This window comes from Sinorhizobium saheli (assembly GCF_001651875.1).
Lineage (GTDB): Bacteria > Pseudomonadota > Alphaproteobacteria > Rhizobiales > Rhizobiaceae > Sinorhizobium > Sinorhizobium saheli.
The window spans coordinates 165,168-280,510 of sequence record NZ_LNQB01000102.1 but is presented as its reverse complement, the minus strand read 5'-3'; the positions used below and the strand labels follow the sequence as shown (position 1 = coordinate 280,510).

Sequence of the window (115,343 nt, the reverse complement as noted above, 5' to 3'; positions counted from 1 at the left end):
AAATGGCGACATGGTACGGCGGATAGGAAATCATGCCAGGGACGTTTCAGTGGCAGGACTGTCGAAGCTTGCCCGTTCACCGCGATCGCTGTCGTGGTTAATCAGGAATTAAACATCATCCCGTTACGTCAGGGGTAATAAGTCGGTGGCGGGTACGCGGCGTGCCCGGACCTCCGAGCGGCATTGGCACAGGATGCCCGGCCGGTTGCGACAAGGAAAGCGACGATAAATGGCAACAAAAGTCAAAGAAAACGAAGAAGCAGACGTTGAACGCGAAGGCACTCCGGACGGTCCGCTTCTCGATCTTTCCGACGATGCTGTCAAGAAGATGATCAAGGCCGCCAAGAAGCGCGGCTACGTGACGATGGACGAGCTCAACTCCGTCCTGCCGTCCGAGGAAGTGACCTCCGAGCAGATCGAAGACACGATGGCCATGCTTTCCGACATGGGCATCAACGTCATCGAGGACGAGGACGCGGAGGAAGCGGCCGGAGGCGAAGACGAGGACAGCGGTGACGAAGGCGAAGGCGAGGGCGGCGAGCTTGCGACTGTCGGCGGCACTGCGCTTGCGGCCAGCAAGAAGAAGGAACCGACCGACCGCACCGACGATCCGGTGCGCATGTATCTGCGCGAGATGGGCTCGGTGGAGCTTCTCTCCCGCGAGGGCGAAATCGCCATCGCCAAGCGCATCGAGGCCGGCCGCGAAACGATGATCGCGGGTCTCTGCGAAAGCCCGCTCACCTTCCAGGCGCTGATCATCTGGCGCGACGAGCTGAACGAAGGCCAGACGCTGCTGCGCGAGATCATCGATCTCGAGACGACCTATTCCGGCCCCGAGGCCAAGGCCGCGCCGCAGTTCCAGAGCCCGGAAAAGATCGAAGCCGACCGCAAGGCGGCCGAGGAGAAGGAAAAGGTCCGCAAGTCTCGGGTCGCGGCCAATGACGACGACATCACCAATGTCGGCGGTGAAGGCCAGCCGGTCGAGGAAGAGGAAGAGGACGACGACGAATCGAACCTCTCGCTCGCCGCGATGGAAGCGGAACTGCGCCCGCAGGTGATGGAAACGCTCGACATCATCGCCGAGACCTACAAGAAGCTCCGCAAGCTGCAGGATCAGCAGGTGGAGGCGCGCCTTGCCGCGACCGGCACGCTGTCGCCGGCGCAGGAACGCCGCTACAAGGAGCTGAAGGACGAGCTTATCAAGGCGGTGAAGTCGCTGTCGCTCAACCAGAACCGCATCGATGCGCTGGTCGAGCAGCTTTACGACATCTCCAAGCGGCTCATGCAGAACGAGGGCCGGCTGCTGCGCCTTGCCGAATCCTATGGCGTCAAGCGCGAGGCCTTCCTCGAGCAATATTCTGGCGCGGAGCTCGATCCGAACTGGATGAAGTCGATCAGCAACCTTGCCGGCAAGGGCTGGAAAGAATTTGCGAGGGCCGAGAACCAGACGATCCGCGACATCCGCCAGGAGATCCAGAATCTCGCGACCGAGACCGGCATTTCCATCGCCGAGTTCCGCCGCATCGTCTCGATGGTGCAGAAGGGCGAGCGCGAGGCGCGCATCGCCAAGAAGGAGATGGTCGAGGCGAACCTGCGTCTCGTGATCTCGATCGCCAAGAAGTACACCAACCGCGGCCTGCAGTTCCTGGATCTCATCCAGGAAGGCAATATCGGCCTCATGAAGGCGGTCGACAAGTTCGAGTACCGCCGCGGTTACAAGTTCTCGACCTATGCGACCTGGTGGATCCGGCAGGCGATCACCCGCTCGATCGCCGACCAGGCCCGCACCATCCGCATTCCGGTGCACATGATCGAGACGATCAACAAGATCGTCCGTACCTCGCGCCAGATGCTGCACGAGATCGGCCGCGAGCCGACGCCGGAGGAACTGGCCGAAAAGCTCGCCATGCCGCTCGAGAAGGTGCGCAAGGTCCTGAAGATCGCCAAGGAGCCGATCTCGCTCGAAACGCCCGTCGGCGACGAGGAGGATTCGCATCTCGGCGATTTCATCGAGGACAAGAACGCGCTGCTGCCGATCGACGCCGCCATCCAGGCGAACCTGCGCGAGACGACCACGCGCGTTCTCGCTTCGCTGACGCCGCGCGAGGAGCGCGTGCTGCGCATGCGTTTCGGCATCGGCATGAACACCGACCACACGCTCGAGGAAGTCGGCCAGCAGTTCTCGGTGACCCGCGAACGCATCCGCCAGATCGAGGCGAAGGCGCTCAGGAAGCTCAAGCACCCGAGCCGCTCGCGCAAGCTGCGCTCGTTCCTCGACAGCTGAGCAGATTTCAACGGATGAAAGTCATCAAAGCCGGGCCTGGTGCCCGGCTTTTTTGCGTACGCGCTACCGCCCGTTCGCCGGCGCAGTTGTTCGGTTCAGACCGCGGGATTATACTTCGCAGCTTGCCGCGAAAGGCGGCACGGGTTGCAGTCAGGAGTCGTTGCACGGCAGGCGTCCGGGCGCCCTGGAGCGTCGGTACAGGGAAGCGTGAGAGCGCCCTGCGACGCCCGCGTCCTGTCAGATGCGCAAAGGTCGCTGCAGCACTTTGACTTGCTGCATGTCCTTGTCCCTGGATCGAGGTCGATTTGAGGAGACATGCAAGCAGCCCTTTTGAAATCGGAGCATACTGGGCGCTCTCCGTCGAGGGCGCGATGCTCTGCGGGAGGTGTGAGATGACTACATACGTCGTTCTCCTCAACTGGACGGAACAGGGTATCAAGACGGTGCGAGAGTCGCCGAAACGGCTGGACGCGGCGCGGAAGGTGCTTGAGGAAATGGGCGGCTCCTTCAAGGACTTCTATCTCACCATGGGCGAATACGACATGGTCGCAATCTGCGAAGCGCCGGATGACGCGGTGGCCGCCCGGTTCGCACTGACGCTCGGCACCTACGGCAATGTGCGGACACGCACGATGAAGGCCTTTCCCGAGGCCGCCTATCGCGAGCTGATCGGAACGCTTGGCTAGAAAGGTGATGACGACTGCGGCATGTCTCCTTGAATCGATCTGGATTCGAAGGGCAGCGCGCGTGGTCGTCCCTCATCCCGCTGCCGCGACCTTCTCCCCGCGCGCGCGGATTATGGTCACGGGGTCATCGCGGCGTGCCGTTTCCGGAGAGAATCTGAGCCGCCCCGCGGATGGCGTCGCGGAACGCGTCGTCGAAGCTGACCCCGCTTTTCCGCCAGCGGAAGACGCTTCCGGCGGCGATCAGGCGCCAGTCGGCGATCCAGCCGCGCGCGGCGTCGCTCCATGTGAGGGTGCCGGCGAGTGTCACCTCGGCCCCCATTCTCCCTGCCAAAGCCTGCAGCCGAGCCGGTGCGGCTGCCGTCAAGGCCGCGACGTCGAGCCGCTCCTCTGCAAGCGTCGCGCTTTGCGGCAGCTTTGCCGCAAGCGCGAGGGGTATCGTCGCCGCCTGAAGCGATTGCGCCATATAGGGGCTCTCCGTCCCGTCGGCCGTCAACATGAAAAGACGGGTCCGGTCGCGGACGCCGAGGACGAAGGCCAATCGGGGGCGGGGTGAAAGCCAGGGCTTGCGTCCGAGCACCTGCAGCAAACGATCGACGGTTGCCGGCTCGAAGCGGCAGGTCAGGTCATGCGGCCGGTCATGCGTCCCCTGTTCGTCGTGGATCGGGATGCCTTCCAGCCGGTCGCGATAGGAGAAAGTGGCTACGAAGCCGCCGGCGCGGTCGAGGAGGGGCGCGAGGTTCGGCGCCGGACACTTTCACCAGAACCTCCGTCAGGCACTCGCGGAAGCCGATCTGCCGGTTTTTCTCGCCCGTGCCGGTGACGATGGCATCGCTCGTGTAGAGATCGCCGCCGCCTTCGTTCGGTGCTGCCGCCGCAAGGCAAGGAGCGCCGGCGAGAGCGGCAAGCAGGAGGGAAACGGCCGTCATCTTGGCAAACATTCAACGTCGCCTCAAAACCGATCCTTAAGATTTACGCTTTATCAATCTCTCGCAAACGAGAGGTTCCGCGATGCGTTGGGTTTTTGTCGTCGTCCTCCTGTTGCTGGCCGGCTGCGGAACGGTGCCGAGGAACACCCGGAACGCCTGCGCGGTTTTCGAGCAGCGAGATGGTCTTTTCACCAATTGGCGCCGGGCCGCCTATCAGGCGGCGCGTGAATATGGCGTACCCGTTCCGGTATTGATGGCCACAATCTACACGGAATCCGGGTTCCGCCACAATGCCAGGCCGCCGCGCACCAAGCTCTTCGGCTTCATTCCCTGGACGCGGGTGTCGACCGCCTACGGATACTCGCAGGCGCTCGACGGCACCTGGGCGCGCTATCAGGCCGAAACCGGCCGATGGATGGCGCGCCGCACCGACTTCGCCGACGCGATCCGCTTCATCGCCTGGTATCACAACGAGAGCCACCGCAGGAACGGCATCGCGCTCAACGATACGTATCGGCTCTATATCGCCTATTATCACGGGCACGGCGGCTATGCGCGGGGCAACTGGAGCGAGACGGCGAGGACCGGCGCCAAAAGGGCGTCCGCCATCGCCGGGAGCTATGCGCGCCAACTGCGCAGCTGCGGCTCATAAGGGCGGCGGCGGCGCAAAAAAATATCATTCGATTGTCGGAACCTTTCCGCTTCGACCGTCCTTTGGCCACTTTCAAAGGAGGAGACTGACATGACCTATGTGGATGGGTTTCTCGTTGCCGTGCCCAAGGCAAATATCGAAGCGTATAAGAGTCTCGCGCGGAAGGCCGGCGATGTCTGGAAGGAACACGGCGCGCTCAATTATGTCGAAAGCCTCGGAGACGACGTTCCCTATGGCGAGCTCACATCCTTTCCGCGGGCGGTTCAGGCCAAGGAGGACGAGACCGTCGTCTTTTCATGGGTCGTCTACAGGTCGCGCGAGGATCGCGACGAGATCGTCGCCAAGGTCATGGCGGACCCGCGGCTCCAGGGCGACGAGTGGAAAACGGTTTTCGACGGCAAGCGGCTGATCTATGGCGGGTTCGAGACCTTTCTCGAACTGTAGGCACAGTACGCGACAGCGACGGGATTGGCCTGCAGAGGCTGCCTTCTTGCCCTCATCTGCGCTTGGCACGGACATCCACCAGTGCCGCGTCTGCGGCACGGAAGAACTTTTCCCAGCCCAAGGACTGGGGCTGGCTCGGTCCCCGTGACAGGCACGGGAATGAGGGTCGCTGGCGAGGATCACCGTACCCCAAATGCGAGGCAGCGAAGGCTGCGGTCGTGGGCCGTGGAACTCTGGACAGGCTGCTGCATATCGCCTTGATTGGTGAGAACTGCGCTGCAGCCAACCGCGCAGCAGCCAAACGGGAAAGATGCCGATGCCGCAGACCGTCGTGACGATCGCCACCGAGGGGCAGGGCCTCTACGAGTTCACAGCCGAGGCTGCCGAGTTCGTGCGGGCATCGGGCGTCGCGGAGGGGTTGCTCACGGTTTTCGTCCGCCATACCTCCGCGTCGCTCATCATCCAGGAAAATGCGGATCCGGACGTGAAGCGCGACCTCCATCAGTTCTTTCATCGCCTCGTGCCGCCGTGCTCCGATCCCTCGATGCGCTGGGTCGTTCACACGCTCGAAGGCCCGGACGACATGCCCGCCCATATCAAGGCGGCGCTGACCCAGGCCTCGCTCGGCATTCCGGTGATGGATGGGCGGCTTGCGCTCGGCACCTGGCAGGGGCTTTACCTCTTCGAGCACCGGGACCGGCCGCATCGCCGGGAGATCATCCTGCACCTCGGCGCCTGACCCGCCGGGGGTGCAAGGCCAGCCGCTTTTTTCTTCGCGCTTCTGCGGTAGAGTAGGGGAGTTTGCGGAGGGAGAGAGGATGCCGGACGCCCAGACGATTGCCAGCCGCTTCATCGATGCCCTGAACGAGCGCGACTTCGAGGCGATGTCGCGCCTCGTCGATGAGGATGTCGAACTCGATTCGCTCACCGGCCAGCGCACCCTTGGCGTCGGCCCGCTCAGGGCCTGGGTGATGAGCTATCTGCGCCATTTCGACGAGAGCTTCGGCGACATCGTGCTGATGCACGATGCCTTCGGGCAGCGCGTGGCGGCGGACACGACGGCGCGCGGCACGTATCGCGAGACGATGGCCGGCTTTCCGGAGGCATCGGGACAGTCCTACTCCGTTCCGAGCGTCTTCATCTTCGAGATCGAAGGGGGCGTCATCACCCGCCTCAGCCACTATCGCAACATCCGCATCTTCGAGCGCGAACTGGCGCGCTGAACCGCCCGCGAAAGCGCCATTCTTCACGAAGTTCAACGCCTTATCGCGATCGCCGCGCTTGGCCTCAGGGCTTCGTGCAGGAACGAATTGCCGCGCACTTCGTTTCCCTTACGGTGAGTGAGGAGGCGGTGAGCGGCTTGCCGACGGCACGCCGCCGCCGTGCGGACTGCGCCGGCTGTCGAGTCGTCGCGGACGTCCTCCTAATCTGAACAGCGCATGAACGGAGGGTTCCGGGAGCGTTCAGGTTACCCGGCCTAATGTCGGGACAATCGTTGAACCCCTGCATGAACCCTTTGTTACGCCGGAGAAACACCATGAAAAAGTTCCTTACGAAAGCTGTCGTTGCCGCCTTTGTAGGCCTGACTGGCCTGGTTGGCGTGGCCCCCACGGTTTCGGCCCAGTCGCTCACCCTCGAATTCGGTCCGGGCGGTGTGCAGTACCGTGACCATGATCGCTACGACCGGCGCGATCGCCCGCGCTACGGCTATGAGCGCCGTGGCCGCTGCGCACCGTGGCTCGCCGTCGACAAGGCACGCGACCGCGGCCTGCGCCGGGCCCATGTCGCCGACGTTTCCCATCGTCGCGTCGTCGTCGAGGGCCGTCGTCGCGGCGAACGCCAGGCCATCATCTTCGCCAACGTACGCGGCTGCCCGATCATCGGCCGCTGGTAAGTCCTGACGTACCGTCCTGTCTCCCGCGGACGGAAAAAGGCCCCTTGCGCGAAGCGTAAGGGGCCTTTTGTTTGCTCGTCCTGTCCATCAACGTCGAGCCCACAGAAATGGACGCGCCGAGATTGCAGCCGCAGCGCGAGGAAAGCGGCGGCGCCGCGTCCCCCTTCGCCCCGCTTGCGGACCGCGTGCGGGCCGGCAGGCGGATCAGGGGGCCGCTCGAACGTCCCCCAACCCCGCTCTCTACTGGTTGACCGCAAAAGTCACGTTGACCGTGACGTTATAGGCGTTCTCGCCGGTCGCCACCGGCACGGCATCGGCGGCAAATTCCTTGGCCATGCTGCGCATCGGGACCGGCGGTTCCGGCCGGGACGGCTGTTCCGAGAGCTCGATCAGTCGCCCGAGCTCAACGCCGGCCGCTTCGGCGAGTACCCTGGCCTTGGCGATGGCATCGGCGACGGCCTCCTTGCGGGCCTCGGTGATCACATCCTCCGGCTTGTCGTTGGTGAACTCGATGCCGCCGCCCTGGTTGACCCCGAGGCTCACCGACTTGTCGAGGATCTCGCCGAGCTTCGCCAGATCGCGCACACGGACGCTGACGCCGTTGACGACCTGGTAGCCCACCAATTGCGGCGGCGGGTTGCTGCCGTCATTGGGCTGCGGGTAGTTGTATTGCGGGTTGATCGAGAAGCCGCTCGTCTGCAGGTCGCGCTCGGCGATGCCGGCTTCCTTGAGCGCCGCAAGCACATCCGCCATCGCCTTGTTGTTGGCGTCAAGCGCTTCACGGGCGGTCTTGGCGTCCTTGACGACGCTCAGTTGCACGATGGCCATGTCCGGAACGGTGGTCGCGCGCCCTTCGCCGGAGACCTTGATCACCGCCTGGCGGCCCCTGATGCCGTCCGGCCGCCCCTTGGCGTCCCGCTTGCCGGCACCATTGTCGTCGGCCGCGGCCGCCGCCGCCAAGGCGCCCGCGAAGGCCGCGGCGAGCGCGGCGACGTGAAGCGTGCGGGCAAAACGTGTAGCAATCATGGACGTGTCTCTCCGGTTGTTCCTTGATCGATTCCATGCTTCTCGATTGTGTAGGTATTGCGGCAATGGCTTGTCGGCGAAGCGGTTTTCCGCTAGAGCCAATTCCGGTTCGCGAATTGCCATTGGTTCGCGGCAACCGCCGATGGCGGCAGGGCCTGTAGCTCAATGGTTAGAGCCGGCGGCTCATAACCGCTTGGTTGGGGGTTCGAGTCCCTCCGGGCCCACCAAGCTTTTGATTTACCTTGTAAATATTGAGCATGCCAACACCGCTGATTGACGGCCGATAACCTGCGCCTCATGACCGGCGGCCTTCGCGCTTGACGATGGAGAGTGCGGGTGTGGCAAGCCGCTTGCGGCTCGCCATTGATGTAGGTGTCCGAATGCGGGCAGTCGGTTCGGCGGATCAGAACGACAGGCGGTTGTTGGACCAGACGGGGCCGAGGCGTTCTTCCTCCCGCAGGGTTGCCGAGCCGTAGGAGAAGCGCATGCCGCCGAAGATCGTGCTCGTGTTGCCGGAGAGCGATTCGCTGAAGCCGGAGAGCTCTTCGTTCACAAATTTATAGCCGGCGAAGAGCGTCACGGGGAAGGCTTCGGGACGGTAATTGGCCGTCAGCTTCAGGGCGCGCTGATCGTAATCGATGCCGCTTTCGGAGATGCGGTTGAGGGAGCCGTCGAGGTCGAAGCGGATGTTGTCGGTCGCGTATACGCGTGCGCCGAGCGCGCCCATGTAGTGGTCGGCGCCGAGCGTTTCCACCCGCGCCTGGCCGAAGCCGAGCGCCCCGTGCAGGGTCCATGTGTCGAGGAAATAGGCGCCTTCGACGCCGCCGACGTAATCGTTGACATGGGTGTCCAGGCCCGGATCGAGGCGTGCCGCCTGCAGGAAGAGGCCGGCGGCATAGGTGTCGTCGCGATAATAGCCGTGAAGCGCGCCGTCATAGCTGTTCGTGTCGATATCCTCGTACGAAGCGCGGGTGTAGCCGAGATCGACCTGCAGGTTCATGCCGGAGCCGGCGTCGACGTTCACTGCACCGCGCAGTTCCCAGCTATCCGTATCGATATCACCGGGTGAATCGACGGCGGCGCCATAGGCGCCTTCGATATAACCGGCGACGCCGCCGGAAGCCTGTTCGACCGGCACCTCATAGGCGTCCGCGGGGCCGACCAGCGGCCGGTCCATATCGGCCGCCGCCGCCAGCCGCGCACCTGAAAGAAGAAAAACGAGAAGACTGCCCGCCCGGATCATTGCCCCATTCCTTATTGCAAACCCGCGAGGAACGTAAACGAGCATGGTTAACGCAATCTATATGCGCAGATCAGCGGCTGGCCGGACTGCGTTCATGCCAGTGCGGGATGCGCTCACATGCGTTCGGGCCACCCGCCCTATTTGTTTGTTTTGCCGCATTTGTGCAACGTCAGGTGATTCCACCTGACTGCAAAATGCTCCAAGCACCGCGGGGCCGCCCCGACCGGCATGTCACATCGGCGAATGCAAGAACGCAGGCATGGAAGCGCCGGCATCCTTCTTCGAGAGATAGAGCCGCGCCGTGTCGAGGGCCTCGCGGATCGTCACGTCCATGTCGAGATAGCGGTAGGTGCCGAGGCGTCCGACGAAGGTGACGGCGGTTTCCTGTACGGCGCGCGCCACATAGTCGGCGAGCTGTTCTTTCTCCTTGACCAGACGGATCGGGTAATAGGGAATATCTTCGGGGCCGCAGGCGCGGGAGAACTCGCGGTAGCAAACGGAGCCCGCATGGTCTTCCCACGGGGAGAAATGCTTGTGCTCGGTGATCCGCGTATAGGGCACCGAGACTTCTCCGTAGTTCATGACGGCGCAGCCCTGGTAATCGCCTTCATAGGTGAAGCGTTCGAAATCGAGGGTGCGGTAGCCGAGCCGGCCGAATTCGTAGTCGAAATAGCCGTCGAGCGGACCGGAATAAAAGACGTGCCTGAAGCCCGTAGCCTCGGTGCGCTGGAAATGCGTTCCGAGATTCACGGCGATGTTGGGATGATCGAGTATGCGCCCGATCATGTCGGTATAGCCGTTTTCGGGCATGCCCTGGTATTTGTGGAAGAAGTAGTTGTCGTCGTAGTTGAAACGCACCGGCAGCCGCTTCAAGATGGAGGCCGGCAGGTCGGTCGGCGAGCAGCCCCATTGCTTTTCGGTATATCCCTTGAAAAAGGCCTCGTAGAGATCCTTGCCGACGAAGCGCAGGGCCTGTTCTTCAAAGGTTTTCGGCTCGGCTATGGTCTTGTCGGCCTGCTCTTCGATGAATGTGCGCGCCTCGTCGGGCCTGAAATTCCTGCTGTAGAACTGATTGATCGTATGGAGATTGATCGGCAGGGAATAAACCTGGCCGTTGCTGGTCGTCTTGACCCGGTTCTTATAGGGCATGAAGGTCTGGAAGCGGTTCACATAGTCCCAGACCTCGGCGTTGTCCGTATGGAAGATGTGCGGCCCGTAGACATGGAGCATCACTCCGGTTTCTTCGTCGCGCTCCGTGTGGCAGTTGCCGGCGATATGGTCGCGGGCGTCGAAGATCTCGATTTCGTGGCCGGCCTCTGCGAGTTCCCGGCCGATCACCGCACCGGAAAGTCCAGCTCCGACGATTGCAATTTTCTCGTTCACGCGCATTCGAAACCTGTCCTGTCTCGTGTTCTGAAGGTCATCGGCCCGAGGCGGCCATTCTTTCCAGCCTGGGATAGGCGGGCTCATCCTTGTGATGAAGCCTGTCGCGCATGAGCGCGTCATAGGCATGGATCAGACGATCGACATCCAGTCCGCGTTCCTGAGGCCCGAAACTGAGGTGGCTCACGGTGAAATCCGAATAGATCGCGGTGGGCCGGCCGAGGAATGTCGGCAGGTCGACGGTCAGGGCATGCTCGTCGTCGCCCTTCGGCAGAGCCATGTGCACAAGGTCCTTGCCGAGCCATGCAATGAAGTTGATCGATTGCCGTTCTCTCCACTCGACCACCGCGGTCGGCAGGGGCAGATGCTTGTCGTCCGCCTGCAGGAAGAAGTCGTGAAGCCTGTCGGCGCGCTCGGCGCTTTGCCACAGGCTTCCGCCGAAGCCGCCGGGCGGGTGCTCGAAATGGCCGACAGCATCGGGAATGGAGCCCGCGGCCTGTTGCAGATAGGCGCAGACGCCATTGTTCACGACATTGGCGGAGATGACGAAATAGTGCGGGTTCGTCCTCCTGAACTCGATGAAGTCGTCGAGCTTTTCGACGTCCAGATAGACGATGTCATCGTCGCACTTCAGAAACACCGCGTTCGAGAAGTCCCGCAGCCGCTTCGCGTAGTAGTCATAGGCCTGCCAGTAGGGCAGCGTCTCGTTCGGATTGCCGACATAGCGCCTTGTCCGCGCGGTCACGTCGCTGAACTCGAGGTCCGCGCCCCAGCCGCCGCGGACCATCACCGACGCCTCGGACCGCCAGTCGAGCTCCGGCCAGCGGCCGATCGCCACGCCATTGACGGAGAGCGCGGGGACGCCTTCGGCATCGAGGTTGAGAACGACCTCATTCGGCACCCCCGGCGAAAGCGCGCCGGGCGTGGAGCGGCTCCAGATCGGCGTGGTGTCGGCGCGCTCGAAACTCTCGAGGTCGCTGCGGGGCAGCTTGCGCACCACGGAATGCTTGTTGTTCCAGCCGCCGACGACGATCTCGAAATAATGCGCCGGGTCGTCGTTCGGCAGGACGGCAATGTGCAGGTCGTTCGATATGGCCGCGTCGGTCCGGAACGAGGAAAAGGGCGTTACCGTTCCCTTCAACTGGTAGGGCGCCTTCGACCCCATGTAGCGGACCGGGCCGAATTCGCGCGTGACCCAGTCATGATCTTCAGGCGAGCGCGTGAAGTCCCACAGATGCCATTCGTCGATGATCCCGAGGTCCATGGCCCTGCGGACATATTCCGTCAGGATCTCCATTCTCTTCTGCCTGCCGGCAAATGTGACAAGTATTACAGGCGCCATGCTTCCCCCCGCCGCTTCCAATCGCTCGTCGATACCCTCATTCCGTCCAAAGGCGGCGATCGCGCGCGATCGGCGCATAGTCGTTCCACCTCGCGAGCTTTTCGGCATATCGCTGCCGATAGGCGCGGTCGTCCTCGAACTCGACGTTCTCCATGACGATCTCGGCCCCGACCTCGTAGTAGACGTCGAGGTTCCGCAGGTCCGGAACCGGTGTTTCGCCCCGCTCGCATTCGCCCTGCATCTGCCAGAACAGTTCTTCCAGGCGCCGGGCCAGCGCCGGAATGTCGCGCAGCACGCTCGTTTCACGCTGCCGCTGGAGCGAGTCCCGGATGGCGGCCAGGCTCTCGCGGTCGCGCGCGAAGGCGACGGCGCGGGCGACATATTCCTCCGGCGAAGCGCATGCGAGTTCCGGCACGCCCGCGGCCGCGATGATGCTGCCGCAGAAGCGCGAGGCGAAGCTCTTTCCCGGCACCGTCAGGATCGGCAGCCCCATCGTGATCGCGTCGGCGGCGGTCGAATGCGCCCCATAGGGGAACGTGTCCAGGAAGAGATCGGCAAGGCCGATCCGGGCGAGATGGTTCGGATTGGCGGCCTTGCGTGCGAAGATGACGCGCTCGGGCGCGATGCCCGCCTGTTCGGCCGCCTTGAGCAGCCGCTGGTTGGCGTCCTCGTCGCCTGCGAGCAGCCACAGGACGCTGTCGGGCGTCTGCGAAAGAATCGTCATCCAGCGGGAAAAGCAGCTGGCGGTGATCTTCTGCATGCCGTTGAAGCAGGCATAGACGAAGGCGTCGTCGGGCAGGCCTGCCTCCGCGCGGCTCGGCCGCGCCGCGATCGGCCGCTTGCGGTCGAGGGGCTGGTTGCAGGCGATCCGCAGGACCTTTTCGGAATAGTAAATCTCGTTTTCGGGCGGAACGATGTGCGCGTCCGCGATCATGTACTGATGGAACGGGCTGCCCATGGAGCCGGGATAGCCGCAGAAATTGACGATGACCGGCGCCGGCCGATAGGCAAAGATCTTCGTCCGGGCATGTTTGGTATAGCCGTTGACGTCGACGAGAATGTCGACGTCATCGGCGGCGATCTGCTTCGCCGCATCGATATCGCTGAGCGCAGTGATATCGCGCCAGCAATCGACGGCCGCCCGGATGCGGCCCTGCGTCGTGTCATTGGGCCGCATCTCGCCGGAATAATAGGCGAAGATCTCGACGCTGCCCTTGTCGTGCAGTTCCATGACTTCGCAGAGTGCGAAACCGACCGCGTGCTCGCGCAGATCCGAGGAGACATAGCCGACGCGCAAGCGCTCTCCGGTTCCCGATTTCCGCCGCGCCGGCTTGCGCGGAAAGCCGCCGAGATCGGGCCGTCCGACCAGGGCCTTGCTGTAGCGATAAGCCTTGGCGAGCTGGAACATCGGGTCGTCGGTGTAGCAGCCGAGCGCCAGGGGCGACATTGCATCCAGCAACTGGCGGATCGAGACATGCTCCGACGCCACCAGGATCGGCCACTTGCATTGGCGCTGACGCAATGCCGTCCAGTGCTGGCCGGCCTCGGTCTTTTCCGGCTGCAATTCGATCGCCTGCCACAGGGCCGCTTCGGCATCGTCCAGAAGACCCGCACCTTCCATCACCCGGCCGATGTGCTGCAGGGACATCAGGCGATGGCCGAGGCGTTCCGGCGTGATCTCGGCGGTGGCCTCGACATATGCCCGCCATTGCTCGACCGCCTGGCGGGCCTGGCCGCAATCCTCGAGCGCCCGGCCGAGATTGATGTAGCCCGGCCCGAACCGCGGATTGACCTTCAGGCAGGCGCGGAGCGCCTCCACCGCACCGGCGAGATCACCCGTCTGCGCGAGCGTGACCGAATAGTTGAAGTAGGCAAGATGGAGGAGCGGATTCGTATCGTTGAAGGCGATCCAGTTCTTGAAGACCTCGCCTGCCTGCGCCCGTTGCCCGGAGGCGTTCAATGCCTCCGTGACCTGAAACAGATCGATGAGCGACAGCTGCCTGTTGCGTGCTCGCTCCACGAGGCCGGGGAGCGGCGAAACGCGGTCTGGGGCAGGGGCGTTGATGTTGAGCATGGAAATCCCACAAGCAAGCGGCCGAAAGGCGGAGTTGAAACCCGACGCCGGAACGTCGTTTCCTCTCTAGCGGCGCTAGCTTGCGTTGGACTTGTGGGCCCACAGCGCCGCGCGTCCCGTCAGACGCGCCTGGAGCGGCACGTGCCTGCTGGTTGGCGGCGCGAGCATCACCCGGGCGTGACGCTCGGAAAAATTGAAATTGTGTCCGGCAAGGGAACAGGCTTAGCGAGCTGTTAACCCGATATTAGGAACTCCGGAATAAACACTTCGGTGAGATTCCTGCCCTTGGACGAATCCCGTGGGGTGTTCAAGGACGGATCTCGGTGCAACGGTCTTGCTGCAAGCAAGCAAGACGTTCGTGTCAGAAGCGGGGGGTCAGGGTCGTTGCACACCCTGGTTGCATGATGCCCTTCCAGCCCGCCGGCTCGTGCGAGCCATGTTCCATGTCAATCTATGTTCGTCCCTCCGGACGCTCGTCTGTTCGATGTCGGTTGTGACATCCGGCAGCGGCGTTGCCAGCAGGCTGCTGTGAATGAGGCTTTGCAAGCCGTTTCGCGCGCCGGGTGGCAGGCGAGATGAATATTTGCAATCGGCTAACCAATAGGCGCGCGCTCATGACCTCGATCGTCTCTTCTCTGTCCGTCAACCAGATCCGCTCTCTTTCGACCGCAGCGATCACTTCACTGACCACGGAAGACGTGGCGGCCCTCAGCACGGCGCAGGTGAAGGCGCTCTCCTCGGCCCAGATCGCCGCTCTCGAGACCGACGACATCGCCATCCTTACGACGGCACAGCTGACCGCGATGTCGGCTACCGCGATCAAGGGACTGACGCTCGACCAGCTCGCCGCGCTCGACACCACGCAGGTCGGAAGCCTCGCCACCTCCCAGGTCGCGGCGCTCACCTCCAGCCAGGTTGGCGCGCTCTCCACCGATCAGATCGACGGCTTCACCACCGCGCAAATCGCGGCCCTGAGCTCGGCGGCGGTCGCTGCCATGTCCACCGACGATCTGGCGACCTTCTCCACCACCGAGATTGCGGCGATCAGCGCCCGGGCCCTTGCGGGGCTTTCCACCGACAATATCGCGGCGCTCTCCAGCGACCACGTCGCCGCCTTGACGACGGCTCAGGTTGCGGCGCTGACCTCCAGCCAGATCGGGGCGCTCACCTCCGACCAGGCCGTTGCATTGACGTCTGACCAGGTTGCGGTTCTGAGCGCACGGCAAATCGCGGCGCTGACCACCGATAATGTCGCGGCGCTCTCGACCGACCAGGTCGCGGCCCTGAGCTCCAAGGCGGTGGCGGCCCTGACCTCCACCCAGCTCGATGCCCTGAGCTCGGCTCAGGTCGAGGCCTTGAGCTCCGCACAGATCGCCGGCCTCAGCGCCACCGACCTCGCTGCCCTTTCCTCCGACGACATCGCCACCTTCTCGACCGCCGAGGTCGCGGCGATCGCCGCAAAGGCCGTGGCCGGCCTCTCCACCGATGTGATTGCCGCGCTCAGCACCGACAAGATCGCCGTGCTGACGACGAGCCAGATCAGCGGCCTGACCTCCAGCCAGGTCGGGGCGCTCACCTCCGATCAGGCGGTGGCGCTGACCTCTTCGCAGATCGGCGCTCTCCGCGCCACGCAGGTTGCGGCCCTGACCACCGACAATCTCGCAGCGCTCTCCAGCGACCAGATCACGGCCCTGAACACCAAGGCGGTGGCGGCCCTGACCTCCGCGCAGTTCGACGCTCTCACCTCCGATCAACTCGCCGCCCTGACCTCTGCGCAGGTCGGTGCGCTCAGCTCGACCGCGATCGCCGCCCTGTCCACGGACGATCTGGCAGCGTTCGACAGCGCCGATATCGCGGCGATCAGCGCCAAGTCGCTTTCGGCGCTGTCCACCGACAATGTCGCGGCACTCTCCAGCGATCAGGTCGGCGCCTTGACGACGCGCCAGGTCGCGGCCTTGACCTCCAGCCAGGTCGGCGCGCTCACCTCGGCGCAGATCGATGCCTTGAGCTCCACGCAGGTCGGCGCACTCAGCGCCACGCAGGTCGCGGCGCTCAGCACCGACAATGTCGTATCGCTCTCGACCGACCAGATCGCCTCTCTGAGCTCCAAGGCGGTGGCGGCCCTGACCTCCGCGCAGCTTGACGCCATGACCTCGGATCAGGTCGAGGCCCTGACCTCCGGACAGGTCGGCGCGCTCAGCGCTTCCGATCTCGCCGTCCTGTCTTCGGACGACATCATGACGTTCTCGACCGCCGACATCGCGGCGATCAGCGCGAAGTCGCTGTCGGGCCTGTCCACCGACACCGTTGCGGCGCTCAGCAGCGACCACGTCGCCGCCCTGACGTCGAGCCAGATTGCGGCCTTGACCTCCAGTCAGGTCGGGGCATTGACCTCCGACCAGATCGACGTCCTGACGTCCGCGCAGGTCGGCGCGCTCAGCGCGACCCAGGTCGGGTCCTTCTCGACCGACACAATTGCGACGCTCTCCACCGATCAGGTTGCTGCCCTCAGCACCAAGGCGGTGGCGGCTTTGAGCTCCGCCCAGTTCGAAGCTTTGACGACCGACCAGATCGATGCCCTGACCTCGGCGCAGATCTCTGCCTTGAGCTCGACCTCGATCGGCGCGCTCTCCACCGACGACCTGGCGACGTTCTCGACCGCCGACATCGAGGCAATCAGCGCGAAGTCCCTGGCAGGTCTCTCGACCGATAACGTCGCGGCGCTCTCCAGCGACCAGATCGGCGCCCTGAAGACGAGCCAGGTCGCGGCGCTGACGTCCACTCAGGTCGGAGCGCTGACTTCGGACCAGCTCGACGCCCTGACGTCCGCCCAGGTCGGCGTCCTCAGCGCTGCGCAGGTCGCGGCGCTCAGCACCGACAACATCGCGACGCTCTCCAGCGATCAGGTAGCGGCCCTGAGCACCAAGGTGGTGTCCGCCCTGAATTCCGACCAGATCGGTGCCCTGACCTCCGACCAGATCGACGCCTTCACCTCGACGCAAATCGGCGCCCTGAGCTCGACGGCGATCGCCTCCCTCTCCAGCGAGGATCTGGCGACCTTCTCGACCACGGACATTGCGGCGATCGGCGCGAAAGCCCTGGCGGGTCTCACCACCGATAACGTCGCGGCGCTGACGAGCGACCAGGTCGGCGCCCTGACGACGGCCCAGGTTGCGGCCCTGACTTCTACTCAGGTCGGCGCCCTGACCTCCGACCAGATCGACGCCCTGACCTCCGCGCAGGTCGGCGCGCTCAGCGCGACGCAGGTTGCGGCCTTCTCCACCGACAACATCGCCTCGCTCTCCAGCGACCAGGTCGCGGCTCTGAGCACCAAGGTGGTAGCCGCCCTGACCTCCACGCAGATCGATGCTCTGACCACCGATCAGATCGACGGGCTGACCACCGCGCAGATCGGTGCCCTCGGCGCGACAGCGATCGCCGCGCTTTCCACCGACGATCTGGCGACGTTCTCGACCACCGACGTCGCGGCGATCAGCGCGAAGGCTCTGGCGGGTCTCAGCACCGACAACGTCGCGGCGCTCTCCAGCGACCTGATCGCCGCCTTGACGACCGGCCAGGTCGCGGCGCTGACCTCCACTCAGGTCGGAGCGCTGACTTCGGACCAGCTCGACGCCTTGACGTCCACCCAGGTTGGCGTCCTGAGCGCGAAGCAGGTCGCGGCCCTCAGCACCGACAACGTGGCGTCGCTGTCGACCGACCAGGTCGTCGCCTTGGCCACCGCTGCGGTGGCGGCCCTTACCTCCGACCAGCTCGACGCCCTGACCACCGATCAGGTCGAGGCCTTGAGCTCGGCGCAGGTCGGAGCGCTCAGCGCGACCGACCTCGCAGCCCTCTCTTCGGATGACGTCGCGACGTTCTCGACCGCCGATATCGCGGCGATCAGCGCCAAGGCCGTGTCGGGACTTTCAACCGATGTGGTTGCTTCGCTCAGCACCGACAATATCGCCGCCCTGACGTCGAGCCAGATTGCGGGACTGACTTCCGCCCAGGTGGGAGCGCTGACCTCCGATCAGGTGGCCGGTCTGACGACGGCGCAGATCGGCGCGCTGAGCTCGGCAGCGATCGGCGCCATGTCCACCGAGGATTTGGCAACGTTCGATACCGCCGATATCGCGGCGATCAGCACGAAGTCCCTGGCGGGCCTCAGCACCGATAATGTCGCGGCTCTGACAAGCGACCAGGTCGCTGCCCTGACGACGGGCCAGGTCGCGGCGCTCTCCTCCAGCCAGATCGGTGTGCTCACCTCCGACCAGGCCGTCGCATTGACGTCGACGCAGGTCGGCGCACTGAGCGCTTCGCAAGTCGCGGCGCTCACCACCGACAATGTCGCGGTGCTCACGACCGATCAGGTCAGCGCGCTCACGACGGGGCAGATCGCCGGGCTGACGTCCAGCCAGATCGGTGCTCTCACCTCCGACCAGGTCGGCGTGTTGACAACCGCGCAGATCGGCGCCTTGAGCTCGACGGCCATTGCGGCCCTGACCACGGAAGACCTGGCAACGTTCGATACCGCCGATATCGCGGCGATCAGCGCCAAATCGCTGGCAGGCCTCACCACCGACAATCTCGCAGCGCTCACGAGCGATCAGATCGGCGCCCTGACGACGGGCCAGATCGCCGGATTGACCTCGGGTCAGGTCGGGGCGCTGACCTCCGACCAGGTCGTGGCGCTGGCGTCTTCGCAAGTCGGTGCACTGCGCGCAACGCAGGTTGCGGCCCTGACGACGGACAACGTCGCGGTGCTCACCAGCGACCAGATCGCCGCCCTCACGACGAGCCAGGTCACCGCGCTGACCTCGAGCCAGATCGGTGTCCTGACCTCGGCCCAGGTCGATGCCCTGACCTCCAGCCAGGTCGGAGCGCTGGGTGCGACGCAGGTCGCGGCCCTGACGACGGACAACATCGCGGGGCTCTCCACCGATCAGGTCGCGGCGCTCAGCACCAGTGCGGTGGCGGCCCTGACCTCCACACAGTTCGATACGCTCACCACCGATCAGATCGACGGTTTGACGACCGCACAGATCGGTGCCCTGGGCACGACTGCGATCGCCGCCCTGTCGACGGACGACCTGGCAACGTTCTCGACCGCCGACATCGCGGCGATCAGCTCGAAGTCCCTGTCGCGACTGTCCACGGATAGCGTCTCGGCGCTCTCCAGCGACCAGATCGGTGCCTTGACCACGGGCCAGATCGCGGCGCTGAGCTTCAGCCAGGTCGAGGCCTTGACCTCCGACCAGGTCGGTGCGCTGACCTCTACGCAGGTCGCAGCCCTGAGTGCGGTTCAGGTCGGGGCTCTGACCACCGACAACGTCGCGGCGCTCACGACCGATCAGGTCGTCGCCCTCGGCACGAAGGCGATCGCCGGCTTGACCTCGGCACAGATCGAGGCCCTGACCACCGCTCAGGCCGAAGCATTGAGCTCCACGCAGGTCGCGGCCATGAGCTCGACCGCCATCTCGGCGCTCGCCACGGAAGATCTGGCGACGTTCTCGACGGACGACATCGCCGCGATCAGCACCAAGGCGGTGCGGGGCCTGTCGACGGACGACATCATGAACCTGAACAGCGATCAGCTGCAGGCTCTGACGACCACCCAGGTGCAGGCGATGGACGACGACCAGGTTGCGGCGGTCATCGCGGCCTATCAGGCGATCTAATGGATCACGGCGCGGCTTCGGCCGCGCTGCAAACAGCTTCGGGCGGGCGTGGGGACACGCCCGCCCGTTTTGCTTCGATCTCGTTTGAGCGACTGATTTTCGCCTGCGGCGCCTCGGCCGAAAGTGACGGCGCGAGAGCACAAGGGCCTGCCGGGCGCTCGCGGCCATGAAAACACGAAAGCGCGCTTGTTTGGGCCAAGCGCGCTCCGGGCGAACGATCTTTAAAGGGGTACCGGCATTCCCGATCGAACACAGCGAATATAGCATAGGAGCGGCATCCGGACAACGAGGCGGGCGGCCCGCGGGAGGGCCGCGCGTCAACCTCGCGGGGCACGCCTCAAGGAGTTCTGCACCGGGAGTTGCCTCGCTGGGGCTTTTCGAGCATGGTTGATGCGGGGGTTTGTCATCGGGCATGCAAGGTCGTTCGACATCGTCCTGAGAGGGCAGGAGAGGGAAGTGTACGAGAAGTCGCTGTTTCCATCGTCGGCCGGCGGTGGTCGTTTCAACGACCCGGCCGGCTGAGGCGTCCGTGAACGGGTCCGGTTATCGCCTGCAGACCTTCGGCGAACTGCGGCTGGTCGATGCCGGCGGCGCGGCTGTCGCTTGTCCGGAGCGGGGCCTGCTGATTCTCGCCTATCTGTGCGCATCGGAGCAGAGGGCGGCCTCCCGCGAGAGGCTCGCGACGCTCCTCTGGCCGGATCGCGAAAAGAGCGTTGCCTTCAACAATCTGCGGTCGACGCTCTGGCGCATGCGGCATCTCGCAACGGATGCCGGGCCGCTCATCACGGCAACGGAAAGCGAGGTGGCGCTGGGGGCGATAGCCTGCGACGTCAAGGCTTTCGAGGGCCTCGAAGGCTCCGAGGCGGCGTTCAGCACCGCGCTCTCGCTGTGGCGAGACACGTTCCTGGCGTCCGTGGAGCTACCGGCCGGTCGATATGCGGCCTGGGTCGACGAGAAACGACGCACCTTTACCGACCTGCTGCGTGCCGCGCTCATTCAAACGGAACAACGATCCGACGACCGGTCGACGCTGCGGGCGGCCTGTATGCACCTCCTCGAACTCGATCCGGCCGATACGGCCATCCGCGAAATCCTGTCACGGGTCAACAGCGGGCCGTTGCTTCCTGCCAGCGGCCCATCGCCCAAGGTCTGGCTGCGAGCAAGCGCTCCTGGCGGGGCGATGGCGGCGGAGGGTGACGCGGTTTTCGCGATGCCGATGCCGCGCGTCGCGCTGCTGCCACCGGTGGCTTTCGGCAGCGAACCGATGGTCCATGCGGTCAGCGTGGCGTTGATCGAGGACATCACCATCGGTCTCTGCGCCCTGCGCTCGATGTCGGTCGTGGCTCCGTATACGGCCGAGCGCATCCGCGAAGCGGCGGACAAGGCCGCCATCCTGGAAAGGCACGGCGTCACCTACGCGCTCGACTGCCGCATGTCGGATCAAGGGCTTTTCACGCAGCTCATCTTCCTGCCCTCGGACGAAATCGTGTGGGCGGAGCGCTTCCCGATCTCGCCCCAGGGCCTACTGCAGCAGCGTCGGGAGATCGCCTATAACGTCGCCCGAGCGGTGGCCGAGCAGGTCGAGATCGGAAAAGCGGAGCATCTCGACTATCTGGCCCATCCGGAGGCCTATTATGCCTATCTCAGCGGGCTCCGGCGCCTGTCGGGCCTCGGCCTGCCCGACGTTCGCAGGGCGCGTCGCGATTTCAAGGATGCCCTCAAGCTCAAGCCGGATTTCGCGCCGGCGCTGAGCGGCATGGCGCATACCTATGCGACCGAGTGGGTCCTGACGGCACGGGGAGACAACGATCTCCTGTCTGCGGCTGAGGATCATGCGAAACGAGCCATCGAAAGCGACGAGGCACTCCCGGATGCCCATCGGGAATTCGGCGTCGTCAAGCGCTACCAGGGGGATCTCGACGAAAGCCTCGCTGCGCTGGACCTCGCCGAACAATTGAGTCCCCACTACGCCGATGTGCTCAACAGCCATGCCGATACGCTCGTTCACGCCGGTCGGCCAGCCGAGGCGCTCGACAAGCTTGGCAAGGCCTTCTCGCTCAATCCGCTGGCGCCCGACATGTATCTGTGGATCGCCGCCGGTGCGAGCTATTTCCTCAACCAGTATGAAGACGCCATCGACTACGTGCAAAGGATGAAAGACAGGGCGCCCGGCGACAGGCTCGTTGCGGCGAGCTGGGCGATGCTCGGAGATCGCAGGAAGGCGCGCGCTTACAGGATGCGGGCTTTGAAGGCCAACCCGGCCTTCAATGTCGACAAATGGCTCGCCGTCGTTCCGATCAAGGAGCAATGGCAGAAGGACCTCTACCGCGAAGGGCTGAAAAAGGCCGGATTTTGAGCGAGAAACATGAGGGAAAAGCAGATGGCTACTGTTGTTGTGATCGGCATTGAGGGCGAACCGGGCCTGTGGCTGGCGGACCTTACGAATGGGACGGTCAAGCCGCTGGATTCGGTGACCGGCGATCTGGCAGTGGCGAACAATCTGCGTTTGCAAGGCGGTACGATCGTCAAGAGGGTCGATTTCGCAGTGGCGGTGTCGTCCGCCGACAAGGTTTTCTCGGGCGTTTTTGACGGTGACCGGCCCTAGCATCGAGGAGCGGTGCGGCGACCATACCGATCGGACATGCAGCCCGGAGGAGACTCTGGCGCGCGTATGCCCCTTGCTTGCCGCTTTCGGCGTAACGCGTGTCTCGCGGCATACCGGCCTCGACAAGGTCGGGATCCCGGTCTGGTGCGCCTATACCCCGAACGCCCGGTCGATCGTGGTTGCGCAGGGCAAGGGGCTGACGGATGCGGACGCGAAGGTTTCGGCCGTGATGGAAGCACTCGAGCGGGCCGTCGCCGGCGAGCCGACCGTGGAGACGCTTGTCGGGACAGTCCGCGACCTCAGCGCGTCGGGGCGGGCGGTGGATCCGCTGCCTGGCCTGATCGCCGCGGGTCGGGAAGACGTCGGGCCGGATGAAGAAATGGAGTGGGCTGCCGGCGTTGATCTGATATCCGGGCAGCAGGCATTCGTTCCGCTCGAGGCGGTGCGGCTCGACCGCACGCAGCCCTCGCGCTTCTGGATGTCGTCCGATGGACTGGCCTCGGGAAACAACATCCAGGAGGCGATGCTCCACGGCCTCCTGGAACGAATCGAGCGCGACGCGCATGTTCTCTGGCAGGTGACCGGTCCGCAAAACCGCTACCGCAACTGCATCGCCCCCGAGAGCTTCGAGGATGCGGCTCTGAACCGGCTTGCCGCGCGCATCGAATCGGCTGAGCTCGAACTCCGGCTCTTCGATATCACCAGCGACACGGGCGTTCCGGCTTTTCTCGCCTTGCTCGCGCCAAACGGCGTGACCCGCGGCCAGGCTCGCTATATCGAGGTGACGAGCGGTTGCGGGGCCCACATCTCCCCGGTTCGGGCCGCAATCCGGGCCGTCACCGAAGCCGCGCAGTCGCGGCTCACCTATATCAGCGGCGCGCGGGACGACGTCCATCCGGAGACCTTCGATCGACCCCTGCCGGAGACGACGCGGTGCGCCTTTCTGGCGATACCGCGCCCGGTCGCGATCGCTCGGCCATCGGTCGGCGGCGACCTGGAAACCTTGTTGCGCCACGCTCTCGAAGGCGTGCGAAGGGCAGGTGCGCAATCGGTCGTTGCCGTGCCGCTCTCCGCGCGATCCCTGCCGTTCTCGGTGGTCAAGATCGTCGTGCCCGGTTTCGAGAATCCGGAAGGGGAGAGGGCGCGCCGCTTCGGTTCGCGCGCGCTGTCAAAGGCGATTTCGTCTTGAGCGCTCCGGGTTGCAGGCGGGCGTTGTCCAATGGCGATTCCCCGTCCGCTCCCGGGGGCAGGCAGCCTTTCATCTCTGGCGAGGCCCGGTCGTTACGCCGCTTTAGCGTGTGCAACGCTTGTGCAACGCGCGCGCAAACGCGGGACTGGTTTATATTCGGCGGTAAGCGTAACGAGTGGGGGCCCCGAATGACCAAGCATGTTACGGTTTCAACCGACACCGAAACGGAACTTGCGAGCATCGCGCGGATGTTGACATACATTCGAGACAGCGCCCGCGCATTGGGCGCGCAGACGGTTGAATATTGCGTCGAAATGGCACTTCAGGCCGTCGCCGATGAATTGCGCGACCGCCAGGAACTCGCCCTCGCGGACCTGGAGAGGCGGAATCACGTGTTGCAGTAAAAAGTGCGCCCCGCCCGTGGCGCGCTGTTCGAGCATTTTGCGGTCAGGTGGAATCACCTGACTTCGCACAAATGGGGCAAAAACAAACACCCAGAGAGTATGGCACGACGAGCATAAGGGCGACGCGGCGCAGGGGCCGCTCGCCCTTAAGCTCGTCGTGCCGCTACCGGTCCAGCTCCGGATAGACCCGATCGAGAAATCCCGGTCTCAGTTTCTCGCCGATCATGCAGTCGGCCGCCGGTTGGCCGGCGGCGAGCCGAAGCGTCGGGGGAGGTGCCACGCCGCTCACTTCGAGGATCAGTTTCTGGCGGATCGCGATCGCGAAGTCCTCGGGCTCGTGCACGGGAAGCACGAAGGAGCCGGCGCCGCCGATGACGCATTCGGCATAGTATTGGTCGAGCGGCCCGGTCGAAACCGAGGGGCGGATGAGGATCGCAAGCCCATTGATGATGATGCCCTGCCCGACGGCATCGTTGCGGGCGGGAGTGACGGGCGGACCCGTATTGTTCGGGCCGTCGCCGGAAATGTCGATGACGCGCCGGGCGCCCGAGAAGGCATTGGAGTCGATCAGACTCGTGCCGAAGAGGATCGCGTTGGAGATCGAGGTGCCGCGCCGCGTTCCGACCGGCCGCGCCGCGATCTTGTCGGCGAACGCCTCGGCGTCCGCGGCATCATCGATGATTTGCCAGGTGACGACCGAATCCTCGTTCACGAGCCCTGCCCACTCGAAATAGCCGAGCGCGATGCGGCCGAGAAGGCCGCCCCTGACCGCGTTGATGAACTCCGGGTGCCTCAGCGCCTGTACGTAGCCGGAGCGCTGCACGCGCGCCTCCTCCATGTCCATGGAGCCGGACATGTCGACCGCCAGCACGAGTTCCACGTCGACATCCGCCGGCATGGCCGCCGGCTGTGCCGGGCTTCCGCTGAGGGCCAGGATCAATGCCATCGTGCTCAACATCGCATCGCCATCCATCAAAGTGCTGCAGCGACCTTACGCACCCGATCGGGCGCGCACGGCGCTGGAGGTCTCGGGACGTTCCGTCCCCGCTTCCGGCATTTGCGCTTGGCCGCAAACCGACGGCGGTTCCGGCCGATGTCATCGCATGAATGTAACACAGGATTGGAAATCGGCGACTGTCGCCATGCGGCGGCTCTACAATATTCGGTGATTGCGGCGCAGGCCGCATTCCGGTCAAGGTCGTCGACAAGAAGGCCGTCATGCCTCATCTGAGATCGAATACGGAACTCGCGCGTGTCGACCGGCTGCAACGGGCCGCGTTCGACTACTTCCTGCGCTACTCGGACCCAGGCACCGGCCTCGTCGCCGATACGTCGCGTGAGGGTTCGCCCTCGAGCATCGCCGCCACCGGCTTCGGTCTTTCCTGCTATTCGGTTGCGGTCGAGCGCGGCTGGATCGGGCGGGCGGAGGCGGCCGGCCGCGTGCTCACAACCCTGCGCTTCCTGTTCGGCAGCCGGCAGGCGAGCGATGGGCGGGCGAGCGGCTATCGCGGCTTCTACCATCACTTCCTCGACATGCGGACGGGGGAGCGCGTGTGGCGCAGCGAGCTTTCGACGATGGACAGCGCGTTGCTTCTCGCCGGGGCCTTGACCGCCGCCGCCTATTTCCACGGGCGCAGCGAGAGCGAGGCGGACATTCGAAGGCTTGCCGCGCTTCTCTATGAAAGGGCGGATTGGGCCTGGGCGCTCAATCGCGGCGACACCGTGACAATGGGATGGCGGCCGCCCGGACGCTTTCTGAAGCACCGGTGGCGCGGTTACAGCGAGGCGCTGCTGCTCTACGTGCTGGCGCTCGGCGCCCCGGCCCGCCCGATCGAAGCGGCAAACTACGAGGCGTACACCGCGGCGCATGAATGGCTGACGCTCGATGGAGCGACGCATCTCCATGCCGGTGCGCTGTTCATTCACCTCTTCCCGCATGCATGGATCGATTTCCGCGCCATTCGCGACGGGCGCATGCACGACTATTTCGAGAACACCCGGAGAGCGATCAGGCTGCAGCGGGCGCATGCGGAAGAGAACCCGCATGGTTTCGCCGGTTATAGCCGCGACCTTTGGGGCTTCAGCGCCTGTCACGCACCGAAGGGCTGGATGCGGCTCAGGGACGGTCGCTGGCAGAAGCTGCTGGGCTACGCGGCACGCGGCGCGCCCTTCGGCGCCGACGACGGCACGCTCGTCCCATGGGCTTCGCTCGCCGGCCTGCCGTTCGAGCCGGACGCCTGCCTCGGCAGCCTTTCCCACCTCATCGCACGCTATCCGGCACTCGTCGCGGAGGAACGCCTTCCCGGCGGCTTCAACCCGAGCCTGCCGGGCGAGGGCGCCGAGGGCTGGGTGGATGACCGCATCGTCGGACTTGACCAGGGCCTCGTCGTCATGATGATCGAGAACTGGAGAAGCGGCCTGATCTGGGAGCTTACGCGCGGCATCCCGGCCTTTAGCCGGGGCTTGAGCAAGGCCGGCTTCAATGGCGGTTGGCTTTCGCCGGCGGTTTCATGAAGTCTGAGGCGAGGGCAGCGACGTGCAGGAGCGACAGCAGGCGAGCGCAAAGCGGGTGGGAGAGGAGGTCGTCGAATGGCTTGCGGCTCATTTCCCGGAAGTGGCCTGTTCGCTCGGCCCGCTGCCGGCGGGCTTTCGTTCCGCGGACGCCTTCTGGGCCGAGGCATCCGCCGACATCGAGACCTGCCTTGCCTACCAGGATCGCTTCGCCGCCGGCATGGACGACAAGATCCGGGCCGCGCATCTCATCGCCTTCTACAGCCATCAGTTCAGCCTCGCCGCCGGCGCCCTCCATCTCCTTGAAGGCCGCGTCCCGGCGCTGACGGGGCTGCGGTTCGAGGGCTGTCGGCGGGCCGCCGGCGGGCGGATAGTCGAAGCCAGCCGCTTCCACTTCCTGTTCGAATTGGGAAAAGCGGGCGGCGAGGCCTCCGAGAAGAATGCGGCCGCGTTTTTTCACGATGCATTCGTCGCGCATATGAAGCCTGTGATCGCGCTGTTGAAGCGGCGCTGCGGCCTCTCATCCCGTGCGCAGTGGCGGCTTGCGGCCGACGGGCTGGCAGGCGCCTTTCTCGAAATCGGGCGACGGCGGGGAGGGGAGGAAGGCGCGATGGAACGGGCGCTCGCGATCGTCAAGCGCGACGGCTCGCCGCTCTTTTCGCCGGAATTGCGCTACGAAAAAATCGAAACGAACTGCGGCATGGAGGAGGAGGCGCTTTCCCGGACCTACCGGATGCGCGGCGGCTGCTGTCTTTTCTATCGCAGCGACGGCGGCAGCTATTGCGACACCTGCGTCCTTCTGGAGCCCGAGCTTCAGCGGGAGAGGTTGCGGGCACGTCTGCTCGCAAGTACTCATCAATAGTTTCTCTTCTCGGACTGCCCCTCATCCGCCTGCACCTTCTCCCCGTTCAGACGGGGAGAAGAAACTCGCGGCAGCGCCTCGTCCCCTCTTTCCGTGTGCGGGAGTAGGGTGAGGGGCAAAGCCGAGGAGCAGGTCGCAGGCGCTAAGCCGCCTTCAGAAACCGGTCGTTGATGAAACCGGAGGCGACGCCGAGGACGGTCCAGAAGGCGAGCGTCGTGGCGAGCGCCGCGACGGCGAACTCGGCGCCGAGGACGGCCGGCACGTTGCTGGAGATGTCGAGCGGCGCCGGCGCGCCATAGGCGTGAGGTGCCGCGAGCAGGACGAGGCCGGCCACCTTGGCGCTGATCTCGCGGCGGAGGGCCAGCAGGTAAAGGCCGCCGACCGAGAAGAGCACCGTTGCGCCCCACCAGAACTGGCGGTCGCCGAGGTCGGCGGCCGGAAAGCCCGGCAGTTCCGGCGGCAGGCCGATTGCCGGCAGCAGGTGGACGGCAAGCCAGCCGAAGGCACCCCAGAGCGCGCCGTTGCCGAGCGTGATGGGATAGCCGATCACGAGGCTGATGCCGGCAAGAAGCAGCGAGAAGCCGGCGCCCGTCACCAGATTGGCAAGGAGCGTGCCGGAGAAGCGGCTCATGCCGAACATGATGCCGCCCTCTTCGTGCTCGCCCTCATGTTCATGGGCGTAAGCCGGGGTGACCGGCGAAAGCAGCGCGAGCACGGTGCCGAAGGTCGAGATTTCGTTCAGTGATGAATGCTGGTGGTCGGTTGCGGCCGGTTGTTCGCCGCTCGGCTCACCGGGGGCGGCCGGCGCCTGGCCTTCAAACTCCTCCGCATGCAGGATCAGCGGCGTGACGCGCAGTTCCTGGGCGGCGGTCATGAAGACGCCGGCGATCAGCCCGGCCACGATGGCGGCCAGAAGTGTCTTGACGATCATTGTCGATATTCCTCAATCCGGCACGCGGCTGTCCCTCGAGAGAGAAGCCGTCCATTTTCCGGTTTCCGTATAAGCAGACCAAAAACCGGCGTCAGCCCCCGCGGGCGCGCCTGCCCCGTTTCAGGGGACGCAGGCTCACGGTGCGAACACCGGATGGCCGATCGGCTCTCGTTCGATGCGGAACGCCGCGAGCGTTCCATCGCATCGCTTAGTGGCAGGGGAAGCCGTAGGAATGGCGGGTGTCGTGCGCCGTATCATGCAGAACGGCCGAATTCGCGAGGCCTGCGCCGAAGACGAGGAAGGCGCCGATCATCAGGGCGATGAAGCCGGCGGTCAGACGATCGCTCAGGGAGAGCGGAATGCTGGAAACGGTAGACGTAGCCATGACAACCTCCGTGATGGCAATGGGATTTCCCGAGTTGGGCACTATGCCCGCATCGATTGGCAGGTTTCCTGGCTCGCGGCGTCAGGTGGCTGAAGCATTCGTTGCACCTCCGTTTGAAGGCGCCGAGCTTCCGTCATCGAGGAACTTGCCTCGCCTTCCCAGGTCGAACTGCCCTCTCGCAGTCGTCTTCCCAGTGGCTTTTTCCGGATCGCTCCGGAACGGCAAGTTCACGCCGCTCTACAGTCGCGGGGTCGGCCGTGATTGAGATGCCCAGCTTGGGTCCATCCGTCACATTCCCGTTTACTCCCGAAATGCGCTCGCATTCCGGGAACCAACCGATCGCCGATGATTAGGTGCGGGCGCCGGTGATGTCAATCGAGCGCCGCGTCGAAAATGTTGCGGTTTGCGGCATTCCGCGGCTGACCCATGGCTCTTCCTCGGGATCGATGTTTTCGGCCAAACCTTGGATGACTGTGTCGACCCGATCGGCTATCTCTTAGGTTGTGGAGCGCAGGCTTGCCCGAAATTCCGTCAAACGCCCGCAGCCGGTATCCGGAGTGTGTGAATGGTTGCCCTTGTACCTGCCCTGGCCTTTGCTGCCGTCATCGGGTCCGGCCTGATGGCGGGCCTGTTCTTTATCTTTTCCGTCTGCATCATGCAGGCGCTGTCGCGGCTGCCGCCGGAAGGGGGCATTGCGGCGATGAACGCCATCAACGACGTCATCCTGAATCCGCTGTTCCTCAGCGCCTTCATGGGCACGGCGCTTCTCAGCCTGGGCCTCATCGCGGTCGCCTTGATCTGGGGCGGGCAGGGGAGTTATCTGCTCGCGGCCGGCGGTCTCGTCTATCTCGTCGGTACGCTGGCGGTGACGATGGTTTTCAACGTGCCCCTGAACAACGCGCTCGCCGCCGCTTCCGGCCAGGCTGCCGTCGATCTCTGGCGAGAGCGTTACCTGACCGGTTGGGTCTGGTGGAATCATGTCCGCACCTTCGCCTCGACCGGCGCCCTGGCACTCTTCGTCCTCGGCTTCGCCCGGAGCTGATCGCTGGGCACTGATAAGACGCGCGGCGCTGTAATGCATGTCGCCCAAAAGCGTGCAGCGGTTTTGGGATAGCGACGAGCAAGAACTAAAGCGCGTCGCATGGAATACGATTGGATGCGACGCGCTTTAAGCATCAGACAGTGGTGAGCGCATTCGCGACATCGGCCACGAGGTCGTCCGGATGCTCGATGCCGATCGACAGGCGGATGGTGGATTCGAGCACGCCGATGCGGTGACGCACCTCGATCGGCACGCCGGAATGGGTCATCGCCGCCGGGTGGCTGGCGAGCGATTCGGTTCCGCCGAGGCTGACGGCGAGCTTGAAGATCTGCAGTTCGTTGAGGAACCGGAAGGCCGCCTCCTGGCCGCCGGTGATGTCGAAGGAGAAGGTCGAGCCGGCGCCGCTGCATTGGGCGGCGAAAACGCGGCCGACCGGCGAGGCTTCCTCGTGGAAGGGCAGATAATGGATCCGCTCGACCTTCGGATGGTCGCGCAGGAACTCGGCGACGATGCGGGCATTCTCGTTCGCCTTTTCCATGCGCACCGACAGGGTTTCCAGCGATCGGCCGATCATCCAGCAGGAATGCGGATCGAGCTGCGTGCCGATCGAGCCGCGCAGCGCCTTCACCTGCTTGATCAGCGCCTTGGAACCGAGGACGGCGCCGGCGATCAGATCGGAATGGCCGCCGACATATTTGGTCAGCGAATAGAGCGAGAGGTCTGCGCCGTGCTCGATCGGGTGCTGGAAGACCGGACCGAGAAGCGTGTTGTCGCAGGCAAAGATCGGCTTGTGCCCCTGTCGCTCGCCGACCCTGTCGGCGATGCGGCGCATCATGGCGATATCGACGAGGCTGTTGGTCGGATTGGCGGGGGTCTCGACGACGATGAAGGCGACGCGGCCCTTCTTCATGGCCTCCTCCGCCGCGGCGTTGACGGCGGCCTCGTCGATGCCGTCAGCAAAGCCGACGGCGGCAACACCGAGATTGGCAAAGGTCTTGGCGAGCAGCGTTTCGGTGCCGCCATAGAGCGGCTGCGAATGCAGGACGACATCGCCCGGACGCACGAAGGCGAGCAGCGTGGTGGCGATCGCCGCCATGCCGGAGGAAAAGAGCGCGCCCGCTTCGGCCCGCTCGTAGACGGCGAGCCGATCTTCGACGATCTCGCTGTTCGGATGGTTGAAGCGGGAATAGACGAGACCGGCGCCGACACCGGCCGGCGGCTCGCGCCGCCCGGAGACGAAATCGAAGAAGTCGCGGCCTTCCTCGGCGGAGTGGAAGACGAAGGTGGAGGTGAGGAAAACCGGCGGCTTGACGGCGCCCTCCGAAAGCTCGGGATCGTAACCATAGTTCAGCATCAGCGTTTCCGGATGCAGTTTGTGGTTGCCGATATGGGTTTTGGACGGGTGCGGCGCGGTCATGGTTTTCTCCTTGGCGCAGGCGGACTCGACTACCGGCTAAATTATATCAAACGCTTGGGCCGATCCTTGCTATTTGCGATCACTTCGGTTTGATGGAGCGCAAATATCTGGCGGAATTGAAAAGATATGGCGCAGAAAATTGCCGACGAGACCGATCGCCGCATTTTGAAAGAGCTGCTCGCCGACGCGAGGATCACCAATAACGAGCTTGCCGAGCGCGTCGGCCTCTCGCCTTCGCCCTGCCTCCGGCGCCTGCGCCGGCTGGAGGAGACCGGGGTCATCCGCGGCTACACGGCACTGGTTGATCCGGCGATCGAAGGCTGGACGATGACCGCGATCGCCACGGTGCGCCTGAGCCGCCAGCACGAGGACGAGATCGTGATGTTCGAGGAGGCGATCCGCCAATGGGACGAGGTACTCGAATGCCATCTCGTCACCGGCTCGCGCGACTATGTCTTGAAGGTGATGAGCGCCGGGCTCGATCAGTACGAGCGCTTCATCAAGGAAAAGATCGCCCGGCTCAAATGCGTCGCCTCGATCGAGACGAGCTTCGTGATGAATACGATCAAGGAGCGGAGGATCTAGCGCTTGCCGGTGAGAAGATTGTGGCTCGCGGCACCCTTCTATCGGTCACTGTCGTGCGTGGAGGCAACAACCGCCTCGTCGGACGACGGTTTCCAGACTTTGTCGCAAAAGCGAACGTCTCCAAAAGATGCTTCAACCTGCCTGAGCACTTCGTCGTCGTTGGTGGTTACTTCGTAAAACGTGCTGTCAATCGCGCGTATGATAACCCAGTCTTGATCCGGGGCTTGAGGCAGTGAACCTGTAAACTCTCCCCATATAACTTGAAGAGTATCTCGAGCCGCCTCCGTCAAAAGTTGGCCAGTTACCCTCTTATCCGATTGAGCCATCGCCTCCAAATTGGCGCCACCTGGACCAGTCGCATCGAACCACTGATAGCCTGCATCGACCGCTGACACTGTCCACAAGGCGGTCCGAGCGCGAGGAGCCAAGAGCTCCAGGAAATCTCGCAGGTCGAAGGGGAGCGCCGTCTCGGGCGGGCCATAAACTCTGACTGTCTTCATAAAGTGCTCACTTAAACCCAAGTTAGGGGTCTTAGCACAAACTTTGTCAACAGACCCTAATGCGTCGCCATTAAGGGGCAAAGGTGTGCGGCCGTCACTTACCTTCGGGTTGCGCCGATTGACTGTTCGGAAGCGGAAGGCGACATTGCCGCCAACGCGCCGCTCGCCTCGGGCGACAAGGCGACAACGCCCGCAGAGTGGAGGCCCGCGATGGAACACCTTCAACAGACGGACCTGTCGAGGCCGACGCGGCTCCATCTGCCAAGCGTCCTGCGCTCCTTTTCGACGAGCGGGTTGCTTGTCGGCGTGATCTTTTTCGCGGTCTCCTTGACGCCAAGCCTGATCCCACGTCCCCATCTGGTGCAGGCGGTGATCTCCGGTGCCTCGCTGGCCGCCGGCTACGCCATCGGCGTGTTCCTGCGCTGGCTCTGGTCGTTTTTCGAGTTGCCGGAGCCGACGTCCCGGCGGGCGCGCACGCTGAAGATCGCCGCGGCCATCGTCTGCATGGCGGCCGCGGCCGTCTTCCTCTGGCAGGCTGCGGGCTGGCAGAATACCGTGCGCCGCGTCATGGGCCTTGAACCGATCGAGAGCGCCGAGCCGTTTATGCTCGGCCTCATCGCAGCCCTGCTCTTCGTCGCGATCGTCTTCCTGGCGCGGCTTTTCCGGTTGACGTTCCGCGTTTTTTCTCGATGGCTGCAATATGTCCTGACCCGACCGATCGCCAACGCGCTTGGAGGGCTGATGGCCCTTGCGCTTTTCTGGTCCGTTGCGAACGGCGTCATCTTCAAGTTGGCGCTTCGTGCGGCAGACAGTTCCTTCCAGCAACTCGATGCGCTTGTCGACCCTGAAATCGCGCCGCCCGCCGATCCCGCTAAAACCGGCAGCGAGGCCTCGCTCGTGCGCTGGGACGAGCTCGGGCGGCAGGGACGGCAGTTTATCGCCTCGGGGCCGACGGGCGCCGAGATCGGCGCCTTTTTCGGCGGCACGGCACCCGACCCCGTGCGGGTCTATGTCGGCCTGAACTCGGCCGAGACCGCACGGGAAAGGGCTAAGCTCGCGCTCGAGGAATTGAAACGCGCCGGCGGCTTCGAGCGGAACGCGCTCATCGTCGTCGTGCCGACCGGAACCGGGTGGATCGATCCGGCGGCGCTCGACACGCTCGAATATCTGCTCAAGGGCGACGTGGCGAGCGTCGCGGTGCAGTATTCCTATCTCACGAGCTGGTTGTCGCTGCTCGTCGAACCGGGCTACGGTGCCGACGCGGCGAACGCGCTCTTCGACGAGGTTTATCGATACTGGACGACGCTGCCGAGGGACCGGCGTCCGAAGCTCTATCTGCATGGACTGAGCCTCGGCGCGATGAATTCGCAAGGTTCGGTCGATCCCTTCGATGTCATCAGCGATCCCTTCCAGGGGGCGCTCTGGAGCGGGCCGCCGTTCCAGAGCGGACTTTGGCGTTCGATTACGGCCGACCGGGTGCCCGGTTCGCCCGCATGGCTGCCGCGCTATCGCGACAGTTCCGTCATCCGCTTCACCAACCAGATGAATGCACTCGATATCCCGGGTGCCCGCTGGGGGGCGATGCGGATCGTTTATCTGCAATATGCGAGCGACCCGGTGACCTTCTTTGATCCGCGTGCCTTCTACCGTGAGCCGGACTGGATGAAGGCGCCGCGCGGGCCGGACGTCTCACCGGCTTTCCGCTGGTTCCCGGTCGTCACGGGCCTGCAACTGCTTGCGGACATGGCGCTGGCGACGACCTCGCCGATCGGCTACGGCCATGTCTACGCACCGGAGCACTATATCGACGCATGGATGGCGGTCGTCGATCCGCCCGGGGTGACGGCCCGGGATGTCGTGCGGCTGAAGGAAAAATTCAAGGCGCGGTGAGGGCGTCCCGTTTCCTTGAGCGCCCCTCATCCGCCTGCCGGCACCTTCTCCCCGCAAGCGGGGCGAAGGGGCATGCCGCGCCCCCCAGTCCCCTCTGGGGAGAGGGTTAGTCCTCGGGTTAAACCCGAGGAGAGGGGCCATTTGCTGCCTTTACGCGGCGACGAGGAGCCCCTCCATGGCGCCGATGATCTTGCGGTGCTGGTGGGCGTGGCGGGTGCGAAGACTCGTCGCAGCATAGATCGCCTGCGGAATGACCGGCGCGTCGTCGACAATAGCCGCGATGCCGTCGTGGGAAAGCCGCTCTGCGGTGGCTCTCGTCACATAGGCCGCGCCGCCGAGCGCGCGCAGGAAACCGGCGATCGCCATGTTCTGTCCGGCGGCAAGCGAAGCGACCGAGAGATGCGGCAGGGCGAGCCGATGGGCGCGGTCGAAGGCCGGCGAATAGCTGGCGCGGATATAGGTGTCGGGTCGCACGCCGGCCATTTCACTCGCCTCGGTGCTGACCAGTACGTAATGCAACTCGCCGATCCGTTCATAGTGAAGGTCGGGCAGGTAGTGTGGGGTGTAGAGAATGGCGAGATCGAGTTCCCCGGCGGCGAGATCGCGGTTCATCTGGCCGGAATAGTCCGCTTCCATATAGATCTCCGTCGTTGGCAGTTCCCGGCGGATGGCGGCGACCCAGCGGCCGGCAAGGGCCTCGGCCAGGTCGTGCTGGATGCCGAGCCGCATGGAGCGCTCCAGGGCACCGGCGCTCGCCACCGCGCGCGTCGCCTCATGCCATTGATTTTGCAGAGCCTTTGCATAGTCGAGAAAGCGCAAACCCGCGGCCGTCGGAACGGTGCCGCCCTTGTTGCGGGTGAAGAGCTTGCGGCTGAACTGCGCCTCGAGTGCCTTGACGCGATGGGAGACTGTCGACTGCGTGACGTTCAGTCGCTCGGCGGTGCGGTTGAAGCTCCGCGTCTCCATAAGGTCCAGAAAGGTCTCGATCAGGTCCACCTGCATCGCGCGCTCCTCGGTTCGGCCGAGCCAATCTAATCGAATTCTTCGATCAATAAAGCTCCCGCCATACGCTTGATGGCGCCCCGCTCCTCGTCAAAAATCGCGAGAAAGAGGGAACCACTGATGTCGAATTTGCCGTCACATGCACGTGTCGTGATCATCGGCGGGGGCGCGGTCGGCGCCTCCTCGCTCTACCATCTCGCCAAGGCCGGCTGGACCGATTGCGTGCTTCTGGAGAAGAACGAGCTCACGGCCGGCTCGACATGGCATGCGGCCGGCAATGTGCCGACGTTTTCCGCGTCATGGTCAATCATGAACATGCAGCGCTATTCGGCCTCGCTCTACCGGGAGCTCGGCGCGCTGGTCGACTATCCGATGAACTACCACGTCACGGGCTCGATCCGTCTCGGGCATTCCAGGGAGCGGCTGCAGGAGTTCAAGCGCGTCGTCGGCATGGGGCGGTATCAGGGCATGGAGCTCGATATCCTGACGCCCGACGAGATGCGCAGCCGCTATCCTTTCCTCGAAACGCATGATCTGACCGGCGCGCTTTACGACCCCCATGACGGTGATATCGACCCGGCCCAGCTCACGCAGGCTCTGGCAAAGGGTGCGCGCGACATGGGCGCGAAGATCATCCGCTTCTGTCCGGCCAACGGAGCGCGCCGCGAAAACGATGAGTGGGTGATCTCCACGCCGCAAGGCGAGATACGCTGCGAATATGTGGTGAATGCCGCAGGCTACTATGCGCGCGAGGTCGGCAAGATGTTCGGCCGCGACGTGCCGATGATGGTGATGAGCCATCAATACATCCTCTTCGAGGAGATCCCGGAGCTTGCAGCCTGGTCGAAGGATGCCGGGCACAAGCTGCCGCTCTTACGCGACGTCGACTCCTCCTATTATCTGCGGCAGGAGAAATACGGCATGAATCTCGGGCCCTATGAGCGCAACTGCCGCGCCCATTGGGTAACGCCCGACGATCCGATGCCGGAGGATTTCTCCTTCCAGCTCTTCCCGGACGACCTCGAAAGGCTGGAATGGTACCTGAACGACGCCGTCGAGCGGGTGCCGATCCTCGGCACTGCCGGTCTGTCGCGCGTCATCAACGGGCCGATCCCCTATGCACCGGACGGTAACCCCTTGATCGGGCCGATGCCCGGCGTGCCGAACGCCTTCGAGGCCTGCGTCTTCACCTTCGGGATCTGCCAGGCGGGCGGCGCCGGCAAGGTGCTCGCCGAATGGGTGACCCAAGGCCAGACGGAATGGGACATGTGGTCCTGCGATCCGCGCCGTTATACCGACTATACCGACCGGGACTACTGCGTCGCCAAGGGCAAGGAAATCTACGGCCACGAATATGCGATGCATTTCCCGAAGCATTACTGGCCGGCGGGGCGCAACAGGAAGCTGTCGCCGATCCATGATCGGATCGCCGCGCTCGGCGCGCAGTTCAAGCCCTATAACGGCTGGGAGCGTGCCATGTGGTATGCGAAGCCCGCCGACGACACCTCCGAAGAGGCGACGCAGACCTGGGGGCGGGAGGGCCCCTGGGCGAAGCGCATCGAGGAGGAGTGCCTGGCGGTGCGCGATGCCGCCGGCATTCTCGACCTGCCGGGCTTCTCGCGCTTCCGGGTGAAGGGCGAGGGGGCGCGCGAATGGCTCTCCGGCCTCATCACCGGCCGGGTGCCGAAAGCGGGACGCATCGGGCTCGCCTATTTCGCCGACGACAAGGGCCGCATCGTCACGGAAATGTCGGTTATGGCGATCGAGGAGGATTTCTTCTTCCTGATCACTGCGGCGACGGCGCAGTGGCATGATCTCGAGTGGCTGCAGAAGCACCGCCCGGCGAATGCCGCCTTCACGCTCGACGACGTGACGGCGAATTTCGCCTGCCAGATCCTGACGGGACCGAAGTCGCGCGCGATCCTCGCGGAGGTGACGGATGCCGATCTTGCCAAGCCTTGGCTGACACATCAGACCGCTGAGATCGCAGGACGCTATTGCCAGTTGGTGCGCGTCTCCTTTGCCGGCGAGCTCGGCTGGGAAATCCACACGAAGGTCGATGATACCGGCGCGATCTTCGACGCGGTCTGCGAGGCCGGCCGGAAACACGGCCTCAAGCCCTTCGGCATGGAGGCGCTCGACAGCGTGCGGATCGAAAAGGGCTATCGCGCCTGGAAGGGCGATCTTTCGACCGACTACACGATCCTTCAGGGCGGGCTCGACCGTTTCGTCGACTGGTCGAAGCCGAGCTTCAAGGGCAAGGCGGCACTGGAGCGCGAGAAGCAGCAGGGAGTCGCCAAGCGCTTCGTGACGCTGACGGTCGAGGCGGGAGAATGCGACGCGCCCTATATGTCGACGCTCTGGTCGGGCGGCGAGGTGGTCGGCGAGACGACGTCCGGCAACTGGGGTTATCGCGTCGGCAAGTCGATCGCGCTCGGCATGCTGCGCGCCGATCTCGCCGTACCCGGCCAGGAGATCGAGGTCGAGATTTTCGGCGACCGCTTCAAGGCGATCGTTGAGCCCGACCAGCCGCTCTGGGATCCCTCGAACGAAAGATTGAAGGCATGACGAAGCCCATTCCTCAGAAGGCGCGCGCGGTCATCATCGGCGGCGGCGTGTCCGGCTGCTCGGTCGCCTATCACCTGGCGAAGCTCGGCTGGACCGATGTCGTGCTGCTGGAGCGCAAGCAGCTGACCTCAGGCACCACCTGGCACGCGGCCGGGCTGATCGGCCAGCTTCGCGCTTCGCAGAACATGACGCGGCTGGCGAAATATTCGGCCGACCTCTATGTCAAGCTGGAGGCCGAAACCGGCATTTCGACCGGTATGCGCCAGAACGGCTCGATCACCGTTGCGCTGACGGATGAGCGCAAGGAAGAAATCTACCGCCAAGCCTCGCTCGCCCGCGCCTTCAATGTCGATGTGCGCGAGATTGCGCCGGACGAGGTGAAGGAGCTTTATCCGCATCTCAACGTCACCGATGTCAAGGCGGCGGTGCATCTGCCGCTCGACGGCCAATGCGATCCCGCCAATATCGCCATGGCGCTTGCCAAGGGCGCGCGGCAGAACGGCGCGACGATCATCGAGGGCGTCAAGGTCACCTCGGTCCTGAAGAAGGACGGGCGCGTCACCGGCGTCACCTGCGAGCAGGACGGCGAGCGCTTTACCATCGAGACCGAAAACGTCGTCAACTGCGCCGGCATGTGGGGCCGGGAGCTTGCCCGCCAGTCCGGCGTCACGGTGCCGCTCCATGCCTGCGAGCACTTTTATATCGTCACCGAGGCAATCCCGGGCTTAAGCCGCCTGCCGGTGCTGCGCGTGCCCGACGAGTGCACTTATTACAAGGAAGATGCCGGCAAGATGCTGGTCGGCGCCTTCGAGCCGAAGGCCAAGCCCTGGGGCATGGAAGGTATCAGCGAGGACTTCTGCTTCGACCAGCTGCCGGAGGATTTCGATCATTTCGCCCCGATCCTCGAAATGGCGGTCAACCGGATGCCGATGCTGGAGACGGCGGGTATCCATACCTTCTTCAACGGTCCGGAAAGTTTTACGCCCGACGACCGCTACTATCTCGGCGAGGCGCCGGAGCTCAAAGGCTTTTGGGTGGCGGCAGGCTACAACTCGATCGGAATCGTCTCCTCCGGCGGTGCCGGCATGGCGCTGGCGCAATGGATGAACGACGGCGAGCCGCCCTTCGATCTCTGGGAGGTCGATATCCGCCGCGCGCAGCCGTTCCAGAAGAACCGCAGCTATCTCAGGGAACGCGTATCGGAGACGCTGGGCCTCCTCTATGCGGATCATTTCCCCTATCGCCAGATGGCGACGGCGCGCGGCGTTCGCCGCTCGCCCCTGCACGAGCATCTGAAAGCCCGCGGCGCCGTCTTCGGCGAAGTGGCGGGATGGGAGCGCGCCAACTGGTTCGCGCGGCAAGGCCAGGAACGCGAGTACCGCTATTCCTGGAAGCGGCAGAACTGGTTCGAGAACCAGCGGGAGGAGCACCTTGCGGTTCGCAATGGCGTCGGCCTCTTCGACATGACGTCGTTCGGCAAGATCCGCGTCGAGGGGCGCGATGCGCTCGCCTTTCTGCAGCGGCTTTGCGCCAACGAGATGGATGTCGAGCCCGGCCGCATCGTCTACACCCAGATGCTCAACGCCCGCGGCGGCATCGAGAGCGACCTGACCGTGACGCGACTTTCGGAGACCGCTTTCCTGCTCGTCGTGCCGGGCGCGACGCTGCAGCGCGATTTCGCCTGGCTGCGCAAGCATCTTGGCGACGCGTTCGTGGTGATCACCGATGTCACCGCCGCCGAAAGCGTGCTCTGCGTCATGGGGCCAGGCGCGCGCGAGCTGATGCAAGTGGTGAGCACGAACGATTTCTCCAACGCGGCGCATCCCTTCAGTACCGCCCGCGAGATCGAGATCGGCATGGGGCTCGCCCGCGCGCATCGGGTCACCTATGTCGGCGAACTCGGCTGGGAGCTCTATGTTTCGACCGACCAGGCGGCGCATGTCTTCGAGACGCTCGAGGCAGCGGGAGCCGGCCTGGGGCTCAAACTCTGCGGTCTTCACACGCTCGACAGCTGCCGCATCGAAAAGGCGTTCCGTCATTTCGGCCACGACATCACCGACGAGGACCATGTGCTCGAAGCGGGGCTCGGCTTTGCGGTCAAGCCGGACAAGGGCGATTTCATCGGCCGCGAGGCGGTGCTCGCCAGACGTGACACGGGGCTCACGCGCCGGCTGGTGCAGTTCAGGCTTACCGATCCGCAGCCGCTGCTCTTCCACAACGAGGCGATTGTCCGTGACGGCGAGATCGTCGGGACGATCACCTCGGGCAATTACGGGCATCACCTCGGCGGCGCGATCGGGCTTGGCTACGTGCCGTGCCAAGGGCAGAGCGAGGCGGACGTGCTGGCCTCGGGCTACGAGATCGAAATCGCCGGAGCGCGGGTCAAGGCCGAGGCTTCGCTGAAGCCGATGTATGACCCGAAGGCGGAGCGGGTGCGGGCTTAATTCCGTGTCGGATGGACCCTCGCGGCAATGATTCGCCCCTCATCCACCTGCCGGCACCTTCTCCCCTTTTTGACGGGGAGATGGGGTATGCCGCGCCGTCCAGTCCCGCGTGCGGGGAGAGGGCTAGGGTGAAGGGCAATCGCTGGCCGAGGAGAGGGGTGGCAAGCGCGAGACAAGAGCTATAACGCCATTGGGAGATGAAGATGGCTGAGGAATGCGCAGTTGCGGCTTCGAGACGGTCCGGCGGTCGGGCGGCGCGCGTGGCGCTTCGCTCGGCACCGCTTGCCGAGAACATCCGGCCGGTACGCCCCGGCCTTTCGGGCGGTCAGTACAAGCCGCTGACGGAGGCGGAGGTGAAGCGCATTCACGCGGCGGCGCTCGATGCCTTGGAAGAGATCGGGCTCGCCAATGCGCCGAAATCCGGCATCGAGATCATGACCGGCGCCGGCGCGATCCTCGGCGACGACGGGCGCATCCGCTTCCCCCGCGCACTGGTCGAAGACATGCTCGCCGTCGCCGCGCGCGACATCACGCTTTATGCCCGCGATCCGAAGCAGGACCTGAACTTGAGCGGCACCCGCGTCTATTACGGCACGGCGGGCGCCGCGGTGCACGTCGTCGACGTCGAGAAGCGGGAATATCGCGAGTCGACGGCGAAGGACCTTTTGAATGCGGCGCAACTCGTCGATCATCTCGACAACGTGCATTTCTTCCAGCGCGCAATGGTCTGCCGGGATGTCCCCGACAATTTCCTGATGGACATCAACACCCTCTATGCCTGCTGCGCCGGGACCACCAAACATGTCGGCACCAGCTTCTCCGATCCGTCGCATGTCGAGGGCTGCTTCGATCTGATCCACATGATCGCCGGCGGCGAGGACAAGTGGCGGGCGCGGCCCTTCGTCTCGAATTCCAACTGCTTCGTCGTGCCGCCGATGAAGTTTGCGGAAGAGAGCTGCATCACCATGGAAAAGTGTATCCGCGGCGGCATGCCGATCCTGCTGCTTTCGGCGGGGCAGGCGGGTGCAACGGCGCCGGCGCCGCTGGCGACAGCGATCGTTCAGGCGGTCGCGGAATGCCTCGCGGGCGTCGTCTATGTCAACGCCATGGCCCCCGGCCATCCGGCCGTCTTCGGCACCTGGCCGTTCGTTTCCGACCTGAGGACCGGGGCCATGTCCGGCGGCTCCGGCGAGCAGGCGCTGCTGACCGCGGGCTGCGCGCAGATGCACCAGTTCTACCGTCTGCCGGGCGGTGCCGCCGCCGGTATCGCGGATGCGAAGCTTCCCGACATGCAGGCCGGCTGGGAGCAGGCGATCTCCAACGTCATGGCGGGCCTCTCCGGCCTCAACATGGTCTACGAGGCGGTGGGCATGCATGCCTCGCTGCTCGGCTTCTGCCTGGAGTCGCTGGTGCTCGGCGACGACTTACTCGGTCAGGTACAGCGCTGCATCCGCGGTATCGAGGTCACCGAGGACTCGGTCTCGCTCGAAACCATGCGCTCCGTCTGCCTGGACGGGCCAGGCCACTATCTCGGCCACCCGCAGACGCTGGGCCTGATGCAGACGGAATATATCTACCCGGCGGTCGCGGACCGGACGAGCCCGAAGGAATGGGCCGAGATCGGGCGGCCCGATCTCGTCGCGCGTGCGATCGAGAGGAAGAACCGCATTCTCGCGGAAGCCGCACCGTCGGTGATCGCTTCGGAGATCGACCGGGCGATCCGGGAGAAGTTCAGGATCTATTGCTGAGGCAATTGCGATTGGGGATGGCGGTGCCCCGCGAGTCCTTTCTCCCCATCAAAATGGGGAGAAGGTGCCGGCAGGCGGATGATGGGCAACCACTGTGCACTGCCGATTACCGCCCGGCCGCACCCCTGACATCGCTGACGCCGTAGCTCCATTTCGGTGCGGTCGGGGCTTCATCTTCCCGGTAACGAAAGGTGAGGAACGTCTCGAAAGCACGGCTTTGGCCGGCCGGGACGCGCACGAGGACGAGCGCCGTGTCGTCGCCGATGCGCCTGCAGGCGCCTTGCGGGCAATCCTCGAGCGTGACGGTAATCCGGAAATATTCCAGCGCCACCTCCGACGAATTGGTGACCGTGCCGCGAACGCGGTAGCTGCGCTCGGACTGGTTGGCCTCGAAGGTCATGTCTTCGAGGAGGATATCGGAAGCGGCGAGAGCGGCGGCGGGCTCTGGAGTGGCGGGCGCCGGGCCCTGCTCCGGCGTACCCTCGCTGAGCCAGATCAGGAAGGCGGCGGTCAGCCCCAGTGCCACGGCAATCGACAGGACCGGCTCCAGCCAACTGCGAAATCGGCCGTAGCGCACGGCGAGATACACGAGCGCCACGCCCAGAGGCAACGCAACCAACCACAACATGCAAATCCTCCTGACGGAGTCTTATATAGGGTGGCGCGTGACTGGCAATGAGCGGGTCGTCGGTGTCGGTCGCAGGCGTTCCGCCGAGCCGCACCGCGGGCACGAGGGTCACTGCGATGCCTTGAGGCTCGTCCAGTAGGCGCCCTCGAAGGGAACGGCGGCGAAGCGCCGGTTGATCTCGGCAAGGCTCGCCGCCGGATCTGCAAGCCGCGGCGTGAAGCGGCGAGGCGGGGGTGTGGGCGCGAAAAGGACATGCCCTCCGATCGCTTCCGACGATCGGAGGGCATTGTGTTCCTCTCATCCGGCCTGCCGGCCACCTTCTCCCCGCAGGCGGCCGCAGGCGGGCGAAGGGGACTCGTTGCGCCGCCTTGTTCGTTCGCGCAGATGTGGATCGGAGTTTGCGGGTCGGTCCCTTCTCCCCGTCGGAACGGGGAGAAGGTCGCGGCAGCGGGATGAGGGTCGCTGCCCCGTCGCCTCAGCCGTGGTTGATCATGATGTGGCGGACGGCCGTGTAGTCTTCGAGGGCATAGACCGACATGTCCTTGCCGTAGCCCGACTGCTTGACGCCGCCATGGGGCATTTCGTTGGTCAGCATGAAATGGGTGTTGATCCAGGTGCAGCCATATTGCAGGCGCGACGCGGCCCGCATCGCCTTGCTGATGTCCCTGGTCCAGACGGACGAGGCGAGGCCGTAGTCGCTGTCGTTCGCCCAGGCGACGACATCGTCGCGGTCGGTGAAGCGGGTGACGGAGACGACGGGCCCGAAGACCTCGCGGCGGACGATCTCGTCCGCCTGGGTGGCGCCGGCGACGACCGTCGGCTGGAAGAAGAAGCCGTGCTCGCTGCCGGCGCGGCCGCCGGTGGTGATCTCGATATGCCTCTGGTCGGCCGCCCTCTCGACGAAGCTCGCGACGCGATCGCGCTGGCGTTGCGAAATCAGCGGACCGATCTCGTTCTCGGTGTCGTCGTCGAGATTGTAGCGGATGGTCGCGACGGCGGAGGTGAGATCGGCGACGAGCTTCTCGTAGATGCCGGCCTCCGCATAGATGCGGCAGGCGGCGGTGCAGTCCTGGCCGGCATTGTAGTAGCCGAAGGTACGGATGCCGTTGACGACCGCTTCGAGGTCGGCGTCGTCATGGACGATCACGGGAGCCTTGCCGCCGAGCTCGAGATGGGTGCGCTTCACCGTCTTGGCGGCGGCGGTGAGCACTTTCTTGCCGGTAGCGATATCGCCGGTAATCGACACCATCGCCACCTTCGGATGGTTGATCAGCGCGTTGCCCACGGTCTCGCCGCGCCCGGCAATGACGTTGACGACGCCCTGAGGCAGGATGTCGGCCAGGAGCCGGGCGAGCTTCAGCGCCGTCAGGGGCGTCTGCTCCGAGGGCTTGAAGACCACGGTGTTGCCGCTGCCGATCGCCGGTGCGAGCTTCCAGGCCATCATCATCAGCGGATAATTCCAGGGGGCGATCGAGCCGACCACGCCGATCGGGTCGCGGCGGATCATCGAGGTGTGGCCCGGCAGATATTCGCCGGCGGTCGGCCCGTGCAGGTTGCGTACCGCGCCGGCGAAGTAGCGCCAGCAGTCGATGATTGCCGGCAACTCGTCGTTCCTGACCGCATTGATCGGCTTGCCGCAGTTCAACGCCTCGAGCGCGGCGAACTGGTCGGCGTTCCTTTCGATGGCGTCGGCGATTTTCAAGAGGGCATTCGAGCGCTCGGTGGGCGTCGTCTGCGACCAGCCGGTGTAAGCGTGCTCGGCGGCGTCGACGGCGGCGTCGACCTGGGCATGGGAGGCCTCGGCGAGATCGATGATCCTGGCGCCCGTCCGGGGGTTCAGGATGTGCTCCTCGGCCTCGGTTCCGGCCTCGAAGCGCGATCCGATCAAGAGTTGGGTGTCCATGGCTGTTCTCCCTTCAGGTGCGATTTCATTTGCCGGCGCCGGCGATCTGGTCGCCGTCGCGGGTGAGGTAGTAGGCGCCGAGGATCGGCAGGAAGGTGACGATGACGACGACCATGGCGACGACGTTGGTCACCGGGCGCTGGCGCGGACGGATGAGCTCTTCGAGCATCCAGATCGGCAACGTCGACTGCTGGCCGGCGGTGAAGGTCGTGACGATCACCTCGTCGAAGGAAAGGGCGAAGGCGAGCATGCCGCCGGCAAGCAGCGCCGTGGCGATGTTCGGCAGGATCACGTAGCGGAAGGTCTGGAAGCCGTCGGCGCCGAGATCCATGGACGCCTCGATCAGCGAGCCGGAAATCCGCCGGAAGCGGGCGACCGCATTGTTGTAAACGACGACGATGCAGAAGGTCGCGTGGCCGAGCATGATCGTCCAGAAGGAGAACGGTATGTCGGCGATCGAGAAGGCTGAGCGGAGCGCGATGCCGGTGATGATGCCGGGCAGGGCGATCGGCAGGATGACGAGGAGCGACACCGCCTCGCGGCCGAAGAAGCGGGTCTGGCTGACGGCGGCGGCGCAGAGCGTGCCGAGCACGAGCGCGGCCGCGGTCGCGATCGAGGCGACCTTGACGGAGAGCGTCAGCGCCGCCCAGACATCCGGCCGGTTCCAGGCCACCGCAAACCATTGGGTCGTGAGACCGGGCGGCGGGAACTGGTAGCTCTTCTCCTCCGTCGTGAAGGCATAGAGGAAGATCAGCAGGATCGGCAGGTGCATGAAGGCGAGGCCTGCCGCTGCGGCGATCTTCAGGCCAAGGGGAGCGGAGTTCGACTTCTCAGAGCGCATCGAAGGCCCCCATGCGCTTGGCCATCCAGAGATAGGCGCCCATGATGACGATCGGCACGACGGTGAAGGCGGCGGCAAGCGGGATATTGCCGGCAGTGCCCTGCTGGGCGTAGACGGCCTGGCCGATGAAGAGCCGCGACGAGCCGACGATCTGCGGGATGATGTAGTCGCCGAGCGTCAGCGAGAAGGTGAAGATCGAACCGGCGACGATGCCGGGCAGCGCGAGCGGAAAGAGCACGTAGCGGAAGGTCTGGGCCGGCGTGCCGCCGAGGTCCCAGGAGGCCTCGATCAGGTTTGCCGGCACGCGCTCGAGCGCCGCCTGGATCGGCAGGATCATGAAGGGCATCCAGACATAGACGAAGACGATGAAGGTGCCGGTGTAGCTGACCGACAGCGAATTGCCGCCGACGACCGGAAGCGTGAGCCAGGCTTCGAGCAGCCAGAGGAGGTTCAGCTTCTCGAAGAACCAGGTGAGGATGCCTTCCTTGGCGAGGATCAGCTTCCAGGCGTAGATCTTGACGAGGTAGCTCGACCAGAGCGGCAGCATGACGGCGAGGTAGAACAGCGCCTTCCACTTTCCGCGGGCGTAGCGGGCGGCGTAATAGGCGATCGGGAAGGCGATGAGCGCCGAGACGAACGTCACGATCGCCGCCATCGACACGGTGCGGATGATGATGTCGAGATGGGTATCGCTCAAGAGCTGGCGGTAGGTGGCGAGCGTGAACTCGTAATTGATGAGGCCGGAGAAATCGTCGATCGAGAAGAAGCTCTGCAGGAGCAGTGCGAAGAGCGAGCCGAGATAGACGACCCCGAGCCAGAGCAGCGGCGGGCCAAGGAGCAGCGCCAGCAGCACATGCGGGTGCCGCCAGAAGAAATCCGAGAGGCGGCCGGCCGTGCTGCGGCGTTCGGGCAGGATTACGCGTTCAGCCAATATGGTCATGCGTCGTCCATCGGGTAAAGGTCGCGCGCCGCGAAGCTGATCGTGACGGCGCTGCCGATCGGGGGAAAGCCCTGGGTGGCGGGGCTCGCCACTGCGATGCGGGCTCCCTCGACATCGACGACGATGCGGTTGGTGGCGCCGAGGAAGCTCTGCGAGGCGACGGTGCCGGAGAGGCTGAGCGCCCCATTATGGGGCGGCGCAATCGCGACCGCCTCCGGCCGGAGGCTGGCGAAGGCCGCCTTCAGGCCGAGTCTCCGGCAGAGATCTGCAGAAAGCACGTTGGACGAGCCGACGAAATCGGCGACGAAGCGGGTCTTCGGGCGGTTATAGACGTCTTCCGGGCTGCCGAGCTGCTGGATGCGGCCGTCGTTGAAGACGGCGATGCGGTCTGCCATCGAGAGCGCCTCGCCCTGGTCGTGGGTGACGAAGACGAAAGTGATGCCGAGCGACTTTTGCAGGCTCTTCAGTTCCTCCTGCATTTGCTCGCGCAGCTTCAGGTCAAGTGCGCCGAGCGGCTCGTCGAGGAGCAGCACCTTCGGCTTGTTGACGAGGGCGCGGGCGAGCGCCACGCGCTGGCGCTGGCCGCCGGACAACTGCCCGGGGCGGCGGGTGCCGTAGCCCGGCAGCTTGACCATGGCGAGCGCATCTTCCGCCGCTTTTCGCCTCTCCTCGCGGCCGATGCCCTTGACCATCAGCCCATAGGCGACGTTGTCGAGGATCGAGAGATGCGGAAACAGGGCGTAGTCCTGGAAGACGGTGTTGACGCTGCGGCGATAGGGCGGCACGCCTTCCGCCGTCTCGCCGAAAATCTCGATATGCCCGCCGGTCGGCTGCTCGAAGCCGGCCATCAGCCTCAGGCAGGTCGTCTTGCCCGAGCCGGAGGGACCGAGCATCGCGAAGAACTCGCCCTCGGCGATCGAGAGGTTCACCCGGTCGACGGCGCGAACGATGCCGAAGTGGCGGGAAACATTGTCGAAGAGGACGGCGGTGGTCATGGAAATGCTCCGGGATTCTGGCCCCTCATCCGCCTGCAGCAACCTTCTCCGCGCACGCGGGGAGAAGGGACACGCAGCCGGCGCCTCGCCCAAGATCACGCAAGGGCTTTGCCGCAGGCGTTCCCTCTCCCCGCGAGCGGGAGAGGGTTAGGGGAGGGCGATGCTTGCGATGCGCTGGCCGGGTTACCTTCCGCCGATCACGCCGATATAATCGGACACCCAGCGGTGATAGGGCACGCATTCACCCTGGCTGCATTTCGTCACCGGCGTCTTCCAGAACTTGACCTTTTCGAAGTCGTTGTAGCCGTTGGTTGCGCAGCCCTCGTCGGTCAGGAGCTCGTTGCCCTTGCAGGCGGCGCCGACGGAGGGGTTGGCGCCGAACCAGGCGGAGACGTCGCCCTGGACCTTCGGCGACAGCGTGTGCTCCATCCACATATACGCGCAGTTCGGATGCTCGCTGTCGGCATGCAGCATTGTCGTATCGGCCCAGCCCGTCACGCCTTCCTCCGGAATGATGGAGGAGATCGGCTGCTTCTCGGATCGCATCAGATTGACCTGGAAGGGCCAGGAGCCGGAGGCGACGACGCCTTCGTTCTTGAAGTCGTCGATCTGGATCATCGCATCGTGCCAGTACCGGCCGACAAGCGTGCGCTGTACGCGCAGAAGGTCGAGGGCGGCCTTGTACTGGTCCTCGTTGAGCTCGTAGGGATCCTTGATGCCGAGGTCGGGCTTGTGTGCCATGAGGTAGTTGGCGGCGTCGGCGACATGGATCGGGCCGTCATAGGCCTGGACGCGCCCTTTGTTGGACTTGCCGTCGGGCAGCGTCATCTCCTCGAAGACGACCTTCCAGCTCGTCGGCGGCTCGTTCTTGAAGGCCTCCGTATTGTACATCAGGACGTTCGGCCCCCAGACGTAGGGGGTGCCGTAATGGACGCCGTCGACCGTGTGCCAGGGCGCATTCTGCATGCGCTCGTCGATCGTCTTCCAGCTCGGGATGAGGTCGGTGTTGATCGGCTGGACACGCTTTCCCGCGACGAGGCGGAGCGAGGCGTCGCCGGAGGCGGTGACGAGGTCGAAGCCGCCTTCGTTCATCAGCGCGACCATTTCATCGGAGGTGGCGGCGGTCTTGACGCTGATCTTGCAGCCCGTTTTCTTCTCGAAGTCGGTGACCCAGTCGTAATTCTTGTCGGTTTCGCCGCGCTCGATATAGCCGGGCCAGGTGACGATCGAGAGCTCGCCTTCGCCCTTGCCGAGTTCCTTCAGCGGCTCCTGCGCGAGTGCCGGGGCGAAGAGGCCAAGTGAAAGGGTAAGCGCCGTGCAGGATCTCAACATCTGCTTCATGGAAATCTCCCCAGGTTATGCCGCGTTCGCGGGCTCGTTCCCTGAGATGAAGCGTGCCTCTATTTCACCGCATTCGCAAATTCATTAATCAGAATGCCGCTATCGATTTTTCCGATACATGCCTGCCGACTCAGCGGGGGCGGGCGCTGCGCAGCGCCTCGGCGATGCCGACGAAGTCGCGCGCCGATTGCGGCAGGCTCGAGCCTTTCCGCCAGACCATGCCGACCTGCACGACCGGCAGCGCGCCGGAGACGTCGCGGCTCTCGATGCGGTCGCCTTCGAGCGACCAGGGGCGATAGACGAGATCGGGCAAAAGGGCGATTCCGGCCCCGGTCGCGACCAGGCTCCGGACCGCCTCGACCGAGCGGGTGCGGAAGGCGACATGCGGCCGGGCGCCCAACGCCGTCAGCAGCTTGCCGGTGTTCTCCTCGATCTCGTCCACCGTCAGCATGATCAGCGGCTCCCTGGCGATATCCTCCACCGAGATGATGTCGGCGGCAACGAGCGGATGGCCGATCGGCAACCACAGGCGGTAGGGCGAGGTTTCGAGAATTTCCGCCTGCAGCGCCATGCGATCACGCAGGTTGGAGATGACCATCACGGCGACATCGAGCTCACCGCCGACCAGCAGGTGCTCGAGATAGGAGCCGTTGTCCTCGATGGCGCTCACCTCGACGCCGGGGCAGGCGCGGCGGTAGCGGGCAAGGAGGTCGGAGAGCACATAGCCGGCGACGAGCGAGGTGACGCCGAGATTGAGCTTGCCGCCGCGCTCCTCGCGGCTGTCGGAGAAGCTGCGCCGGGCATCGGAGACATCGGCGAGGATCTTCGTCGCGTGGCGCAGGAACTGGTGACCGTTGTGGGTGATCGAAAGGCCGCGCGGATGCCGGTCGAAGAGCTCGACGCCAAGATCGGTTTCGAGCTCCTTGATCGCCTCGGTGATCGAGGATTGCGAGATCGACAGGTTCTGCGCCGCGCGGGTGACCGAGCCCTGCTCGGCGACAGCGACGAAATACTGCAATTGGCGGAGTGTGAAGGCCATGAGCGAATTAACACCGGGCGACGAGGGGATGGCAAGTCAGAGGCGTGAAGCGCTATGACTTGGCGCATTTCAGCATGCGCGGTGGCCCGGCGGTGCTAAGGTGCTCTACTGCATGTCTCCTTAATTCGACCTCGATTTAAGGAAAAAGACATGCAGCAATTCAAAGCGCTACAGCGACCTTTGCGCGCCTGATAAGGCGCGCGGCGCTGTAGGGAGCACAGGATGGATTCGAGACGATCAAAACCGATGCCGACGGAGCCCGGCATTCTCGCCTTTCACGCGCGTTGTGAGGCTTTTTATCCGGCCGACGCCGTGAACGCTTCGGTCAAGCAACAGCGGCAATGGTACGATGCCCTTTGCGCCGAATTCGACGCGCCGTCGCCGGAGGGGCTGAAGCGGCGCGACGAGGTCGTGGCCGGACGCATACCAATCCGGCACTATCGGCCAGCGGACATCGCGACCGAGACCCGGATTTTCTACATTCATGGCGGCGGATTCGTCTTCGGGTCGCTGGAAAGCCATGATGCCATCTGTGCCGAACTCGCGCATGGTGCGCGCGCCGAACTGGTCGCGGTCGACTATCGGCTGGCACCGGAGCATGCCTGGCCAGCCGCCTTCGAGGATAGTTATGCGGTGCTCGAAAGTCTCCTTGCCGGCGGACGCCCGCTCGTCGTCGTGGGCGACAGTGCCGGCGGTAATCTCGCCGCCGGCATCGTGCTCAGGGCCAAGGAGGAGGGGCGTTCCGGCATCGTCGGCCAGGCGCTGGTCTATCCTGCGCTCGGCGGCGAGCTCGCTGGCGGTTCCTATGCCGAGATGGCCGAAGCACCGGGGTTATCGACGGCGGACGTCGCCTACTATCGGGAGGTGCTGAAGGCGCCGGCGGCAGACGTCTTTGCTCATCCGCTGAAGGCAGGCGATCTCTCCGGGCTGCCGCCGGCCTATATTTCGGCCGCGCATTTCGATCCCTTGCGCGACGATGCGCGAACCTATGCCGCCCGGCTCGCGCAAGCGGGCGTCGACGTCACCTACCGCGAGGAACCGCAGATGATCCATGCCTGGCTCCGGGCGCGGCACATGAGCCCGGGCGCGCGAGACGGATTTCGCCATCTGGTGCAGGGGGTGGCAAGGTTGGCGGGAACGGCTTGAAAGGCGACCGTGAACGAGCGGCAGCGGGATCAGGGGCGCCGGCTCACCCAATTCACATGAAGTCCCGCCCGATCCGCTTCTCGAAAATCTTCTCGAAAATCTTCTCCTCACCCTCGAAGGCCTCGACCTTGGCCGCGGTGATCCATTCCGTTTCCGTGCAGCTAAGGCGGGAGGTTGCGATCGTCCGGAGGGACTGCTCGCCGCGTCTGGCGATGCAGGTCCAGGTCGAAACGCCCGTCATCGAATGCGGATCATCGGGCTTGATCGACCAGGTTTCATCACGGATGTCCTGCGTCGCGTTGCCGGTTTCGGGGTGCTCGACGAGGCCGGTGTCCTCGTAGATCCGGTAATGCGTCACGCCCTTCGTCATGTCGCGCTCGACGCTGCGGCGCGTTTTCGCCGGCGAATGCTCTATGTAGCTGGGCAGCGGATCCGGATTGGCCGGCCGCGGCACGACGATTTCGCGGTGGTCGCCGAGAAGCGGCAGCGACAGGAACAGCGTGGCGGTGTCGATCGTGAGGCCGGGATCGTTCGGCGGCGGCAGGATCATCGGCCAGTAGGATGTCGACAGCGACAGGCGGATGCGGTGGCCGGCGCGGAAGCGATAGCCGCAGGCGTCGAGCACCAGGGTGACGCGCGTCTTGTGGTTCTTCTGCATCGGTGCCGGCTTGGCATTGCCGTTGCGGTGCGCGAGGTTGAGGACGCCGAAGGCGACGCGGGTCGCCGTGCCGTCCGGGTGGACATCGACGAGGCGCGCGACGAGGTTGGCGGTCTCGGCACCGCAGGCGACATCGAGGGTCAGAACCGGCTGGCCGAGATAGTCCTCTGCTTCGAGCAGGGGATGCGTTTGGAAGACGAGGGAGCCGGCGTCATCGATGCGCTGGTCGCCGGCCATTTCGGCGTCCGGCTTCAGCGTGAAATATTCGCCGGCGGCGGTGCCGGTGTCGAGCGGCGAGCGGAGATAGACGTCACCGATCCCCTTCGCGGCGGAGCCCGCTGCAATAAGGCTGCCGTCGCCCGCAACGGCGAGGGTCTGCATTGCGGGCGGGGTCCAGGCGTCCTTGGCGACCCAGCGGCCCGGGTCTGCTTCGCGCCGGAGCGCCGGCCTCGGCCCGTCGAGGATATAGGCGCGCATCTGCGGCAGCTTCTCGGCATCGTTCAGCTCGTCGCGCAGCCACCGGTTCCACCAGCGGATCGCTTCGCTGTGGAAGTCCGCCCGCGGTTTCGGCCAGGCGAAATGCGGATACTTGTGGACCCAGGGCCCGATCAGTGCCTTGGCCCTGCTGCCCAGGCCCTCGACGGCCTTGATCGGCGTATTGCGGTAGCCGTCGGCCCAGCCGGCAATAACGAGGGCAGGGACAGGGAAGCCGTCGAAGTCCTCGCAAATCGAACCGTGGCGCCAGAAATCGTCGCGGCGCTGATGTTCCAGCCATTCCTCCAGGAAGAACGGTTCGTTCTCGAGCCGTTCCAGCCACATCTCCCTCCAGCCTTCGCCGACGAGCTCCGGATCGGGCGAGCGCGACTGGTAGGCGAGCATGGTGGCAGCCCAGGAAAGCTGCGCCGAGAGATGGCAGCCGTTCTTGTAATGGATGTCGTCATTATAGCGGTCGACGGTCGAGGCGATGGAGATGACCGCCTTCAGCGCCGGCGGTTTCAGCGCAGCCACCTGCAGGCAGTTGAAGCCGCCCCAGGAGATGCCCATCATGCCGACCTTGCCGTTCGACCACGGCTGTGCGGCGATCCATTCGATGATCTCGCAGCCGTCGGAAAGTTCGCGCGGCGTATATTCGCCGTCGATCACGCCTTCCGATTCGCCGGAGCCGCGGATGTCGACGCGCACGCCGGCGATGCCGGCCGCCGCGAAGACGGGGTAGGTGGATTCGTCCCGGGCAGAGGTCCCGTCGCGCTTGCGGTAGGGCAGGTATTCGAGCACGGCCGGTACGGGGCTCTGCTCGGTTCCTTCCGGCATCCAGATGCGCGCGGCAAGCCGGGTCCCGTCCTTGAGCGGGATCCATTCGTTTTCGATGACGGTGAAGCTGCGGTCGACCATCTCGCCTCCCTCGCGAATTCTTCTTCGCCGGCAGATTGATTGTAGCGGGTTGAAGCGGAAGGAGGCCCGATTTTCATCGGGCCCCGCGATCTCAGTTTCCGGCGCTTGCCATCCGGCGGGTCTTCAGCACCTTTTCGAGCCAGCCGATCTCCATTTCCGGCACCGACTTCAACAAAAGGTCGGTGTAGTCGTCGAAGGGCGGCGAGAGCACCTTCGATTTCGGGCCGAAGCGCACGAGCCGCCCGCGATGCATCACCGCGACCGAGTCGGCGATCGCCCTGACGATGGCGATGTCGTGCGTGATAAAGACATAGGAAACAGCGGTTTCCTCCTGAAGCTTCAGAAGCAGATTCAGGATGCCTTCGGCGACCAGCGGATCGAGGGCGGAGGTCGGCTCGTCGCAGAGGATGAGCTCGGGCTTCGCGGCAAGCGCCCGGGCGATCGCCACGCGCTGCTTCTGTCCGCCGGAAAGCTCGGCCGGGTAGCGGTCGAGGAAGCGCGACCCCATTTCGATCTGGTCGAGCAGCTCCTTGACGCGCTCGGTCTTCTGAGCGCCATGCATGCCGAAATAGAAGGAAAGGGGCCGGCCGACGATGTTCCTGACCGTCTGGCGCGGGTTCATCGCCGTATCCGCCATCTGGTAGATCATCTGGATGCGACGCAGGTGCTCGTGCGTCCGCCCCTTGAGCGCCTTCGGCAGTTCCGTGCCGTCGAAGGTGATCCGGCCTTCCGTCGGCGGCAGGAGGCCGGTGATGACGCGCGCAAGGGTCGACTTGCCGGAGCCGGATTCGCCGACGATCGCCAGCGTCTGGCCCTTCGGCAGGTGCATCGAGACGTCGTGCAGGACCTTGAAGCCGTTGCCGTAGGCGGCATGGACGTGCTCGATCTCGAGGAGCGTGCCGGACTGGTCCGCGGCTTCGTCGCGCCTGGTCTGGCGGACGCTGACGAGCGCGCGGGTATAGTCCTCCTTCGGCGCCTCGATCACCTGCTTGGTCGTGCCGTATTCCACGGTCTTGCCGTGGCGGAGCACCATGATGTCGTCGGAGATCTGGGCGACCACGGCGAGGTCGTGGGTGATATAGAGCGCCGCCGTATGCGTCTCCTCGATCGCGTGCTTGATCGCCGCCAGAACGTCGATCTGCGTCGTCACGTCGAGGGCTGTCGTCGGCTCGTCGAAGACGATCAGTTCGGGATTGGGGCAGAGCGCCATGGCGGTCATGGCGCGCTGCAACTGCCCGCCCGAAACCTGGTGCGGATAGCGATCGCCGAAGGTTTCCGGATCGGGAAGGCCGAGGACCCGGAAGAGGTAGAGCGCCCGCTTCCTCGCTTCCTCGCGCGTCATGAGCCCGTGACGGAGCGAAGCCTCGATCACCTGGTCGCCGAGCTTGTGGGCGGGGTTGAAGGCGGCCGCAGCCGATTGGGCGACATAGCAGACATGGCAGCCGCGGACGGCATTGATGCCGGAACGGTCGAGCTTCAGGATGTCCTTGCCATTGAGCAGCACCTCGCCGCCGGTGATGCGGCATCCGCCGCGGCCATAAGCGAGCGCCGAAAGGCCGATCGTCGACTTGCCGGCGCCGGACTCGCCGATGAGGCCGAGGACCTTGCCCTTCTCGAGATCGAACGAGACGCCCTCGACCAGTGTCACCACCTTCGGCGGCTCACCCGGCGGATAGCTCGTCGCCTCAATCTTCAGGTTCTTGACGGATAGCAGCTCAGGCATCGCCGCGTCCTCCCTTCAGGCTCGAAGTGCGCTTCATCAGCCAGTCGACGACGAGATTGACGCAGATGGCGAGGGCGGCGATCGCCGCGCCCGGAACGAGCGCGGCGGAGATGCCGAAGATGATGCCGTCCTTGTTGTCCTTGACCATGCCGCCCCAGTCAGCGGCCGGCGGCTGGATGCCGAGGCCGAGGAAGGAAAGGGTGGAGAGGAACAGGATCGAGAAGGCGAAGCGCAGGCCGAATTCGGCAAGCAGCGGCGACAGCGTGTTCGGCAGGATCTCCCGGAAGATGATCCACAGCGAGCCTTCGCCACGCAGCCGCGCCGCCTCGACGAATTCCATCACCGCCACGTCGAGCGCGACGGCGCGGCCGATGCGGAAGACGCGGGTGGAGTCGAGCACCGCCATGACGAGGATCAGGATCCACAGATGCTGCGGCAGCACGGCGAGAACGACCAGCGCGAAAATCAGCGTCGGAACGGCCATCATCAGGTCGTTGAAGCGCGAGAAGAGCTGGTCGACGAAGCCGCCGGTCACGGCTGCGGTGAAGCTCAGGATCATGCCGAGCGCGAAGGAGATCAGGGTTGCCGCCAGCGCGACGAAGATCGTCGTGCGGGCACCGTAGATCAGGCGCGAGAGCAGGTCGCGCCCGAGATTGTCGGTGCCGAGCAGGAAGTCGCCGCCGGCCGGCGCCCAGATTTCGCCGACGACGTCCCGCTCGCCGAAGGGAGCGATGACCGGGGCGAAGATGGCGCAGAGGGCGGCGATTGCAATGCCGATGATGCCGACCCAGGCGCTGAGGGGGATAGATCGAAGATTCATCGCGGGTGCCTCAGTCTCGGGTTGGCGAGAATGGCGAGAATGTCGGCCGCCATGTTGAGAAAGATGTAGAAGGCCGCGAAGATCAGGCCGCAGGCCTGCACGACGGGCATGTCGCGCACGGTCACCGCATCCACCATATATTGCCCCATGCCGGGATAGACGAAGACGACTTCCACGACGACGACGCCGACGACGAGATAGGCGAGGTTGAGTGCGATGACGTTGATCACCGGCGCCACGGCGTTGGGAGCCGCATGGCGGGCGATGATGCGGAAGGTGCCTAGGCCCTTGAGTTCGGCGGTCTCGACGTAAGCGGAGGACATGACGTTGAGGATCGCCGCCCGCGTCATGCGCATCATGTGGGCGAGAACGACCAGCACGAGGGTGGCGACGGGAAGGGCGATTGCCGACAGGCGCTCGGCGAAGCTCATGCTGTCGTAGACCGTCGCCGGGAAGGTGGCGACGCCCCATTTGACGGCGAAGAACATGATCAACAGGTAGCCGATGAAGAATTCCGGCAGCGAGATCGCCGCCAGCGAAATCACGTTGATGATCTTGTCCGGCATGCGGTTGCGAAACTGGACCGCGAGCATGCCGAGACCGACGGCAAGCGGCACCGAGATGAGCGCGGCGAAGAAGGCGAGGAACAGCGAATTGCCGAGCCGGTTGCCGATCTGCTCGCTGACCGAGTTCTTGCTTGCCCAGGAGGTGCCGAAGTCACCCTGCACGGCTCCGCCGAGCCAGTCGAGATAGCGTTCGCTCCATGGCCGGTCGAGGCCGAGATCCCGGCGGATGTTCTCGACCGCCTGAGGCGTCGCCGACTGGCCGAGATAGGTGGTGGCGAAATCGCCGGGCAGCGCTTCGATGCCGCCGAAGATCATCAGCGACACCGCGAAAAGCAGGCCGACGCTCAAGCCGAGGCGCTGCAGGATCAGCGCCGCGAGAGGGCGGCGGAAGATGAAACGCCGCCAGAACGTGCCGCCGATCTCGCCCGTGGCGACGGCGGGGTTGGGTTTTGCTGGTACTCCGGAAAGATCGGCGGGCCGCAGGGGCGTCTCCCCCGCGGCCGCATCCGTCAGAACCGGACCAGTGATCGGTCCGCTTTCCATCGTCATGCGTCCAGCCACACCCGGGTTGCGACATAGCCGTTCGACATGTCGTTGCCGATGTCGTGGACATAGCCCTTCACCTGCTTGGTGGAAGCGTTCACGAAATCGTTGAACATCGGCAGGATCAGCCCGCCTTCGTCGCGCACCATCGTCGCCAGGGTACGGTACATGTCCTTGCGCTTGGCCTCGTCGAGCTCGGAGCGGGCCTCGAGCAGGAGCTTGTCGAAGTCCTCACGCTGGAAGCGGGTGTCGTTCCAGTCGGCGTTCGACAGATAGGCCGTCGAGTACATCTGGTCCTGCGTCGGACGGCCGCCCCAGTAGGAGGTGCAGAACGGCTGGACGTTCCAGACATTGGTCCAGTAGCCGTCGCCCGGCTCGCGCTTGACCTCGATCTCGATGCCGGCCTTCTTGGCGCTCTCCTGGTAGAGAACGGCTGCATCAACCGCGCCCGGGAAGGCGACGTCGGAGGTGCGCAACAGTACCGGTCCGCTGTGTCCGGACTTCTTGTAGTGGAAGGCGGCCTTGTCCGGATCATAGACGCGCTGCTCGATGCCCTCCGGGAAGAGGGCGTAGGTGTCGTTGATCGGGAAATCATTGCCGACCTTGCCGTAGCCGCCGAGGATGCGCTGGACCATGGTCTCGCGATCCATCGCCAGTTTCAGCGCCATCCTCAGATCGTTGTTGTCGAACGGCGCGGTGTTGCAATGCATGATGAAGACGTAGTGACCGCGGCCGGAGGTGTTGAGGATTTCCACGGTCGGCGCGCGCTTCAACAGGTTCACCGTCTTGGGGTCGACACGGTTGATGAAGTGCACCTGGCCGGAGGAAAGCGCCGCGATGCGCGCCGTCGCGTCGTTCATGGCGATCAGTTCGATCGAATCCACATAACCTCGATCCGTGCGCCAATCGTCCGGGTTCCTCTCGAAAGTGGCGCGCACGCCCGGTTCGAAGCTCGCGACCTTGTAGGGGCCGGTGCCGATCATGGCGTCCGGGTTGTCCATGCCGCCGTTCGGCTGGATGACGAGGTGGTAGTCCGAAAGCAGCAGCGGCAGGTCGGCATTGCCTTCCGTCAAGGTCAGCACGAGCTTGCCGCCATCGGCCTTGATTTCCTTGATGGATTTCATGACGCCGAGGGCGCCCGACTCCGACTTGTCGTCGGTGTGACGTTGCAGCGTCTTGACGACGTCCTCGACGGTCAGTTCCTTGCCGTCATGGAACTTGACGCCCTTGCGGATCGTGAAGGTCCAGGTGGCCGCGTCGGTTGAAGGCTCCCAGGATTCGGCAAGCGCCGGCACGGGCGCGCCGGTCGTCGGATGGCTCTCCACGAGGAGATCGCCCCAGGTCCGAACGACGACGAACAGGAATTGCGAGAGGGCCTTTGCCGGATCGCGCGAATCGGTTGCGGCCGCGCCTTCGAGGCCGAGCTTCAGGTGCCCGCCGCGCTTCGGCTCCTGCGCCGCGGCGCTTGCCGCAAACAGCGTGTTCGCGGCCGATGCGGCAATGCCGAAGGCGGCCGCGCGCCCGAGAAACTCCCGCCGGTTCATTTTGCCCAGCATGACCTGCCGTGTCAGATAGTCCTTGTAATCGCTCATTCCCCTGTTCCCTTCGTTAATCGGCATTCGCCGTTCATTGTGATTGGTAGAGTGTTCGCGTACCGCCACCGCGCGCGATGGCCCTGACTTCGGGCTGCTGCCCCGATTAATCCTGCCGTCTTGACCTCCTCCTTCTTCGGCGTCCGCCGCCATCCTGATCCATAAGGCTAGCCGTTTGGACCCGGCTTGTAACGCCCTAAATAACGATCTTTTTCATAAGCATAGCCTATGGATGTCCGACCTCGACGCGCGCGCCGACGGCCGCCGCGCACCACGCTCGGATGCCGGTTCCACCCGGCTCAAAGACCTTTCCGCGGGGCCGTGGAGCGGCCCCCATCTCACCGTCCCTTCCAGACGGGCTCGCGCTTTTCAGCGAAGGCTCGCGCGCCCTCCAGCTGGTCCTCGCTCGAATAAAGCGTGTCGACAGTCCTGAACTGCCGACGGGTCACCCTGTTCATCGTCGTCTGGAAATCACGGCTCTCGGCCTCACGCACCACTTCCTTGATGGCGGCGTAGACGAGCGGCGGTCCGCTTTCGAGCAGGCGGGCGCGTTCCCATGCGCGCTCCATCAGCCGTTCGGCCGGCAGGATCTCGTTGACGAAACCCCAGCGGTTGGCCTCGACCGCGTCGAGCCAGCGACCCGTCAGCAGCATATCCATGGCGATGTGGTAGGGGATGCGCTTCGGCAGCTTGATCGAGGCGGCATCGGCGAGCGTGCCCGAGCGGATCTCCGGAAGCGCGAAGGTCGCATGCTCGGCGGCGAGGATGAGGTCGGCCGAGAGCGCGATTTCCAGCCCGCCGCCGCAGCAGATGCCGTTGACGGCGGCTATGATCGGCTTGTTGAGGTCGCGCAGCTCCTGCATGCCGCCGAAGCCGCCGACGCCATAGTCGCCATCGACGGGATCGCCCTCCGCCGCCGCCTTGAGGTCCCAGCCGGGGCAAAAGAATTTCTCGCCGGCACCGGTGACGATCGCAACCCGAAGCTCCGGGTCGTCGCGGAAATCACGGAAGATTTCGCCCATTAGCCGGCTGGTCTTCAGGTCGATGGCGTTGGCCTTCGGCCGGTCGATCGTGACCTCGAGAATGCCGCCTTCGCGATGTGTGCGGATCGGTCCGGTCATAGGCGTCATTTCCTCCGGCGGATCAAGGCATCGGCGGCAACGGCTCCATGGCCTTCCGGCAACACCATTATAGGATTGATATCGAGTTCTTCGAGTTTGGAAGCGTTTGCAACGACATAGGATGCCGCGGCAGCGACAATGTCCGCGAGCGCGGCCACATCGCCCTTCGGGCGGCCGCGGTACCCGTCCAGCAGCCTGCCGGCCTTGAGGCCGGCGATCGCCTCGCGAATTGCCTCTTCGGTCGCGGGCAACGTCAGGATTGCTGCATCGTCGAGCAATTCGACGAGAACTCCGCCCGCGCCGATCGTCAGCACCGGGCCGGCGACAGGATCGCGCCTGGCGCCGACGATGAGTTCCGCAACGGGCTGCGGGATCATCCTCTCGACAAGATAGCCGCGGGCGACGGACGCCATCGCCTCTGCGGCTGCGCGCACGTCTTCACGGCTTCCAAGGCCGAGCTTGACCGCGCCCGCTTCCGTCTTATGGGCGACGCCGAGGCCCTTGAGCACCACGGGAAAGTCGAGCACTTCGGCGGCATCCGCGGCCGCTTCTGCGGTCGTGGCGGTCCGGCCCTCCGGGACGACTATCCCGGCCCGGGCGAGTTCCGCCTTGGCCTCCGCCTCCGTCAGCGTCACCACCTCTGACTCTTCCGGTCGCGTGCGGAGGAGGGGCGGCGGGACCGGCCGTGCCCAGGCCGAGCCGATCGCGGCCGCGGTTTCGGCGGCGGCAAGCGCTTCGTCGATGCCGAAGAAGGGAACGACGCCAGCCTTCATCAGGGAGAGGGCGGTTTCCTCCGGCATGTTTTCGCCGAGGCTCGCGACGATGCCGGCGCTGGCGCCGGTCGCCCTTGCCGCATCGATGACCGCATCGCAGGTCGTCACCCAGTCGGCGGCGTCGCAGCGGTCGAGGCGGGGGAAATCCAGCACGATCAGGTTCAGCGCATAGCCGCCCCGCATCATGGCGGCGAAGGCGGTCGTCTGCTTGTCGCGATTGCCCCAGACGAAGGTGTGGTAGTCGAGCGGGTTGGCGATCGTCACCATCTCGCCGAGGCTTTCCCTGAGCGGCAGGCGCTGCTCCTCCTTGAGCGGGCGGAAGTTGACCCTGCGCCGGACGCCGGCATCCGCCATCAGCGAGGCCTCGCCGCCCGAACAGCTCATCGAGGAAATGTCGGCATTGGCGAGGGGGCCATGCAGGTGCAGGAGCTTCAGGGTCTCGAGAAGCTCCGGCAGCGTGTCGACGCGACCGATGCCGAGGCGGGCGAGGAGGGCCGAGGAGACGCGGTCGTTGCCGGCGAGGGACGCCGTGTGGGAAACGGTCGCAAGCCGGGCTGCCTCCGACCTGCCGACCTTCAGCGTGACGACAGGCTTGCGCAAAACGCGGGCGCGCGTCGCCAGCCGCTCCAGGGCCTCGATGCTGTCGAAGCCCTCGATATGCAGGCCGACCGCCGTGACACGCGGGTCTTCGAGCGCGGCGCAGGCGATGTCGGAAAGACCGGTCTGGGCCTGGTTGCCGGCGGTCATGAGATAGGCGAGCGGCAGCCCGCGCTTCTGCATGGAGATGTTGCAGGCGATGTTGGAGGATTGCGTCAGGATCGCGACGCCGCGCTCGACGCGGAGCATGCCGTGCTGATCCGGCCACAGAAGCGCGCCGTCCAGCATGTTGATGAAGCCGTAGCAGTTCGGCCCGACGATCGGCATGTCGCCGGCTGCCGCAACGAGTGCCTCCTGCAGGTCGTTGCCGTCGGCAAGCTCGCTTGCCGCCTCGCGGAAGCCGGAGGCGTAGCAGACCGCACCGCCGGCGCCGCGGGCTGCGAGCTCCCGGATGATCTCGACCGTCAGCGCCCGGTTGACGCCGACGAAGGCGGCGTCGGGCACCTCCGGCAGATCGGCGACGGAGCGGAAGCAGCGGCGGCCGAGGATTTCCTCCTCGCGCGGGTGCACCGGCCAGATATGGCCCGCAAAGCCCATCTTGTCGCATTGCTCGATGACACGGCGGGCTTCCTTGCCGCCGAAGACGGCGATCGAGTGCGGGCGGATGAGGCGGTCGAGGGGGCGGGGAGGACGGGTCATGCCTGCCCCCCACTTCCACAAAAGACCCCTCCCCAACCCCTCCCCACAAGGGGGAGAGGCTTCCTTGCGGCACGCTCCTTGTGTTGCCCGACCCCTGACCGCTTGTGGTGATGTCGGGTGGGGTGAGACGGTGCCGCTTGCAAGTCCCTCCCCCTTGTGGGGAGGGGTTGGGGAGGGGCTCTATCAGCGCAAAAGAAAACCGCCATCGCCTACGCCCCCAGCGGCCGCAAAAGATCGCGGCTGATGATGTGCCGCTGGATCTCCGAGGTGCCGTCCCAGATGCGCTCGACGCGGGCGTCGCGCCAGAAGCGGGCGAGCGGCAGGTCGTCCATCAGTCCCATGCCGCCAAAAATCTGGATCGCCTCGTCGGTGACCCGGGCGAGCATTTCGGTGGCAAAGAGCTTGGCAGAGGCGATCTCGCGGTTCGACGGCAGGCCCTGGTCGAGCCGCCAGGCGGCCGACAGCGTCAGGAGGTCGGCTGCATCGATGTCGGTGATCATGTCGGCGAGCTTGAAGGAGACGCCCTGGTTGGCGCCGATCGGCTTGCCGAACTGTTTGCGCTCGGCGGCGTAGGAGAGCGCATAGTCGAAGGCGCGGCGGGCGCGGCCGACCGAGGTGGCGGCAACGGTCAGGCGGGTCGCATAAAGCCAGTCATTGGCGAGGTCGAAACCCTTGTGAACCTCGCCGAGCACTTGAGAGGAGGGCAGGCGACAGTCGTCGAAGGTGAGGATGCAGTTCTTGTAGCCGCGATGCGATACGGAATTGTACCCGTCACGGATTTCGAAACCGGGCGTGCCGCGGTCGACCAGGAAGCAGGTGATCTTCTTCTTCGGCCCGCGCGGCGTCTCTTCCTCGCCGGTGGCGATGAAGACGATGACGAAATCGGCGATATCGGCATGGCTGATGAAGTGCTTCGTGCCGTTGACGACCCAGTCGTCGCCGTCCTGTTTCGCGAAGCACTTCATGCCGCGCACGTCCGAGCCGGCGTCCGGCTCGGTCATCGCAAGCGCGTCGAACTTGTCGCCGCGCACGGCCGGCAGCAGATAGCGCTCGCGCTGTTCGTCGTTGCAGGCCATCAGGATGCCCGAGGGGCGGCCGAAGAAGACGGTGAGCCCCATCGAGCCGCGGCCGAGCTCGCGCTCAACGAGGGTGAAGGTCAGATGATCGAGCCCGGCGCCGCCGACCTCCTCGGGAAAATTGCAGGCGAAGAACCCGAGCTCCTTGCACTTGCGGGCGATTTCCTGGCCGAGCTCGCGCGGCACGACGCCGGTGCGCTCGACTTCGTTCTCGTGCGGATAGATCTCGGTCTCAACGAAGCCGCGGACCGTATCGACGATCATCTGCTGTTCTTCAGACAGTGCGAAATTCATCGTTCTCCCTCGTCGTTTCGCTCTCGCCATTTCCGGACCGATCTCCCTGGCGATCCGCAGGCTTCCCGGATGTGGCTTGCCCCTCTCCTCGGGTTTGACCCGAGGACTAACCCTCTCCCCGCACGCGGGGAGAGGGGACTTTTGGTGCCCGGCGCCGCGGCATGTCCCTTCTCCCCGCCTGCGGTCCGCCTGCGGGGAGAAGGTGGCGGCAGCCGGATGAGGGGCCGCCACCTTGTCGTCTCAGCGTTTCTGTCCGACGTGCCTGCCCGCGCCATCCGGCACCCCAAGCCTCGCATGCCCTTCCGCGATCGGCTTCAGCTTCTCCAATACCTCGGTCGGTGCGGCGACAGACTTGCCGGCGTGGGCGTCGACATGCAGCATCATCTGCTCGGCGGTAGCGATCACTTCGCCTGAGACGGTGTCGTGAATCCTGGTGAAGAAGTGGATGCGCTTCTCGTCCGAGGCGAGTATTTGCAGCGTCGTATAGAGTGCCTGGCCGAGCTTGGCCTCGCCGAGATGGCGGATATGCGTCTCCACCGTGTAGTAGCTGTGGCCGGCTTTGACATAGGCGAAATCGACGCCGATCAGCCGGAGCAGCGCATCCGACGTATCGCCGAAGAGCTGCAGGTAGCGATGCTCGGTCATGTGGCCGTTGTAGTCGACCCAGGCGGCGTTGACCTTGGTCTCGACGAGGCGCAGCGGGCCGGAGGGGTCGTAGGTCTTCGACTGGTCTCCACCCCTTGCCCAGAGGCGCTTCTCGAAATCGGCGAGCAGCTTGCCGGCACCCCAACCTTCGCCGCCATTGCCAGCCTTCAGCGCCTGCATGATGCCGACGAGGTTCTCGTCACGGATGCGTTCGAGTTCGCGGATCGACCGGCCGGCAGCCTGGGCGTCCGATTGGGCGCCGATCTTCTCGACAAGTGCGTCGTCGAGATCGACGACATCGGTGAACTTCGTCCATGGCCACTTCAGGCAGGGGCCGAACTGCGCAAGGAAGTGGCGCATGCCGGCTTCGCCGCCGGCGATGCGATAGGTCTCGAAAAGCCCCATCTGCGCCCAGCGCATGCCGAAGGAATAGCGCATCACATCGTCGAGCGTCTCGGTATCGCAGATGTCGTCCTGGATCAGCCAGAGCGCCTCGCGCCACAGCGCCTCGAGCAGCCGGTCGCCGACGAAGGCCTCGATCTCCTTGGCGATGACGACGCCCTTCATGCCGATCTCGGCGACGGCTGCCTGAGCGCGCTTGATCGTCTCGGGCGAGGTCTTCTTGCCGCCGACGAGTTCGACCAGCGGCAGCAGGTAGACGGGGTTATAAGGGTGCGCCACGAACATGCGCTCGGGATGTTTCATTTCGGCCTGGAGGTCCGAGGGCAGCAGTCCGGAAGTCGACGAGCCGATCAAGGCAGCCGGCTTGGCAGCCGCGTCGATCTCGGTGATCACGCCGCGCTTCAGCGGCAGCCGCTCGGGGACGCTTTCCTGAATCCAGTCAACGTCCTGCACGGCTTCCTGGATGCTTTTGCAGAAGGTGAATTTGCCGCGCGGCGGCAAGGGCGCCATGGTCAGCATGCCATAGGCGCGCTCCGCATTGGCCATCACCTCGCCGATGATGCGCTCGGCTTCCGGATGCGGATCGAAGATGTTGACGTCAATGCCGGCCAGCGCGAAACGCGCCGCCCAGGCCCCGCCGATGACGCCGCCGCCGACGCAGGCGGCCTTGGTGATGATGGTCATTGTCTCTCCATCCAACTGTTGCCGCGGAACCCCTCCCGGCCCTTTGGGCCACCCTCCCCACAAGGGGGAGGGATGGGTGGCTCCGGATCCTCTCTGTCCCTCTCGAACTGCCCACCTGCCTCTCCGGATTTCCCCGAACCGGACATTTCAGCCGAAGCTGACGCCTCTTCCGGGCACGGACGTTGCCGCAGGTTAAGCCCTCCCCCTTGTGGGGAGGGTTGGGGAGGGGTTTTTGCTACCGCTTCGTCAGTTTCAATTTCTCGCGGACCTCTTTGGGTCCGATGATCTTCGCCCCCATGCCCTCGATCACCGACACGGCCTTTTCGACAAGCTGGCCGTTGGTCGCGAGTTGGCCCTTGCCGACATAGAGGTTGTCCTCCAGCCCGACGCGGACATTGCCGCCGGCGAGGATCGCGGCGGCCGGATAGGCCATGGCGTTGCGGCCGATCGAGAAGGCCGAGAAGGTCCAGTTCGACGGCACGTTGTTGACCATCGCCATGAAGGTGTTGAGGTCGTCCGGCGCCCCCCACGGAATGCCCATGCAGAGCTGGATCAGGACCGGGTCCTCGATCAGGCCTTCCTCGACGAGCTGCTTGGCGAACCAGAGATGGCCGGTGTCGAAGGCCTCGATCTCGGGCCGGACACCAAGCGCCGTCATCTGGCGCGCCATCTCGCGCAGCATCGACGGCGTGTTGGTCATCACATAGTCGCCGAGCGAGAAGTTCATCGTGCCGCAGTCGAGGGTGCAGATCTCCGGCAGGCACGCGGCAACATGGGCGACGCGCTCGCTGGCGCCGGCCATGTCGGTGCCTTTCTCGTTGACCGGGAAGGGGCTTTCGACATTGCCGAAGACGAGGTCGCCGCCCATGCCGGCGGTGAGGTTCAGGACCACGTCGATGTCGGCGGAGCGGATGCGGTCGGTCACTTCCCTGTAGAGATCGAGGCGCCGGGACGGGGCGCCGGTCTCCGGATCGCGAACGTGGCAATGGACGACCGCCGCGCCCGCCCGGGCGGCCTCGACCGCCGCTTCGGCGATCTGTTTCGGCGTGACCGGAACGTGGCTGGATTTGGAAACGGTGTCTCCGGAACCGGTGACGGCGCAGGTGATGAAAACCTCGCGGTTCATGCTGAGCGGCATGGCTGTCTCCTTTTTGTTGAGACCCATTACGAGCCAGAAAGCGCCGCACTGCTTTTCTCGATCGGAACCATTCTATACAATCTCGGCGAAAGACGGAGGAAGTTCGCCATGGATCGCGCTGGTCAGGGGGCGCAGCATATCGACTTGCTGGTGCTACCGGAGACCAATCTCATCCTCGTCGCCTCCGTCGTCGAGCCGTTGCGCGCCGCCAACCGCATTGCCGGGCGCAGCCTTTACACCTGGACGATGTTCAGCCCGGATGGCCATGCGATCGAAACGAAGAGCGGCATCCCCATTCCGGTTGCAGGACCGTTCCGGCCGCAGCGCGAGACGGCGCCGCTCTTCGTGCTTTCGAGCTACGAGTGGCAGCGCAGCGCAACCTCGCAACTGAAGATGCTGCTCTCGCAGACGGCGCGGCATCGCGAGATGATGGCGGGGATCGAGTCCGGCTCCTGGCTGCTTGCGGAGACCAGTCTTCTCGACAACTTCTCCGCCACGACGCACTGGGAGGATTTCGAGGATTTCGCGGCCGCCTATCCGCAGGTGACCATGGTGCGCGAGCGTTTCGTGATCGATGGCAAGCGGATCACCACCGGCGGTTCGCTGCCGACGCTCGACCTGATGCTGGAACTGATCCGTAGGGCGCATGGCTATTCGCTGGCGCTCGAGGTGTCGCGGCTCTTCATCTACGAGCAGGAGCGCACGCGCGGCGACCTCCTGCAGATGCCGGCGATCGGCAACATGCGCATCCTCGATGCCCGTGTCGGCGCGGCGGTCAGGCTGATGGAGGAGACGGTCGAGGCGCCGCTGACGCTTGCGAGGCTCGCGCGTCGGGTGGGCGTCAGCGCCCGCCATCTGCAGGACCTCTTCAAGGACACGATGGGGGTGGCGCCGCACGAACATTATCTGGCGCTCAGGCTCAACGCGGCGCGTCGCAAGGTGATCGAGACGCGGATGGAGTTCGCCGACATCGCGGCGATCTCCGGCTTCAATTCCTCATCGTCGTTCTCGCGCAGCTACCGCGCCCATTATCGCGAAAGCCCCAGCGAGACACGCCGGCGGCTGAAGCTCAAAAGTTGAGTCAAGAACTTCAGAGATCGATTCAGTCCGCGCCAATTGAGTGAATCGGATCAATCATTTATCGCCGGCTCCTGCCGCCTCGCATTGATCATTCGCGGATGACGAGCAGGTCCTTTGCGGCGAAGCGGAGCGTGACGTTATCGCCGGCAACCGGCGGCGTCATGCCTGGATTGTTGAACATGTCGAAGGAGATGATGTCGCTGCCGACGCGCAGTTTGGTGCGGATCACCGAGCCGAGGAAGCTCGTCGAGACCACCTCGCCGGGAAGGGCCGTGTCGCCGCGTCCGTTTTCGGCGATCGAGCCCGCCTCGGGCCGGAGCGCCAGCGAGATGCTGTCGCCCCCCTTGAAGCCAGCGATCGGCTCCTTCAGCGAAATGCGCTGGCCTCCGATGGTCACGGCGCCCGCTGCCGGGTCCGCCACCTTGCCCTCGATGATGTTGAGCGTCCCGACGAAGGAGGCGACGAAACGCGTCGCCGGCGTGTTGTAGATCTCGAATGGCGTGCCGATCTGGTCGGCGCGGCCGGCATTCATGACGACGATCCGGTCGGAGATCGACAGCGCCTCCTCCTGGTCGTGCGTCACGAAGACGGTGGTGATGCCGAGCTGCTGCTGGATCTGCCGGATCTCCTCGCGCAGCGAGATGCGGATCTTCGCATCGAGCGCGGAGAGGGGCTCATCGAGCAGCAGCACCTGCGGCTTGACCGCAAGCGCGCGCGCAAGCGCCACGCGTTGCTGCTGGCCGCCGGACAGTTGATAGGGGTAACGGTCCGCCAGGTGCTCGAGCTTGATGAGCCCGAGCATCTGCTTCACCCGTTGATCGATTTCCGCCTTGGTTGCGCCCGCGACCTTGAGGCCGAAGGCGACATTGTCGTGGACGTTCATGTTCGGAAAGAGCGCATAGGCCTGGAAGACCATGCCGATGTTGCGCTGGTTCGGCTTCAGCGCGCCCTGGTCCTTGCCGTTGATGAGGATCGATCCGCCCGACGGCGTCTCGAAGCCGGCAATCATGCGCAGGATCGTCGTCTTGCCGCAGCCGGAGGGGCCGAGAAAGGAGACGAACTCGCCCTTGTCGATGCCCATGTCGAAGTTGTGCACGACCTGAACCGGGCCGAAGGACTTCTGGATATTGGTGAGTGTCAGGAATGCCATGTGATCATGCCTTGGCCGGAGCGGATTTCTGGAAACGGGAGACGAGCTGGATCAGGCCCATGCTGAGCCAGGTGATAGCGAATGCGATGACCGCGAGCGCCGAAGGCTCGTAGGCCTTGTTGGCGCCGACGAGCTGCAGATAGGGGCCGAAGGCCGGCCGGTTGAGCAGCGCCGCCATGGTGAATTCGCCCATGACGATCGCAAGCGTGATGAACGCGCCGGACAGCACCCCGCTCATGACGTTCGGGAAGATGCAGCGGAAGAGGATCGTCGGCCATCTGGCGCCGAGGCTTTCGGCCGCCTCCGTCAGCGTCCTGACGTCGATCGCCCGCATGGCGGTATCGACGGCGCGATACATGTAGGGGAGCGACAGCGTCATATAGGAGAACATCAGCAGCGCATTGGTGCCGGAGGTCGAGCCGGTCAGCGGCAGCACCGAGGAGGAATTGTAGAGGCGCAGATAGCCGAAGACGATGACGATCGCCGGGATGACGAGCGGCAGCAGCGTGATGAATTCGACGATCGGCCGCACCTGCGGCAGGCGCAGCCGAACCCAATAGGCCGTCGGCACCACCAGCAGCATGCCGAAGACGATGGTGAGTAGCGCCATCAGCATCGAATAGCCGAAGGTTTCGCGGAACTGGATGTCGGCGAAGACCGATCGATAGGCGTCGAAGGAATAGGCGCCGCGGCGCATGCGCAGCGAGAATTCCAGCGTGCCGAGCAGCGGGATGATGAAATAGCTCGCCCCGATGGCGATGGCGATCCAGGCGCCGATACGTCGTGCTTTCATTTCTGCCACCGTTCGGCGCGCATGCGCAGCCAGATATAGAGAATGTTGGAGATGCCGGTGATGACGATCATGCCGAGCGCCAGCGCATAGCCGAGATTCGGATTGTGCAGAACGTCGCCGCGGATCTGCGCATAGAGCAGGATCGGCACGATGTTGAGCGAGCTTCCCGTCAGCGCATAGGCGGTCGCGATCGCGCCGAAGGCATTGGCGAAGAGCAGCAGCGTCGTGCCGAGCAGGCTCGGCCAGAGGATCGGCAGCGCCACCATGCGCCAATATTGCCAGGTGGAAGCGCCGAGGATCTCGGAGGCCTCGCGCCATTCCTTCTTCATGCCGTCGAGCGCCGGCGTGAGGATCAGGACCATCAGCGGAATCTGGAAATACATGTAGGTGATGGTGAGACCGAGGAAGCTCAGGAGGTTGAAGCCGGTCGCATAGAGATTGAAGCCGAACCACTCGCGCAGGAACACGGTGACGAGACCCGTGCGGCCGAGCGTGGCGAGGAAGGCGAAGGCGAGCGGCACGCCGGCGAAGTTCGAGGCGACGCCGGAGAAGGTGAGGAGGCTCGAGCGGATCCAGTTCGGCACGCCGCCGAGCACGATCGCCCAGGCGAGGAAGAAGCCGATCAGCGCGCCGCCGAGCGACGAGGCGACCGATACGCGGATCGAGATCCAGTAGGCGGAGAGGATCGAGGGCGTGAAGAGATCGGCGATGTTCTTCAAGGTGAACGCGCCGTCCGGCGTCAGAAAGGCGCCGGTCACGAGATAGAGCGTCGGGACGACCAGGAACATCAGCGCGAAAATCATGAAGGGCGCGATGCCGAGCCAATCGATTATGGCCCGTTTGCTGATCAGGGGTGCTGCTGCAGTTGTTGTCGTGGTCATCGAGGCTTCGGCTATCCCGTCTTCAAGGGGAAGCCTCCCCGCCCGGCGAAGGCGGGGAGGCAAAGGAGATTACTGGACGTTGGCGCCGACGACGCTGTCCCACTTGGTGGTGATCGCTTCCTTGCCCTTGGCCTGCTCTTCGAGGGTCGGGAAGACGGCCTTTTCGTAGGAGGCCGCCGGCGGCAGCTTGTCGAGCATTTCCTGCGGAACCTTGCCGTTCTTGACGAGGTCGTTGAAGCGGATCGGGTGGCAATAGCCCTTGAGCCAGCCGAGCTGACCTTCGTCCGAATAGAGATATTCCATCCAGAGCTTGGCGGCGTTCGGATGCGGGGCGAAGGCGGAGATCGCCTGGACATAGACGCCGGCGACGACGCCGGAGGCCGGAACAACGACCTCGACCGGCGGGTTGCCGTTCAGGCTGTCGCGCCAGGAGAGGCCGTTATAGTCCCAGGCGATGATGATCGGCGTCGAGCCCTGGGCGAGCGAGGCGGACTTGCCGATGACGGGGACGAAATTGCCGGCCTTGTTGACTTCGGCGAAGAAGGCGAGGCCGGCTTCACCCGCCTTGGCGGCGTCCGTTTCACCGGCGGCGAGACCGGCGGCATAGACGGCCTGCACGGCCTGGTTCGAGGCGCGCGGATCGCCGGCGAGCGCGACCGCGTTCGCATAGTCCGGCTTCTTGAGGTCGGCCCAGTCCTTCGGCACTTCCTTGACGATATCGGTGTTCACGACGAAGGAGAGAACGCCGTAATAGTCGCCGTACCAGTAGCCGTCGGCGTCCTTGGCGCTGTCCGGGATCGTGTCCCAGGTCGAGACCTTGTAGGGCTGGATCAGGCCTTCGGCCTTGGCCGAGGGACCGAAGGAGAGGCCGACGTCGATGACGTCGGGGGCTTGCGGGCCGGTGTTGCCCTTGTTGGCCTTGATGGCTTCGATCTCGTCGCCGGAGCCGGCGTCGGGGTTCAGTTCGTTGACTTCGATGCCGTACTTGGCCTTGAAGCCGGCAATGATGTCGCCGTAGCCGCACCAGCTATGCGGAAGGGCGATCGTGGTCAGCGTGCCTTCCTTCTTGGCGGCGGCGATCAGCTCTTCGCTCGGCTCGGCCGCGGCGATGGCCGTCGTTGCGAGCAGCATGGCGGTCGAGAGCGAGAGCAGGCGTTGAGTCTTTGAAATCACTGGTGTTCTCCTTATGGGTTTTCAGCCAATTTCGGCGATGCTGTTAAAGAGGTGCGATGAAACTTATGTGACAGGCTCTGTCCCGTCCGCGCCGAGGTGCCGGCTTCGGAATGACCCGCTGTCGAGCCCCTGCGTGACGGCGTCTTTTGCACCTCCCTTGATGTCTTCCGTTTCGGGAACGTCATGCTTCGGCCGGATCCTCCTAGACCGGCTTGCGAAAGATGCGCGTTGAATCGAACAGCCCTTCCAGCGTCTTCATGCGATCGCGGGTCGCGTCCCAGTTCGTGCTCTGCACGGCCTCGATCAGGGCCTCGACGAGGAAGAGGAGCATGACAGAACTGTCCCAGGCCGAGGGCACCTCGATCTGGGCGCGGAAGACCTTGGACGAGGATTTGGCGACGGGCGAACCCCATTGGTCGGTGAAGAGGACGATCTCGACGCCGCGGCTGCGAGCGAAACGGGCGAGCGTTTCCATCTCCTGCTCGTAGCGGCGGATGTCGAACAGGATCAGGACGTCGTCCTGTTTCATGTCGAGCACGTAATGCGGCCAGGAGCTCGGATTGACGGCGATCTGGGTGACGCCGGTGCGGATGACCTGGAGATGGGTGAAGAGATAGTCGGCAAGCGAGCGGGTGATGCGCCCGCCGACGAGATAGACGTGGCGCTTGCGATCGGCGACCAGGGCTGCGGCGGCGTCGAATTCGGCGGGGTCGATCTGCGACAGCGTCTCGCGCATGTTGCCCATGATCGCGTCGGCGAAGCGGTTGAGCGTGTGCGTGCCCGGGGCGCTCGCCGCCCAGCGGTCATGCTTGGCGATCGGATTGGAGATCGTCGCCTCGAGTTCCTGATGCAACCTTGCCTGGAAGTCCGGAAATCCGCGGAAGCCGAGCTTCTGAACCATGCGGGCGACCGTCGGCGTCGATACGCCGGCGTTCTCGGCGACCGTCGTGATCGAGCCGAGACCGGACACGGGATAGTTGTCGAGAAGTGTCTCCGCCAATCGTTTCTCGGCGCGCGTCAGCGCCGGGAAATGTGCGTTGATCACATCCGACACCGTCATGGATGTCGCATTACCGTTCAATGTTCTGCCCCTCGGCCGGTCTTCGCCGGCTTGTGAGAAATTAAACATCGCCGTCACAATCGAAGTCAATCGCAATTTTGAAGAGATCGTTTCAAATTCTCATTGACATGCCTTGATTCGTGAAGAATTCTCTTCACAAAATCGTCAGGCGAGGCAGTGGGGAACCGGTTTTGACGGGGCTTTTGACGCAGGCAGAGGGCGGCCCGGTCGCCATCGAGAACGCAAACGCGAAGGGAGAACTCCTCTTCGTCTGCGAGCACGCGTCCAGCCGTCTGCCCGAGCGCCTGGGAACGCTCGGCCTCTCGAAGGAGGCGCTCGAGAGCCACATCGCCTGGGATCCGGGGGCGTTGGCGGTCGCGAGGCTGCTCGCCGAACGGTTCGACGCGACGCTCGTTCATCAACGCTTTTCGCGGCTCGTCTACGACTGCAACAGGCCGCCCGAGTCCGATGCCGCGACGCCGGTCGTCAGCGAAGTCTACGAGGTGCCGGGCAACGGGACGATGTCGGCGGCGGAGCGGCAGGCGAGGGTGGAGGAGATCTACGAGCCGTTTCACGATGCGGTTTCGCGGCTCGTCGGCGACCGCAAGGCCGCTGGCGGGCGGCCCGTTCTCGTCACCATGCACAGCTTCACGCCGGTCTATTTCGGCGAGCCCCGCTCCGTCGAAATCGGCATCCTGCACGACGCCGACAGCCGGCTGGCCGACCGCATGCTCGCGGCCGCTGCCGACGGAGACGTGGGTTACGACATCCGCCGCAACGAGCCCTACGGGCCGGCCGACGGCGTCACGCACAGCCTGATCGAATACGGCATCCGCTTTCGGGTGCCGAACGTCATGATCGAGATCCGCAACGATCTCATCCGCAACGAGATCGGCCAGAGGGTCATGGCCGATTATCTGGCAGGACTGCTCGCCAAAGGCGTAGCCGCCCTTCCGGCACAATAAAGACCCTGGGGAGCGGCAAAGCCGCGGTGAATGCATCGCCCACCGGCAAAGACGGGGACAGAGGGCGGTGCTGATCAAGAGCCGGCGCTGACATTCGAGACGAAGGCGGAAAGCCCACGTTTGTATGCGCCCACACAAGCTTGAACAGGAGAGAAGGGCATGGAGAGCCAACCAGCAGGTGTGAAATACAAGAAGGCGGATACTACCTATTTCGAGCAGCGCGGCCTCAGGCGATATGCAGGCGTCTGGTCGCTCTGGGCGCTCGGCGTCGGCGCCGTCATTTCCGGTCATTTTTCGGGATGGAACCTCGGGCTCGCGAGCGGTGGCTGGGGCGGAATGGCAATCGCCACGGTGCTGATCGCGATCATGTATCTCGGTCTGACGTTCTCGATCGCCGAGATGGGCGCCGCCCTGCCGCATACCGGCGCGGCCTATTCCTTTGCCCGTACGTCGATGGGCCCGTGGGGCGGCTTCGTCACCGGCCTTTGTGAAAACGTCGAATACGTGCTGACGCCGGCGGTCATCGTCTTCTTCATCGGTTCCTATCTCGGGAGCATCTTCGGCACGTCCGCTTCCTTCCAGCCGGTCTGGTGGATCGTCGGCTATATCGTCTTCGTCGGTCTCAACATCATCGGCGTCGAGCTATCCTTCAAGGTGACGGTGATCGTCTGCCTGATGGCACTGGCGGTGCTCGGCGTCTTCTGGGTCTCGGCGATCCCGAACATCGACTTCATGACCTGGGCGATGAATATCGGCCCGGACGGTGCGGCGATCGAAGGCGGCAACGGGCCGTTCCTTCCGATGGGTCTCGGCGGTGCGCTCGCGTGCCTTCCCTTCGCGGTCTGGCTGTTCCTCGCGATCGAACAGCTGCCTCTTGCGGCGGAAGAGTCGATTGCGCCCCAGAGGGACATGCCGAAGGGCATCATCCTGGGGATGCTGACCCTCATCTTCTCCGCCACCATGATCCTGTTCCTCAACCCTTCCGTGGTTGGCGTCGGCGCAGCCGCGCTCGGCAAGTCGGGCGAACCGCTGCTCGACGGCTTCCGGGCGATCTACGGCGACACCGCGGCCAAGCTTCTGGCCTTCGTCGCGATCATCGGGCTGATTGCCTCCTTCCACACCATCATCTTCGCGCAGGGACGACAGATCTATTCGCTGTCGCGGGCAGGTTACTTTCCGACCTTCCTGTCGGTGACGCACCACAAGGGCAAGACGCCGCATTTCGCCATGATCTTCGGGGCATGCGTCGGTCTCGCCATCATGCTGTTCCTGTTCTTCACCCTCGAGGCGGACAAGTCCGCGGTCGCGATCGGCGGCACGCTGCTGAACATGGCGGTCTTCGGCGCCATGTGCTCCTATGTGGCTCAAGCGATTTCGTTCATAATATTGAGGAAGGGCCATTCTTATATCGAACGGCCTTATGTGAGCCCGTTCGGCATACCGGGGGCAGTCGCGACGATCGTCATCGCGCTCGTCACGGTCTACTTCCAACTGCTCGACCCGGCATACCGTGCTGGCGTGTACGGGGTGGCCGCATGGTTTGCGATCGGCATCGCCTATTTCGCGCTCGTCGGCCGGCACCGGCTCATCCTTTCGCCGGAGGAGGAGTTCGCGCTCGAGCACCAGGAAAAGGCGGCGACGGCCGTTACGGTCTGACCATTTCGAAAGCGCGACCCGGCCATGGCCGGGTCGCGTCTGCTCAGGAAAATGAAAACGGGATTGGACGGCACAGATGAGTGCGACTTATACGTTTGACGAGCTGAAGAAGGACGTGGCCGAGGGCCGCATCGACACGGTGCTCGCCTGCCAGGTGGACATGCAGGGCCGCCTGATGGGCAAGCGGTTTCACGCGGAGTACTTCGTCGAGAGCGCCTGGAAGGAGACGCATAGCTGCAACTACCTGCTGGCGACCGACCTCGAGATGGAGACCGTCCAGGGCTACAAGGCCACGAGTTGGGAGAAGGGGTACGGCGACTATACGATGAAGCCGGATCTCTCGACGCTCCGGCGCATTCCCTGGCTCGAAGGCACCGCGCTGGTCCTCTGCGACGTCCTCGACCACCATACCCACGAAGAGGTGCCGCATTCGCCGCGGGCGATCCTGAAGAAGCAGGTGGCGAGGCTGGAAGCCATGGGCCTCAAGGCCTTCATGGCGAGCGAGCTCGAATTCTTCCTGTTCGACCAGTCCTATGACGATGCGCGGCTCTCCGGATATCGCGACCTGCAGCTCGCCAGCGGCTACAACGAGGATTACCACATCTTCCAGACGACCAAGGAAGAGGACGTGATGCGGGCGATCCGCAACGGCCTCCAGGGTGCCGGCATCCCGGTCGAGAACTCCAAGGGCGAGGCTTCCGCCGGCCAGGAGGAGATCAACGTGCGCTATGCCGACGCGCTGACGATGGCCGACCGCCATGCAATCATCAAGAACGGCTGCAAGGAGATCGCCTGGCAGCGCGGCAAGGCGATCACTTTCCTGGCCAAGTGGAACTATTCGGCCGCCGGCTCCTCGTCTCACATCCACCAGTCGCTCTGGAGCGCCGACGGCGAGACGCCGCTGTTCTTCGACAAGGCGGCGCAATACGGCATGTCGGAGCTGATGCGCCATTATGTGGCGGGGCTGCTTGCCCATGCGAGCGAGATCACCTATTTCCTGGCGCCCTATATCAACTCCTACAAGCGCTTCATGGCAGGCACCTTCGCGCCGACCAAGGCGATCTGGAGCAAGGACAACCGGACGGCCGGTTATCGCCTCTGCGGCGAGGACACCAAGGCGATCCGTATCGAATGCCGCGTCGGCGGCTCCGATCTCAATCCCTATCTCGCCTTTGCCGCTCTGCTCGCCGCCGGCATCTCCGGCATCGAGAACAAGATGGAACTGGAAGCGCCGTTCGTCGGCGACGCCTATCACGGCACGGACGTGCGCGAGATTCCGCACACGCTCCGGGATGCGACAGAGGCGCTTTCCGGCTCGACGATGCTGCGTGCGGCCTTCGGCGAGGAGGTCGTCGACCACTATGTCCATGCCGCGCGGTGGGAGCAGACGGAATATGACCGGCGGGTGACCGATTGGGAGGTCGCGCGCGGTTTCGAAAGGGCGTAGGAGCTTGCGGGTTTTACCCCTCCCCAACCCCTCCCCACAAGGGGGAGGGGCCTAGCCTGCGGCACCGACTTCGCTCGCCTGACCCGCCACCACTTGTGGAGGCGTTGCGTGGCGCGAGGCGGTGCCGCAGGGTAAGTCCCTCCCCCTTGTGGGGAGGGGTTGGGAGGGGAAACCCCCGACCCGCATTTCAATTTGAAAGCAGAAGCAGGAAGACGATCATGACGATGATCCAGTGCATTTCGCCCGTCGACGGCTCGGTTTACGCCGAACGTCCGGCCATGCCGCTCGAGCGCGCCAAGGACGCCGTGGCACGCGCGCGTCTCGCGCAGAAGGGCTGGGCGAAGCGCCCGCTCGATGAGCGCGTCAAGCTGGTGCTTGCCGGCGTCGCGCGGCTCAACGAGATGGTGGACGAGGTGGTGCCGGAGCTTGCCTGGCAGATGGGCCGGCCGGTGCGCTATGGCGGCGAGTTCAAGGGCTTCAACGAGCGCTCCAACTACGTCGCTTCGATCGCGGCCGACGCGCTGAAGCCGATCGTCGTCGAGGAGAGCGACCGCTTCGAGCGGCGCATCGAGCGCGAGCCGCATGGCGTCGTCTTCGTCATCGCGCCGTGGAACTATCCCTATATGACCGCCATCAACACGGTCGCCCCGGCGCTGATGGCCGGCAATACGGTGATCCTCAAGCATGCGAGCCAGACGATCCTCGTCGGCGAGCGCATGGTGCGCGCCTTCGTCGAAGCGGGCGTGCCCGCGGACGTGTTCCAGAACCTCTTCCTCGATCATGAGACGACGGCGGCGCTGATTGCCGCCAAGAGCTTCGACTTCATCAATTTCACCGGCTCGGTCGAAGGCGGGCGCTCGATCGAGCGCGCCGCGGCAGGCACCTTCACCGGCCTCGGCCTCGAACTCGGCGGCAAGGATCCGGGCTACGTGATGGAGGACGCGGACCTTGAGGCTGCCGTCGATACGCTGATGGACGGCGCGACCTATAATTCCGGCCAATGCTGCTGCGGCATCGAGCGCATCTACGTGCATGAATCGCTCTACGACGCCTTTGTCGAGAAGTCCGTTGCCTGGGTCTCCAACTACAGGCTCGGCGACCCGCTCGATCCGGAGACGACGCTCGGTCCGATGGCCAACAGGCGTTTCGCCGAAACCGTGCGCCGTCAGGTCGCCGGCGCGGTGGCCAAGGGCGCCAGGGCGCTGGTCGACCCGAAGCTTTTCCCGCAGGACGACGGCGGCGCCTACCTCGCGCCGCAGATCCTCGTCGATGTCGATCACTCGATGGAGTTCATGCGCGAGGAGACCTTCGGCCCGGCCGTCGGCATCATGAAGGTCAGGAACGACGCCGAGGCGATCGAACTGATGAACGACAGCCAGTACGGCCTCACCGCCTCGCTCTGGACGAAGGACGCCGAGCGCGCCGGCCGCATCGGCCGCGAGCTTGAAACCGGCACCGTCTTCATGAACCGCGCCGACTATCTCGACCCGGCGCTCTGCTGGACGGGCGTCAAGGAGACCGGCCGCGGCGGCTCGCTCTCGATCCTCGGCTTCCATAATCTCACCCGCCCGAAATCCTATCACCTGAAGAAAGTGACCGCATGACCATCACCGCCAATTGGAGCTATCCGACCGCCGTCAAGTTCGGCGCCGGCCGGATCAAGGAGCTCGCCGACCATTGCAAGGCGCTCGGCATGAAGAAGCCGCTGCTCGTCACCGACCGGGGGCTCGCCCCGATGGCGATCACCCAGAATGCGCTCGACATCCTGGAAGCCGGCGGCCTCGGCCGCGCGATCTTCGCGGACGTCGATCCGAACCCGAACGACAGGAACCTGGAAGCCGGGGTCAAGGCGTTCAAGGACGGCGGCCATGACGGCGTCGTCGCCTTCGGCGGCGGCTCCGGCCTCGATCTCGGCAAGTGCGTCGCCTTCATGGTCGGCCAGACCCGGCCGGTCTGGGACTTCGAGGATATCGGCGACTGGTGGACGCGGGCGAGCGTCGGGGGCATCGCGCCGATCGTCGCCGTCCCGACGACGGCAGGGACCGGCTCCGAAGTCGGCCGCGCCAGCGTCATCACCAATTCGGCAAGCCACGTGAAGAAGGTGATCTTCCATCCGAAATTCCTGCCGGGCGTCACCATCTGCGACCCGGAGCTGACGGTCGGGATGCCGAAAGTGATTACCGCCGGCACGGGGATGGACGCCTTCGCGCATTGCCTCGAAGCCTATTCCTCGCCGTTCTACCACCCGATGTCGGCCGGCATCGCGCTCGAAGGCATGCGGCTCGTCAAGGAATACCTGCCGTGCGCCTACAAGGACGGTGCTGACATCGAGGCGCGGGCCAATATGATGAGTGCCGCGGCGATGGGCGCAGTCGCGTTCCAGAAGGGTCTCGGCGCGATCCACTCGCTCTCGCATCCGGTCGGGGCGATCTACAACACCCATCACGGCATGACCAATGCGGTCGTGATGCCGCCGGTGCTGCGCTTCAATCGCCCGGCGATCGAGGAGAAGATCGCGCGCGCGGCCGCCTATCTCGGGATCGCCGGCGGCTTCGACGGCTTCTACGATTACGTTCTGCAACTGCGCGAGGCGCTCGGCGTTCCGGACAAGCTCGCCGCACTCGGTGTCGGCACCGACCGCATCGACGAGATGGCGGAGATGGCGATCGTCGATCCGACGGCCGGAGGCAACCCGGTCGAGCTGACGCTCGATGCGGCGAAGAAGCTCTTTGCCGAGTGCATCTGACGGGAGCTCGCGTTAATTTTTTCGGAGCCCGGAAACCCTGGTTTTCCGGGCTTTTTCATTGCGCTTCACCGGCAATAAGATGTTTTTATTAATATTTGGGGGCCGAAAGTTTCCATTTTGTTAACCATGTTCTGAAAGGTTCTATTAAGAAACCGGCGCGCCCGTCCTGCCTGGGACCGGCCTGCAAAAAGAACATGCAAAAACGAGGTGGAAGATGGCGGTCATCACATTCGCCAATGCGAAGGGCGGTGCGGGCAAGACGACCGCGGCGCTGATTCTTTCGACGGAGCTGGCGAGACAGGGCAACCGCGTCGTGGTGCTCGACGCCGATCCGCAGCGCTGGATCACCAGCTGGTCCGAAGTGTCCGGGCACATCGCCAACCTGGAAGTGATCTCGCATGTCACCCCGGCCTCGCTGCCCTGTCACATTCGCGAGCTCAAGGGCGAGGTCGATTTCATCGTCATCGATCTCGCCGGCGCCAGGGACGCGATCGTCGCGCTGGCGCTCGGGCTTTCCGATCAGGTGCTGATCCCCGTTCAAGGCTGCGCGATGGATGCGCGCGGTGCGGTGCAGATCCTCGAACTCATCCGCCAGATCGAGGAAAGGGCGAGGGTCCGCATCAATCACTCGGTCGTGTTGACGCGCGTCAATTCTTTGGTGACGACGCGGGCGCTGCAGACGATCAAGGCGCTGCTTGCCTCGCGCGGCGTCTCGGTCCTCGATACGCCGATCGTCGAGCGCGTCGCCTATCGGGAGATCTTCGAATGCGGCGGCACCCTGCAGACGATGGACCCGAACCGGGTCAGCAATCTCGATAAGGCACGCGAAAACGCCTTCGCGCTTGCAAGCGAGGTGCAGAACCTGCTCCCGATGTCGGCGCGCCGCGCCCTGATGTCCCGCTTGCGCTCGGCCTTGCCGCGGGCGGCGTGAGACGCTTCCGTCCCGGTGACAGGCGCGGGCATGGAGGGAGCGGAGACGCGTGCTTCAGAACCGCCGGTCGATGAAGTGCTTGGCCTGGGCGCCGACGTGATAGAAGGCGGACTTCAGGTTCCGCCAGGGATCCGCCGTGATCGGCGATTCGGCGAGCGGGATTGCTGAGCTGTCGCCGGTGACATAGCGGGCGAGCGCGCGGCCGAAGACGGTGCCCGGCGCGATGCCGCGGCCGTTGTAGCCGCTGACCGTTACGACATTGGGGGCGAGCACGTGCATCGCCGGCAGGTTGTTGGTGGTCATGCCGATGCGGCCGTCCCACCAGTATTCGAAGCGGAAGTCGCCGATATAGGGGAATAGTCTGCGCACTGAACGGGCGGCGAAGGCCCGATGTGTGCTGGCGGCGAGCGCGTCGAGGCGGCCGATCGAGCCGAAGATCAGCCGGTTCTGCCGGTCCATGCGGAAAGAGGTCATGACGAGGCCCGTGTCCCAGGCGCCCTGGCGTTGCGGCAATATCCGCGCGGCGACCTTTTCCGGGAGGGGATTGGTCGCCATCTGAAAAAAGGGCAGGATCGTCAGTTCCTGCCGGTACTCCTTCCAGGGCACGTCGGCAACGACGCCGCCATAGGCATTGGTCGCAAGGATGACGTGGCGCGCCGTAACCGTACCTTGCCCGGCCTTCAGCTTCCAGAGATCGCCTTTGCGCTCGGCCGCAAGAAGCGGCGTATCCGTGAAAATCTCGGCGCCGGCCGCAAGTGCCGCTCGGGCCAGTCCGTGCGCATAGGCGAGCGGCTGGATGGTCCCCGCCCGCCTGTCGAGCAGCGCGCCGGTAAAGCCCGCTGCTCCGGAGAGCGCCTGCGCCTTCTCGGCCGAAAGCACCTCGACCGGCGCGCCGCGCTTCTGCCATTGCGCCTCGCGCTCCTCGATCTCCTTCAGCCCCTCGTCGCCGACCGCCATGTGCAGGGTGCCGTTGCGCACCGCTTCGCATTCGATGCCGTGCTTGGCGACGAGCTCGTAGACGAAGGAGGGACCTTCGCCCAGTTCGTCGAGCAGCCGGTTTCCGGCCGCGGCTCCAAGCGTTGCGATCAGGTCGTGGGGCTTTACCCACATGCCGGCATTGACGAGGCCGACATTGCGGCCCGAACCGCCGAAGCCGATCATCCGCGCTTCGATCACCGTCGCCTTGACGCCCATTTCGGCCAGATGAAGCGCGGCGGAGAGACCGGTGAAGCCGCCTCCGACGATCGCCACCTCGGTCGTCACCGCGCCGGTGAGCGGCGCCGTTTTCGGGGCGGCCGGTGCCGTCGCATGCCAGAGATTGGGGAGAGGGCGCTCCGTCGCCATCGCGGACATTCCTTTGCGGTGATTGAGGGTACTGAACCTCGTGATAAGGCCAATGCGGCAAAGTTTTTCATGACAATGTTTCATGATGTCATGAGGGCCGCAACGTTGCGCTTTCCGCTACGGTGACAGCTGGTTAGCGGCCGCAGTCAGGGCCGCACTAGCATGAGATCACGCTTCGGTCGACGGACGAACCGGCGCTGCAGGAGCGAGGAGCGCGGTGGCCTTAATCGACGAACTCGACGGTTACGCCGGGGCTCACCATCTTGCCGAGTTCCGTCGCATCCCAATTGGTCAGACGGATGCAGCCATGGCTCTGGGTCTTGCCGATCTTCGACGGCTCCGGCGTCCCGTGGATTCCATAGGTCGGCCGCGAAAGCGCGATCCAGACGGTGCCCACCGGGCCGTTCGGGCCGGGCTGCAGTTGCAGGATCTTGTCGTTCGCGCCCTGTTGGAAATTGATCTTCGGATTGTAGGTGTAGCCCGGGTCGAAGGCGATCCGCTCGACGCTCACCGTGCCGGACGGCGAAGGCGTGTCGGCCGAGCCGATGCTGGCCGGATAGGCGGCGATGAGGTTTCCGGCGTCGTCATAGGCGAGCACCTGCTTGCGCCCCTTGTCGGCGATGATCCGCGCCACCTTGCCCGTCTTGTTCGCGCCGGGATTGATGACCTTGATCGTCGTGCCGGGGATGGTGAAATCGACGCCGGGATTGAGTTCGCGCAGGTAGTTCTCGTCCATATGGAACTTTTCGCCGAGCATTTCGGTGGTCGACGTGAAGGACAGATGCGGGAGCATCGCCTTGTGCGCATAATCCTCGGGGATCGAGGCGACGTAGGGGCCGGCCGCATCGGCGGCGGTGATCGTATAGTTCGTGATCGGCAGGCCGCCGTTGAAGCGCAGGCGTTCGAGGATATCCTCGGTGTTGTTGGGGTCGAGCGTCTCGCCGGTCGCCTGCTGCCAGGCTTCGATCGCCTTGGTGACGTTCGAGCCCATCCTGCCGTCGATGACGCCGGGGGAGAAGCCTTCGCGGTCGAGGAAGACCTGCAGCGCCGTGATCTCCGCGCTCGATTTGCCCTTCACCGCGGCCGCCGGCGGCATCGGCTGCTTGAGCGGATTTTCATATTGCGGGTCGTAGGCCGCCTCCTCGGAGAGCGACGGAAGACTGTTCGGAAGCTCTTCACGCTCCACCGGAGCCGGCTGCACATCGCGGTAGTCGGGGACGGTGCCGGTAAATTCGCCCGGCTCGGAATAGCCGTAGCCGCGGTCGCGCTCCGAATAGCCCCCGGCGTCATACTGCCGGCGACGGACGGCACCGTAGCCATCATTCGGCACCACGGTCGCGACGATATTGCCCCAGGGGTCGACCAATACGGTGCGACCACGCCGGTCACGCATGACCTGGACCTCGTCGCGGCCCGGCATATAGTCGAGGATATCGCCTTCCGGGGTGACCAGCATCACATCGCGGTCGCTCCAATAGTCGCCATAGCCTTCCTGTGCATGGGCCGGGGCGAACTCACCGGCGAGAAGCCCAAGTGCGGCAACAAGCGAAAGGCCAAAGCGAGGCGCTGACGTCACGATAGAACCCGTCTTTCTGGTGGTTTTCCTGGCGCGGTACATGCCGATTCCGACGTTAATGTGAAAAAAATGAATTCATCATGAACATTCCCTTAAATCCTAGTTAAGCGACCCCTTCGAGCGTTGCAACGGGACACGGCGCCCGAAACGCGGCATCCGCCGCTCGACCTTGTTGAATCCATAACGTTTTTTCGTCGGGATGGTTCGCCCGCAACACACACGGCGGGGCCCGCTTGCGCTATTATGCCCTGATCCGCCTGATTCTGGGGGCCAGGAATGCAGACCGTGCTCAGCGCCGGCGAGGGCAGCGAGAGACATATCCTCTTCGACCGTTCGTCGGCGCTCGATATCGCCGCCTTCGTTGTCGCCGGCATCGACCTGTCGCCCGGCACCGCAATTCCCTCCGATGGTGATCCGCGCATCGACCGCGCGCTCGCCGGCTTCCTCTTCACCTGCGGTCCCGACCACATCCGTCACCCGGAGCCTGTGGAAGGCGGCGGCGGCAGGCATTATCCCTTGCACGGCTCCCTCGCGGGGACGCCCGTCACCCGGACGACGATGTCGGCCGGCGGCGACCGCTGCAGCGGCGCGATCGAGGTCGATCTCGCCTGCGGCGGCCGTGCCGCCGTCGAGCGCCTCTGGCAGATCGATGAGCCGACGGGCAGCGTGACACTTTCCGATCGCGTCATCAATATCGGCGCAGCGGCTTTCGCTCCGATGATGATGTATCACATGAACATTGCCGGGCGGCTCCTCGGCGACGACACGCGGATCGAAAGCCCGTCGGTCGAGGGCGGGTCGCTCGCCTGGCGCTTCGGGGAAGGGGAAAGCGCGCATTTCTGCCGCAAGGCCGTCGCCGGCGACGGCCGATGGGCGGAGGTGGCGCTGGCGGCGCTGCCGGGGCTGCAAGACCGCACGCTCAGCGTGCGTTTCCGGACCGACACGCTGCCCTTCCTGCAGATGTGGCGCTGCCAGCGCGGCGGGGCGAATGTAATCAGCATCGAGCCGGCATCACACCGCCTGGCAAAGCGGCCGGATCTCGCCGCGCACGGGGAACTCGACCGGCTCGAGCCCGGGCAATCGCGCAGCTACGCGCTTGCCTTCGCGGTCGCCTGAAAACGCCTTCTCGATTGACGCCGCGCGGCGGCGGGCCTACATCAGGGCAACGCATTTCTTGAGGAGCGCCGACATGGACATTCGCCCGATCAACGATGAGTATTCGGTCTCCGGCCAGATCACCGTTGAGGACCTCGACGAGATCAAGGCGCTCGGATTCAAGTCCATCGTCTGCCACCGCCCGGATTTCGAGGCGGCGGACCAGCCGACCTTCGATGCGATTGCCGCGCGGGCCCAGGAACTGGGGTTGGAGATCGCCCATATTCCCGTCGGCCCGATGGGCGTGACGGCCGATGCGGTCACCCGCATGGTCGATGCGCTCGACGAGTTCCCGCGCCCGATGCTCGGCTATTGCCGTTCCGGCGCACGTTCGACGGCCGTCTACCAGCAGACTCTGCACATTCGCGGTTGAGGCAACGCCCGCCGGCCGCGGGTGCAGGCAACCTTTTCGACTTCAGCCGTTGCGGATTTCGGTGAGCGTGCGCGTCGGCGTGATCGCTTCCGGATCGAGCTTGACCTCGATGATCGTCGGCTTGCCGCTGGCGCGCGCCCTCAGGAAGGCTTCGGCGAACTCCTCCGTCCGTGCCACCGTCTCGCCGTGACCGCCATAGGCGCGGGCGAGTGCTGCGAAATCCGGGTTCGTCAGATCCGTTGCGCTGACGCGGCCGGGATACTCGCGCTCCTGATGCATGCGGATCGTGCCGTAGATGTTGTTGTTGATGACGAGGACGATGATCGGCAGCTCGTAACGAACCGCCGTCGCGAATTCCTGGCCGTGCATCAGGAAGCAGCCGTCGCCGGCAAAGCAGATGACCTCGCGATCGGGATGAAGATGCTTGGCCGCGACCGCCGCCGGCAGTCCGTAGCCCATGGAGCCCGAGGCGGGTGCGGCCTGCGTACCGTAACGGCGGAAGCGATGGAACCGATGCAGCCAGGTGGCGTAGTTGCCGGCGCCATTTGTGAAGATGGTGTCGGGCGCGGTGTTCGCCTCCAGCCAGTTCATGATCGGCCCCATCTGCACGTCGCCCGGTCCTCTTTCGGGCGGCGTCGACCACTGGCGGTAGGCGGCGTGCATGGCGGCAGTGCGCGCGGACCAGGCCGGTTCGCCGGCGGGCGCAATGCCAGCGAGCGCGGCGACGAAATCGCGCGGGCTTGCGGCGATCGCGAGATCCGGGCGATAGACGCGGCCGAGTTCGGTCGGGTCCGGATGGATGTGGACCAGCGTCTGACGGGGGTAGGGCACGTCGATGAGCGTGTAGCCGGACGAGGGCATTTCCGAGAAGCGGCCGCCGACGAGGAGAACGAGATCGGCATCCCTGATTTCGCTCGCCAGCGCCGGATTGATGCCGATCCCGACATCGCCGGCATAATTCGGATTGAGGTGGTCGAAGAGCATCTGCCGGCGGAAGGAGCAGCCGACGGGAAGGTGCCAGCGTTCGGCGAAGGCTTGGAACCCGGCGACGGACTCGGGCGACCAGCGTGTGCCGCCGAGAACGGCGATCGGCCGCCGTGCGGCGGCGAGGAGCTCCGCCAGCCGGGCGATCTGGGCTGGGCCCGGATGGCTTTCGACCGGCTGGTAGGCGCGTGCCGCCGGGGGCTCGGCGCGCTCGGTGAGCATGTCCTCCGGCAAGGTCAGCACCACGGGACCTGGGCGGCCGGAAGTCGCCACGGCAAAGGCGCGGGTCACGAATTCGGGAATGCGCGCGGCATCGTCGATTTCCCCCACCCATTTCGCCACCTCGGTGAAGGCGCGGCGATACTCGATCTCCTGGAAGGCCTCGCGCTCGCGGGCGTCGCGTTGCACCTGACCGATGAACAGGATCATCGGCACCGAATCCTGCCGCGCCACATGCAGCCCGGCCGAGGCATTGGTGGCGCCGGGGCCGCGGGTGACCATGCAGATGCCAGGCGCGCCGCTGAGCCGCCCCCAGGCATCGGCCATCATCGCCGCGCCACCCTCCTGCCGGCAGACGACGACGTCGATGTCGGTGTCGTGGAGCGCGTCCAGCACGGCGAGATAGCTTTCGCCCGGGACGCACGAGACGCGCTTGACGCCGTTCGCGACGAAAGCCTCCACCACCAGTTGCCCACCCGTCTTCATCCTGCACCTCCCATGCTGGTTTTCATCCCGCCGACGTCAGATCGCGGTCCGACGCCTGCCGCCCACGGCCTGCAGGCACCAGGCGGCAAAGTCCTCCGTCGCCTGCTCGCGGCCGATCTCGTTGAGTGTCTCGTGGCGCATGCCTTCATAAATGGTGACGGTGACGTCGGTCATGCCGCGTGCCTTCATCCGGCCGGCGAGCCAGCGAACCGCGGCGCCGTTGACGGTGGAAGGATCGGCGCTGCCGCCGACGAGGTGCACCGGCAGGTCCGCGGGCAATAGCGCCAGCCGATCGCGCCGGGCCCCGGCAGAGGCAAAGGCGAAGACGTCGATCCACAGCGACACGGTCGCGTCGAAGCCGCAAAGGGGGTCGCAGACATATTTGGCGACCTCGCGCTCATCGCGCGACAGCCAGTCGAACGCGGTCTTCGGGTCCGAAACGCTCCTGCTCCAGGCGCCGAAGGTCAGCTTCGTCAAGAGAGGGCTCGGCACGTCGGAGCCCTTCAGCATCCTCTCGATCGCCAGCAGCAACTGGCCGGCGCGGCCGGCAAGTCCCGGTCTGAAATTGGCGTTCCAGACGGCGAGCGCATCGCAAAGTCCGGGATCCGACTCGGCGGCGTTGAGGGCGATCAGCCCGCCCATCGAGTGGCCGAAGAGGATGACCGGCAGGCCTGGATGATCGGCGGCGGCGAGATCGCGGACTGCCCTAAGGTCCACGAGCACCTTCCGGGCGCCGTCACGCGGCGCGAACATGGCGGAGGGTGCGTCCGGCGCACGGGTCGCCCCGTGGCCGCGATGGTCATGGGCATAGACATGGAACCCTTGGGCGGCCATGGCCTCCGCGAAGCGGCGATAGCGCCCGGAATGCTCGGCGAGTCCGTGACTGACGACCAGGATGCCCCGGGGCTCGGCAGAGGCGGTGACGTGACGCCAGCCGAGCTTCGCGCCGGTCGGGCTCTGATGCGTCCTCACCTGCCCGAACATGCCATGCACTCTCCCATCTCGCCGCCGAAAGGCGCGGCATTTTCCCTGCAGATGCCGTGGCAGATATCAAATCGATTTGGCCCGCAAAGGCAATCGCCGCTTGTTGCTCGTTGCGCATGAGATCACAACGAATCCGACAGTCCTCCTGAATTCGGGAGCAACATTGCATTTGGGGGTTGTATTTCTCCCGCATTTGTCGATATTTGTTCTCGTTTTGTTTTCATGGCGGAGGCGATCATGACAGTGCGGGCAAGGGCAATGGTGAATTTGGTGAGGATTGCGGCAGTGGCCGCTGGGCTGGGACTGGCGTCCTTCGCCGCGGCTGAGGAGCCTTCGGCAGACGACGGCGCGGAGGCGCGCGGCGCCGGGAAGACCGAATATGTGCTCGCCGTGAGCTGGCAGCCGGGTTTCTGCGAGACGCGGCCGACGCGCAAGGAATGCGTCGACCAGACCACGGACCGGTTCGACGCGACGCATTTCTCGCTTCACGGCCTGTGGCCGCTCAAGAAGAGCTATTGCGGCGTCGAGGCGGATCTGAAGGCGCGCGACCGCAAGGGCGACTGGCTGGATCTACCGAAGCTCGCGATGGCGGAGGCGACGGCCGAGCGCCTGCTCGTCGCCATGCCGGGCGTCAAATCCGGTCTCGACCGGCATCAGTGGCTGCGCAGCGGCACCTGCCAGACGGCCAACGCCGAGGAATATTTCACGCTGCAGCTCCGGCTGCTGGACGAGCTCAACCGCTCGGCCGTGCGCGCGCTCTTTGCCGATGAGATCGGCAAGGAAATCGACGAGAAGCAGATCAAGCAGGCCTTCGACCGGAGCTTCGGGACGGGCGCCGGCGACCGGGTGCGCATGCGCTGCCAAACGGTCGACGGGCGCAGTGTGATCACCGGGCTGACGATCGGGCTTTCCGGCGATCTCTCGGGCAAGGCCGGGCTTTCGGACCTGATCCAGGCGGCGGGGCCGACCGAGTTCAAATGCGCGAAGGGCGTCGCGGACGCCGCCGGGCGAGGGTGACCCGGACGGGTTGGCCGCATCGGAAGGATCGGCGTGGGCAAGCCTTTGGCGGATTGCCCCGCCACCATAATTCGCCTACATAGCGGGCAAATTTTCCTTCCGATGCGGAGCATTGCTTTATGGCACGTCAGTTCATCTATCACATGGCCGGGCTCAACAAGGCCTACGGCAACAAGAAGGTCCTCGAGAACATCCATCTCTCGTTCTATCCGGACGCGAAGATCGGTATCCTCGGTCCCAACGGCGCCGGTAAGTCGACGGTGCTGAGGATCATGGCGGGCATCGACCACGAATATACCGGCGAGGCCTGGGTCGCCGAAGGCGCGACGGTCGGCTACCTGCCGCAGGAGCCGCAGCTCGATCCGGCAAAGACGGTGCTCGACAACGTCATGGAAGGGGTCGCCGCCAAGAAGGCGATCCTCGATCGTTACAACGAGCTGATGATGAACTATTCCGACGAGACGGCGGAAGAGGGCGCCAAGCTCCAGGACATCATCGACAGCCAGAACCTCTGGGACCTCGACAGCCAGGTGGAGATGGCGATGGACGCGCTGCGCTGCCCGCCGGGCGACGCCGACGTCAACAATCTCTCGGGCGGCGAGAAGCGCCGCGTCGCGCTTTGCAAGCTCCTGCTGTCGCAGCCGGACCTCTTGCTCCTCGACGAGCCGACCAACCATCTCGACGCCGAGACGATCGCCTGGCTTGAAAGCCACCTGCGCGAATATCCGGGCGCCGTGCTGATGGTCACCCACGACCGCTACTTCCTCGACAACGTCACCGGCTGGATCCTCGAGCTCGACCGCGGCCGCGGCATTCCCTATGAGGGCAACTATTCCGCCTATCTCCAGGCCAAGGCCAAGCGCATGGCGCAGGAAGGCCGCGAGGAAGCCGCTCGCCAGAAGGCGATCAGCCGTGAACAGGAGTGGATCGCCTCGAGCCCGAAGGCCCGTCAGGCAAAGTCCAAGGCCCGCGTCCGCGCTTATGACGAGCTGGTCAAGGCAGCCGCCGATCGCCGTCCGGGCGACGCGCAGATCATCATCCCGGTCGGCGAGCGCCTCGGGCAGGTGGTCATCGAGGCGGACAACCTTTCCAAGGGCTATGGCGACCAGCTTCTGATCGAAGGCCTGAGCTTCAAGCTGCCGCCGGGCGGCATCGTCGGCGTCATCGGTCCGAACGGCGCCGGCAAGACCACGCTCTTCCGCATGATCACCGGCCAGGAGCAGCCCGATGACGGCTCGTTCCGGATCGGCGACAGCGTGCAGCTCGCCTATGTCGACCAGAGCCGCGATGCGCTCGACCCCAACAAGACCGTCTGGGAGGAGATCTCCGGCGGCAATGACGTCATCAAGCTCGGCAAGCACGAGGTCAATTCGCGCGCCTATTGCTCGTCCTTCAACTTCAAGGGCGGCGACCAGCAGCAGAAGGTGGGCACGCTTTCTGGTGGCCAGCGCAACCGCGTGCACCTCGCCAAGATGCTGAAGTCGGGCGGCAACGTCGTCCTGCTCGACGAGCCGACCAACGACCTCGACACGGAAACGCTGGCGGCACTCGAGGACGCGCTCGAAAACTTCGCCGGCTGCGCGGTCATCATCAGCCACGACCGCATGTTCCTCGACCGGCTCGCGACCCACATCCTCGCCTTCGAGGGCGACAGCCATGTCGAATGGTTCGAGGGCAACTTCGAGGATTACGAGAAGGACAAGATCCGCCGCCTCGGCCCGGATTCGGTCAACCCGAAGCGGGTGACCTACAAGCGCCTGACGCGATAGACGGGGCGGCCGGTTGGCCGCGATGGGGCGGGTGTCGATCGCTGCATTTCGCCCGCCCTCATTGCCTTGCTCGTCACGGGGATGAAGCGCGCCGGGTCTTTGGGTGCAGGAGATATCTGTGCCTGGAATCCAGGGCTTCAGTTCTTGAACAGGGTCATTCACGGCGCCGACGCGCCGCGGCTGGATTCCTGTGACAGGCACAGGAATGAGGACAGCGCAGTTTGGCCCTTTATCCATTAAACTCCTGTTGCGGTCACCAAGTTTGCCGACCTCAACGACCAGCAGAACGAGCGCCAGGATAGAAGCGTGGCGTCGCTTCGCTTCCCATTGGGGCGCAGGACCGTGCCTTGTCGGCCTCCATGTCCTGCCCACGCCATTCCCTTGCCTGCCTGCGCAAATTCACTTGCGCAGTTTCCGCAAATCACATAAAGATATCTTTATGTGTTGATGGGGAAAGCGATGACTGATCGAGGGATGCTTGGCTTGGATGCGCTCGTCGACGTCTTGAAGGCGGCGGGCGAGCCGACGCGGATGCGCCTCCTGGCGTTGCTGGCGGCGAGCGACCTGACGGTCACCGATCTCACCGAGATTCTCGGGCAATCGCAGCCGCGCATCTCCCGCCATCTGAAACTGCTGGCCGAGGTTGCCCTCATCGATCGTTACCAGGAAGGCGCCTGGGCCTATTTCCGGTTGCGCCACGAGGGCGGTCGCGTGGCGCTGATCCGCGAACTGCTCGCGGCCGCGGCGGCCGACGATGCGATCCTCGCCCGGGACGCGGCGAGACTTGCCACCCTCAAAAGAGCACGGGCGGAGAAGGCGCAGGCCTATTTCAGCCGAAATGCGGCCGAATGGGACGAACTCAGGCGCCTGCACGTCGCCGAAGGCGATGTCGAGGCGGCGCTGAAGGCGATGGTCGGCGACGAGCCGGTCGACAGCCTGCTCGACCTCGGCACCGGCACCGGGCGTATCCTGCAGCTATTGGAGGGCATTTACCGGCGCGGCATCGGCGTCGATGCCAGCCGCGACATGCTGGCGGTGGCGCGTTCCAATCTCGACCGGGCAGGCATCACCAAGGCTTCGATCCGTCACGGCGACATCTTCAATCTGCCGCTCGACGGGCAGTCCTTCGATCTCGTCACGATCCACCAGGTGCTGCACTACCTCAACGAGCCGGAGGCGGCGATCGCCGAAGCGGCCCGCATGCTCGTGCCCGGCGGCCGGCTCGTGATCATCGACTTCGCGCCGCACGGACTTGAATATCTGCGCGACGAGCACGCTCATGCGCGCCTCGGTTTCTCGCATCAGATGATGTCCGAATGGCTTCAGAAGGCGAATCTGTCGCTGGAGAAGACGACCGATCTTGCGCCGGAAGGCGCTGAGGAGGGGAAACTGACGGTTACCATTTGGCTGGCACGGGACCAGCGCGCGGCCAACGACGCCGTCATCGACAGGCCGCGCCAGCGCCTTCAGGTAGGGGGAATTTGAGAATGAACGAACGGACGCTACACCCCGCCGAATGCGGCAGTCTCAGGCTGTCCTTCGAATACTTCCCCCCGAAGAACGAGGAGATGGAAACGCAGCTCTTTCGCACCGTCGGCGACCTTTCCGCCTTCGCGCCGGCATTCGTGACGGTGACTTACGGCGCCGGCGGCTCGACCAAGGCGCGTTCGCTGACCGCCGTCAAGCGTATGATCAAGGACATGGGACTTCACAACACCGCGGCCCATCTCACCTGCGTCGGCGCGCCGAAGGAGGAGGTGGATGCGGTGATCGACGAGTTCCTCGCCTCGGGCGTCCGCCACTTCGTTGCGTTGAGGGGCGACCCGCAAGGCGGGATCGGCAGTGCCTACCAGCCCTTTCCCGGCGGTTATGAGAATGCCGCCGCCCTCGTCAAGGCGTTGCGCGCGCGCGGCGATTTCGAAATCTCGGTCTCCGCCTATCCGGAAAAGCATCCGGAAAGCCGGGACGTGGCGGCCGACATCGACATGCTGAAGGGCAAGGTCGACAATGGCGCGACGCGGGCAATCACCCAGTTCTTCTTCGACAATGACGACTTCGAGCGCTATCTGGAGCGCGTCAGGGACGCCGGCATCGGGATCCCGGTGGTGCCGGGCATATTGCCGATCAACAACCTTGCCCAGGTGCAGAAGTTCGCCGGGCTTTGCGGCGCCAGGGTTCCGGAATCGATCGTCTCCAGGCTCGGCCATCTCGACGAGCGGCCGGAGGAGCGCTTCCGGGAGGCAACGCATATCGCGGCCGAGCAGATCGTCGATCTCGTCCGGCGCGGCGTGACCGATTTCCACCTCTATACGATGAACCGTTCGCCGCTCGTGGCGGCCGTCTGCGACCTGCTCGGCGTTGAGCGCAGGCAGACTGCCGCATTGGACCGCGCCGAGCGCCCCACCCAGGTAGCCGCGAGCGCGTAGCGCCTGCAAACGAATGAAAGCCCATGAAACCAGAGCGGTTCATGGGCTTTTCGGTGTTGCAGCCTGTCGATCACGGTGCTCTCAGAGCGGCCAACCTGACATGCTTTGCTGCAAAATGGATTTTCCGGAAATTAGAGTCCCTGTTTCGGTTTGGACTTTCAGTGGCCCTGCATCATACGAAAAGCATTACGGCCACGAATGCGAACGCTGCACTGATCATGAGGACATTCAACGAGTGTGTAAGTCCCATAAACGATCCTCCCTCGCGTTGACGGGTAAAACATAGGGCGAAAAAGCGGCACGTAAAAGCGAAACTTGTGCTGCGCTGCGAAACGCGGATTGCTAAAATCCTCTATTCACAGGCCTAAGTGACTACAATCGCTTGCTTTTTCAGTTTGCCACAATTTTTTCACAATTCCTTCGGCCCGGTTAATGTAAACGCCTGTAACGCTCCGTGAAGGTGCGCAACGGCAATGAATCACTTCGGGCCGAGCACGTGGTAACCTACGCAGAGGGGGGCCGGGCCTATCTTCCGGCGGCATATCCGCGCCTGAGCACACGGCCGTCGAGGACGGCAAGCCCGGCAGCAATGACGAGCATTCCGGCGATATCCGTCGCCTGCAGCGTCTCTCCGAGGAAGAGATAGCCGAGCAGGATGGCGCTCGGCGGCACGAGCAGGGTCACGAGCGACGTGTTGGTGGCGCCGGCCTGCGCCATGATCCGGAAGAAGAGGATATAGGCATAGGCGGTGGATAGGAGGGCAAGCCCCAGGATCGCGAGGAGCGCGGCGAGGGGCGGCAGCGGCAGCGCCCATGGCGTGTCGGCAAAGGCGGCGACCGGCAGCATGACGATGGTCGATGCGGTCAATTGCCCGGTGGCGGTCACCGGCGGCGCCAGATCGCGGAAGCGTTTGCCGTAGGTGGCGGAAAAGCCGTAGCTCACGGCCGCCAGGACCGGCAGGACGAGTGCCCAGAGCGGAACGTCGCTGGCGTCGCCGAAGACGCCGGCGAGCGCACTCGGCCCGATGAGCACGACCGTGCCCGCAAGTCCGAGCAGGCAGCCGCTGATCTTCGCCGCGCTCAGTTTCTCATCCTCCGTGAGGGTGTTGGCGATGAGCACCGTCCAGACCGGCGTCGTCGCGTTCAAGATTGCGGCAAGCCCGGCGCCGATATGCGTCTGGCCGAAAAAGATGAGGGCATGCGGTATGGCGTTGTTGATAAGCCCCATCAGCAAGAATTCGCGCCAGCGCTTCCTGAGCGCCGGATAGAGGCCGTGACGGCCGCGAAGATAGAGATGAAGCGCAAGGGCGGCGAGGCCGAGGCGCAGGAGCACGAGCGTGAAAGGCGGCACGTGGGCGACGGCGATGCGGGCGAAGAAGAAGGAACCGCCCCAGATCAGGCCGAGCAGCGCCAGCAGCGCCCACAGGCGTAGCGTCATCTGGGTTTTGATGGCGTTTGTCATTGAAGCCATGTGCTGCCTGCGCTGCGATCGGGAGAGGGGCCAGATGCAAATGCGCGTTCCGGCCCGAACAATCTGGAAGTGTACGAGCATTAATACAACAAGACGGGCACAGCCACCCGCTTCTTGCCGCGCGACAAGAATTGCGATCTATGGCATCGGCTGGCCGTCGGACCGGGAAAGCCGGAGCTCTCGGATTAAAGATGGATGCGATAACGAACGAAATCGTCCGCTGCGACGAACTCGTCGTAAAGCCGGCGGGCAGGGTTGCCGGCCCGGGTATGCCAATATAGCCCGGACCATTTCCGTTCCTTGCCCAGGTCGAGGAGGTCCTGGATCAATCTTCGGCCCGCGCCCTTGCCGCGGAAGTCAGGGTCCACGAAGAGGTCTTCCAGATAGCACACCTGATCGGACGCCCAGGTTCCTTCATGGAGGACGCTGACGCTGAAGCCGATGACTTGATCACCGTCGGCGGCGATGCGGCCGATCAGCGGAGAGCGGGGATCAAGGATGCGCCGCCATGTGTGCGTCGTGATTTCCGGCGCGACGACCGTCTCGTAGAAGGCGGCATAGGCATCCCAGAGTCTGCGCCAGGGCGCTTCGTCTTCTGCGCGAGCGTCGCGTACATTGATCAAGGCATTCATTCCGTAGGATCTCCGTGCCCGGCGCAAGCGCGAGCAAGATGAGCTGCCGCCTGGGCTCAAGCCATGAGGAAGGACAGCGGGACATATCAGCGACCACGATCACGTTTGTGATATTGGGCCGGTTCGACCCAATATCATCGTGAGCGCATCCCGCTTAGAGCGCGTTCAGCACGGCCGGCGTCGCCCAGCCATCGGCCGGCAGGCCGAGCTTCAACTGCTCCTTCTGCAGGGCCGCGCGGGTGCCGGAGCCGAGAATGCCGTCGACCTTGCCGACGTCGTGGCCGAGGGCCTGGAGCCTCTGCTGCAAGGCCTTCATCTCGGCGTCGCCGAGACCCGGCTCCGGGTTCCCCTGCTGATAGGGCGGAGCGCCGGCGAGGCGGGTCGCGAAATAGGCGGCCGATGTCGTGTAGATGAACGACTGGTTCCACTCGAGATAGATCTTGAAGTTGGGGTAGGTGAGGAACGCCGCCCCCTTGTGCCCCTGCGGCAGGACGAGCGAGGCTTCGAGCCCGCTGTGGGAGGTATTGCCGTCGCGCGGCGTGACGCCGAGCGCAAACCAGTCCCCCGCCGTCATGCCGGGCTGCAAACCGGTCTTTTCCCAGGGCAGCAAGTCTGGAACGCTGACTTCCTGGATCCAGGGCTCGCCCGCCTTGAAGCCGAGGCTCTGGATGAATTTCGCCGCCGTCAGAATGGCGTCGGGCGAGCTCTTCTTCAGGTTGACGTGACCGTCGCCGTCGCCATCGACGCCATAGGCGACGATGTCCTCCGGCAGCATCTGCACCTGGCCGATCTCGCCCGCCCAGGCGCCGGTCGTCGTCGCCGGGTCGAGATCGCCGTGCTTGACCATTTCGATTGCGGCGAGAAGCTGCGGGCGAAACATTTCCGGGCGGCGGCAATCATGGGCCAGCGTCACCAGCGCGTTCAGCGTGTTGAAATCGCCCTGGACGGCACCGAAATCCGTTTCCATCGCCCAGAAGGCGGTGATGACGGGCGCCGGCACGCCGAACTCCCGTTCTGCCCGGGCAAAGACATCGGCGTATTCCTTCATCTTCCGCGCGCCGATGTCGAGCCGCGCCTTGCTCACGGTCCGCTTCGAAAACTCCGTGAAGGTCTGCTTGAACACGCCCTGGGCGCGGTCGCGGCTCAGCACTTTCTCGTCGATCGCGGCGCCGGCAAGCGCCCGGTCGGCAACGTCGGCAGGAATCCCCTTGGCGACCGCTTCGGCCTTGACCCCCTCGAGGAAGGTCGCGAGGTCGCCGCCGCAGGCGACGGCGGGGGTCCCGGTCGCGGCCGGGCTTTGCGCCAGCGCCGACGTGCCCGTGAGCGTCAGCAGTGCGAACGAGAGGAGAGCCTTGTGGGCTGTGGCAGTCATCGTAATTCCTTTCCGTGGCCCGGCTGGCCTCTCAGCGCCGACCGGGCTTCTTCGCCGCATGTTTCCCTGGAGCGCCGCCGATCCAAGGAGAGGTGCAGCCGTTCAACGCGCAGCAGCGCCCTCATGCATCGGCGCCGGAGCAGCAATCTGCGGATGCTCTTCCAGAGCATTATGACCGAATGAAGAAATACCGCCGGCAGAAGCGATTCCCGCCCGGCATTTCCGTCCGCTACCTGGAAACCGCTGCGACCCACTTCTGCCAGTTCTTCGCCGACCCGGCGAAGGCGTTGATGTCGGTGCTGCCCTGGATGCCGGGGATCACGCCCGTGCTGGTGTACTGCCAGAACGCCCAGCGGCGCTCGACATAGACGTCTCCCGGATGCTTTGCGGTGGAGCGCACCCAGAAATGGTAGTCCTTGAACTGGTCGATGAGATTGTCGCGATGGAAGTCGACGGAGGTGTAGATGATCGGCCGCTTGCCGTAATGCGCCTCCAGCCGGTCCATGAAGCGCTTCATTTCGTATCGCACCGTTTCGGGCGGCGGCCGGTAGCGGCAGGTCTTCGATTCGCCGTTCCACTCGACATCGAGCACCGGCGGCAGATAGACGGCGCTTTTCGGCACGTTGGCGATGAACCAATCGGCCTGGGCGTCCGCGCTCGAGCAGAAATAGTAGAAATGATAGGGGGCATAGGGAATACCGACCGCGCGCGCCTGCTGCCAGTATTCGTTGAAGCGCGAATCGACCCTGTCCTTGCCCTCGGTCGCCTTGATGAAGGCGAAGGAAACACCGGAACTTTTCACCCTCGCCCAGTCGATATCGCCGTTCCATTTGGAGACGTCGATGCCATGGACGCTATGACGGTGCGGCGTTCGTCCGCCGAAATCCTGCGGATCGGTATCGTGAAAGCGCGGCTGTATGGAAGCCGTCTTCATGAGGTCGTAATCGGTGGATGAGCAGGCGGAAAGAAGGGTGGCGATCGGCAGCAAAGCCAGGAGAAGCCGGCGCATGGGGGTTCCGTTTCGAGACGAACGACGATCCTGCCTCACGCGATGGTTTCCATTGACTGATGATGTCCCCCAGGGAGGCGTGACCTCCTTTTCACCATATCATCGTAAAAATAGCGTTAGCTCAAGGGTGAATTGCAATGGCGGCAGGAAGAACCCGCCGCCTGCCGGCACGTCATTTTCGCTTCGGGATTATATGTTTGCTACGCTTCAGGTCGGCGGTAGACCACAAGCCATGCATAGCCCCTTCCGATTGACCGGAGTTCGAGCGCCGCGCCATTGCGCCCGGCATTCGTGCGCATGACATCGAAGAGCCTCTCGCGCGGTGTGACCTGGAAGCGTCTGAGCCAGGCCTGGAGGATGCGGCGGAAGCCGCCCGGCCAGCCTTCCTGCTGGCCGAAGTCGGCTATGTGCAGCGATCCGCCCGGATTGAGAGCCGCGATCGCCGCGTCGATGGCCTTTTCCCATTCGGGAATCATCGACAGGGCATAGGAGATGACGATGCGGTCGAAGCCGCGCTGCTCGAAAGATGCCGCGGTGAAATTCGTCGCGTCGGCGACGCGCAAGGCAACGTCCGGGCGACCATGGCGTCGGAGCTTCGTCCTGGCGGTCGCCAGCATCTCGGCCGAAATGTCGAGGCCGAACAGGCGCGCGTGCGGATAGAGCTCGCCGATCATGGCAAGGTTGCGGCCCGTGCCGCAGCCGACCTCGAGCACGGACGCACCCGGCGGGGGGGCAAGATCGCGGATCAACGTGTCGCGCCCGAAAAGATAATATTTGCGGGTGAAGTCGTAGATGTAGCGCTGATAGCGATACATCCGGTCCATGAGGCGGGCGTGGCTGTTTTCCGTGGCCTGCACGGCGCTCATGCCTTCTTCCGGTAGATATGGAAGCCGCCATAGATCGCCGAACGGTCCTCGGCGCAGAGCTTCGCCGACATTTCGGCATCGTAGTGCCATTGATCGTGCAGCGCCGCAGACAGGCGGCCGGGCAGGATGCTTGCTTCCGCGGCTGTGCGGAAGATCACCACCGCGCCGGCATCGGCGGTGCGGGTGATCTCCGTCCAGAGATCGTTCAATTGCCGGTCGGTCATCCAGTCCTGCGCGTCGAGGAGCACGTAGCGGTCGACCGAGGAGGCGGGCTTGCGGGCAAGAAGCTCGGTGAAGCTCGCATGATGAACGGTGACGCGTTCGGCATGGTTGCGGATCGCCTCGTATCGCGATGCCTGCAGATAGGCAGGCAGTTCGCCCTCGTGCGGCAGCGGATAGCGGCGGGCAAAGGCCTGCCAGGCGAAGTAGTTCTCGCATAGCGGGAAATGGCAGGTTAGTTTTTCGAGCCGGTGGCGCAATACCGCCGCGAGCGATTTCTCATGGCTGAGGCTCGCGAGTTCGTCGAACTGTTGCGGCGGAATGCCGAGGCCGAAGAGCGAACTTTTCCGCCCGGTGATCCAGCGGATGACCGGGCGCTCAAAGAGCGGAGCGATTTTATCGTCGAAGAACTGCCGCTGCTCGCGCATCGAGCGCGCCTGAACGAAGCCCGCCGGGTCGACGCCGTGCAGCCGCGCGAGAACGTGGCTGGCGGCGATGAAGCGGCCGAGCAGGCCGGTGCGATAGATGTTGCGCTCGAAGACGCTGACCCGGCGCCGGCCGGTCAGGTCGCGACCGCTCCAGTAGGCGCGCGTGGCCGGGTCGAGCTTCGGCGCGATGAAGAGGTCGTAGGCCTGGCCGTTCGAGCGCGTGCCTTCGGCGGCGAGAAACCGCACAACGTCCTTGTGGGTCGGCAGATTTCGGAAGACCGCGAGTTTCAGCCGGTTCAGTGCGACATGGTGGGGATTGAGATCGACGACGTCGATGCGGGCGGGTTCGGCGGAAAGATAGGCCAGCATGTTGCAGCCGCCGGAGCCGATCGTCACGATTCGGTGTCCGGATCGGAGCTGCATTGCTTCCATGTCGACGATCGGGTCTTCCCAGATCTGCGGATAGACGAGCCCGGAGAAAAGAAGCCCGAACAGGCGCTCGGACAAGCCTGCGAGGGAGAGGGTCTTGTGTTGCAGGAGCGCGCCTCTCAGCTTCGGGTTCTTCCTGCCGAAGCCGGCATCGGGGGCGAGTTCGGTCATCTTTGCTGCCGTCCTGTTGAAACTCAGCCGCTTCTAAGGTGACTGCGCTACACTTTAATGACGGGGTTTCGCACAGGCTCTGCAGCGTTCCGGGAAGCTGGCCGTTTGGCCCGAGCGGGATGCGCTCACATGCGTTCGCGCAAGCGAACTATCTTTTTGTTTTTGCGCATTCGTGCGACGTCAGGTGTTTCCACCGGACTGCAAAATGCTCTAGCGCGGCGTTCGCTGCTCTCTGGTGCGAGCCCTTGTGCTACAGTGGACTCGAAATTCGCCTTCAACCTGCAGATGTCGAAAAAGATCGAGGAGTTTTCGTGTGGTCAAGCCTTCATCGGACCAAACCTTGCTGCGTATCCCGACCGTCGACGATGTTCGCACGGCGCGGACGCGCCTTGCCGGCGTCGCACACAAGACGCCCGTCCTGACATCGCGGACGGCAAACGAGATAGCCGGCGCGATGCTCTTCTTCAAGGCCGAGAACCTGCAGCGGACGGGAGCTTTCAAGTTCCGCGGCGCCTACAACGCCATAGCCACGCTCGACGCCAGCGCCCGGAAGAATGGCGTCGTCGCCTTCTCCTCCGGCAATCACGCCCAGGCACTTGCCCATGCCGCCAAACTCCATGGCATTTCGGCGACGATCGTCATGCCGCGCGACGCCCCCGAGATCAAGGTCGCGGCAACCAGGGGCTACGGTGCCGAGATCGTCTTCTATGACCGTTACAGCGACGATCGCGAGGAGATCAGCCGGCGGCTCGCCGCCGAGCGCGGGGCATCTCTCATCCCTCCCTACGATCATCCGGACATCATCGCGGGACAGGGGACGGCGGCCCTGGAACTCATCGAGGAGGTCGGAGAGATCGATCTGCTTGCCGTTCCGCTCGGCGGCGGCGGCCTGCTGGCCGGGAGCGCGCTCGTCACCCGCGCGCTGTCGCCCGGTTGCGCCGTCATCGGCGTCGAGCCGGAGGCGGGCAATGACGGCCAGCAGTCGTTGCGGAGCGGTGACATCGTGCACATTCCCGTGCCGAAATCGATCGCCGACGGCGCGGTCACCACCCATGTCGGCCACCATAATTTTCCTGTTCTGAAACGGGATGTCACCGACATCGTTACGGTCAGCGACGCGCAGCTCATCGAGACGATGCGGTTCTTTGCGGAGCGGATGAAGATCATCGTCGAGCCGACCGGCTGCCTGGCCGCCGCGGCGCTCTTGCAGGGAGCGGTCGACTGCGCCGGCAAGAGGGTCGGTGTTCTCCTGAGCGGCGGCAATATCGACCTGCCGGCCTTGAGTACCCTTCTGCAGCGCCGCGCGTCCGATTAACCGGATGCCGCGGAGGGGGCTTTTCCTTTCGGCGAAATCCTGTTTCCTTCCTGGGAAAACGGAGGACAGGCATGAAGGGCTCACTGAAGAAACTTGGCGGAGTGGTCGTTGCGGCGGCGGCCGGGCTCATCGGCTGGCTGGCGCTTTTTCCGCCGGAGCTCCTCAAGGTGGGCGACGGATACGCCGCAAAGATTGTCTGCTCCAATGTGTTCCTCGCAGGGCGCGACCCGCAGGAGGTGCTTGCGGTCGACGTGCAGGCGCCCGGCCATCCCCTGTTGAAGCTCGTCAGCGTTTCCGTCGATCGTGACGACAAGAGCGTGACTGCGCGCTTCTTCGGCTTCGCCGCGCCCGCCCGTGCCGTCTATCAGCCCGGCCTCGGCTGCACCAATGTCAGCGGCGGCAGTGCCGAGGCGCTCGCAGGGGCGGGCAGGGCGGTCGACGCGGCAACCGAGATCGCGGCGCATGATCCGGCTCGGAGCTGGCCGGAGGGCAGCAAGGCCGATATCGATCCAGCAATCCAAACTCTCGTCGAAGACCCCGCATTGGCGGGACCCGGCATGCGGGCGATCGCCGTCGTCAAGGATGGCCGCCTTGTCGCAGAGACCTATGGACCTGGTTTCGACCGGGACACGCCCCTGCTCGGCTGGTCGATGACCAAATCCGTCACGGCGGCGATCATCGGTCGACGGATCGCGCAAGGACGGATGAACCCCGCTGACGCCGGTCTGGTAGCCCACTGGAAAGGCGACGAGCGTGCGCAGATCAGACTGGCCGATCTTCTGGCGATGCAGAGCGGGCTTGCCTTCAACGAGGACTATGGCGACGTCACCGACGTCACGCGGATGCTCTATCTCGAAAGCGACATGGCCGGCTTCGCCGCCTCGAAAACGTTGGAGGCGGCACCGGGCACGACATTCAGCTATTCGACGGGGACGACCAATCTCCTGTCCTCGCTGTGGATGCGGACATTCGACGACCCGGCGGAGGCGCTCGCCTATCCGCGTCGGGAGCTCTTCGCGCCGCTCGGGATGACGAGTGCGGTCATGGAGGTGGACGCGAGCGGCACGTTCGTCGGCTCTTCCTATATGTATGCGACGGCGCAGGATTGGGCGCGCTTTGCCGAGCTTCTGCTCGAGGGCGGCAATTGGAAGGGCAAGAGGATTCTGCCCGAGGGCTTTGTCGCCTTCATGCGTACGCCGACCGAGGCATCCGGCGGCGACTACGGTTCGGCCCAGGTCTGGCTCACGGAAAATGGCATCCGCGCCGGTACGGGCAGTTTTCCGCCGGACACCTTCTGGATGCTCGGGCATGACGGGCAGGCGATCATGCTCGTCCCGTCGCTCAAGCTCGCCGTCGTGCGGCTCGGCCTGACGCCGTCGCGGCTCGGCTACGATGTGCAGAGATTGAACGCCAAGGTGATCGACGCGGCCGATTGAGGCGGTGGGGGCGCTACCCCCTCTGGCCTGCCGGCCATCTCCCCCACAAGGGGGGAGAATCGACATGGCGCGCTCGGCGCCCTCCATCAGAGCACTCCGCTTGTAGAAGCTATCATTCAAGCTAGGCGCTAGCCGCACATATTCTCCCCCCTTTGTCGGCCCTTGTGGGGGAGATGGTCGGCAGGCCATGGAGGCAGTGCCGCCCGAACCTACCGCATGTCCAGTTCGTCGAGCAGGCCCTTGCGCTTGGCGTGATAGTAGTAGCCGCTGGCGTAGAGCTTCACCGCGCCGTCATGCTGGTTGTCTGCAACCATCCAGGCGCCGCGCAGATACTTGGTCGCATATTTGAGGTTGGTTTCCGCGTCGAAGAGACCTTCGGGCGGCCCGTCATAGCCGAGGCCCCGGGCGGTGTTGTAGCGGATCTGCATCAGGCCGTAATTGCCCCGGCTGTAGGCGTGGGGATTGTAGTTGCTCTCGCGCTTGACGACCCTGTGGACGAGCTCGAGGGGGAGGCCGTTGAGGTCGGCATATTGCTTGATCAGCCGGTCGAGCTCGGGCCGAGAGCTGGTCGGCGTTTTCGTGAGTTTCAGCGAATCGGGGATGACGCTTGCGACCGCGCCGACCGCCGAGCCGATGACGCCCGTCTTCGGGCGTTCCGTCGGCACGATCATGCGCTTGGCGACGAGCGTTTCGAGGCCGACCGGTTCGCCGGTATCGAAGTCCGATTCCATCCAGGCGGCAACTCCGAGAAGCGGTGCGACCGCGGGATCGGCGCCCTTGGCATCGTCGCCGGCCGGGGCGGGCGTCACGGCGAGCGGCTGGGCGGACGGCGTCGCCATAGCCACCTCGAAGGGCTGAGCCGGCTTGGTCGTGGGGATCGCCACCGCCCGAGGTGCGGCATAGGCGAGCGTCGTGTCCGTCGCCGGCGTTACCGCCGATGCGCTTGCCGCGGGCGGCGCGGCGGCGAGCGTTGCCTGAGCCGCCAGCGCTTCCGACTTTGCCGCCGTCGCGCCGATCGGCGCCGGCAGGGCGTATGCCGTCATTTCCGTTCCGGGCTTCGGCAGGGGCGTGACCGTCTGTACGGCGGTTAACTCCTCGAGCGACGTATGCTCGACGGTGGAGCATCCCGCGGCAATTGCCACCGATGCCAATGCGGCGAGCGTAAATGCCTGTTTCGAAAGGGAGATACGGATTTTCGCCATGCTGTCACTTTCGTGCTTCCGGGCCCCGTAGCCCCCTCACAAATCAGCGGCTGCCAACCGCTGCTTGAATCTCCATTAACCTATGCCGCCGGTTGCGGCAAGCGCGCGGGCAGGTTTCACGCGGTCGCCCGCTTCAGCCCTGCCGTCAGCACGCCGGCGCCGATGAGCAGGGAGCCCCCGGTGCGGTTGACGATGCGCCGGACATTCGGCTTGCTTATCGTTGTTCCGGCGGCGGAGGCGAGACAGGCGTAAAGCGTCGCATTCATGGTCGCGAGCGCCAGGAACGTGACCTCGAAAATAGCCATTTGCGGCAGGAGCGGCCGGGACAAGTCCAGGAACTGCGGCAGGAAGGCGACGAAGAAGAGGATGCTCTTCGGATTGAGCGCGGTCACCGCATAGGTATGCAGGAAGATCCGCAGCGGCTTCTCGGCGCGACCCGATTCCGCGGCAACGCTGCCTTCGCCGCCGACAGGGGCCTTCCAGAGCTTGATGCCGAGCCAGACGAGATAAGCGGCGCCGATCCATTTCAAGACGGTGAAGATGGTGGCCGAGGCTGCGAGCAGGGCGCCGAGCCCGAGCATGGATGCGGTCATCGCGGTGAAATCGCCGAGGGCAACCCCCGCAACCGTGGCACGCGCGACGTTGCGGCCGTGGCCCAGCGCGTATGAAATGACGAGCAGGATCGTCGGGCCGGGAATGGCGAGCAGCACAGCGGATGCGGCGACGAAAGCGAACCAGTGTTCCAGGGACATGAGAGGCTCCGTGACTGAATGGTTGCGGCGAGGGAGCCACACCGCTGCGGAGCCGTCAACCGGTTTTCGAGCCGCCGTCGACGGCGGCGTGTGAGGCGCGGAGCCTGTCCTCTCCGCGCCTCATCCCGATCAGTCCGCCGCCTGCCACTTCTGGCCGATCACGTCCATGACCTCGCCGAACCACTTGGCGGAGGTGTCGAAATGCTTGCCGCCCTTGATGCGGGGGAACTCGATCGTGCGCAGCCTGCCGCCCTGGTCCTCGTCGTGGCCGGTCACGCCGGAGACCTTGTTGAGCGCGCTTTCGACGGCGAGATCGACCATGCTCTGGATCAGGCGCAGGTCGTCGCCGTTGGCCGGGGCGGAGCGGGCGTAGTAGCCGGATTTCTGGACCATGGAGCGTTCGGCGCCGAGCAGTGCCGCGAACTGCTTGGAGAACCAGTTGCCGACATTGATGGTATCGATCTTCACATGGCCGAAGGCGTCACGCTTGATCGTCTCGCCGGCGGCTTCGCGCTCGGCGACGATGGCGTCGAGGCAGGCGCCCTCGCTGACGAACAGGGTGACGAAGCCCTCACGGTCCATGACCCCGCGCAGGCGCGCGGCCTCCGCTTCGAGATCGAACTTCACCTCTGGCAGATAGAGGCCGTCTATGGTCTTCAACTGCTCGTTCATCATGAAGCCGTCGACATATTCCTTGCCGCGGGCCATCTGGATGTAGGCGCGCGCCGTCGCAGCCGTCAGCCAGCCGCAGTGGCGACCCATGACCTCATGGACGACGAGCGTGCGCGGCGCGGCGCTCTGCTCGTTGCTGACATTGTCGAAGAAGCGCGCGCCGTATTCGGCCGCCGTCCAGGCGCCGAGCGTCTGGCGAATCGGCACCACGTCGTTGTCGACCGTCTTCGGCAGGCCGACGACCGTCAGGTCGTAGCCGTTCGCGCCGAGATAGGCCGCGAGATCGGCCGCCGTCGTATTGGTGTCGTCGCCGCCGATCGTGTGCAGGATGCCGATGCCGTCGGAGGCGAGCCTCTCGGCCGCGACGCGCAGCGGATTCTCGCCTTCCTTGACCAGCCCGCGCTTCACGCAATCGGCGGTGTTGGTGAGCTTGACGCGGCTGTTGCCGATCGGCGAACCGCCATGGCGGTGAAGCACATGCGCCTTCTCGCGCATCGCCGGGGTGATTTCGATCCGATCGGCGAGGAGCAGGCCCTGGTAGCCCGAACGGTAGGCGACGAGCTCGTAATCGGGTGCGACGTCCGTGTAGCGTTCGATCAGGCCGCCGACCGCGGATGAGAGACAGGGCGCGAGCCCGCCCGCAGTCAGCATTGCGACTTTTTTCTTGGCCATTTTACCTCCTCGGGATTTCGGCATTCGGCGGCCTTCGGGGTGAACGGCCGCGTTGCAAATCCTTGCCTGACGTCAAAGATCATCGTGGTCTAACGCAAATCCGATGGAAATTAAATGACAGGCCTGTGGATCGTGAAAGTAGAAACGGGCTGCAGGCGCCATGACCAGCGGCGACGATCCGGAGAGTGGCCGGAGCGCGGCGCCGGAATTCGATTGAGGTTTGCGGCAATATGATTTATTGAGGGGCCATCACAACTACGTCATCCGCGACGTTTTCGCGCGGCCGGCCGCTTGCAATTCGCCACCACCTTGGGCCATGCTCGCCTGGTGGGACAGGGAACAATCGCACTCATGTCATTCTGGGACAGCCTCCTCAAGATCGTCACGACCACCGGCAATGCGCTTGCAGGGGTGGTCGAGGCGGTTCGCACGCTCTTCGAAGGAGATCCGGAAACCCGCCGCAAGGTGGCGTTCTCGGTCGCGATGATCGCTCTGTCGGCGAAAATGGCGAAGGCCGACGGCATCGTCAACGAAGCCGAGGTGAGTGCGTTCCGCGACATCTTCAAATTTCCGGCCGACCAGGCGAAGAACGTCGCCCGGCTCTACAATCTCGCACGCCAGGACGTCGCGGGATACGAGGCCTATGCGGAGAAGATGGCGTCGCTCTGCTCGTCCTGCGAGCGGAACTGCCCGATCCTCGAGGACATCGTCGACGGGCTTTTCCACATCGCGAAATCCGATGGCGCCGTCCATGAGAAGGAACTCGCATTCCTGATGCGCGTGGCGGAAATCTTCAAGATGGACGAGGCGCATTTCCAGCGGATCCTGGCGCGCCACGTCAGCGGCGACGACCGCGATCCCTATCAGGTTCTCGGCGTTTCGCCGAAGGACGATTTCACCGAGATCCGCAAGCGTTACCGCGTTCTCGTTTCCGAGAACCATCCGGACATGCTGGTGGCGCGCGGCGTGCCGGAGGAGTTCCATGCGATCGCCAATGATCGCATGGCGGCGCTGAACGCGGCCTACGAGGCGATCGAGAAAGAACGCCGCGCCGCATGACGTTCGAGACCTGCGATTTTCCGGGCGCCCGCCCCGTGCCTTCCCCTAATCATGGCGAACGCGCGGGCGGGCGCAGGCCGGACATGATCATCCTTCATTACACGGGCATGGAGACGGCGGCTTCGGCGCTCGACTGGCTCTGTCGCGAGGAAAGCCAGGTCTCCAGCCATTATTTCGTTCATGAAGACGGGCGTGTCGACCAGCTCGTGGCGGAAGAGCGTCGCGCCTGGCATGCGGGCAAGAGCTTCTGGAAGGGCGAAACGGATATCAACTCCTGTTCCATCGGCATCGAGATCTCCAATGCCGGCCATCCGAGCGGGCTGCCGGAATTCCCCGAGGCGCAGGTCGAGGCCGTCATCGAATTGTGTCTGGACTGTGGCAAACGCTGGCAAATCGCCCCGGAAAGGGTGCTCGCACACAGCGATGTGGCGCCGATTCGCAAGGTCGATCCGGGAGAAAAATTTCCCTGGAATGTGCTTTTTCGTCGCGGGGTCGGGCACTGGGTGGAACCGACGCCGGTCCGCGGCGGGCGTTTCTTTCAGCGCGGCGATCGCGGGCAGCCGGTCGAAGCGCTCCAATCGCTCCTGTCGCTCTACGGCTATGACGTTGAAGTCACGGGAGATTTCTGCGAGAGGACCGAAGGCGCGGTGGCGGCTTTCCAGCGCCATTTTCGGCAATCGCGGGTAGATGGAATTGCCGACGTTTCCACCATCGACACCCTGCACCGCCTGCTTTCGGCGCTGCCGAATCTCGCCCTTTAGGCGGCGATTTTCGCTTGCACTAAATTAGCGTCCGTTGAGCTTTCTTGCGCGATTTTTTCGCGTTGCCACATGTTTACCATGATGGCCCGGTCATTTCCGCAGCATCAACCGCAAGGAATGCGGCGTCTGGCGCAGCTTTCTTGCCAATGAAAACGATCGGGAAATTCGGTCGTGGTCGGTGGGGTGCGCCGGCCGCGGTTGGTTCCCCAGACCGGAGACTTCAAACTAAATGAGAATATCGTCTGCTGCTGCGGTGGCGGCATGCCTTTGCATGTCCATCGCCGGGATTGGTACGTCGTATGCGGGGAACGTCGACCGAACCATCAAGACCTCCTCCCTTGAAACCGTCACCAGGACGACAGGCTTTCCAAAACCGGACCTCACGCTGACGCTCGGTTCGGCCTACACGATTCTCATCCAATCCTACGCGAAGCAATACGGGGTGCCGGCCGGTCTCGCTCATGCCATCGTGAAGGTCGAGAGCAACTTCGACGCAGATGCCCGCGGCAGCGCCGGTGAAATCGGCCTCATGCAGATCAAGCCGGCCACCGCCCGGATGATGGGCTACTCCGGGCCGACAAAGGGCCTCTACGATCCGGAGACCAACATCAAGTTCGGCATGAAATACCTGGCGAAGGCGCGGGAGCTTTCCGACGGCACGACCTGCGGCACGATCCTGAAATACAATGCCGGCCACGGCGCCAAGCGGATGAACCCGGTATCGAAGCGGTATTGCGGCAAGGTTCAAAATATCCTGGGGTTGAGGTCGAAAGCGGCCAAGACACAGGACGCTGCCGGATAGGTATCGCGTTCCGGCCAACGCACTCTGCGCGGGAACCTGGTCATTGGCCCGCCAGAGGCGCAAAAATCGTTACAACCCTTTGACGCGCTGCAGGACTTGTCCTTAATCGATCCGAATTCAGGAATCGGGGAAGGCAATGTCGGAAAGCTTTGATTTCGTCATCGTCGGCAAGGGAATGATGGGCGCGGCCGCGGCGCGCCATCTGAGCCGGTCCGGCGCGAGGATCGCGCTCGTCGGCCCCGATGAGCCGGAGGATTGGGCCGGCCATGGCGGCGTCTTTGCCAGCCACCACGACAATGCGCGCATTACCCGCACGATCGATAGCGACCCCGTTTGGGCGCGGCTCGCGCGCGGGTCGATCGACCGCTACAGGGAAATCGCCGAGGAAAGCGGTATCGACTTCTATTTCGAGGTCGGCTGCCTGATTGCCGCCCCCATGCCGGGTGGCGCCTTCGACTATCTCGAGAAGGTCGAACGGGCCCGCGACAGGCTCGGCGTCGAGGCGCCGCTGATCCCCGGCGACCGGCTCGCCGAGCGGTTTCCCTGGTTCCGCTTTCCGGCCGCCTACGCCGGCATTCATGAGGCGCGCGGTGCGGGCTACATCAACCCCCGGGCGCTGGTGCGCGCGCAGACCATCGCAGCGGAAAGGGCAGGGGCGCGCGTCGTCCGCTCGGAGGTCGTGGCCATCGACGAGGGCGCGGATCACGTGGTCGTCGGGACGGTCGACGGGCAGTCGTTTCGCGCCGGACGGATCCTCGTCGCGGCCGGCGGCTTCTCGCTTTCCGAGGCGCTTTTGCCGCGGCCGATCGATCTGACCGTGAAGGCGCGCACCGTGTTTTTCGCCGAGGTCGGTCGCGACGATCTCGCCGGCTTTGCCGGCATGCCGTCGCTGATCGGGGCGGCGCCGGAGCAGGAGAAAAGCTACTACCTGCTGCCGCCGGTTGCCTATGCCGACGGCAGGCACTACATAAAGATCGGTGGCGATCCGAACGACCGGATCCTTCCCAGCGAACCGGCGATCAGGACATGGTTCCGCGGCGGCGCGAGCGCCGCGGCGGCCGATCACATGCGCGGTCTGCTTGCCGAGGTGATGCCGGGTCTCGCACCCGTTTCGGCGCATTTTTCGCCTTGCGTCACCTCCTTCACGCGGCACGGCTATCCCTATGTCGACTTTGTCGGCGATCGCATCGCGGTGCTGACCGGCGGCAACGGTCAGGCGGCCAAGAGTTCGGACGAAATCGGCAGGCTGGGGGCGACGCTGCTCATGAACGGTCGGCCCGATGCCGGCGAATACGAGACCGATTTCGCGGTCGCCTATCGATAGCCGAGCCGGCTCGCGCCCGTGACCGATTTCACTGGCGCTTCGGGTTCCGGTCGGCTAATGAGCCTCTGCCAGTTGGCCGGGCAGCCGCGCCCCGCAAGCGCCGAAAGGCCGCGGGGTGAGGAAAGTCCGGGCTCCAAGGAAACACGGTGCCGGATAACGTCCGGCGGGGGTGACCCCAGGGAAAGTGCCACAGAAAGCAAACCGCTCCGCTCGCGGAGTAAGGGTGAAAGGGTGGGGTAAGAGCCCACCGCGGACATGGCAACATGGACGGCACGGTAAACCCCACCGGGAGCAAGACCGAATAGGGATGACACGGGCGTGCAAGCGCCCAGCCGGTTTCCAGGCCCGTCATCCGGGTGGGTTGCACGAGGCTGCGCGCAAGCGCAGTCCCAGATGAATGGCTGCCACGTTCCGCCCTCGAGGCGGAGCCATACAGAACCCGGCTTACAGGCCAACTGGCTTTTCTCTTTTTCAAGTCGAATCAACGCGCGACGGCCACCGGCGGGTGGCCGTCGCGCTCCGCTTTTGCGCGGGATTCCAAGGGATTAGGGTTGCGATCGTAACCCTTTGTTAAACTTAACAACCTATCAATATTTGATCATCCGCGAGGCTGTTTACGAGCTTCTCCCATTGACGCCCATATGGTCCCATGTTATCCCATAATGGTACTGCGCAAGGGCCGCGTCGTGGCCCATCATCGCGAAATTCCAGGGTCCCTTCCTCGGAAGGTTCAGGCGGGCATGCTCGTGTCCGGCGGGGGTCTTTTGCGTGCGCAGGCGAGTATCGGTGCGGGCCGATGATCGTGGCCCGTCAATCGGAGGCGGCCGTTTCGCGTCATGAACCGCTTCTTGTCACATGCAACGAACCGGATCGATGCCAAGGGGCGAGTCTCCGTGCCTTCGGCGTTCCGCGCCGCGGTTTCGGAGGCGGGCGTGCGGGAGCTATACTGCTTCCAGGACTTCGTCTTTCCGGCGGTGAGCGTCGGTGGGCCGGAGCTTCTGGACCGGTTCGAGAGGCAGATGGCGGCCGAGGATCCGTTTTCGGACGCGGCCAACCAGATGTCGCTCCTCGTTCACGGGGGCGGCGTCTTCGTGAAGCTCGACCCGGAGGGCCGGCTGATGGTGACGGATTTCATCCGCGACTTCACCGGCATCTCGACCGACGTGACCTTCGTCGGGCGGGGCGATCATTTTCAGCTCTGGGAGCCGCGGGCGTTTGCGAGGGCGCAGGTGGAAGCCAGAGAGAGGCGCAAGCAACGGGGGCTGCGTCCGGAATAGTGTGGAGAGGCGGAATGGTGACGGATCAAGGCGGTAGGACATCCGAGGCCGATGGCGGACCGGTCCGTCACATTCCCGTCATGCTCTCCGAAGTGCTCGCAGCCCTCGATCCCGCTCCCGGCAAGATCATTCTCGACGGCACCTTCGGCGCCGGCGGCTACACATCCGCGATCCTGGATGCGGGCGCCGACGTGATCGCGCTCGACCGCGATCCGACCGCAATTGCCGCCGGCCAGTCCCTCGTTGCGGCCGCCGGCGGGCGGCTCAGGCTCGTTCATGCCCGTTTTTCCGAGCTCGCCGATCATGCCCCGGATGGCGGGCTCGACGGCGTCGTGCTCGACATCGGCGTTTCTTCGATGCAGATTGACGAGGCGGAGCGCGGCTTTTCCTTTCAGAAGCAAGGGCCGCTCGACATGCGCATGTCGGCTACGGGCGTTTCCGCCGCCGATGTCGTCAACCGCGCCAAGGTCTCTGATCTCATCCGGATTTTCGGCTTTCTCGGCGAGGAGAAGCAGGCGGGGCGCATCGCCCGCGCGATCGAGAAACGCCGTGCCGAGCAGCCGTTCGAGACGACTCGCGATCTTGCCGGGTTGATCGAGGTGGTGACGCCGCGCAAGGCCAAGGACAAGATCCATCCCGCCACCCGCGTCTTCCAGGCGCTGCGCATCTTCGTCAACGACGAGCTCGGCGAACTCGCCGGCGCGCTCTTTGCCGCCGAGCGGGTGCTGAAACCCGGCGGGCGGCTCGTCGTCGTCACTTTCCATTCGCTCGAAGACAGGATCGTCAAGACCTTCTTCCAGGATCGCTCCGGCAGGGCGGGCGGCTCACGGCATCTGCCGATGGTGGCCGAGCGCGCCGCAACCTTCGCGCCAGTCGGAAAGCCCATGCTGGCCGCGAGCGAGGAAGAAGCGGCCCGCAACCCGCGGGCCCGTTCGGCGAAGCTCAGGGCCGGCCTCCGGACGGAGGCGGCGCCAGGGGCAAGCGACCTGTCCATCTTCAATCTGCCGGAACTGGCGAGCCTTGCACGGCTGGGGGGCTAGGAGACGATGCTCAGAACGCTCGATATTGTCCTGATCGTCATCATGACGGCGGCAGCGACCGTCACCTATACGATCAAGCACCGGGCCGAGAACAAGCGCGAGGAAGTCCGCAGGCTCGATGCGGCGATCAAGCTCGAAGAGGACACGATCGACCTGCTCAAGGCCGACTGGGCGCTTCTGACCCAGCCAAACCGGTTGGAGAGGCTCGTCGCCGCCTTCGCCGCCGACCTGCAGCTTGCGCCGACGCCGCCGACGCAGCTCGCGCGGCCCGAAGAGCTGCCGATGCTGAAAGCGGACTTGCCGCCGCCCGAAGAAGACAAGAAGGCGAAAGACGGTGTCGCCGCCGTCATCGAGGCGGATAACATCAAGACAGGTTCGGTGGCGCGCTGATGTCCTTTCTCTCCCGTATCATGGTGCTGAAAAGCAAGGCGCATTTCTCGGCCGGCGGTAACAACCGGCCGGCCGAGGCGGGCGTCAACGTCACCTTTCAGGGAACGCGCAAGAAGAGCGCCAGTCAGGCGAAGAGCCGGGTGGCGATCGTCATCGCCAGCTTCGGCATCGTCTATGCAGTGATCGGCGGGCGTCTGGTGCAATACGGCCTAGCGCAGCCGGAGACGGTCTCCTCGATCGGTCGCGCCGACAACCTGATGGCCTCGCGCCCGGATATACTCGACCGCAACGGCGAGATCCTCGCGACCGACATCCGCACCGTCTCTCTCTATGCCGAGCCGCACAAGATCGTCGACGCCGACGAGGCGGTGGAGCGGCTCGCGACCGTGCTGCCCGATCTCAATGCGCGCGACATCTACAACAAGCTGAAATCGAAATCGCGCTTCCAATGGCTGCGCCGGCAACTGACGCCCAAGCAGCAGAGCGAGATCCTCGCGCTCGGCATTCCCGGCATCGGCTTCCGTCCGGAGAAGCGCCGCTTCTATCCCGGCGGGCCGACGGCGGCCCATATCCTCGGGCACGTCAACATCGACAACCGCGGCGTCGCCGGCATGGAGCGCTATATCGACGACCAGGGCCTGGCCGACCTCGCCGCCATCGGCATGACCAGCGACGCCAAGCTCGAACCGGTGAGGCTCTCGATCGACGTGCGCGTCCAGAACATCGTGCGCGACGTGATCACCGCCGGCATGAAGAATTTCGAGGCGATCGCCGCCGGCGCCGTCGTCATTGACGTCCATACCGGCGAGGTACTGGCGATGGCTTCGGTCCCGGATTACGATCCGAACAGGCCGGCGGAAGGCGCGGAAGAGGGCTGGATGAACCGCATGTCGAACGGCACGTTCGAGATGGGCTCCACCTTCAAGACCTTCACCATCGCCATGGGGCTCGATTCCGGCAAGGTGACGCTCAACGACAGCTTCGACGCATCGGCGCCGATCCGCATCGGCGGCTTCACCATCAAGGACTTCCACGGCAAGCGCCGGGTGCTGACGGTGCCGGAAATCTTCCAGTATTCCTCGAATATCGGCACGGCGAAGATCGCCGACCTCGTCGGCATTCCCGGACACAAGGAATTCCTCACCCGGCTCGGCCTGCTCACGAAACTGCCGACGGAACTTCCCGAGGTGAAGACGCCGAGCCAGCCGCGCGAGTGGAAGAAGATCAATTCGATCACCATCTCATTCGGCCACGGCGTCTCGACCACGCCGTTGCAGACGGCCGTCGCCGGGGCGGCGCTGGTCAACGGCGGCAAGCTCATCCCGCCGACCTTCCTGCCGCGCAGCGAGGAAGAGGCGAGCGAACTCGCGACGGCAGTGGTCAAGAAGAGCACCAGCGACGACATGCGCTACCTGCTCCGCCGCAACGGTATCGCCGGTTCGGGCAAGCGGGCGCTCGTTCCGGGCTTCAATGTCGGCGGCAAGACCGGTACCGCCGACAAGGTCGTCAACGGCCGCTATTCCAACGACCTGAACTTCAATGCCTTCCTCGCGGCTTTCCCGATCGATGATCCGAAATATATCGTGCTGACCTTTATCGACGCGCCGAAGACCGGCGAGGGCGGGGGGCGCACCGCTGGGTCGAACGCCGCGCCGATGGTGCGCGACATCATCAGCCGCTCCGCGCCGCTGCTCGGCGTCGAACCGAAATTCGGTGAAGACGGTTCTGCCTTGCTTGTGTCTTATTGACCGTGAAATGAAAGTGCGGACATTCGCGATTCCCGTGGACATGGTTCCGTAGACTTGACGTCGATCGAAGGAACCATGCCGCGGCTCAAAGTGTCACAGCGAGCATCGTGCGCCTGAAGGCGCACGGCGCCGCAGGATCATATCGGTGTGAGCAGTTCATGAAGATCAAGGACCTGGCGGGAGCGAGTTTCCCGGAGCTTTCGGCGCAACTGACCGGCGATGCCGCGACGATCGAGATCGGCGGCCTCACTGCCGACAGCCGGCGGGTCAAGCCGGGCGATCTCTTCGTCGCCGTTGCCGGAACGAAGGCAAACGGTGCGGCCTATATTGCCGATGCGATCTCGCGCGGCGCCGCTGCGGTCGTCGCCGCAGACGCCCATGCGGAGGGCGGCGCGCCCATCTTCCGGCTTGCGGAGCCGCGCCGCTTCCTCGCGCAAGCCGCGGCCGCCTTCTTTGGACGCCAGCCGGCGACCATGGTCGCCGTCACGGGAACGGCGGGCAAGACGTCCGTCGCCTCTTTCACGCGGCAGATCTGGGCGCATTCGGGCCTGTCGGCGGCGATGATCGGCACGACCGGCGTCGTGGCGCCGGGCCGCAATGAATACGGATCGCTGACGACGCCGGATCCGGTCTCGCTGCACGCGCTGCTTGCGGAACTCGCCGACGAGGGCGTCACGCATGCGGCGATGGAGGCTTCCAGCCACGGCCTCGACCAGAACCGCCTCGACGGCGTCAGGCTCGCCGCCGCCGCCTTCACCAATCTAGGCCGCGACCACATGGACTACCATCCGACGGTCGAGCACTACATGGCCTCGAAGATGCGTCTTTTCGAGGCGCTGCTGCCGAAGGGCTCGCCGGCGGTGATCTTCGCCGACGATCAATGGTCGGGCGAGGCGATCGCCGCCGCTCGCAAGGCGGGCCACGACGTGCGGACCGTCGGCCGCAACGGCGATTTCATCAGCCTGAAGCGCGTCGAGCATTTCCGCCACAAACAGTCGGCTGAGGTCCATGTCGGCGACGACATCTTCGAGATCCACATTCCCCTCGCCGGCGATTTCCAGGTCGCCAACGCCCTGGTGGCAGCCGGCCTAGCCATGTCCGCCGGGATCGACGCAAGGACGGCATTCTCGGCGCTCGAGAAGTTGCAGGGCGCTTCGGGCCGGCTCGAACTCGTCGGGCAGACGAGCGACGGGGCGCTCGCCTATGTGGACTATGCCCACAAGCCCGATGCGCTCGCAAATGTGCTGGAGTCCGTGCGCCCCTTCACCACGGGCCGGGTGATCCTCGTTTTCGGTTGCGGCGGCGACCGCGACAAGGGCAAGCGGCCGATCATGGGCGAGATCGCCAGCCGGCTCGCCGATGTCGTCATCGTTACCGACGACAACCCGCGTTCCGAAATACCGGAAGTGATCCGGGCCGAGATCATGGCCGGGGCCAGCGGCGCCACCGAGATCGGCGACCGCGCCGTGGCGATCCGCACCGCCGTTCGCATGCTCAAGACCGGAGACACGCTCATCGTCGCCGGCAAGGGGCACGAGGAGGGGCAAACGATCGGTTCCGTGACGCTGCCGTTCTCCGATCATGCGGAGGTGCGCAAGGCACTGGGAGGTCTTTGATTTGAACTGGCTCTGGACAAGCAGCGATCTTCTGGCCGCCATGAACGGCCGTCCCGTCGGCAACTTGCCGGAAGGAATCGGCGGCATTTCGATCGACAGCCGGACGATCGGCAAGGGCGAGGCCTTTTTCGCGATCAGGGGCGATCGCGTCGACGGCCACGACTATGCCGGCATCGCGCTTGCGAACGGAGCCGCGGTGCTTGTCGTCAGCGAGGCCAAGCTTCCGGCGCTCGGCCGCCTGATCGCGCCGATGATCGTCGTCGACGACGTGCTGGAGGCGATGATCCGGCTCGGCTGCGCGGCGCGCGATCGCAGTGCCGCAAAGATCATCGCCGTCACCGGTTCGGTCGGCAAGACGACCACCAAGGAGATGCTGCGGCATGTGCTTTCGCCGCTCGGCCGGGTCCATGCCTCCGTCGCGTCCTTCAACAATCACTGGGGCGTGCCGCTGACGCTTGCGCGCATGCCGGAGACGACCGATTTCGGCATATTCGAGATCGGCATGAACCATCCCGGCGAGATCCGCCCGTTGACGCGGATGGTTCGCCCGCATGTCGCGGTCGTAACCAGCATCGCCGCGGCTCACCTCGGCAATTTCACGAGCCTCGAAGAGATCGCGGCCGCAAAGGCCGAGATATTCGAGGGCGTCGTCAACGGCGGCCACGCCGTCCTCAACCGCGACAGCGCGCAATACGAGTTCCTGGAAAAGGCCGCAGCGGCCGCGGGCGTCGGCCATGTTCATTCCTTCGGCGCCAATCCCAAGTCGGAATACCGTCTGGCCGAGTTCGCCGGCCAGGCGGAAGGTTCCGTGCTTTGGGCCGCCATTGCCGGAAGAACCCGCGAAATCGCCATCGGTGCGCCCGGACGCCATATCGCGGAGAACGCGCTGGCCGTGATTGCCGCGGCGACGCTGGCCGGGGCCGAGCTCGACCGCGTTATTGCTTCGCTTGCGACGATGCATCCGGAAAAGGGCAGGGGGCAGCGGCATCGCCTCACGATCGGCGCCGGCGAGCTGACGCTGATCGACGAGAGCTACAACGCCAATCCGGCTTCCATGCGAGCGGCGATCTCGCTTCTGCGCGACGCCGAGCCGCCGCCCGGCGGGCGCCGCGTTGCGATCCTCGGCGACATGCTTGAGATGGGCGAGCATGCGGCCGCGGTTCACGCCGCGCTTGCCGAGCCTCTGGTTGAAGCG

Annotated in this window: 91 protein-coding genes, 1 tRNA gene, 1 other RNA gene, 1 pseudogene and 1 riboswitch (1 of these 95 only partly in view); of the genes and pseudogenes, 48 read left to right on the top strand and 46 right to left on the bottom strand. The window is 64.6% G+C overall.

Annotated elements, in window-relative coordinates; genetic code table 11:
• The first annotated feature begins 229 nt into the window (after positions 1-229).
• Positions 230-2,284 carry an RNA polymerase sigma factor RpoD gene (gene rpoD / locus ATB98_RS27555; RefSeq protein WP_066879842.1) on the top strand — a complete coding sequence of 685 codons (2,055 nt, stop codon included), beginning with the start codon at positions 230-232 and terminating at the stop codon, positions 2,282-2,284.
• A 392-nt stretch (positions 2,285-2,676) separates the two neighbouring features.
• Positions 2,677-2,970, top strand: coding sequence for a GYD domain-containing protein (locus ATB98_RS27550; protein WP_066879840.1), 294 nt, complete (start codon positions 2,677-2,679; stop codon positions 2,968-2,970).
• Positions 2,971-3,094: 124 nt separating this feature from the next.
• On the opposite strand, the pseudogene ATB98_RS29610 reads toward ATB98_RS27550, so the two are convergent.
• A pseudogene (locus tag ATB98_RS29610) lies at positions 3,095-3,896 on the bottom strand (DUF2066 domain-containing protein).
• 82 nt (positions 3,897-3,978) lie between these two features.
• On the opposite strand from ATB98_RS29610, the gene ATB98_RS27540 reads away from it, so the two are divergent.
• The 5 genes from ATB98_RS27540 (at position 3,979) to ATB98_RS27520 (ending at position 6,886) form a co-directional block, all read left to right on the top strand.
• The gene (locus tag ATB98_RS27540) at positions 3,979-4,548 is read left to right on the top strand and encodes a transglycosylase SLT domain-containing protein (protein WP_066879834.1); all 570 of its coding nucleotides are present in this window, start codon (positions 3,979-3,981) and stop codon (positions 4,546-4,548) included.
• A gap of 90 nt (positions 4,549-4,638) precedes the next feature.
• Entirely contained in the window at positions 4,639-4,992 is a 354-nt protein-coding gene (locus ATB98_RS27535) for a DUF1428 domain-containing protein (RefSeq protein ID WP_066879832.1), read from the top strand.
• A 316-nt stretch (positions 4,993-5,308) separates the two neighbouring features.
• The gene (locus ATB98_RS27530; RefSeq protein ID WP_066879928.1) at positions 5,309-5,731 is read left to right on the top strand and encodes a secondary thiamine-phosphate synthase enzyme YjbQ; all 423 of its coding nucleotides are present in this window, start codon (positions 5,309-5,311) and stop codon (positions 5,729-5,731) included.
• A gap of 79 nt (positions 5,732-5,810) precedes the next feature.
• Positions 5,811-6,215: a ketosteroid isomerase-related protein gene (locus ATB98_RS27525; RefSeq protein ID WP_066879830.1), complete on the top strand. Its 405-nt coding sequence runs from the start codon at positions 5,811-5,813 to the stop codon at positions 6,213-6,215.
• 314 nt (positions 6,216-6,529) lie between these two features.
• Complete coding sequence (locus ATB98_RS27520) at positions 6,530-6,886, top strand: hypothetical protein (RefSeq protein WP_066879827.1); 357 nt, start codon at positions 6,530-6,532, stop codon at positions 6,884-6,886.
• Positions 6,887-7,126: 240 nt separating this feature from the next.
• On the opposite strand, the gene ATB98_RS27515 is transcribed toward ATB98_RS27520, so the two are convergent.
• Positions 7,127-7,912, bottom strand: coding sequence for an SIMPL domain-containing protein (locus ATB98_RS27515; RefSeq protein WP_066879817.1), 786 nt, complete (start codon positions 7,910-7,912; stop codon positions 7,127-7,129).
• Positions 7,913-8,063: 151 nt separating this feature from the next.
• On the opposite strand from ATB98_RS27515, the gene ATB98_RS27510 reads away from it, so the two are divergent.
• Positions 8,064-8,139, top strand: a tRNA-Ile gene (locus ATB98_RS27510).
• 176 nt (positions 8,140-8,315) lie between these two features.
• Here ATB98_RS27510 and ATB98_RS27505 read toward each other — a convergent pair.
• The 4 genes from ATB98_RS27505 to ATB98_RS27490 form a co-directional block, all read right to left on the bottom strand.
• On the bottom strand, positions 8,316-9,155 hold the full coding sequence (locus tag ATB98_RS27505) for a hypothetical protein (RefSeq protein WP_066879814.1): 840 nt from the start codon (positions 9,153-9,155) through the stop codon (positions 8,316-8,318).
• Positions 9,156-9,386: 231 nt separating this feature from the next.
• A complete protein-coding gene (glf, locus tag ATB98_RS27500) occupies positions 9,387-10,544 on the bottom strand; it encodes a UDP-galactopyranose mutase (RefSeq protein ID WP_066879810.1) in 1,158 nt (385 codons plus the stop codon).
• A 31-nt stretch (positions 10,545-10,575) separates the two neighbouring features.
• Entirely contained in the window at positions 10,576-11,880 is a 1,305-nt protein-coding gene (locus tag ATB98_RS27495) for a DUF6250 domain-containing protein (RefSeq protein ID WP_066879926.1), read from the bottom strand.
• Positions 11,881-11,917: 37 nt separating this feature from the next.
• The gene (locus ATB98_RS27490; RefSeq protein ID WP_066879806.1) at positions 11,918-13,954 is read right to left on the bottom strand and encodes an O-linked N-acetylglucosamine transferase, SPINDLY family protein; all 2,037 of its coding nucleotides are present in this window, start codon (positions 13,952-13,954) and stop codon (positions 11,918-11,920) included.
• Between the two features lie 614 nt (positions 13,955-14,568).
• Between ATB98_RS27490 and ATB98_RS27485 the strand changes: the two genes are divergently transcribed.
• The 5 genes from ATB98_RS27485 to ATB98_RS30310 all read left to right on the top strand — a co-directional run bounded on the left by ATB98_RS27485 (position 14,569) and on the right by ATB98_RS30310 (position 23,830).
• Positions 14,569-19,632 (top strand): beta strand repeat-containing protein, encoded by a 5,064-nt coding sequence (locus ATB98_RS27485; protein WP_066879803.1) that lies wholly within the window; start codon positions 14,569-14,571, stop codon positions 19,630-19,632.
• Between the two features lie 529 nt (positions 19,633-20,161).
• On the top strand, positions 20,162-21,988 hold the full coding sequence (locus tag ATB98_RS27480; RefSeq protein ID WP_066879800.1) for an adenylate cyclase: 1,827 nt from the start codon (positions 20,162-20,164) through the stop codon (positions 21,986-21,988).
• 24 nt (positions 21,989-22,012) lie between these two features.
• Positions 22,013-22,237: a hypothetical protein gene (locus ATB98_RS27475; protein ID WP_066879797.1), complete on the top strand. Its 225-nt coding sequence runs from the start codon at positions 22,013-22,015 to the stop codon at positions 22,235-22,237.
• Positions 22,224-23,426, top strand: coding sequence for a YcaO-like family protein (locus ATB98_RS27470; protein ID WP_066879923.1), 1,203 nt, complete (start codon positions 22,224-22,226; stop codon positions 23,424-23,426). Before ATB98_RS27475 ends, ATB98_RS27470 begins: the two co-directional genes overlap by 14 nt.
• Before the next feature lie 188 nt (positions 23,427-23,614).
• Positions 23,615-23,830: a hypothetical protein gene (locus tag ATB98_RS30310; protein WP_066879794.1), complete on the top strand. Its 216-nt coding sequence runs from the start codon at positions 23,615-23,617 to the stop codon at positions 23,828-23,830.
• A 163-nt stretch (positions 23,831-23,993) separates the two neighbouring features.
• Here the strand turns inward: ATB98_RS30310 and ATB98_RS27460 are convergent, their stop codons facing one another.
• Positions 23,994-24,788 (bottom strand): DUF1194 domain-containing protein, encoded by a 795-nt coding sequence (locus tag ATB98_RS27460; RefSeq protein WP_066879920.1) that lies wholly within the window; start codon positions 24,786-24,788, stop codon positions 23,994-23,996.
• 260 nt (positions 24,789-25,048) lie between these two features.
• Between ATB98_RS27460 and ATB98_RS27455 the strand changes: the two genes are divergently transcribed.
• Positions 25,049-26,344 carry a glucoamylase family protein gene (locus ATB98_RS27455; protein ID WP_066879791.1) on the top strand — a complete coding sequence of 432 codons (1,296 nt, stop codon included), beginning with the start codon at positions 25,049-25,051 and terminating at the stop codon, positions 26,342-26,344.
• 22 nt (positions 26,345-26,366) lie between these two features.
• Positions 26,367-27,203, top strand: a complete 837-nt coding sequence (locus ATB98_RS27450; protein WP_234782031.1) for a (2Fe-2S)-binding protein — start codon at positions 26,367-26,369, stop codon at positions 27,201-27,203.
• A 142-nt stretch (positions 27,204-27,345) separates the two neighbouring features.
• Here ATB98_RS27450 and ATB98_RS27445 read toward each other — a convergent pair whose 3' ends face one another.
• Entirely contained in the window at positions 27,346-28,134 is a 789-nt protein-coding gene (locus tag ATB98_RS27445) for a CbtA family protein (RefSeq protein ID WP_066879785.1), read from the bottom strand.
• Positions 28,135-28,342: 208 nt separating this feature from the next.
• Positions 28,343-28,519 carry a CbtB domain-containing protein gene (locus tag ATB98_RS27440; RefSeq protein WP_066879782.1) on the bottom strand — a complete coding sequence of 59 codons (177 nt, stop codon included), beginning with the start codon at positions 28,517-28,519 and terminating at the stop codon, positions 28,343-28,345.
• Between the two features lie 41 nt (positions 28,520-28,560).
• Positions 28,561-28,870, bottom strand: a riboswitch (cobalamin riboswitch).
• A 214-nt stretch (positions 28,871-29,084) separates the two neighbouring features.
• Between ATB98_RS27440 and ATB98_RS27435 the strand changes: the two genes are divergently transcribed.
• Positions 29,085-29,561, top strand: coding sequence for an anthrone oxygenase family protein (locus ATB98_RS27435; RefSeq protein ID WP_066879779.1), 477 nt, complete (start codon positions 29,085-29,087; stop codon positions 29,559-29,561).
• Positions 29,562-29,694: 133 nt separating this feature from the next.
• Here ATB98_RS27435 and ATB98_RS27430 read toward each other — a convergent pair whose 3' ends face one another.
• On the bottom strand, positions 29,695-30,978 hold the full coding sequence (locus ATB98_RS27430) for a cystathionine gamma-synthase family protein (RefSeq protein ID WP_066879776.1): 1,284 nt from the start codon (positions 30,976-30,978) through the stop codon (positions 29,695-29,697).
• 126 nt (positions 30,979-31,104) lie between these two features.
• On the opposite strand from ATB98_RS27430, the gene ATB98_RS27425 reads away from it, so the two are divergent.
• A complete protein-coding gene (locus ATB98_RS27425) occupies positions 31,105-31,563 on the top strand; it encodes an Lrp/AsnC family transcriptional regulator (RefSeq protein WP_066879773.1) in 459 nt (152 codons plus the stop codon).
• Positions 31,564-32,273: 710 nt separating this feature from the next.
• A complete protein-coding gene (locus ATB98_RS27415; protein WP_066879767.1) occupies positions 32,274-33,953 on the top strand; it encodes an alpha/beta hydrolase in 1,680 nt (559 codons plus the stop codon).
• A gap of 150 nt (positions 33,954-34,103) precedes the next feature.
• Here the strand turns inward: ATB98_RS27415 and ATB98_RS27410 are convergent, their stop codons facing one another.
• Positions 34,104-34,955, bottom strand: a complete 852-nt coding sequence (locus ATB98_RS27410) for a LysR family transcriptional regulator (protein ID WP_066879764.1) — start codon at positions 34,953-34,955, stop codon at positions 34,104-34,106.
• A gap of 120 nt (positions 34,956-35,075) precedes the next feature.
• Here ATB98_RS27410 and ATB98_RS27405 point away from each other — a divergent pair, with 120 nt between their 5' ends.
• The 3 genes from ATB98_RS27405 (at position 35,076) to ATB98_RS27395 (ending at position 41,715) form a co-directional block, all read left to right on the top strand.
• A complete protein-coding gene (locus ATB98_RS27405; protein ID WP_066879761.1) occupies positions 35,076-37,523 on the top strand; it encodes a GcvT family protein in 2,448 nt (815 codons plus the stop codon).
• The gene (locus ATB98_RS27400; protein WP_066879758.1) at positions 37,520-39,967 is read left to right on the top strand and encodes a GcvT family protein; all 2,448 of its coding nucleotides are present in this window, start codon (positions 37,520-37,522) and stop codon (positions 39,965-39,967) included. The genes ATB98_RS27405 and ATB98_RS27400 overlap by 4 nt, the downstream gene beginning before the upstream one ends.
• Before the next feature lie 203 nt (positions 39,968-40,170).
• Positions 40,171-41,715, top strand: coding sequence for a trimethylamine methyltransferase family protein (locus ATB98_RS27395; protein ID WP_066879755.1), 1,545 nt, complete (start codon positions 40,171-40,173; stop codon positions 41,713-41,715).
• A gap of 106 nt (positions 41,716-41,821) precedes the next feature.
• Here ATB98_RS27395 and ATB98_RS27390 read toward each other — a convergent pair whose 3' ends face one another.
• The 7 genes from ATB98_RS27390 to ATB98_RS27360 all read right to left on the bottom strand — a co-directional run bounded on the left by ATB98_RS27390 (position 41,822) and on the right by ATB98_RS27360 (position 49,402).
• Entirely contained in the window at positions 41,822-42,343 is a 522-nt protein-coding gene (locus ATB98_RS27390) for a hypothetical protein (protein ID WP_066879752.1), read from the bottom strand.
• A 475-nt stretch (positions 42,344-42,818) separates the two neighbouring features.
• Positions 42,819-44,246, bottom strand: a complete 1,428-nt coding sequence (locus ATB98_RS27385) for a gamma-aminobutyraldehyde dehydrogenase (RefSeq protein ID WP_066879748.1) — start codon at positions 44,244-44,246, stop codon at positions 42,819-42,821.
• 25 nt (positions 44,247-44,271) lie between these two features.
• The gene (locus tag ATB98_RS27380) at positions 44,272-45,087 is read right to left on the bottom strand and encodes an ABC transporter permease (RefSeq protein WP_066879746.1); all 816 of its coding nucleotides are present in this window, start codon (positions 45,085-45,087) and stop codon (positions 44,272-44,274) included.
• Positions 45,077-46,027: an ABC transporter permease gene (locus ATB98_RS27375; protein WP_066879743.1), complete on the bottom strand. Its 951-nt coding sequence runs from the start codon at positions 46,025-46,027 to the stop codon at positions 45,077-45,079. Before ATB98_RS27375 ends, ATB98_RS27380 begins: the two co-directional genes overlap by 11 nt.
• Complete coding sequence (locus ATB98_RS27370; protein ID WP_066879740.1) at positions 46,024-47,022, bottom strand: ABC transporter ATP-binding protein; 999 nt, start codon at positions 47,020-47,022, stop codon at positions 46,024-46,026. Before ATB98_RS27370 ends, ATB98_RS27375 begins: the two co-directional genes overlap by 4 nt.
• Positions 47,023-47,205: 183 nt before the next feature.
• Positions 47,206-48,363, bottom strand: coding sequence for an ABC transporter substrate-binding protein (locus tag ATB98_RS27365; RefSeq protein WP_066879737.1), 1,158 nt, complete (start codon positions 48,361-48,363; stop codon positions 47,206-47,208).
• A gap of 130 nt (positions 48,364-48,493) precedes the next feature.
• On the bottom strand, positions 48,494-49,402 hold the full coding sequence (locus ATB98_RS27360; RefSeq protein WP_066879735.1) for a LysR family transcriptional regulator: 909 nt from the start codon (positions 49,400-49,402) through the stop codon (positions 48,494-48,496).
• Positions 49,403-49,624: 222 nt separating this feature from the next.
• Between ATB98_RS27360 and ATB98_RS27355 the strand changes: the two genes are divergently transcribed.
• Positions 49,625-50,548, top strand: a complete 924-nt coding sequence (locus tag ATB98_RS27355) for an alpha/beta hydrolase (RefSeq protein ID WP_066879732.1) — start codon at positions 49,625-49,627, stop codon at positions 50,546-50,548.
• Positions 50,549-50,600: 52 nt separating this feature from the next.
• Here ATB98_RS27355 and ATB98_RS27350 read toward each other — a convergent pair whose 3' ends face one another.
• From ATB98_RS27350 to ATB98_RS27305, 10 genes are all read right to left on the bottom strand, one after another.
• Positions 50,601-52,598 (bottom strand): CocE/NonD family hydrolase, encoded by a 1,998-nt coding sequence (locus tag ATB98_RS27350; RefSeq protein WP_066879729.1) that lies wholly within the window; start codon positions 52,596-52,598, stop codon positions 50,601-50,603.
• Positions 52,599-52,689: 91 nt separating this feature from the next.
• Entirely contained in the window at positions 52,690-54,321 is a 1,632-nt protein-coding gene (locus ATB98_RS27345; RefSeq protein WP_066879726.1) for an ABC transporter ATP-binding protein, read from the bottom strand.
• Positions 54,314-55,141, bottom strand: a complete 828-nt coding sequence (locus ATB98_RS27340; protein ID WP_066879722.1) for an ABC transporter permease — start codon at positions 55,139-55,141, stop codon at positions 54,314-54,316. Before ATB98_RS27340 ends, ATB98_RS27345 begins: the two co-directional genes overlap by 8 nt.
• Positions 55,138-56,256: an ABC transporter permease gene (locus tag ATB98_RS27335; protein WP_066879719.1), complete on the bottom strand. Its 1,119-nt coding sequence runs from the start codon at positions 56,254-56,256 to the stop codon at positions 55,138-55,140. Before ATB98_RS27335 ends, ATB98_RS27340 begins: the two co-directional genes overlap by 4 nt.
• Positions 56,253-57,842, bottom strand: coding sequence for an ABC transporter substrate-binding protein (locus ATB98_RS27330; RefSeq protein ID WP_066879716.1), 1,590 nt, complete (start codon positions 57,840-57,842; stop codon positions 56,253-56,255). The genes ATB98_RS27335 and ATB98_RS27330 overlap by 4 nt, the downstream gene beginning before the upstream one ends.
• Positions 57,843-58,180: 338 nt before the next feature.
• Positions 58,181-58,963 carry a carnitinyl-CoA dehydratase gene (locus tag ATB98_RS27325; protein ID WP_066879713.1) on the bottom strand — a complete coding sequence of 261 codons (783 nt, stop codon included), beginning with the start codon at positions 58,961-58,963 and terminating at the stop codon, positions 58,181-58,183.
• A gap of 5 nt (positions 58,964-58,968) precedes the next feature.
• Positions 58,969-61,032, bottom strand: coding sequence for an acetate--CoA ligase family protein (locus ATB98_RS27320; protein ID WP_066879710.1), 2,064 nt, complete (start codon positions 61,030-61,032; stop codon positions 58,969-58,971).
• Between the two features lie 209 nt (positions 61,033-61,241).
• A complete protein-coding gene (locus ATB98_RS27315; RefSeq protein WP_066879707.1) occupies positions 61,242-62,402 on the bottom strand; it encodes an acyl-CoA dehydrogenase family protein in 1,161 nt (386 codons plus the stop codon).
• Positions 62,403-62,642: 240 nt separating this feature from the next.
• On the bottom strand, positions 62,643-64,133 hold the full coding sequence (locus ATB98_RS27310) for a carnitine 3-dehydrogenase (protein WP_066879704.1): 1,491 nt from the start codon (positions 64,131-64,133) through the stop codon (positions 62,643-62,645).
• Between the two features lie 235 nt (positions 64,134-64,368).
• Positions 64,369-65,271, bottom strand: a complete 903-nt coding sequence (locus tag ATB98_RS27305) for a BKACE family enzyme (RefSeq protein WP_066879918.1) — start codon at positions 65,269-65,271, stop codon at positions 64,369-64,371.
• Positions 65,272-65,379: 108 nt separating this feature from the next.
• On the opposite strand from ATB98_RS27305, the gene ATB98_RS27300 reads away from it, so the two are divergent.
• Positions 65,380-66,351 carry a GlxA family transcriptional regulator gene (locus tag ATB98_RS27300; RefSeq protein ID WP_066879699.1) on the top strand — a complete coding sequence of 324 codons (972 nt, stop codon included), beginning with the start codon at positions 65,380-65,382 and terminating at the stop codon, positions 66,349-66,351.
• A gap of 88 nt (positions 66,352-66,439) precedes the next feature.
• Here ATB98_RS27300 and ATB98_RS27295 read toward each other — a convergent pair whose 3' ends face one another.
• The 5 genes from ATB98_RS27295 to ATB98_RS27275 all read right to left on the bottom strand — a co-directional run bounded on the left by ATB98_RS27295 (position 66,440) and on the right by ATB98_RS27275 (position 71,429).
• Complete coding sequence (locus ATB98_RS27295) at positions 66,440-67,501, bottom strand: ABC transporter ATP-binding protein (protein WP_066879696.1); 1,062 nt, start codon at positions 67,499-67,501, stop codon at positions 66,440-66,442.
• 4 nt (positions 67,502-67,505) lie between these two features.
• On the bottom strand, positions 67,506-68,294 hold the full coding sequence (locus ATB98_RS27290; RefSeq protein WP_066879693.1) for an ABC transporter permease: 789 nt from the start codon (positions 68,292-68,294) through the stop codon (positions 67,506-67,508).
• Positions 68,291-69,175, bottom strand: a complete 885-nt coding sequence (locus ATB98_RS27285) for an ABC transporter permease (RefSeq protein WP_066879690.1) — start codon at positions 69,173-69,175, stop codon at positions 68,291-68,293. Before ATB98_RS27285 ends, ATB98_RS27290 begins: the two co-directional genes overlap by 4 nt.
• A 69-nt stretch (positions 69,176-69,244) precedes the next feature.
• A complete protein-coding gene (locus ATB98_RS27280) occupies positions 69,245-70,348 on the bottom strand; it encodes an ABC transporter substrate-binding protein (protein WP_066879687.1) in 1,104 nt (367 codons plus the stop codon).
• A 202-nt stretch (positions 70,349-70,550) separates the two neighbouring features.
• Positions 70,551-71,429, bottom strand: a complete 879-nt coding sequence (locus ATB98_RS27275; RefSeq protein ID WP_084435826.1) for a MurR/RpiR family transcriptional regulator — start codon at positions 71,427-71,429, stop codon at positions 70,551-70,553.
• A gap of 170 nt (positions 71,430-71,599) precedes the next feature.
• On the opposite strand from ATB98_RS27275, the gene ATB98_RS27270 reads away from it, so the two are divergent.
• From ATB98_RS27270 to ATB98_RS27245, 6 genes are all read left to right on the top strand, one after another.
• On the top strand, positions 71,600-72,373 hold the full coding sequence (locus tag ATB98_RS27270) for an N-formylglutamate amidohydrolase (protein WP_066879680.1): 774 nt from the start codon (positions 71,600-71,602) through the stop codon (positions 72,371-72,373).
• Positions 72,374-72,532: 159 nt separating this feature from the next.
• Positions 72,533-74,029, top strand: coding sequence for an amino acid permease (locus ATB98_RS27265; protein ID WP_066879675.1), 1,497 nt, complete (start codon positions 72,533-72,535; stop codon positions 74,027-74,029).
• Positions 74,030-74,105: 76 nt separating this feature from the next.
• Entirely contained in the window at positions 74,106-75,476 is a 1,371-nt protein-coding gene (locus ATB98_RS27260; RefSeq protein WP_066879672.1) for a glutamine synthetase family protein, read from the top strand.
• 218 nt (positions 75,477-75,694) lie between these two features.
• Positions 75,695-77,080, top strand: coding sequence for an aldehyde dehydrogenase family protein (locus ATB98_RS27255; protein WP_066879669.1), 1,386 nt, complete (start codon positions 75,695-75,697; stop codon positions 77,078-77,080).
• The gene (locus tag ATB98_RS27250) at positions 77,077-78,222 is read left to right on the top strand and encodes an iron-containing alcohol dehydrogenase (protein ID WP_066879667.1); all 1,146 of its coding nucleotides are present in this window, start codon (positions 77,077-77,079) and stop codon (positions 78,220-78,222) included. Before ATB98_RS27255 ends, ATB98_RS27250 begins: the two co-directional genes overlap by 4 nt.
• A 214-nt stretch (positions 78,223-78,436) precedes the next feature.
• A complete protein-coding gene (locus ATB98_RS27245) occupies positions 78,437-79,153 on the top strand; it encodes a ParA family protein (protein ID WP_066879664.1) in 717 nt (238 codons plus the stop codon).
• A 54-nt stretch (positions 79,154-79,207) separates the two neighbouring features.
• Here the strand turns inward: ATB98_RS27245 and ATB98_RS27240 are convergent, their stop codons facing one another.
• Both ATB98_RS27240 and ATB98_RS27235 read right to left on the bottom strand, forming a co-directional pair.
• On the bottom strand, positions 79,208-80,497 hold the full coding sequence (locus ATB98_RS27240) for an NAD(P)/FAD-dependent oxidoreductase (RefSeq protein WP_066879661.1): 1,290 nt from the start codon (positions 80,495-80,497) through the stop codon (positions 79,208-79,210).
• Positions 80,498-80,720: 223 nt separating this feature from the next.
• Positions 80,721-82,115: a L,D-transpeptidase family protein gene (locus ATB98_RS27235; protein ID WP_066879655.1), complete on the bottom strand. Its 1,395-nt coding sequence runs from the start codon at positions 82,113-82,115 to the stop codon at positions 80,721-80,723.
• A gap of 234 nt (positions 82,116-82,349) precedes the next feature.
• Here ATB98_RS27235 and ATB98_RS27230 point away from each other — a divergent pair, with 234 nt between their 5' ends.
• Together ATB98_RS27230 and ATB98_RS27225 are read left to right on the top strand one after the other, a co-directional pair.
• Positions 82,350-83,189, top strand: a complete 840-nt coding sequence (locus ATB98_RS27230; protein ID WP_066879652.1) for a DUF4432 family protein — start codon at positions 82,350-82,352, stop codon at positions 83,187-83,189.
• Between the two features lie 73 nt (positions 83,190-83,262).
• A complete protein-coding gene (locus tag ATB98_RS27225) occupies positions 83,263-83,601 on the top strand; it encodes a TIGR01244 family sulfur transferase (protein ID WP_066879916.1) in 339 nt (112 codons plus the stop codon).
• 42 nt (positions 83,602-83,643) lie between these two features.
• Here the strand turns inward: ATB98_RS27225 and ATB98_RS27220 are convergent, their stop codons facing one another.
• Both ATB98_RS27220 and ATB98_RS27215 read right to left on the bottom strand, forming a co-directional pair.
• Complete coding sequence (locus ATB98_RS27220; RefSeq protein ID WP_066879649.1) at positions 83,644-85,290, bottom strand: thiamine pyrophosphate-binding protein; 1,647 nt, start codon at positions 85,288-85,290, stop codon at positions 83,644-83,646.
• 36 nt (positions 85,291-85,326) lie between these two features.
• Complete coding sequence (locus tag ATB98_RS27215) at positions 85,327-86,274, bottom strand: alpha/beta fold hydrolase (RefSeq protein WP_066879646.1); 948 nt, start codon at positions 86,272-86,274, stop codon at positions 85,327-85,329.
• A gap of 243 nt (positions 86,275-86,517) precedes the next feature.
• On the opposite strand from ATB98_RS27215, the gene ATB98_RS27210 reads away from it, so the two are divergent.
• The 4 genes from ATB98_RS27210 to metF all read left to right on the top strand — a co-directional run bounded on the left by ATB98_RS27210 (position 86,518) and on the right by metF (position 91,486).
• A complete protein-coding gene (locus ATB98_RS27210; protein ID WP_066879913.1) occupies positions 86,518-87,291 on the top strand; it encodes a ribonuclease T2 in 774 nt (257 codons plus the stop codon).
• Between the two features lie 119 nt (positions 87,292-87,410).
• The gene (gene ettA, locus ATB98_RS27205) at positions 87,411-89,060 is read left to right on the top strand and encodes an energy-dependent translational throttle protein EttA (RefSeq protein ID WP_066879643.1); all 1,650 of its coding nucleotides are present in this window, start codon (positions 87,411-87,413) and stop codon (positions 89,058-89,060) included.
• A 459-nt stretch (positions 89,061-89,519) separates the two neighbouring features.
• Entirely contained in the window at positions 89,520-90,545 is a 1,026-nt protein-coding gene (locus ATB98_RS27200; RefSeq protein ID WP_066879640.1) for an ArsR/SmtB family transcription factor, read from the top strand.
• A gap of 2 nt (positions 90,546-90,547) precedes the next feature.
• Positions 90,548-91,486 (top strand): methylenetetrahydrofolate reductase [NAD(P)H], encoded by a 939-nt coding sequence (gene metF, locus ATB98_RS27195; protein WP_066879637.1) that lies wholly within the window; start codon positions 90,548-90,550, stop codon positions 91,484-91,486.
• Between the two features lie 525 nt (positions 91,487-92,011).
• Here the strand turns inward: metF and ATB98_RS27190 are convergent.
• The 6 genes from ATB98_RS27190 to ATB98_RS27165 all read right to left on the bottom strand — a co-directional run bounded on the left by ATB98_RS27190 (position 92,012) and on the right by ATB98_RS27165 (position 98,082).
• Positions 92,012-92,956, bottom strand: coding sequence for a DMT family transporter (locus ATB98_RS27190; RefSeq protein WP_066879635.1), 945 nt, complete (start codon positions 92,954-92,956; stop codon positions 92,012-92,014).
• A gap of 185 nt (positions 92,957-93,141) precedes the next feature.
• A complete protein-coding gene (locus tag ATB98_RS27185) occupies positions 93,142-93,588 on the bottom strand; it encodes a GNAT family N-acetyltransferase (RefSeq protein WP_066879633.1) in 447 nt (148 codons plus the stop codon).
• A 154-nt stretch (positions 93,589-93,742) separates the two neighbouring features.
• Positions 93,743-94,960, bottom strand: a complete 1,218-nt coding sequence (locus ATB98_RS27180) for a lytic murein transglycosylase (protein WP_066879630.1) — start codon at positions 94,958-94,960, stop codon at positions 93,743-93,745.
• 229 nt (positions 94,961-95,189) lie between these two features.
• The gene (locus tag ATB98_RS27175; protein WP_066879627.1) at positions 95,190-95,969 is read right to left on the bottom strand and encodes a glycoside hydrolase family 25 protein; all 780 of its coding nucleotides are present in this window, start codon (positions 95,967-95,969) and stop codon (positions 95,190-95,192) included.
• Positions 95,970-96,169: 200 nt separating this feature from the next.
• Complete coding sequence (locus ATB98_RS27170) at positions 96,170-96,835, bottom strand: class I SAM-dependent methyltransferase (RefSeq protein WP_066879625.1); 666 nt, start codon at positions 96,833-96,835, stop codon at positions 96,170-96,172.
• Positions 96,832-98,082, bottom strand: a complete 1,251-nt coding sequence (locus ATB98_RS27165) for a DUF3419 family protein (RefSeq protein WP_066879622.1) — start codon at positions 98,080-98,082, stop codon at positions 96,832-96,834. Before ATB98_RS27165 ends, ATB98_RS27170 begins: the two co-directional genes overlap by 4 nt.
• A 340-nt stretch (positions 98,083-98,422) precedes the next feature.
• On the opposite strand from ATB98_RS27165, the gene ATB98_RS27160 reads away from it, so the two are divergent.
• Positions 98,423-99,397 carry a threo-3-hydroxy-L-aspartate ammonia-lyase gene (locus ATB98_RS27160; protein ID WP_153435673.1) on the top strand — a complete coding sequence of 325 codons (975 nt, stop codon included), beginning with the start codon at positions 98,423-98,425 and terminating at the stop codon, positions 99,395-99,397.
• A gap of 71 nt (positions 99,398-99,468) precedes the next feature.
• Positions 99,469-100,833 carry a serine hydrolase domain-containing protein gene (locus ATB98_RS27155; protein WP_066879618.1) on the top strand — a complete coding sequence of 455 codons (1,365 nt, stop codon included), beginning with the start codon at positions 99,469-99,471 and terminating at the stop codon, positions 100,831-100,833.
• Between the two features lie 209 nt (positions 100,834-101,042).
• On the opposite strand, the gene ATB98_RS27150 is transcribed toward ATB98_RS27155, so the two are convergent.
• From ATB98_RS27150 to ATB98_RS27140, 3 genes are all read right to left on the bottom strand, one after another.
• Positions 101,043-102,035, bottom strand: coding sequence for a lytic transglycosylase domain-containing protein (locus ATB98_RS27150; protein WP_066879615.1), 993 nt, complete (start codon positions 102,033-102,035; stop codon positions 101,043-101,045).
• A gap of 116 nt (positions 102,036-102,151) precedes the next feature.
• Positions 102,152-102,787: a LysE family translocator gene (locus ATB98_RS27145; protein WP_066879613.1), complete on the bottom strand. Its 636-nt coding sequence runs from the start codon at positions 102,785-102,787 to the stop codon at positions 102,152-102,154.
• Between the two features lie 129 nt (positions 102,788-102,916).
• Positions 102,917-104,131 (bottom strand): pyrophosphate--fructose-6-phosphate 1-phosphotransferase, encoded by a 1,215-nt coding sequence (locus tag ATB98_RS27140; protein WP_066879610.1) that lies wholly within the window; start codon positions 104,129-104,131, stop codon positions 102,917-102,919.
• A gap of 351 nt (positions 104,132-104,482) precedes the next feature.
• Between ATB98_RS27140 and ATB98_RS27135 the strand changes: the two genes are divergently transcribed.
• From ATB98_RS27135 to ATB98_RS27085, 11 genes are all read left to right on the top strand, one after another.
• Positions 104,483-105,190, top strand: coding sequence for a J domain-containing protein (locus tag ATB98_RS27135; RefSeq protein WP_066879606.1), 708 nt, complete (start codon positions 104,483-104,485; stop codon positions 105,188-105,190).
• A complete protein-coding gene (locus tag ATB98_RS27130) occupies positions 105,187-105,951 on the top strand; it encodes a peptidoglycan recognition protein family protein (protein WP_066879603.1) in 765 nt (254 codons plus the stop codon). The genes ATB98_RS27135 and ATB98_RS27130 overlap by 4 nt, the downstream gene beginning before the upstream one ends.
• 229 nt (positions 105,952-106,180) lie before the next feature.
• Positions 106,181-106,753: a lytic transglycosylase domain-containing protein gene (locus ATB98_RS27125; RefSeq protein WP_066879600.1), complete on the top strand. Its 573-nt coding sequence runs from the start codon at positions 106,181-106,183 to the stop codon at positions 106,751-106,753.
• A gap of 136 nt (positions 106,754-106,889) precedes the next feature.
• Entirely contained in the window at positions 106,890-108,077 is a 1,188-nt protein-coding gene (locus tag ATB98_RS27120) for an NAD(P)/FAD-dependent oxidoreductase (RefSeq protein ID WP_066879597.1), read from the top strand.
• Positions 108,078-108,145: 68 nt separating this feature from the next.
• An RNA gene (rnpB, locus tag ATB98_RS27115) (RNase P RNA component class A) lies at positions 108,146-108,540 on the top strand.
• 373 nt (positions 108,541-108,913) lie between these two features.
• Positions 108,914-109,354 (top strand): division/cell wall cluster transcriptional repressor MraZ, encoded by a 441-nt coding sequence (gene mraZ / locus ATB98_RS27110; RefSeq protein WP_066879594.1) that lies wholly within the window; start codon positions 108,914-108,916, stop codon positions 109,352-109,354.
• A 14-nt stretch (positions 109,355-109,368) separates the two neighbouring features.
• A complete protein-coding gene (gene rsmH / locus ATB98_RS27105) occupies positions 109,369-110,394 on the top strand; it encodes a 16S rRNA (cytosine(1402)-N(4))-methyltransferase RsmH (RefSeq protein ID WP_066879590.1) in 1,026 nt (341 codons plus the stop codon).
• Between the two features lie 6 nt (positions 110,395-110,400).
• The gene (ftsL, locus tag ATB98_RS27100) at positions 110,401-110,784 is read left to right on the top strand and encodes a cell division protein FtsL (RefSeq protein WP_066879587.1); all 384 of its coding nucleotides are present in this window, start codon (positions 110,401-110,403) and stop codon (positions 110,782-110,784) included.
• Positions 110,784-112,532: a peptidoglycan D,D-transpeptidase FtsI family protein gene (locus ATB98_RS27095; protein ID WP_066879584.1), complete on the top strand. Its 1,749-nt coding sequence runs from the start codon at positions 110,784-110,786 to the stop codon at positions 112,530-112,532. Before ftsL ends, ATB98_RS27095 begins: the two co-directional genes overlap by 1 nt.
• Positions 112,533-112,690: 158 nt before the next feature.
• Complete coding sequence (locus tag ATB98_RS27090; protein ID WP_066879581.1) at positions 112,691-114,148, top strand: UDP-N-acetylmuramoyl-L-alanyl-D-glutamate--2,6-diaminopimelate ligase; 1,458 nt, start codon at positions 112,691-112,693, stop codon at positions 114,146-114,148.
• Position 114,149: 1 nt separating this feature from the next.
• Positions 114,150-115,343: the 5' portion of a UDP-N-acetylmuramoylalanyl-D-glutamyl-2,6-diaminopimelate--D-alanyl-D-alanine ligase gene (locus tag ATB98_RS27085; RefSeq protein ID WP_066879578.1), read on the top strand. The gene runs 240 nt beyond the window's last position; 1,194 of the gene's 1,434 nt are visible here — the first part of the coding sequence; the start codon lies at positions 114,150-114,152; its stop codon lies off the right edge, out of view.

What these genes read in the sequence shown, in the direction of transcription:
- ATB98_RS27375 (WP_066879743.1), bottom strand. Translation starts at nt 46,027, where the DNA reads ATGACCATATTGGCTGAACGCGTAATCCTGCCCGAACGCCGCAGCACG.
- ATB98_RS27185 (WP_066879633.1), bottom strand. Translation starts at nt 93,588, where the DNA reads ATGAATGCCTTGATCAATGTACGCGACGCTCGCGCAGAAGACGAAGCG.
- ATB98_RS27215 (WP_066879646.1), bottom strand. Translation starts at nt 86,274, where the DNA reads ATGTTCGGGCAGGTGAGGACGCATCAGAGCCCGACCGGCGCGAAGCTC.
- ATB98_RS27265 (WP_066879675.1), top strand. Translation starts at nt 72,533, where the DNA reads ATGGAGAGCCAACCAGCAGGTGTGAAATACAAGAAGGCGGATACTACC.
- ATB98_RS27295 (WP_066879696.1), bottom strand. Translation starts at nt 67,501, where the DNA reads ATGGCATTCCTGACACTCACCAATATCCAGAAGTCCTTCGGCCCGGTT.
- ATB98_RS27530 (WP_066879928.1), top strand. Translation starts at nt 5,309, where the DNA reads ATGCCGCAGACCGTCGTGACGATCGCCACCGAGGGGCAGGGCCTCTAC.
- ATB98_RS27330 (WP_066879716.1), bottom strand. Translation starts at nt 57,842, where the DNA reads ATGAGCGATTACAAGGACTATCTGACACGGCAGGTCATGCTGGGCAAA.
- ATB98_RS27320 (WP_066879710.1), bottom strand. Translation starts at nt 61,032, where the DNA reads ATGACCCGTCCTCCCCGCCCCCTCGACCGCCTCATCCGCCCGCACTCG.
- ATB98_RS30310 (WP_066879794.1), top strand. Translation starts at nt 23,615, where the DNA reads ATGACCAAGCATGTTACGGTTTCAACCGACACCGAAACGGAACTTGCG.
- ATB98_RS27490 (WP_066879806.1), bottom strand. Translation starts at nt 13,954, where the DNA reads ATGCTCAACATCAACGCCCCTGCCCCAGACCGCGTTTCGCCGCTCCCC.
- rpoD (WP_066879842.1), top strand. Translation starts at nt 230, where the DNA reads ATGGCAACAAAAGTCAAAGAAAACGAAGAAGCAGACGTTGAACGCGAA.
- ATB98_RS27495 (WP_066879926.1), bottom strand. Translation starts at nt 11,880, where the DNA reads ATGGCGCCTGTAATACTTGTCACATTTGCCGGCAGGCAGAAGAGAATG.
- ATB98_RS27285 (WP_066879690.1), bottom strand. Translation starts at nt 69,175, where the DNA reads ATGACCACGACAACAACTGCAGCAGCACCCCTGATCAGCAAACGGGCC.
- ATB98_RS27200 (WP_066879640.1), top strand. Translation starts at nt 89,520, where the DNA reads ATGACTGATCGAGGGATGCTTGGCTTGGATGCGCTCGTCGACGTCTTG.
- ATB98_RS27405 (WP_066879761.1), top strand. Translation starts at nt 35,076, where the DNA reads ATGTCGAATTTGCCGTCACATGCACGTGTCGTGATCATCGGCGGGGGC.
- ATB98_RS27535 (WP_066879832.1), top strand. Translation starts at nt 4,639, where the DNA reads ATGACCTATGTGGATGGGTTTCTCGTTGCCGTGCCCAAGGCAAATATC.
- ATB98_RS27325 (WP_066879713.1), bottom strand. Translation starts at nt 58,963, where the DNA reads ATGACCGGACCGATCCGCACACATCGCGAAGGCGGCATTCTCGAGGTC.
- ATB98_RS27145 (WP_066879613.1), bottom strand. Translation starts at nt 102,787, where the DNA reads ATGTCCCTGGAACACTGGTTCGCTTTCGTCGCCGCATCCGCTGTGCTG.
- ATB98_RS27370 (WP_066879740.1), bottom strand. Translation starts at nt 47,022, where the DNA reads ATGACCACCGCCGTCCTCTTCGACAATGTTTCCCGCCACTTCGGCATC.
- ftsL (WP_066879587.1), top strand. Translation starts at nt 110,401, where the DNA reads ATGCTCAGAACGCTCGATATTGTCCTGATCGTCATCATGACGGCGGCA.
- ATB98_RS27245 (WP_066879664.1), top strand. Translation starts at nt 78,437, where the DNA reads ATGGCGGTCATCACATTCGCCAATGCGAAGGGCGGTGCGGGCAAGACG.
- ATB98_RS27550 (WP_066879840.1), top strand. Translation starts at nt 2,677, where the DNA reads ATGACTACATACGTCGTTCTCCTCAACTGGACGGAACAGGGTATCAAG.
- ATB98_RS27365 (WP_066879737.1), bottom strand. Translation starts at nt 48,363, where the DNA reads ATGAAGCAGATGTTGAGATCCTGCACGGCGCTTACCCTTTCACTTGGC.
- metF (WP_066879637.1), top strand. Translation starts at nt 90,548, where the DNA reads ATGAACGAACGGACGCTACACCCCGCCGAATGCGGCAGTCTCAGGCTG.
- ATB98_RS27310 (WP_066879704.1), bottom strand. Translation starts at nt 64,133, where the DNA reads ATGACCATCATCACCAAGGCCGCCTGCGTCGGCGGCGGCGTCATCGGC.
- ATB98_RS27250 (WP_066879667.1), top strand. Translation starts at nt 77,077, where the DNA reads ATGACCATCACCGCCAATTGGAGCTATCCGACCGCCGTCAAGTTCGGC.
- ATB98_RS27460 (WP_066879920.1), bottom strand. Translation starts at nt 24,788, where the DNA reads ATGTTGAGCACGATGGCATTGATCCTGGCCCTCAGCGGAAGCCCGGCA.
- ATB98_RS27230 (WP_066879652.1), top strand. Translation starts at nt 82,350, where the DNA reads ATGCAGACCGTGCTCAGCGCCGGCGAGGGCAGCGAGAGACATATCCTC.
- ATB98_RS27150 (WP_066879615.1), bottom strand. Translation starts at nt 102,035, where the DNA reads ATGGCGAAAATCCGTATCTCCCTTTCGAAACAGGCATTTACGCTCGCC.
- ATB98_RS27385 (WP_066879748.1), bottom strand. Translation starts at nt 44,246, where the DNA reads ATGGACACCCAACTCTTGATCGGATCGCGCTTCGAGGCCGGAACCGAG.
- ATB98_RS27425 (WP_066879773.1), top strand. Translation starts at nt 31,105, where the DNA reads ATGGCGCAGAAAATTGCCGACGAGACCGATCGCCGCATTTTGAAAGAG.
- ATB98_RS27350 (WP_066879729.1), bottom strand. Translation starts at nt 52,598, where the DNA reads ATGGTCGACCGCAGCTTCACCGTCATCGAAAACGAATGGATCCCGCTC.
- ATB98_RS27340 (WP_066879722.1), bottom strand. Translation starts at nt 55,141, where the DNA reads ATGAATCTTCGATCTATCCCCCTCAGCGCCTGGGTCGGCATCATCGGC.
- ATB98_RS27155 (WP_066879618.1), top strand. Translation starts at nt 99,469, where the DNA reads ATGAAGGGCTCACTGAAGAAACTTGGCGGAGTGGTCGTTGCGGCGGCG.
- ATB98_RS27260 (WP_066879672.1), top strand. Translation starts at nt 74,106, where the DNA reads ATGAGTGCGACTTATACGTTTGACGAGCTGAAGAAGGACGTGGCCGAG.
- ATB98_RS27440 (WP_066879782.1), bottom strand. Translation starts at nt 28,519, where the DNA reads ATGGCTACGTCTACCGTTTCCAGCATTCCGCTCTCCCTGAGCGATCGT.
- ATB98_RS27435 (WP_066879779.1), top strand. Translation starts at nt 29,085, where the DNA reads ATGGTTGCCCTTGTACCTGCCCTGGCCTTTGCTGCCGTCATCGGGTCC.
- ATB98_RS27445 (WP_066879785.1), bottom strand. Translation starts at nt 28,134, where the DNA reads ATGATCGTCAAGACACTTCTGGCCGCCATCGTGGCCGGGCTGATCGCC.
- mraZ (WP_066879594.1), top strand. Translation starts at nt 108,914, where the DNA reads ATGAACCGCTTCTTGTCACATGCAACGAACCGGATCGATGCCAAGGGG.
- ATB98_RS27360 (WP_066879735.1), bottom strand. Translation starts at nt 49,402, where the DNA reads ATGGCCTTCACACTCCGCCAATTGCAGTATTTCGTCGCTGTCGCCGAG.
- ATB98_RS27190 (WP_066879635.1), bottom strand. Translation starts at nt 92,956, where the DNA reads ATGGCTTCAATGACAAACGCCATCAAAACCCAGATGACGCTACGCCTG.
- ATB98_RS27180 (WP_066879630.1), bottom strand. Translation starts at nt 94,960, where the DNA reads ATGACTGCCACAGCCCACAAGGCTCTCCTCTCGTTCGCACTGCTGACG.
- ATB98_RS27305 (WP_066879918.1), bottom strand. Translation starts at nt 65,271, where the DNA reads ATGCCGCTCAGCATGAACCGCGAGGTTTTCATCACCTGCGCCGTCACC.
- ATB98_RS27415 (WP_066879767.1), top strand. Translation starts at nt 32,274, where the DNA reads ATGGAACACCTTCAACAGACGGACCTGTCGAGGCCGACGCGGCTCCAT.
- ATB98_RS27165 (WP_066879622.1), bottom strand. Translation starts at nt 98,082, where the DNA reads ATGACCGAACTCGCCCCCGATGCCGGCTTCGGCAGGAAGAACCCGAAG.
- ATB98_RS27345 (WP_066879726.1), bottom strand. Translation starts at nt 54,321, where the DNA reads ATGCCTGAGCTGCTATCCGTCAAGAACCTGAAGATTGAGGCGACGAGC.
- ATB98_RS27335 (WP_066879719.1), bottom strand. Translation starts at nt 56,256, where the DNA reads ATGACGATGGAAAGCGGACCGATCACTGGTCCGGTTCTGACGGATGCG.
- ATB98_RS27525 (WP_066879830.1), top strand. Translation starts at nt 5,811, where the DNA reads ATGCCGGACGCCCAGACGATTGCCAGCCGCTTCATCGATGCCCTGAAC.
- ATB98_RS27410 (WP_066879764.1), bottom strand. Translation starts at nt 34,955, where the DNA reads ATGCAGGTGGACCTGATCGAGACCTTTCTGGACCTTATGGAGACGCGG.
- rsmH (WP_066879590.1), top strand. Translation starts at nt 109,369, where the DNA reads ATGGTGACGGATCAAGGCGGTAGGACATCCGAGGCCGATGGCGGACCG.
- ATB98_RS27135 (WP_066879606.1), top strand. Translation starts at nt 104,483, where the DNA reads ATGTCATTCTGGGACAGCCTCCTCAAGATCGTCACGACCACCGGCAAT.
- ATB98_RS27125 (WP_066879600.1), top strand. Translation starts at nt 106,181, where the DNA reads ATGAGAATATCGTCTGCTGCTGCGGTGGCGGCATGCCTTTGCATGTCC.
- ATB98_RS27380 (WP_066879746.1), bottom strand. Translation starts at nt 45,087, where the DNA reads ATGCGCTCTGAGAAGTCGAACTCCGCTCCCCTTGGCCTGAAGATCGCC.
- ATB98_RS27390 (WP_066879752.1), bottom strand. Translation starts at nt 42,343, where the DNA reads ATGTTGTGGTTGGTTGCGTTGCCTCTGGGCGTGGCGCTCGTGTATCTC.
- ATB98_RS27400 (WP_066879758.1), top strand. Translation starts at nt 37,520, where the DNA reads ATGACGAAGCCCATTCCTCAGAAGGCGCGCGCGGTCATCATCGGCGGC.
- ATB98_RS27430 (WP_066879776.1), bottom strand. Translation starts at nt 30,978, where the DNA reads ATGACCGCGCCGCACCCGTCCAAAACCCATATCGGCAACCACAAACTG.
- ATB98_RS27540 (WP_066879834.1), top strand. Translation starts at nt 3,979, where the DNA reads ATGCGTTGGGTTTTTGTCGTCGTCCTCCTGTTGCTGGCCGGCTGCGGA.
- ATB98_RS27475 (WP_066879797.1), top strand. Translation starts at nt 22,013, where the DNA reads ATGGCTACTGTTGTTGTGATCGGCATTGAGGGCGAACCGGGCCTGTGG.
- ATB98_RS27090 (WP_066879581.1), top strand. Translation starts at nt 112,691, where the DNA reads ATGAAGATCAAGGACCTGGCGGGAGCGAGTTTCCCGGAGCTTTCGGCG.
- ATB98_RS27300 (WP_066879699.1), top strand. Translation starts at nt 65,380, where the DNA reads ATGGATCGCGCTGGTCAGGGGGCGCAGCATATCGACTTGCTGGTGCTA.
- ATB98_RS27140 (WP_066879610.1), bottom strand. Translation starts at nt 104,131, where the DNA reads ATGGCCAAGAAAAAAGTCGCAATGCTGACTGCGGGCGGGCTCGCGCCC.
- ettA (WP_066879643.1), top strand. Translation starts at nt 87,411, where the DNA reads ATGGCACGTCAGTTCATCTATCACATGGCCGGGCTCAACAAGGCCTAC.
- ATB98_RS27485 (WP_066879803.1), top strand. Translation starts at nt 14,569, where the DNA reads ATGACCTCGATCGTCTCTTCTCTGTCCGTCAACCAGATCCGCTCTCTT.
- ATB98_RS27095 (WP_066879584.1), top strand. Translation starts at nt 110,784, where the DNA reads ATGTCCTTTCTCTCCCGTATCATGGTGCTGAAAAGCAAGGCGCATTTC.
- ATB98_RS27395 (WP_066879755.1), top strand. Translation starts at nt 40,171, where the DNA reads ATGGCTGAGGAATGCGCAGTTGCGGCTTCGAGACGGTCCGGCGGTCGG.
- ATB98_RS27170 (WP_066879625.1), bottom strand. Translation starts at nt 96,835, where the DNA reads ATGAGCGCCGTGCAGGCCACGGAAAACAGCCACGCCCGCCTCATGGAC.
- ATB98_RS27240 (WP_066879661.1), bottom strand. Translation starts at nt 80,497, where the DNA reads ATGGCGACGGAGCGCCCTCTCCCCAATCTCTGGCATGCGACGGCACCG.
- ATB98_RS27235 (WP_066879655.1), bottom strand. Translation starts at nt 82,115, where the DNA reads ATGTACCGCGCCAGGAAAACCACCAGAAAGACGGGTTCTATCGTGACG.
- ATB98_RS27520 (WP_066879827.1), top strand. Translation starts at nt 6,530, where the DNA reads ATGAAAAAGTTCCTTACGAAAGCTGTCGTTGCCGCCTTTGTAGGCCTG.
- ATB98_RS27355 (WP_066879732.1), top strand. Translation starts at nt 49,625, where the DNA reads ATGGATTCGAGACGATCAAAACCGATGCCGACGGAGCCCGGCATTCTC.
- ATB98_RS27225 (WP_066879916.1), top strand. Translation starts at nt 83,263, where the DNA reads ATGGACATTCGCCCGATCAACGATGAGTATTCGGTCTCCGGCCAGATC.
- ATB98_RS27175 (WP_066879627.1), bottom strand. Translation starts at nt 95,969, where the DNA reads ATGCGCCGGCTTCTCCTGGCTTTGCTGCCGATCGCCACCCTTCTTTCC.
- ATB98_RS27455 (WP_066879791.1), top strand. Translation starts at nt 25,049, where the DNA reads ATGCCTCATCTGAGATCGAATACGGAACTCGCGCGTGTCGACCGGCTG.
- ATB98_RS27255 (WP_066879669.1), top strand. Translation starts at nt 75,695, where the DNA reads ATGACGATGATCCAGTGCATTTCGCCCGTCGACGGCTCGGTTTACGCC.
- glf (WP_066879810.1), bottom strand. Translation starts at nt 10,544, where the DNA reads ATGCGCGTGAACGAGAAAATTGCAATCGTCGGAGCTGGACTTTCCGGT.
- ATB98_RS27505 (WP_066879814.1), bottom strand. Translation starts at nt 9,155, where the DNA reads ATGATCCGGGCGGGCAGTCTTCTCGTTTTTCTTCTTTCAGGTGCGCGG.
- ATB98_RS27290 (WP_066879693.1), bottom strand. Translation starts at nt 68,294, where the DNA reads ATGAAAGCACGACGTATCGGCGCCTGGATCGCCATCGCCATCGGGGCG.
- ATB98_RS27515 (WP_066879817.1), bottom strand. Translation starts at nt 7,912, where the DNA reads ATGATTGCTACACGTTTTGCCCGCACGCTTCACGTCGCCGCGCTCGCC.
- ATB98_RS27220 (WP_066879649.1), bottom strand. Translation starts at nt 85,290, where the DNA reads ATGAAGACGGGTGGGCAACTGGTGGTGGAGGCTTTCGTCGCGAACGGC.
- ATB98_RS27120 (WP_066879597.1), top strand. Translation starts at nt 106,890, where the DNA reads ATGTCGGAAAGCTTTGATTTCGTCATCGTCGGCAAGGGAATGATGGGC.
- ATB98_RS27315 (WP_066879707.1), bottom strand. Translation starts at nt 62,402, where the DNA reads ATGAATTTCGCACTGTCTGAAGAACAGCAGATGATCGTCGATACGGTC.
- ATB98_RS27130 (WP_066879603.1), top strand. Translation starts at nt 105,187, where the DNA reads ATGACGTTCGAGACCTGCGATTTTCCGGGCGCCCGCCCCGTGCCTTCC.